At 43.1% G+C, this 115,343-nt stretch carries 99 protein-coding genes (1 of these 99 running past the window's edge); 47 read left to right on the plus strand and 52 right to left on the minus strand.

What is annotated here, in order from left to right:
- The 3 genes from AC57BQ_RS00005 to AC57BQ_RS00015 form a co-directional block, all read right to left on the minus strand.
- A partial coding sequence (locus tag AC57BQ_RS00005; RefSeq protein WP_496404343.1) for a hypothetical protein occupies nt 1-625 on the minus strand: 625 nt, incomplete at its 3' end.
- Nucleotides 626-844: 219 nt separating this feature from the next.
- A complete protein-coding gene (locus AC57BQ_RS00010) occupies nt 845-1,300 on the minus strand; it encodes a hypothetical protein (protein WP_496404344.1) in 456 nt (151 codons plus the stop codon).
- A gap of 12 nt (nt 1,301-1,312) precedes the next feature.
- Complete coding sequence (locus AC57BQ_RS00015; RefSeq protein ID WP_496404345.1) at nt 1,313-1,918, minus strand: DUF1684 domain-containing protein; 606 nt, start codon at nt 1,916-1,918, stop codon at nt 1,313-1,315.
- A gap of 279 nt (nt 1,919-2,197) precedes the next feature.
- On the opposite strand from AC57BQ_RS00015, the gene AC57BQ_RS00020 reads away from it, so the two are divergent.
- On the plus strand, nt 2,198-3,913 hold the full coding sequence (locus AC57BQ_RS00020) for an IlvD/Edd family dehydratase (protein WP_496404346.1): 1,716 nt from the start codon (nt 2,198-2,200) through the stop codon (nt 3,911-3,913).
- 203 nt (nt 3,914-4,116) lie between these two features.
- A complete protein-coding gene (locus AC57BQ_RS00025; protein ID WP_496404347.1) occupies nt 4,117-4,884 on the plus strand; it encodes an SDR family NAD(P)-dependent oxidoreductase in 768 nt (255 codons plus the stop codon).
- Between the two features lie 138 nt (nt 4,885-5,022).
- Here AC57BQ_RS00025 and AC57BQ_RS00030 read toward each other — a convergent pair whose 3' ends face one another.
- The gene (locus AC57BQ_RS00030) at nt 5,023-5,316 is read right to left on the minus strand and encodes a GNAT family N-acetyltransferase (protein ID WP_496404348.1); all 294 of its coding nucleotides are present in this window, start codon (nt 5,314-5,316) and stop codon (nt 5,023-5,025) included.
- Nucleotides 5,317-5,561: 245 nt separating this feature from the next.
- Here AC57BQ_RS00030 and AC57BQ_RS00035 point away from each other — a divergent pair, with 245 nt between their 5' ends.
- Nucleotides 5,562-6,305: a hypothetical protein gene (locus AC57BQ_RS00035; protein WP_496404349.1), complete on the plus strand. Its 744-nt coding sequence runs from the start codon at nt 5,562-5,564 to the stop codon at nt 6,303-6,305.
- A 26-nt stretch (nt 6,306-6,331) separates the two neighbouring features.
- Here AC57BQ_RS00035 and AC57BQ_RS00040 read toward each other — a convergent pair whose 3' ends face one another.
- Complete coding sequence (locus AC57BQ_RS00040) at nt 6,332-8,365, minus strand: TlpA family protein disulfide reductase (protein WP_496404350.1); 2,034 nt, start codon at nt 8,363-8,365, stop codon at nt 6,332-6,334.
- Nucleotides 8,366-8,568: 203 nt separating this feature from the next.
- Between AC57BQ_RS00040 and AC57BQ_RS00045 the strand changes: the two genes are divergently transcribed.
- Complete coding sequence (locus AC57BQ_RS00045; protein ID WP_496404351.1) at nt 8,569-10,464, plus strand: DNA topoisomerase IV subunit B; 1,896 nt, start codon at nt 8,569-8,571, stop codon at nt 10,462-10,464.
- 300 nt (nt 10,465-10,764) lie between these two features.
- Here the strand turns inward: AC57BQ_RS00045 and AC57BQ_RS00050 are convergent, their stop codons facing one another.
- A complete protein-coding gene (locus tag AC57BQ_RS00050) occupies nt 10,765-11,229 on the minus strand; it encodes a hypothetical protein (protein WP_496404352.1) in 465 nt (154 codons plus the stop codon).
- Nucleotides 11,230-11,717: 488 nt separating this feature from the next.
- Here AC57BQ_RS00050 and AC57BQ_RS00055 point away from each other — a divergent pair, with 488 nt between their 5' ends.
- Both AC57BQ_RS00055 and AC57BQ_RS00060 read left to right on the plus strand, forming a co-directional pair.
- Nucleotides 11,718-12,212, plus strand: coding sequence for a cytidine deaminase (locus tag AC57BQ_RS00055; protein WP_496404353.1), 495 nt, complete (start codon nt 11,718-11,720; stop codon nt 12,210-12,212).
- Nucleotides 12,213-12,298: 86 nt separating this feature from the next.
- Nucleotides 12,299-12,958, plus strand: coding sequence for a GDSL-type esterase/lipase family protein (locus AC57BQ_RS00060; protein ID WP_496404354.1), 660 nt, complete (start codon nt 12,299-12,301; stop codon nt 12,956-12,958).
- Nucleotides 12,959-13,014: 56 nt separating this feature from the next.
- On the opposite strand, the gene AC57BQ_RS00065 is transcribed toward AC57BQ_RS00060, so the two are convergent.
- Both AC57BQ_RS00065 and AC57BQ_RS00070 read right to left on the minus strand, forming a co-directional pair.
- Nucleotides 13,015-13,443, minus strand: coding sequence for a nuclear transport factor 2 family protein (locus AC57BQ_RS00065; protein ID WP_496404355.1), 429 nt, complete (start codon nt 13,441-13,443; stop codon nt 13,015-13,017).
- Between the two features lie 166 nt (nt 13,444-13,609).
- On the minus strand, nt 13,610-14,038 hold the full coding sequence (locus AC57BQ_RS00070) for a nuclear transport factor 2 family protein (RefSeq protein ID WP_090473803.1): 429 nt from the start codon (nt 14,036-14,038) through the stop codon (nt 13,610-13,612).
- 143 nt (nt 14,039-14,181) lie between these two features.
- On the opposite strand from AC57BQ_RS00070, the gene AC57BQ_RS00075 reads away from it, so the two are divergent.
- On the plus strand, nt 14,182-14,724 hold the full coding sequence (locus AC57BQ_RS00075) for a YdeI/OmpD-associated family protein (protein ID WP_496404356.1): 543 nt from the start codon (nt 14,182-14,184) through the stop codon (nt 14,722-14,724).
- 32 nt (nt 14,725-14,756) lie between these two features.
- Here AC57BQ_RS00075 and AC57BQ_RS00080 read toward each other — a convergent pair whose 3' ends face one another.
- From AC57BQ_RS00080 to AC57BQ_RS00090, 3 genes are all read right to left on the minus strand, one after another.
- Entirely contained in the window at nt 14,757-15,518 is a 762-nt protein-coding gene (locus AC57BQ_RS00080; protein WP_496404357.1) for a hypothetical protein, read from the minus strand.
- Between the two features lie 65 nt (nt 15,519-15,583).
- A complete protein-coding gene (locus AC57BQ_RS00085; protein WP_496404358.1) occupies nt 15,584-16,429 on the minus strand; it encodes a class I SAM-dependent methyltransferase in 846 nt (281 codons plus the stop codon).
- Between the two features lie 42 nt (nt 16,430-16,471).
- Nucleotides 16,472-18,340 (minus strand): patatin-like phospholipase family protein, encoded by a 1,869-nt coding sequence (locus AC57BQ_RS00090; protein ID WP_496404359.1) that lies wholly within the window; start codon nt 18,338-18,340, stop codon nt 16,472-16,474.
- 200 nt (nt 18,341-18,540) lie between these two features.
- On the opposite strand from AC57BQ_RS00090, the gene AC57BQ_RS00095 reads away from it, so the two are divergent.
- The 5 genes from AC57BQ_RS00095 to ftcD all read left to right on the plus strand — a co-directional run bounded on the left by AC57BQ_RS00095 (nt 18,541) and on the right by ftcD (nt 25,472).
- Entirely contained in the window at nt 18,541-19,050 is a 510-nt protein-coding gene (locus tag AC57BQ_RS00095) for a MarR family winged helix-turn-helix transcriptional regulator (protein ID WP_496404360.1), read from the plus strand.
- Complete coding sequence (hutH, locus tag AC57BQ_RS00100) at nt 19,043-20,602, plus strand: histidine ammonia-lyase (protein WP_496404361.1); 1,560 nt, start codon at nt 19,043-19,045, stop codon at nt 20,600-20,602. Before AC57BQ_RS00095 ends, hutH begins: the two co-directional genes overlap by 8 nt.
- The gene (gene hutU / locus AC57BQ_RS00105) at nt 20,580-22,253 is read left to right on the plus strand and encodes a urocanate hydratase (protein WP_496404362.1); all 1,674 of its coding nucleotides are present in this window, start codon (nt 20,580-20,582) and stop codon (nt 22,251-22,253) included. Before hutH ends, hutU begins: the two co-directional genes overlap by 23 nt.
- Nucleotides 22,254-22,503: 250 nt before the next feature.
- Nucleotides 22,504-23,724, plus strand: coding sequence for an imidazolonepropionase (gene hutI / locus AC57BQ_RS00110; protein ID WP_496404363.1), 1,221 nt, complete (start codon nt 22,504-22,506; stop codon nt 23,722-23,724).
- Between the two features lie 89 nt (nt 23,725-23,813).
- Nucleotides 23,814-25,472: a glutamate formimidoyltransferase gene (gene ftcD / locus AC57BQ_RS00115; RefSeq protein WP_496404364.1), complete on the plus strand. Its 1,659-nt coding sequence runs from the start codon at nt 23,814-23,816 to the stop codon at nt 25,470-25,472.
- A 181-nt stretch (nt 25,473-25,653) separates the two neighbouring features.
- Here ftcD and nagB read toward each other — a convergent pair whose 3' ends face one another.
- The 3 genes from nagB to AC57BQ_RS00130 form a co-directional block, all read right to left on the minus strand.
- The gene (gene nagB / locus AC57BQ_RS00120) at nt 25,654-27,576 is read right to left on the minus strand and encodes a glucosamine-6-phosphate deaminase (protein ID WP_496404365.1); all 1,923 of its coding nucleotides are present in this window, start codon (nt 27,574-27,576) and stop codon (nt 25,654-25,656) included.
- 652 nt (nt 27,577-28,228) lie between these two features.
- A complete protein-coding gene (locus AC57BQ_RS00125; RefSeq protein WP_496404366.1) occupies nt 28,229-29,035 on the minus strand; it encodes a phytanoyl-CoA dioxygenase family protein in 807 nt (268 codons plus the stop codon).
- 416 nt (nt 29,036-29,451) lie between these two features.
- Complete coding sequence (locus AC57BQ_RS00130; protein ID WP_496404367.1) at nt 29,452-30,231, minus strand: SDR family NAD(P)-dependent oxidoreductase; 780 nt, start codon at nt 30,229-30,231, stop codon at nt 29,452-29,454.
- Nucleotides 30,232-30,504: 273 nt separating this feature from the next.
- Here AC57BQ_RS00130 and AC57BQ_RS00135 point away from each other — a divergent pair, with 273 nt between their 5' ends.
- The 3 genes from AC57BQ_RS00135 to AC57BQ_RS00145 all read left to right on the plus strand — a co-directional run bounded on the left by AC57BQ_RS00135 (nt 30,505) and on the right by AC57BQ_RS00145 (nt 35,919).
- Nucleotides 30,505-31,749, plus strand: coding sequence for a hypothetical protein (locus AC57BQ_RS00135; protein ID WP_496404368.1), 1,245 nt, complete (start codon nt 30,505-30,507; stop codon nt 31,747-31,749).
- 409 nt (nt 31,750-32,158) lie between these two features.
- Nucleotides 32,159-34,987, plus strand: coding sequence for a DNA gyrase/topoisomerase IV subunit A (locus tag AC57BQ_RS00140; protein ID WP_496404369.1), 2,829 nt, complete (start codon nt 32,159-32,161; stop codon nt 34,985-34,987).
- A 161-nt stretch (nt 34,988-35,148) separates the two neighbouring features.
- Nucleotides 35,149-35,919 carry a PLDc N-terminal domain-containing protein gene (locus AC57BQ_RS00145; RefSeq protein ID WP_496404370.1) on the plus strand — a complete coding sequence of 257 codons (771 nt, stop codon included), beginning with the start codon at nt 35,149-35,151 and terminating at the stop codon, nt 35,917-35,919.
- 53 nt (nt 35,920-35,972) lie between these two features.
- On the opposite strand, the gene AC57BQ_RS00150 is transcribed toward AC57BQ_RS00145, so the two are convergent.
- Together AC57BQ_RS00150 and AC57BQ_RS00155 are read right to left on the minus strand one after the other, a co-directional pair.
- Nucleotides 35,973-36,317, minus strand: a complete 345-nt coding sequence (locus AC57BQ_RS00150) for a hypothetical protein (RefSeq protein ID WP_496404371.1) — start codon at nt 36,315-36,317, stop codon at nt 35,973-35,975.
- A 102-nt stretch (nt 36,318-36,419) separates the two neighbouring features.
- Nucleotides 36,420-37,286 carry an aldose 1-epimerase family protein gene (locus AC57BQ_RS00155; RefSeq protein ID WP_496404372.1) on the minus strand — a complete coding sequence of 289 codons (867 nt, stop codon included), beginning with the start codon at nt 37,284-37,286 and terminating at the stop codon, nt 36,420-36,422.
- A gap of 211 nt (nt 37,287-37,497) precedes the next feature.
- On the opposite strand from AC57BQ_RS00155, the gene AC57BQ_RS00160 reads away from it, so the two are divergent.
- Nucleotides 37,498-38,094: an HD domain-containing protein gene (locus AC57BQ_RS00160; protein ID WP_496404373.1), complete on the plus strand. Its 597-nt coding sequence runs from the start codon at nt 37,498-37,500 to the stop codon at nt 38,092-38,094.
- Nucleotides 38,095-38,241: 147 nt separating this feature from the next.
- On the opposite strand, the gene galB is transcribed toward AC57BQ_RS00160, so the two are convergent.
- Both galB and AC57BQ_RS00170 read right to left on the minus strand, forming a co-directional pair.
- Nucleotides 38,242-40,668, minus strand: coding sequence for a beta-galactosidase GalB (gene galB, locus AC57BQ_RS00165; RefSeq protein ID WP_496404374.1), 2,427 nt, complete (start codon nt 40,666-40,668; stop codon nt 38,242-38,244).
- 138 nt (nt 40,669-40,806) lie between these two features.
- Nucleotides 40,807-41,283 carry a DUF6702 family protein gene (locus tag AC57BQ_RS00170; RefSeq protein WP_496404375.1) on the minus strand — a complete coding sequence of 159 codons (477 nt, stop codon included), beginning with the start codon at nt 41,281-41,283 and terminating at the stop codon, nt 40,807-40,809.
- Nucleotides 41,284-41,351: 68 nt separating this feature from the next.
- Here AC57BQ_RS00170 and AC57BQ_RS00175 point away from each other — a divergent pair, with 68 nt between their 5' ends.
- Entirely contained in the window at nt 41,352-41,942 is a 591-nt protein-coding gene (locus AC57BQ_RS00175) for a HupE/UreJ family protein (protein ID WP_496404376.1), read from the plus strand.
- Nucleotides 41,939-44,275 carry a M1 family metallopeptidase gene (locus AC57BQ_RS00180; RefSeq protein WP_496404377.1) on the plus strand — a complete coding sequence of 779 codons (2,337 nt, stop codon included), beginning with the start codon at nt 41,939-41,941 and terminating at the stop codon, nt 44,273-44,275. Before AC57BQ_RS00175 ends, AC57BQ_RS00180 begins: the two co-directional genes overlap by 4 nt.
- A 53-nt stretch (nt 44,276-44,328) precedes the next feature.
- On the opposite strand, the gene AC57BQ_RS00185 is transcribed toward AC57BQ_RS00180, so the two are convergent.
- Together AC57BQ_RS00185 and AC57BQ_RS00190 are read right to left on the minus strand one after the other, a co-directional pair.
- Nucleotides 44,329-45,030, minus strand: coding sequence for a hypothetical protein (locus AC57BQ_RS00185; RefSeq protein WP_496404378.1), 702 nt, complete (start codon nt 45,028-45,030; stop codon nt 44,329-44,331).
- Between the two features lie 125 nt (nt 45,031-45,155).
- On the minus strand, nt 45,156-45,551 hold the full coding sequence (locus AC57BQ_RS00190; protein WP_496404379.1) for a DoxX family membrane protein: 396 nt from the start codon (nt 45,549-45,551) through the stop codon (nt 45,156-45,158).
- A 47-nt stretch (nt 45,552-45,598) separates the two neighbouring features.
- Between AC57BQ_RS00190 and msrA the strand changes: the two genes are divergently transcribed.
- Both msrA and AC57BQ_RS00200 read left to right on the plus strand, forming a co-directional pair.
- A complete protein-coding gene (gene msrA / locus AC57BQ_RS00195; protein WP_496404380.1) occupies nt 45,599-46,210 on the plus strand; it encodes a peptide-methionine (S)-S-oxide reductase MsrA in 612 nt (203 codons plus the stop codon).
- Between the two features lie 78 nt (nt 46,211-46,288).
- Entirely contained in the window at nt 46,289-47,182 is an 894-nt protein-coding gene (locus tag AC57BQ_RS00200) for a 5'-nucleotidase, lipoprotein e(P4) family (protein ID WP_496404381.1), read from the plus strand.
- A 12-nt stretch (nt 47,183-47,194) separates the two neighbouring features.
- Here AC57BQ_RS00200 and AC57BQ_RS00205 read toward each other — a convergent pair whose 3' ends face one another.
- The 5 genes from AC57BQ_RS00205 to AC57BQ_RS00225 form a co-directional block, all read right to left on the minus strand.
- The gene (locus AC57BQ_RS00205) at nt 47,195-47,842 is read right to left on the minus strand and encodes a hypothetical protein (protein WP_496404382.1); all 648 of its coding nucleotides are present in this window, start codon (nt 47,840-47,842) and stop codon (nt 47,195-47,197) included.
- Nucleotides 47,843-47,912: 70 nt separating this feature from the next.
- On the minus strand, nt 47,913-48,413 hold the full coding sequence (locus AC57BQ_RS00210) for a hypothetical protein (RefSeq protein ID WP_496404383.1): 501 nt from the start codon (nt 48,411-48,413) through the stop codon (nt 47,913-47,915).
- Between the two features lie 211 nt (nt 48,414-48,624).
- Nucleotides 48,625-49,587, minus strand: a complete 963-nt coding sequence (locus AC57BQ_RS00215) for an alpha/beta fold hydrolase (protein WP_496404384.1) — start codon at nt 49,585-49,587, stop codon at nt 48,625-48,627.
- Between the two features lie 100 nt (nt 49,588-49,687).
- Nucleotides 49,688-50,107 carry an OsmC family protein gene (locus AC57BQ_RS00220; RefSeq protein ID WP_496404385.1) on the minus strand — a complete coding sequence of 140 codons (420 nt, stop codon included), beginning with the start codon at nt 50,105-50,107 and terminating at the stop codon, nt 49,688-49,690.
- A 217-nt stretch (nt 50,108-50,324) separates the two neighbouring features.
- Complete coding sequence (locus tag AC57BQ_RS00225; protein WP_496404386.1) at nt 50,325-50,849, minus strand: DinB family protein; 525 nt, start codon at nt 50,847-50,849, stop codon at nt 50,325-50,327.
- Nucleotides 50,850-51,267: 418 nt separating this feature from the next.
- Here AC57BQ_RS00225 and AC57BQ_RS00230 point away from each other — a divergent pair, with 418 nt between their 5' ends.
- Complete coding sequence (locus AC57BQ_RS00230; protein WP_496404387.1) at nt 51,268-52,236, plus strand: DUF695 domain-containing protein; 969 nt, start codon at nt 51,268-51,270, stop codon at nt 52,234-52,236.
- A gap of 74 nt (nt 52,237-52,310) precedes the next feature.
- Here the strand turns inward: AC57BQ_RS00230 and AC57BQ_RS00235 are convergent, their stop codons facing one another.
- On the minus strand, nt 52,311-53,429 hold the full coding sequence (locus AC57BQ_RS00235; RefSeq protein WP_496404388.1) for a dipeptidase: 1,119 nt from the start codon (nt 53,427-53,429) through the stop codon (nt 52,311-52,313).
- Nucleotides 53,430-54,262: 833 nt separating this feature from the next.
- Here AC57BQ_RS00235 and AC57BQ_RS00240 point away from each other — a divergent pair.
- The 5 genes from AC57BQ_RS00240 (at nt 54,263) to AC57BQ_RS00260 (ending at nt 61,581) form a co-directional block, all read left to right on the plus strand.
- The gene (locus AC57BQ_RS00240; protein WP_496404389.1) at nt 54,263-55,573 is read left to right on the plus strand and encodes a DASH family cryptochrome; all 1,311 of its coding nucleotides are present in this window, start codon (nt 54,263-54,265) and stop codon (nt 55,571-55,573) included.
- A gap of 179 nt (nt 55,574-55,752) precedes the next feature.
- On the plus strand, nt 55,753-58,572 hold the full coding sequence (locus AC57BQ_RS00245) for a 2-oxoglutarate dehydrogenase E1 component (protein WP_496404390.1): 2,820 nt from the start codon (nt 55,753-55,755) through the stop codon (nt 58,570-58,572).
- A 100-nt stretch (nt 58,573-58,672) separates the two neighbouring features.
- Entirely contained in the window at nt 58,673-60,256 is a 1,584-nt protein-coding gene (odhB, locus tag AC57BQ_RS00250; protein WP_496404391.1) for a 2-oxoglutarate dehydrogenase complex dihydrolipoyllysine-residue succinyltransferase, read from the plus strand.
- Between the two features lie 198 nt (nt 60,257-60,454).
- Nucleotides 60,455-61,327 carry a DUF4349 domain-containing protein gene (locus tag AC57BQ_RS00255; RefSeq protein ID WP_496404392.1) on the plus strand — a complete coding sequence of 291 codons (873 nt, stop codon included), beginning with the start codon at nt 60,455-60,457 and terminating at the stop codon, nt 61,325-61,327.
- A gap of 59 nt (nt 61,328-61,386) precedes the next feature.
- Nucleotides 61,387-61,581 (plus strand): hypothetical protein, encoded by a 195-nt coding sequence (locus AC57BQ_RS00260; protein ID WP_496404393.1) that lies wholly within the window; start codon nt 61,387-61,389, stop codon nt 61,579-61,581.
- Nucleotides 61,582-61,716: 135 nt separating this feature from the next.
- Here AC57BQ_RS00260 and gldB read toward each other — a convergent pair whose 3' ends face one another.
- Complete coding sequence (gldB, locus tag AC57BQ_RS00265; RefSeq protein WP_496404394.1) at nt 61,717-62,754, minus strand: gliding motility lipoprotein GldB; 1,038 nt, start codon at nt 62,752-62,754, stop codon at nt 61,717-61,719.
- A 57-nt stretch (nt 62,755-62,811) separates the two neighbouring features.
- Between gldB and AC57BQ_RS00270 the strand changes: the two genes are divergently transcribed.
- Together AC57BQ_RS00270 and AC57BQ_RS00275 are read left to right on the plus strand one after the other, a co-directional pair.
- Nucleotides 62,812-64,461 carry an NAD+ synthase gene (locus AC57BQ_RS00270; RefSeq protein ID WP_496404395.1) on the plus strand — a complete coding sequence of 550 codons (1,650 nt, stop codon included), beginning with the start codon at nt 62,812-62,814 and terminating at the stop codon, nt 64,459-64,461.
- 443 nt (nt 64,462-64,904) lie between these two features.
- Nucleotides 64,905-68,648: a S8 family serine peptidase gene (locus tag AC57BQ_RS00275; RefSeq protein WP_496404396.1), complete on the plus strand. Its 3,744-nt coding sequence runs from the start codon at nt 64,905-64,907 to the stop codon at nt 68,646-68,648.
- A gap of 200 nt (nt 68,649-68,848) precedes the next feature.
- Here AC57BQ_RS00275 and AC57BQ_RS00280 read toward each other — a convergent pair whose 3' ends face one another.
- The gene (locus tag AC57BQ_RS00280) at nt 68,849-69,343 is read right to left on the minus strand and encodes a hypothetical protein (protein ID WP_370996247.1); all 495 of its coding nucleotides are present in this window, start codon (nt 69,341-69,343) and stop codon (nt 68,849-68,851) included.
- 243 nt (nt 69,344-69,586) lie between these two features.
- On the opposite strand from AC57BQ_RS00280, the gene ggt reads away from it, so the two are divergent.
- The 4 genes from ggt to AC57BQ_RS00300 all read left to right on the plus strand — a co-directional run bounded on the left by ggt (nt 69,587) and on the right by AC57BQ_RS00300 (nt 73,646).
- Complete coding sequence (ggt, locus tag AC57BQ_RS00285; RefSeq protein ID WP_496404397.1) at nt 69,587-71,299, plus strand: gamma-glutamyltransferase; 1,713 nt, start codon at nt 69,587-69,589, stop codon at nt 71,297-71,299.
- Between the two features lie 125 nt (nt 71,300-71,424).
- Entirely contained in the window at nt 71,425-71,856 is a 432-nt protein-coding gene (locus AC57BQ_RS00290) for a MarR family winged helix-turn-helix transcriptional regulator (protein WP_175614176.1), read from the plus strand.
- A gap of 151 nt (nt 71,857-72,007) precedes the next feature.
- Nucleotides 72,008-72,505 (plus strand): FKBP-type peptidyl-prolyl cis-trans isomerase, encoded by a 498-nt coding sequence (locus tag AC57BQ_RS00295; RefSeq protein ID WP_496404398.1) that lies wholly within the window; start codon nt 72,008-72,010, stop codon nt 72,503-72,505.
- A 124-nt stretch (nt 72,506-72,629) separates the two neighbouring features.
- Entirely contained in the window at nt 72,630-73,646 is a 1,017-nt protein-coding gene (locus AC57BQ_RS00300; protein ID WP_496404399.1) for an FKBP-type peptidyl-prolyl cis-trans isomerase, read from the plus strand.
- A 1-nt stretch (nt 73,647) separates the two neighbouring features.
- Here the strand turns inward: AC57BQ_RS00300 and AC57BQ_RS00305 are convergent, their stop codons facing one another.
- From AC57BQ_RS00305 to trxA, 9 genes are all read right to left on the minus strand, one after another.
- On the minus strand, nt 73,648-74,961 hold the full coding sequence (locus tag AC57BQ_RS00305; RefSeq protein WP_496404400.1) for a cryptochrome/photolyase family protein: 1,314 nt from the start codon (nt 74,959-74,961) through the stop codon (nt 73,648-73,650).
- Nucleotides 74,954-75,859 carry a TIGR01777 family oxidoreductase gene (locus AC57BQ_RS00310; protein WP_496404401.1) on the minus strand — a complete coding sequence of 302 codons (906 nt, stop codon included), beginning with the start codon at nt 75,857-75,859 and terminating at the stop codon, nt 74,954-74,956. The genes AC57BQ_RS00305 and AC57BQ_RS00310 overlap by 8 nt, the downstream gene beginning before the upstream one ends.
- On the minus strand, nt 75,852-76,763 hold the full coding sequence (locus tag AC57BQ_RS00315; protein ID WP_496404402.1) for an NAD(P)H-binding protein: 912 nt from the start codon (nt 76,761-76,763) through the stop codon (nt 75,852-75,854). Before AC57BQ_RS00315 ends, AC57BQ_RS00310 begins: the two co-directional genes overlap by 8 nt.
- Nucleotides 76,764-76,837: 74 nt before the next feature.
- Nucleotides 76,838-77,152, minus strand: coding sequence for a Dabb family protein (locus AC57BQ_RS00320; protein WP_496404403.1), 315 nt, complete (start codon nt 77,150-77,152; stop codon nt 76,838-76,840).
- Between the two features lie 439 nt (nt 77,153-77,591).
- On the minus strand, nt 77,592-77,807 hold the full coding sequence (locus AC57BQ_RS00325; RefSeq protein ID WP_496404404.1) for a hypothetical protein: 216 nt from the start codon (nt 77,805-77,807) through the stop codon (nt 77,592-77,594).
- 48 nt (nt 77,808-77,855) lie between these two features.
- Entirely contained in the window at nt 77,856-78,077 is a 222-nt protein-coding gene (locus AC57BQ_RS00330; protein ID WP_496404405.1) for a DUF4304 domain-containing protein, read from the minus strand.
- A gap of 64 nt (nt 78,078-78,141) precedes the next feature.
- Entirely contained in the window at nt 78,142-79,527 is a 1,386-nt protein-coding gene (locus AC57BQ_RS00335) for an ABC1 kinase family protein (RefSeq protein WP_496404406.1), read from the minus strand.
- Nucleotides 79,528-79,535: 8 nt separating this feature from the next.
- Nucleotides 79,536-80,189: a TetR family transcriptional regulator C-terminal domain-containing protein gene (locus AC57BQ_RS00340; protein ID WP_496404407.1), complete on the minus strand. Its 654-nt coding sequence runs from the start codon at nt 80,187-80,189 to the stop codon at nt 79,536-79,538.
- Nucleotides 80,190-80,293: 104 nt separating this feature from the next.
- Nucleotides 80,294-80,590 (minus strand): thioredoxin, encoded by a 297-nt coding sequence (gene trxA, locus AC57BQ_RS00345; protein ID WP_090462669.1) that lies wholly within the window; start codon nt 80,588-80,590, stop codon nt 80,294-80,296.
- 342 nt (nt 80,591-80,932) lie between these two features.
- Between trxA and AC57BQ_RS00350 the strand changes: the two genes are divergently transcribed.
- A complete protein-coding gene (locus tag AC57BQ_RS00350) occupies nt 80,933-81,820 on the plus strand; it encodes an alpha/beta hydrolase (protein WP_496404408.1) in 888 nt (295 codons plus the stop codon).
- A 215-nt stretch (nt 81,821-82,035) separates the two neighbouring features.
- Here the strand turns inward: AC57BQ_RS00350 and AC57BQ_RS00355 are convergent, their stop codons facing one another.
- On the minus strand, nt 82,036-83,694 hold the full coding sequence (locus AC57BQ_RS00355; RefSeq protein ID WP_496404409.1) for an ArnT family glycosyltransferase: 1,659 nt from the start codon (nt 83,692-83,694) through the stop codon (nt 82,036-82,038).
- A gap of 240 nt (nt 83,695-83,934) precedes the next feature.
- Here AC57BQ_RS00355 and AC57BQ_RS00360 point away from each other — a divergent pair, with 240 nt between their 5' ends.
- Nucleotides 83,935-85,188, plus strand: coding sequence for an alkaline phosphatase family protein (locus tag AC57BQ_RS00360; protein WP_496404410.1), 1,254 nt, complete (start codon nt 83,935-83,937; stop codon nt 85,186-85,188).
- Between the two features lie 239 nt (nt 85,189-85,427).
- On the opposite strand, the gene AC57BQ_RS00365 is transcribed toward AC57BQ_RS00360, so the two are convergent.
- The 4 genes from AC57BQ_RS00365 to AC57BQ_RS00380 form a co-directional block, all read right to left on the minus strand.
- Complete coding sequence (locus AC57BQ_RS00365) at nt 85,428-87,977, minus strand: phosphocholine-specific phospholipase C (protein ID WP_496404411.1); 2,550 nt, start codon at nt 87,975-87,977, stop codon at nt 85,428-85,430.
- Between the two features lie 136 nt (nt 87,978-88,113).
- Nucleotides 88,114-89,238 carry a TIGR03364 family FAD-dependent oxidoreductase gene (locus tag AC57BQ_RS00370; RefSeq protein WP_496404412.1) on the minus strand — a complete coding sequence of 375 codons (1,125 nt, stop codon included), beginning with the start codon at nt 89,236-89,238 and terminating at the stop codon, nt 88,114-88,116.
- 15 nt (nt 89,239-89,253) lie between these two features.
- Nucleotides 89,254-90,612 (minus strand): DUF5690 family protein, encoded by a 1,359-nt coding sequence (locus AC57BQ_RS00375; RefSeq protein ID WP_496404413.1) that lies wholly within the window; start codon nt 90,610-90,612, stop codon nt 89,254-89,256.
- Nucleotides 90,613-90,614: 2 nt separating this feature from the next.
- A complete protein-coding gene (locus AC57BQ_RS00380; RefSeq protein ID WP_496404414.1) occupies nt 90,615-91,301 on the minus strand; it encodes an HAD hydrolase-like protein in 687 nt (228 codons plus the stop codon).
- 197 nt (nt 91,302-91,498) lie between these two features.
- Here AC57BQ_RS00380 and AC57BQ_RS00385 point away from each other — a divergent pair, with 197 nt between their 5' ends.
- The gene (locus AC57BQ_RS00385; protein WP_496404415.1) at nt 91,499-91,708 is read left to right on the plus strand and encodes a GDCCVxC domain-containing (seleno)protein; all 210 of its coding nucleotides are present in this window, start codon (nt 91,499-91,501) and stop codon (nt 91,706-91,708) included.
- Nucleotides 91,709-91,727: 19 nt separating this feature from the next.
- Here AC57BQ_RS00385 and AC57BQ_RS00390 read toward each other — a convergent pair whose 3' ends face one another.
- Nucleotides 91,728-92,306 (minus strand): helix-turn-helix domain-containing protein, encoded by a 579-nt coding sequence (locus tag AC57BQ_RS00390; RefSeq protein WP_496404416.1) that lies wholly within the window; start codon nt 92,304-92,306, stop codon nt 91,728-91,730.
- 255 nt (nt 92,307-92,561) lie between these two features.
- Here AC57BQ_RS00390 and AC57BQ_RS00395 point away from each other — a divergent pair, with 255 nt between their 5' ends.
- The 6 genes from AC57BQ_RS00395 to AC57BQ_RS00420 all read left to right on the plus strand — a co-directional run bounded on the left by AC57BQ_RS00395 (nt 92,562) and on the right by AC57BQ_RS00420 (nt 101,312).
- Nucleotides 92,562-93,146, plus strand: coding sequence for a phosphonate degradation HD-domain oxygenase (locus tag AC57BQ_RS00395; RefSeq protein ID WP_496404417.1), 585 nt, complete (start codon nt 92,562-92,564; stop codon nt 93,144-93,146).
- A gap of 180 nt (nt 93,147-93,326) precedes the next feature.
- Nucleotides 93,327-96,644, plus strand: coding sequence for a SusC/RagA family TonB-linked outer membrane protein (locus tag AC57BQ_RS00400; RefSeq protein WP_496404418.1), 3,318 nt, complete (start codon nt 93,327-93,329; stop codon nt 96,642-96,644).
- 17 nt (nt 96,645-96,661) lie between these two features.
- Nucleotides 96,662-98,266, plus strand: a complete 1,605-nt coding sequence (locus tag AC57BQ_RS00405) for a SusD/RagB family nutrient-binding outer membrane lipoprotein (protein WP_496404419.1) — start codon at nt 96,662-96,664, stop codon at nt 98,264-98,266.
- 76 nt (nt 98,267-98,342) lie between these two features.
- Nucleotides 98,343-99,437 carry an alkaline phosphatase family protein gene (locus AC57BQ_RS00410; RefSeq protein WP_496404420.1) on the plus strand — a complete coding sequence of 365 codons (1,095 nt, stop codon included), beginning with the start codon at nt 98,343-98,345 and terminating at the stop codon, nt 99,435-99,437.
- Nucleotides 99,438-99,463: 26 nt separating this feature from the next.
- A complete protein-coding gene (locus tag AC57BQ_RS00415) occupies nt 99,464-100,282 on the plus strand; it encodes a glycerophosphodiester phosphodiesterase family protein (RefSeq protein ID WP_496404421.1) in 819 nt (272 codons plus the stop codon).
- 181 nt (nt 100,283-100,463) lie between these two features.
- Nucleotides 100,464-101,312 (plus strand): metallophosphoesterase family protein, encoded by an 849-nt coding sequence (locus tag AC57BQ_RS00420; RefSeq protein WP_496404422.1) that lies wholly within the window; start codon nt 100,464-100,466, stop codon nt 101,310-101,312.
- A gap of 44 nt (nt 101,313-101,356) precedes the next feature.
- Here the strand turns inward: AC57BQ_RS00420 and AC57BQ_RS00425 are convergent, their stop codons facing one another.
- From AC57BQ_RS00425 to AC57BQ_RS00440, 4 genes are all read right to left on the minus strand, one after another.
- Complete coding sequence (locus AC57BQ_RS00425) at nt 101,357-102,328, minus strand: Gfo/Idh/MocA family protein (RefSeq protein ID WP_496404423.1); 972 nt, start codon at nt 102,326-102,328, stop codon at nt 101,357-101,359.
- Nucleotides 102,329-102,433: 105 nt separating this feature from the next.
- Nucleotides 102,434-103,492 (minus strand): hypothetical protein, encoded by a 1,059-nt coding sequence (locus AC57BQ_RS00430; RefSeq protein WP_496404424.1) that lies wholly within the window; start codon nt 103,490-103,492, stop codon nt 102,434-102,436.
- A 72-nt stretch (nt 103,493-103,564) separates the two neighbouring features.
- Nucleotides 103,565-105,148 (minus strand): N-acyl-D-amino-acid deacylase family protein, encoded by a 1,584-nt coding sequence (locus tag AC57BQ_RS00435; RefSeq protein ID WP_496404425.1) that lies wholly within the window; start codon nt 105,146-105,148, stop codon nt 103,565-103,567.
- Nucleotides 105,149-105,154: 6 nt separating this feature from the next.
- Nucleotides 105,155-106,042 carry a class I SAM-dependent methyltransferase gene (locus tag AC57BQ_RS00440; protein WP_090462720.1) on the minus strand — a complete coding sequence of 296 codons (888 nt, stop codon included), beginning with the start codon at nt 106,040-106,042 and terminating at the stop codon, nt 105,155-105,157.
- Between the two features lie 217 nt (nt 106,043-106,259).
- Here AC57BQ_RS00440 and AC57BQ_RS00445 point away from each other — a divergent pair, with 217 nt between their 5' ends.
- Nucleotides 106,260-106,466: a hypothetical protein gene (locus AC57BQ_RS00445; RefSeq protein ID WP_496404426.1), complete on the plus strand. Its 207-nt coding sequence runs from the start codon at nt 106,260-106,262 to the stop codon at nt 106,464-106,466.
- 128 nt (nt 106,467-106,594) lie between these two features.
- Here the strand turns inward: AC57BQ_RS00445 and AC57BQ_RS00450 are convergent, their stop codons facing one another.
- Together AC57BQ_RS00450 and AC57BQ_RS00455 are read right to left on the minus strand one after the other, a co-directional pair.
- Nucleotides 106,595-107,347, minus strand: coding sequence for an ABC transporter ATP-binding protein (locus AC57BQ_RS00450; protein WP_496404427.1), 753 nt, complete (start codon nt 107,345-107,347; stop codon nt 106,595-106,597).
- The gene (locus tag AC57BQ_RS00455) at nt 107,344-108,075 is read right to left on the minus strand and encodes an MlaE family ABC transporter permease (protein WP_496404428.1); all 732 of its coding nucleotides are present in this window, start codon (nt 108,073-108,075) and stop codon (nt 107,344-107,346) included. Before AC57BQ_RS00455 ends, AC57BQ_RS00450 begins: the two co-directional genes overlap by 4 nt.
- A 215-nt stretch (nt 108,076-108,290) precedes the next feature.
- Here AC57BQ_RS00455 and AC57BQ_RS00460 point away from each other — a divergent pair, with 215 nt between their 5' ends.
- The 4 genes from AC57BQ_RS00460 (at nt 108,291) to AC57BQ_RS00475 (ending at nt 112,310) form a co-directional block, all read left to right on the plus strand.
- A complete protein-coding gene (locus AC57BQ_RS00460) occupies nt 108,291-108,995 on the plus strand; it encodes an SDR family oxidoreductase (protein WP_496404429.1) in 705 nt (234 codons plus the stop codon).
- A gap of 243 nt (nt 108,996-109,238) precedes the next feature.
- The gene (locus tag AC57BQ_RS00465) at nt 109,239-109,844 is read left to right on the plus strand and encodes a PspC domain-containing protein (RefSeq protein WP_496404430.1); all 606 of its coding nucleotides are present in this window, start codon (nt 109,239-109,241) and stop codon (nt 109,842-109,844) included.
- 80 nt (nt 109,845-109,924) lie between these two features.
- Nucleotides 109,925-110,935: a toast rack family protein gene (locus AC57BQ_RS00470; RefSeq protein WP_496404431.1), complete on the plus strand. Its 1,011-nt coding sequence runs from the start codon at nt 109,925-109,927 to the stop codon at nt 110,933-110,935.
- A 670-nt stretch (nt 110,936-111,605) separates the two neighbouring features.
- Nucleotides 111,606-112,310: a carboxypeptidase-like regulatory domain-containing protein gene (locus AC57BQ_RS00475; RefSeq protein ID WP_496404432.1), complete on the plus strand. Its 705-nt coding sequence runs from the start codon at nt 111,606-111,608 to the stop codon at nt 112,308-112,310.
- Nucleotides 112,311-112,348: 38 nt separating this feature from the next.
- Here AC57BQ_RS00475 and AC57BQ_RS00480 read toward each other — a convergent pair whose 3' ends face one another.
- Together AC57BQ_RS00480 and AC57BQ_RS00485 are read right to left on the minus strand one after the other, a co-directional pair.
- The gene (locus tag AC57BQ_RS00480) at nt 112,349-112,972 is read right to left on the minus strand and encodes an NUDIX hydrolase (RefSeq protein ID WP_496404433.1); all 624 of its coding nucleotides are present in this window, start codon (nt 112,970-112,972) and stop codon (nt 112,349-112,351) included.
- A gap of 138 nt (nt 112,973-113,110) precedes the next feature.
- Nucleotides 113,111-113,842, minus strand: a complete 732-nt coding sequence (locus AC57BQ_RS00485) for a hypothetical protein (RefSeq protein ID WP_496404434.1) — start codon at nt 113,840-113,842, stop codon at nt 113,111-113,113.
- Between the two features lie 131 nt (nt 113,843-113,973).
- On the opposite strand from AC57BQ_RS00485, the gene AC57BQ_RS00490 reads away from it, so the two are divergent.
- A complete protein-coding gene (locus AC57BQ_RS00490) occupies nt 113,974-115,233 on the plus strand; it encodes a prephenate dehydrogenase/arogenate dehydrogenase family protein (protein WP_496404435.1) in 1,260 nt (419 codons plus the stop codon).
- 54 nt (nt 115,234-115,287) lie between these two features.
- Here AC57BQ_RS00490 and AC57BQ_RS00495 read toward each other — a convergent pair whose 3' ends face one another.
- Nucleotides 115,288-115,343, minus strand: partial view of a glycosyltransferase family 4 protein gene (locus AC57BQ_RS00495; protein ID WP_496404436.1) — the 3' portion only. It continues 1,030 nt past the right edge of the window; the window shows 56 of its 1,086 coding nt (coding positions 1,031-1,086); the start codon falls outside the window, past its right edge — the gene reads right to left on this strand; its stop codon occupies nt 115,288-115,290.

Consider the following 115,343-nt stretch of genomic DNA (forward strand, 5'->3'; position numbering starts at 1 on the left):
AGAAATAGTCCACCTGTTTGCCGCTTTCGGATACATATTTGAACTTGGTATTATCAGCTTCGGCGCCGTAAAAATTGGATGCCGAGTAATTATCCCACATCAGGCCATAGCCTTTGGTTGACAACAGCACGGGTATAGCGCCGGTAAGGTATTTGATCAGCAATTCCTGGTTGCGGCCCTTGTAATTGATGGACAGGGAATCAAGCGGATGGCAACCCAGCCCAAATAAACCTTCGTTTTGCGGCGAAACAAACTGGGTACTGATGGTATTGGTACTGATGCCAGCGACAGTTGCCGGGGTAATGGTTTTATTCTCGCTGTCTTCGGCGGTAATGATGTTGCCTTTGAGGTCGGTATAGGTAATGGCGTTGGTGGCCTTGTTAACCTTGATCTTTAATTTAGCGGTGGTAATAGTTACCTCAGTTTTACTTTCTGCAACCTGGTAAAGGGTAGGAGTTTTCCAGCTATTGTTGACCACCAGGGATGGTTTGGTTTCAAAAGCATTGAATATGGTGTACTTGATCTCCACAATATCGGCCCGGCGCACCAGCACTTTCAACAGGCCTTTATCCAGGGAAAAAGTAACGCCATCCGCGGCTTTTTTGTACGATTTAACAACCGCCAAAGCTGATGTTGTAACGCCGCAGAGAGTGAGTGATATTATTATCGCAATCGATTGTATTTTTTTAGCAAGGGAATGATGTAAGGGTTTAAGCATATTGAACATCAGTATTTTGGTTTATAATGAGTGTGAGAGTAACACTTGTTTTGAAACTGTGAATATAGAATACTTTTTTGGAAATTAAAAGGAGATTTTTTTGGAGAGTAAAGAAATAGAAGGCAATTATTTCTTTACTCGGATTTTCTGAACAGCAACAATCCACTTTACAGTAAACTTAGAATTGTTGCTACCCAAATGGCCATATTGGTGCTGGCTATCATCAAAAATGCCAATAGCATCGATGATTAAATAAGTGTTCCAATAATGATTATGCGCATCTTTAAATAATATTTCGTCTTCGGATTTAAGCTCCACACTGTCGGGTATTTCCAAATATGCATTAATGCCTTTACATTGTTTGTCTGCCGGATGCAAACCCCAATATTCGTCCGTACCGCTGTAAGTAAATCTCGTATATACTAACTCGTTTTTATGAGCAGGAAGTTCACATGCACTGATGAATTCTGGAACTTCCAACCCCAATACAGGGGGCGGAAATATAACAGGAGTTTTCTTTTGTGCCCAAGCAAATGGGCTAAACATTGCTAAAACAAATGTTATAATTAAAAAAGATTTCATCGATCACTATTTTCAATGCTTCACCGCTTTGCCAAACAATTTTTCCCCGGCTTCCACTGCAATAGCCAAACGATTGCCATCCGGTGGTTTGGGACAGGCATACCCAGAACTGAAAGCACAATAGGGGTTATAGGCTTTATTGAAATCGATCACCACGCTGCCATCTTTAAAGTCGCCTTGACGCAGGTCGATATAGCGCCCGCCGCCGTAGGTAGTAGCACCATTGGTATCATCAATAAAAGGCAGAAACAGGTAATCACTGTACCCGGGAACATTGGCTAGCCGGGTGTTTTTGTATACCGTCAACTCCAAAGGTTTACCCTTGAGCGTAAATTTTAATATGGCGTATGGAGTGTATTCGCTGCCCGTGCCGCTGAATACTGGCATGATAAAAGCCTGCGCGTTTACCAGCACTGTTGCCTGGGCGGTAACACGGTAAGTGCTGTCGGCATCATAGAAACGCAAAAACTGGAGATCATCCTTTTTCAGGGGCGAGTGGGCGTCTTTTAGAAAATCGTCCATATAGCCTTTGCGGTAATCGGCTATCTGCATTTTAAAATCCTGCCCAGAACAGTTGAGGCCGGTTATCATCAGCAGGATCAGGAAGTATTTGGTCATGATGGGTAAAGTTTAAGCCAATATAGGTAAAAAAGCAAGACACCGTATTGACTCACCCCGACATCGCTACGCTCGTCGACCCTCTCTCCGGCTTTGCCGCAAAGAGGGTAAAAAGGAATTAAAGTCCCCTCTTTCCGCCGTAGGCGAAGAGGGGGGTGCCACGCGAAGCGTAGGCGGGGTGAGTCGTCCCGCTGAAATAATTTTATTTTATCTCTACCTAAAACGATTTACAGAAATTTATATTTGCTTTATTGAACCTTCAATATACCAATTATACTTATGGACAATAAACCGCTAAGAAGCAGGGGCTGGTTTGGCAAAACAGGCAAGGATGGCTTTATTTACCGGGCCTGGATGAAAAATCAGGGTATCCCGGCACATCAGTTGCAGGGTAAACCGGTTATCGGCATTTGTAACACCTGGTCTGAGCTTACGCCTTGTAATGCCCATTTTCGCGAACTGGCCGAATCTGTAAAAAATGGTATTTATGAAGCGGGCGGCTATCCGGTAGAGTTCCCGGTGATGTCATTGGGCGAAACACTCATCAAGCCTACGGCCATGCTATACCGCAACCTGGTGAGTATGGATGTGGAAGAATCTATCCGTGCTAACCCGCTTGATGGGGTGGTGCTGCTTTGTGGTTGCGATAAAACCACGCCCGCGCTCATCATGGGCGCCTGCAGTGTGGATATCCCCACCATAGTAGTTTCGGGCGGAGCCATGCTTACCGGCAAATATCGTGGACAGGACATTGGTACCTCAGACATCTGGCGCTTTTCCGAAGATCACCGCGCCGGTCATATGAGCGATGAGGAGCTATATACCGCCGAAGCCTGTATGGCCCGCAGTCGTGGCCATTGCGCGGTGATGGGTACGGCATCAACCATGGCTTGTATGGTGGAGTCGCTAGGTTTGTCACTGGCAGAGAACGCCGCCATCCCGGCAGCTGATTCGCGCAGAAAAGTATTGGCCCACTTATCGGGTAACCGTATTGTGGAGATGGTTCGGGAAGATCTGAAACTATCAGATGTACTTACCCGCCAAGCCTTTGAAAACGCCATCAGCGTAAACGCGGCCATCGGTGGTTCAACCAATTTTATTATCCATCTGCTGGCTATAGCGGCACGTATCGGGGTTGAGCTCAATATGGACGATTTTAATACCACTGCCAAACGCATCCCCTTATTGGCCAACCTGCAGCCATCGGGCAAATATTTTATGGAGGATTTTTATTATGCCGGCGGATTGCCTGCCCTCATGAAAGAACTGCATGAAGTACTGCACGGCGATACCATAACCGTGACGGGCAAACCCATCAAAGATAATTATGAGCATAGCGAATGTTTTAACCGCGAACTGATAGCCAGCTGGAAAAAGCCATTTAACGAAGTAGCGGGCATCGTAGTTTTAAAAGGTAATTTGTGCGAGAATGGGGCGGTGCTTAAACCCTCGGCAGCAAGCACGGAGCTCATGATCCATACGGGGCGGGCCATTGTATTTGAGGATATTGAAGATTATAAACACAAAATAAACGATCCAACGTTGGAGGTTGACGAAACCAATGTGCTGGTATTAAAAAATGTAGGTCCCAAAGGTTACCCGGGTATGCCCGAGGTAGGCAATATGGCCATCCCCAAAAAACTGCTGGATAAAGGTGTGCGCGACATGGTACGGATCTCGGACGGGCGCATGAGCGGTACCGGCTTCGGCACCGTGGTACTGCATGTATCGCCCGAAGCAGCGGTAGGCGGTACACTGGCCATTGTACAGGATGGCGACATCATCAGTCTGGATGTTTACGCGGGCACATTACACCTGGACGTAAGCGACCAGGAAATCGCCACCCGTAAAGAACAACTGGTACTAAACACCAACATCGCCAAACGTGGCTATGTGCACCTGTACCAAACGCATGTGGAGCAGGCCCACCTTGGCGCCGACTTTGACTTTTTAAAAGGCGGCTCGGGCAGCGAGGTAGTGAGGGACTCGCATTAATTATTGAATTACTGATTTAGTGAATTATTGATTGAGTTTGGGTAGAAAAAATAAAGAAGAGCATAGGCAAGTGCGAATCCCCTCTTGAGAGGGGGAAGGGGTGTGTTTTTCAAGTCGCAGAACACACCCCTGCCAACACACAACTCCACGCGCCCCCTCTCAAGAGGGGAACTGAAAATAGAAATTGATTACTAATCAAAAATATGACATCAAATAATTTTACCGGGCAGGTAGCCATTGTAACAGGAGCGGGCCAGGGCATTGGTTTTGAAATTGCCAAACAGATATCCCTGCAGGGGGCAGCAGTATTGATCAATGATGTGAGCCCGGAACTGGCCGCCAATGCCGCGGAGACCATCAACCGGCTTGGCGGTAACTGTATTGACCTGGCCGGCGATGCTGCCGATATTGATTTTATACAGCAAATGGTTGATACCGCGGTGCAACAGTTTGGCAAATTGACCATAGCTATAGCCAACGCGGGCATCACCCTGTTTGGCAGTTTCCTGGATTATCCGGCCCAGTCATTGCAAAGTGTCATGAACCTCAATCTGCAAGGTAGTTTTTTCCTGGCGCAACGTACGGCCAAACAGATCATCAAACAAAAAAGCGGGGGAAGTATCCTGTTCATGTCATCAGTAACGGGGCACCAGGCGCATCAGGATCTGGCGGCTTATGGCATGACCAAAGCCGGACTCGAGATGCTGGCCAAAAGCCTGGTTGTGGAGCTGTCGCCTTATCATATTACCGTAAATACCGTAGCTCCCGGCGCCACCTTAACCGAGCGTACTATGGAGGATGCCAGCTATAAAGATACCTGGTCGCGCATTACACCCATGGGCCGGCCGGGCACAGTGCAGGATGTAGCCAATGCCGTACTATTCCTGGTGTCGCCGCAGGCCACACAAATCACCGGACAAAATATCGTGGTTGATGGCGGCTGGTCGGCGGTTAGCGCATCACCTTATTAATTATTGATTTATTGAATTAGCATTGGAGAGTAGTGAAGGACTGAATTAGGAAGCGAGTATAACATCTTCGCCAATCACCAATTCAGTAATTAATTCCCATTCCTCAATCAATAATTCAATAAATCAGTAATTCAATAATTAATCAAAGACTGCTCTTAGTTTGGTCCATTCGGGGTGGCGTTTCAGGTAGGCTTGTATATAAGCGCACAAGGGTACCATTTTCAGGTTATGCTGCTCCAGGTATACAAAGGCTTTTTCAACCAGTGCTGCGGCAATACCCTGGCCTTCCATTTCCTCCGGCACTTCGGTATGTATCAGGTATACCACATCGCCTCGTAGCTTATAATCAATAAAAGAACTGGTGCCATCAACCGTAAGTTCAAAGTGATGTATGGCCTCGTTATTTATCAATGGAATATCTTCGTACTTCATGTTTGTTGAGTATTATTTAAATTATTTAAATACATCGTATGTTTTGGTAACATAAATATCCTTATTTCATCTAAGTTAATTTACGAACAAGCTTTGATACCGTAATAATAAACAACTTTAATGAATAATATTTTATGCGCCATTCAATAAACGGGCCGGGAATACGTTTGGTACAGGGACTATACAGGAAAACTAAAAGGCTTTAGCAAGTTGTTCATTTCTTTAAAAATTTAATTAGTTTTGATTTGTATTTATATATTTATAACAATACCTTAAAGCAGTTTGGATCTTCCCAGAAAATGAAAGCCATTGTGAAACAAAATAAGCACATATTACTACAGCTTGCGCTTTTGTTTTTTGTTACAGGCGGCTGGGCACAGGTAAGTCATCCGCATACTAAAACTAAGGTTAAAAAGAAACCAATACCCACATTGGTTAAGCCTGCAGTACAGGGAAGCCAGCAATTTAAAGAGTTTTTGCAGCTGTTGGCCCAGGCCAGCGCTACGTTCACGTTCCCAAAAGGTTTTAAAGAAATACCAGCTACCAACAATGAGGATTTTTCTTTTGATTATGCTATGGAAATGCCCGGGAAGGGCTTTGAAGTATGGTTCCAGGTAAAATCGCAAAAGGAAAACTGGGCCAGTTATGAACGGTCGCAGAATGATAAAGGCCGTCAGTTGGCCAATCCCGATTCCTTGTACGTTGAGATGGGCAAGGCACATGCTATAGCCTTTACCGGCGATAATAATTATTTTATACGTAACATGCCGCAAAATGTGCTCGACCGTTACAATGCCGATGCCGGCAAATCATACCTGCTTAATCTGCTCGACCTGCCTGCCACCAAACATTATAAATACGCGCTGCTCATTACCCTGCAGCGCAACCATACCGGTATCATTTTAATGGTTTGCTTTGCTAACGAAAAAGATCCCGAGTTTTTTAAGAATATTGATAAAGCCGGTAACAGCCTGAAGTTTAAAATGTAGTTTTTAGGCGGTAAGCATCATTCTTTTTACTCTTTTGCTACTTGCAGCAACTTGTTTTTTAATTCCTCGCCCTCTATCCATTTCATCTTCGGGTCAATAACTACCCCTTGCTTATTTACCAGCGCGTAATGCGGTATGCCCGATATATTGAATTTGCCCGAAAGTACATTCCACTCATCCTGTGTTACTCTATAATGTTCGCCTTTTATGCCGGGGATCTTGTTGTTGTATAAACCAATAGGCGATGTAGGGTTGGTGATGTATACAAAAACTATGTTCTCGTTTTTCAGATCTTCTTTTATGGGAGCCACTTTCAAAATGCCTTCTAAACAAGGACCGCACCAGGTGGCCCAAAAATCAACATAAATAGCTTTGCCTTTGTATTTTTTAATAATGGCTTCAAATACGCTGTCGGCCGCGGTTTTGGGAGTTTCGTTTTTTGTAGAACCGATTTTTGCAAGCTTGTTTTGAGCTATTTTAAGCTTAATGGCATCATTGTGTTTTTCAATAACCGAATAAACAATAACATGGCTGTACCGCGGTTTTATGGCCGCTAATTGCGCAGCAGTTAGCGGGATAAATTGCTCCGTAATTTCGTTGCAAACATCCTGCGCATCCATCACATCCAGATCAAAGGACATGTTGGTGCCCCAAATATTTTGCAAAATTTGCGCACGCCTTTTCCGTATAAATTTTTCCCGTGCAGGCTTATAGTGATTTTCTTTACCGGTTACAAGCTGGGTATAAATGGGCGTCGGCATGGTTATAGCCATATTTGTATCTGATCTTAGAACAACCTTCAGATTACTCAGCACCTCTTTTTCATCATTGCTTAGCGTTTTCTTTTTATGCAATGCATCCATATAAACCGTGGCTGATGCCTGATTAAAAAGAGGTAATAATACATCGGTATTTTTTAGCTGATTGATAAATCCCGAATAAGCAAAGCTCACTACTGCCAAAGGATCATTAACCTTAACATATCTTAAAGCGCTAAGGTAGGCCGAATCAAGTTTTAAGGGAGCAACCAGCGGTTTTCTTGATGTGAACGGAATATTATTAAGCTTGTGGTATGCCTGGTTTTTGTAGGAGTTATATAAAAGCAGGGTATAAGCGGTATTGTATATTACGCCCATTTTGGTTAGCGCATAGCTTTTTTTATTTAAATCGTTTGTTTTTAACAAGCTATCAAGCAGGGCCAGTTTTTTATCTCTGATGTTAAAAAAATAGGTCTGGTATTGTTGCGGCGTGAAATTGGCAATATCCTTAAATATCTTATCAAAATCATCGCCCATCAGCGGGACGGTGTTTACAAGCCCGGTATTAACCGCTGCATTATCGCCCATGAAAAAAAACCGCATGCTGCTGCCAGATATATCAAATTCCTGAAACACCTGCTTGCCAGGCTCCAGGTAAATGTTTGCATAAAAAAAAGGGAGGTTTATAATGCCCTCCCTTGCAAAAGCCAGGGGGAGCTCTACGGAAAAAGTGCCATCGTTATTTACGTTAAATACGTAATTTTCCTGTTGGCCTGTAATCGTATTGCTTGTAATTACTTCTCCCGTTTTAAAACCCTTGCTGGCAGAATAGCCTTTTATATAGCCAGAGTAGATAGCCATACCGCTTTTATAGATAACGCTGGTAAAACCCGCATCGTTTTTATCAGCTTGCTTTTTAAGGGAGGGGGCATTGGTTAATATCCCGGTTTTATCTCCGGCGATGGTCAGCTCCCCGGTTTTTACTGCGTTTAACAGTAACACCTTTTTTTCTGATCCGTTTTTGAGACTTACGGAAATAGTTGAACCCTTCACGCCGATGCCTGCATAATCCCAGGCCTTGCTTTGGTAAATAGCTTTTTCGGCATATAATCCCAATATCCATTGCCGGCTACCATCGGTTTTAAACCAATTGCCTGTAATGTCTGAAGGTAATTTGATGTAGGCTGTATCGGTATAAGTTATGGCTAATTGTTTTTTTAAAGCAGGGTGGCTCGCCATATTTTTTGATGAGGCACCTAAAGCGCAGAGCAACATAGAAACAAACAGGGATAGGTTTTTCATGAAAGGCAGGATTGGTGATCAAATATAATATTTATTGTAGACGATGATGATCGGCTTTAGTTTAAGCTGATAACAAACAAATGTTTTTTTAAATTATCAAATGTTAATAAGTTGACAGTTTTGAACCATAACTTCAGCACTTAAACTATATTTTTGCAAATGGGTGCATTTTTTGCACCGGGAATAAAAAAGATACTTTATAAATGGCAGACGCAGTTAATTATAGTGAAGATAGTATCCGCTCGCTGGATTGGAAAGAACACATCCGTTTACGCCCTGGTATGTACATCGGTAAACTGGGCGATGGCTCGGCTTATGATGATGGTGTATATGTATTGCTCAAAGAGATCATCGATAACTCGATTGATGAGTTTGTGATGGGATCGGGCAAAACCATTGAGGTAAGCATGAGCGATCATAAAGTATCCGTACGTGATTATGGCAGGGGTATACCCCTGGGCAAGGTGATCGATTGCGTATCCAAGATCAATACCGGTGGTAAATACGATAGCAAAGCCTTCCAGAAATCGGTAGGTTTAAATGGTGTGGGTACCAAGGCGGTTAATGCCCTGTCTAATGTATTCATTGTACAATCATACCGTGATGGTCGCACCAAACAGGCCGAATTTGCCAAAGGCGAACTGATCCGTGATGATGCCGAAAAGGAAACCACCCAGCGCAACGGTACCGCCATTAACTTTACACCCGACGATACCATTTTTCGTCATTACCGCTTTATACCGGAGTTTGTGGAAAGCATGATCTGGAATTACGTGTTCCTCAACTCAGGCTTGACACTCAATTTTAACGGACAAAAATATTTTTCGGAGCGCGGACTATACGATCTGCTTACCCGCAATACCGATGTGGAAACCCTGCGCTATCCCATCATTCACCTTAAAGGCGAAGATATTGAGATAGCCATGACCCACGGCCAGGCCTACGGTGAAGAATATTACTCTTTTGTGAACGGACAAAATACAACCCAGGGCGGTACGCACCAGGCAGCCTTTCGCGAGGCGGTGGTAAAAACCGTGCGCGAGTTTTACAAAAAGGAATTTGATGCTGCCGATATCAGAGCATCCATCGTAGCCGCTATAGCTATCAAGGTGCAGGAGCCGGTGTTTGAATCCCAAACCAAAACCAAACTGGGTTCGCAAAATATTGGTCCCGAAGGGCCATCCGTGCGTGGATTTATCAATGATTTCCTGAAAAAGGAACTGGATAATTACCTGCATAAAAATCCTGCTGCTGCCGATTCGCTGCTGAAACGCATCCTGCAATCTGAACGCGAGCGTAAGGATATTGCTGGTATTAAGAAACTGGCCAACGAGCGAGCCAAAAAAGCATCCTTACATAACCGTAAACTGCGCGATTGTAAGCTGCATTTTGAAGATACACACGAACGCCGCCAGGACACCACGCTGTTCATCACCGAAGGTGACTCGGCCAGTGGATCCATCACCAAATCGCGTGATGTACAAACCCAGGCGGTATTCAGCTTAAAAGGTAAGCCGCTAAACTGTTACGGGCTAACCAAAAAAGTGGTTTACGAAAACGAAGAATTTAACCTGCTGCAGCATGCCCTGAATATTGAGGACGGTATCGACGGCCTGCGTTATAACAATATTGTGATAGCTACCGATGCCGATGTGGATGGTATGCACATCCGCCTGCTGCTGATGACCTTCTTTTTGCAATTTTTCCCCGACCTGGTGAAAGCCGGTCACGTATCCATATTGCAAACACCATTGTTCAGGGTGCGCAACAAAAAAGAAACCATTTACTGCTACAGCGACGAGGAACGCCGCAACGCCATTGCCAAACTGGGTAACAAACCCGAGATAACCCGCTTTAAAGGTTTGGGTGAAATATCACCCGAGGAGTTTGGCCTGTTCATCGGCAAGGATATTCGCCTTGACCCGGTGATCCTGAAAGATGCCAACATCAAAGGCTTGCTGGAATATTTTATGGGTAAAAATACGCCAACCCGTCAGCTGCACATCGTTAACAACCTGCGTGTTGAAAAAGATGATGAAAGCATCAATCCCCTGGTAGCCGAAGAAGCCGAAACCCTGGCCCTGCCGGTAGCGGTATAAGCTTAACCGAACGATATAATTTTGTAAGAGACGCATGTATATGCGTCTCTTTTTTATGTCAAATGATTTTTTGTAGAGACACATCACATGTGTCTGTCGTTACTACGAAGACAAGGAGCAGCTCGGCCAGTGCGATTCCCTCCCTTGGGAGGGGCAGGGAGGGGTTTATAAAACTTTGCAAGTTGAAACTGTCGCAGAAACCCCTCCCTGTCTTCACGCGGATACCAGCCGCAGGCCTCCCGTGGGGAGGCCTGCGGAAATTCAAAAGTCCAAGATGCTTGCGTTCGCGAAAGAAATATTTTACAACTTAAAAAAGCCTTTGGAGTTGATAGAATATGAAAAGATTTTTATCGATCCATTTCCTTCCCGGGCGAGTCTTAGCGTTTCAATTGCACCGTATTTGGAGTATTTGTTTTTATAAGCGAAGGCATACACAGCAGAAGGGTTAGTGCCGTTAACTACTTTAGTTTCCCACTTGTAGATTTTGATGTTTTGAAGATCTCCCAATTTATTTTGAGTCATCTGGAATATCGCGGCCATCTTATCTTTAGTAGTTACCGTCCAAAATTTATTGCTGAACAGTTTGTAGGTTTCATCGTACTTTTTGTCTTTGATCAGTTTAAAAAATTGATCAGTAACCTTTTCACCATCTGCTTCATCACTTTTCCTGTTCGAAACGGAGCTGTTAAAACTGCAACTGTTTAAAATGATCATCAAAAATAACAGTAGCGGAAAAATAGCTCTGAGCGTAAATTGAGTTTGCATATTACAGCGTTTTAGGGTGATATTATCTAAAATAAAGTATTTGTTTAACAAATTATCATGGTTAGTTGCAAAGCTTTTGTTACCAGGCCGTTCTTCATATTCTCTTCATTTTTCGTATCTTTATATAAACACCAGCCTGGCTTCTTTTTTAAGGAAGCCGGGCTGTTTTGTTAAGACCAAAACAAGGTCAAAAACAGAGCGTTTTATGTGTAGTTATTTGATAATCAATATTTTAATACTTTTTAAAGCTTTCAAAATGGCTCAAAACTGTGTTAAAATTTGTTAAAAAGTGTTAAAATGAGGGTTTTTTAATCGATTTTGAGTCCATTTTACCCTGTTTTTGATCAGAAATTTGTTAAAATTAAAGGTTTAAAAAGTTTTTGGAGGATAGGTTAGGTAAGCGGGATCTAATAAATCCTGTCAATTTTTTTAATCCTGTTAAAAAATCCTTATCTTGTTTCCCCCGCTTTTTATGCGGATGAATATTTATGACCAACCATGAAATAAAAATAGCTTTTGATGAATATGATTCGTTAAAAGAACTGCCCACCGTCGACCGCGAGTTGTGCCTGGAGGCAACCGAAGCATTAAAAAACTCACATTCACCATATTCAAAGTTCCGGGTAGGGGCAGCCTTACGTTTACAAAGCGGTAAGATCATCTATGGCAGCAACCAGGAAAACGTAGCCTATCCCTCAGGTCTGTGTGCCGAGCGTGTAGCCCTGTTTTACTGGGGGGCTAATCACCCCGACGATCCGGTTGTGGCGATGGCGGTTACTGCCCAAACAGACGAATTTATGCTCACAAAGCCCGTAACCTCCTGTGGGTCATGCCTGCAGGTACTGGCCGAAGTTGAAAAAAAACAGAACAAAGCAATTAAAATTTTATTGTTTGTAGACGGTGGCCCGGTATGGGTAATAAAAGGTATCGAAAACCAATTACCGTTTTTATTTTTTGAAGAACGATTGATATCAAGTCAATAGTCGGAAGTGGAAAGTCCGTAGTCTGGAAAAAAGAATTCAAACTTTCGACTTTCAACTAAAGGCTTTCGACTTAACTTTACTTCATCATGAAACTGAAATTATTTTTGCTTTTAGTTGGCTGTGCTTTTATAGGCAAGGTATCTGCACAACAGGGTTTTCCGTTTGATAACGAGATACGGGCTTTTAAACACCAGGATAGTTTAAGCTTCCCTAAACCGGGCGGGATACTGTTTATCGGCAGTTCATCCATCCGCCTGTGGAGCGATCTGGAACAGCGTTTTGCAGGAGAGCCCATTATTAAGCGGGGTGTAGGTGGCTCAACATTAACGCAACTGGTTGATTATTATACTCCGTATATCCTTTTCCCATATCAGCCACGTAAAATATTTATTTATGCCGGCGAGAATGACATTGCCGATGGAAAGTCGGCCCCGTTTGTGGCAAAGGAGTTTTCTAAATTATGGCCCCTGCTGCACCAGAAATTACCTAAAACCGAGATCTATTATCTATCTATAAAACCAAGCCCGGTGCGGGCCAAATATTATACAACAGTGGCACAGGCCAATGAGTTGATAAAAACGTATCTAACAAATAAGCCCAACAGCCATTTTGTTGATCTGGTTAACGTAATTTATAAACCGGGCACCACAACACCCGATTCCAGTTTATTCAAAAGTGATTACCTGCATTTAAATAATAAGGGATATGATAAGTGGCAATCGGTTTTACAACCTATGGTAAAATAAAAAAGCCCCGACTGGCGGGGCTCTCTTCTACTTGAACTATTACACTAAACCAAGTTCTATTTAAATACACTGTAAACGTTGGTAATTTTCCATCCTTTGCCGGTATTGGCAATGGTTACATAATTACTGCGTACAAACTTTTCATACTGCATATCAACTTTTACAACGGTTATATCGGAGTTGCTTTGAATAATGGTGGTGCTGGTGGTACAATCCTGTTCTACATTTTTGTTGAGTCTTAAGGATTGAAATATTTCGTCGCGGGTAAAGGATACGATCTTTTTACCACTTAACAGGCTGAATTTGGCGTTTTGATCTACCACATCATTCAGCCCCTGTAATTTACCGCGGGTCATGGCATCAACATAGGTGTTGATAGCAAAGGTTCTGGTTAAATTGTCGCCGTCACCGTAAGGGATGGCTTTAGCGGCGCTGCCTACCACTAGTAGTGCAAGGCCGAGTATTATTGATTTTAAGGTTTTCATATTGTTGTTGTTGTTTGCTCAATGATTAAATTATATCTATAAGACAACATTAATTTTCAATACGTTACAGAAAAATCAATTAAATAAAAAGAAAAAGTAATAAAAATAAAAAGCCCCGCTGGGCGGGGCTCTCTACTTACATATTAACACTAAACTAAAACTAAACTTATTTAAAAACGCTGTACACGTTGGTAATTTTCCAGCCTTTACCAGTGTTTGATACAGTTACAAAGTTGCTGCGGGTAAAGCCTTCATATTGCATATCAACTTTGATAACGGCAATAGCTTCGTTGCTTTCAACTACTGATGTAGTAGTAGTGCAGGTTTGCTCGGTACCTTTAGAGGCGTTTAATGATTGGATCATCTCATCTTTGCTAAAGTTCAAAACGGTTTTACCGCGTAACATGCTGAATTTAGCATCCTGATCGATCACTTCACTAAGGCCTTTTAATTTACCATGGGTCATGGCATCGATGTATGTGCTGATGGCATAATTTTTTGTTAAATTTTCACCTTCTGTGTAGGTGGTTGCTTTGGCAACAGTGGCTACTACTAATAAAGTTAAGCCTAATAATATTGATTTTAAAGTTTTCATTGTATTGCTATTTAAGGTTGTTTATTATTATTAATTAATTTTTATATTCATAAGACATCAGCAATATGCCTTACGTTACAGAATATGTTAAAAATTTTGTTGATTTAACATAAATTTAATATATTACTGGTTTTTTTAGATTCTTGGCAACAGAAACTGCCTTAAACCCTGCTATGATTGATTTTAATACCATTATTTTGCAATTTGCAGAACAAGGCGAAAAAACCGGCTGGACCTATATTGAAATTCCGGCCGATCTGGCCCAGCAGATGAAGCCTGGTAATAAAAAATCATTCAGGGTAAAGGGTAAACTGGACGAGATGCCCATTGCCGGTATGGCCCTGATGCCCATGGGCGAAGGCAACTTTATTATGGCCCTAAAACGGGAAATATGCAAAGGCTTACACAAACACAGGGGCGCTATGTTGCGGGTACGTCTGGAGCCTGATAATGATTACAAGGTTGAGGTTCCGGCTGACCTGCAGGAATGTTTTGACTTTGAAACTGAGGCCGGAGAATTCTTTTTTACCCTTACACAAGGCCATCGCGACTATTTTATTAAATGGATCAATAGCGCCAAAACCGAAAATACGCGTGCTAACCGCATAGCTAATACCATAGAGGCGATGCTGCACCGCCATGGTTATCCAGAGATGTTAAGAGCCTTGAAAAAAGCAAGGGAATAGCTCTTTCAGAAGTACCAGATGTTTACAACACCCTATTGCCCTGTTGCAGCAAGTGTTAACAGTGATTTGAAATTAGCCAATTCTTTAATGGTGTTTTTGCCGGGGTTTAGGCCTGCTATTCTAACGGCAGCATCCTGTCCTTGTTTAATTTGTTGCTTATTCCAAACTTTGGCATTGGTACGGTTTAAATAGTATAGTCCGTTAATAATGCCATCGGGCGAAAGTGTTGTTATATTATCCGGGTTGTATAAATTTAGCACCATAGTAATGGCAGGTGGGGATGAGGCATACTTATTTTCGAGTTCACCCACAGCTTTTATCCGGTCTGCAGAGCTGGAAGTATCGATCTTTGATACCAGGGCCGCTATATCTTCATTGCCTATTGCTTTTAAAGCTTTTAGCCCGCTTTGGCCCACGCTCTGCAATACAGTGTCGCCGGAGGTTTGGAGGGCCGAGAACAGCTTTTTTGATTCCGCATCATTTAGGGCGAGTGTTATTAAGCCAACGGTGAAGTTTTTTTTTCGTTTATCGGCATCATTCAAATCGTTATAAAGGCTGTAAACCCATTTATAGCGCTCAACCCGTTCCTTTGATTCTTCAACCTTTGTGGATCGGTCCTTAAAGTCGGTTTCGAGCTGATCTAAGCGAACTTTGTTTGAAGTAGTGTAAATGGTCAATATAATAGTGATTATTGAAGTAATAACTCCTATCCAGGCGGTTACGGTACTGGAAAAAAGTGGTTTGCCGGTTTGCCCGGTACCACTGTTAACTGCTTTTGTTTCATCTTTTGGCATAAGAGACTTGAGGCTTGCTTCTGTTTTTGACGATTTCTTTTTTTAATTTAATATACCTGGATATATTATTTCTCACCATAAATTACCAGCGCACTGGAATCGATCACCACATCTCCTCCGGGGTATCTTTGATCTACAGCATGATAAACCTCTTTTTTTATTTTTTCTTTTGTTACCTCATCAGCTTTGCTTAATGCGGCAACAATTGGAGCTGCTATCTCGGTCATCATAATCCAGTAGGTATCGGTTGTTTGGCAATTAAGCTTTCCGGTAATCTCTTTCTGAGTAATATTTTTTAATCCTGCCTGGGAAAACAGATCAGCAATAAGACCATCCTTGGCACAGCGAAACATGCCAGGTGCGCCAGGTGGAGGAGCGGGTAGTTCCATGTTTTTATTGATGGTGCCCATAGTGGCGGTAATCCAGAAATTCTTTTCGGGAACATTCCAAACCGAGGTGGCAATTTTGCCGCCGGGCTTAAGTACCCGAGCCATTTCTTTGGCTGCCAGCAACATGTCAGGAAAAAACATAAATCCAAATCGACAACTTATAGCATCAAATGTATTATCTGCAAATGGAAGCTCGCAAACATCGCAGGCCTTAAATTCAACATTTTTAATATCTTTTTGATCCGCGTTTTCGCGGGCTATATTCAGCATATCCTGTGACAGATCGGTGATGATCACTTTTCCATCATTCAGCATAGCTGCAATAGTCAATCCGGGTTCTCCGGTTCCTCCGGCCACATCCAGAATTACCTGGCCATTTTCAGGACTGATCGATCGGATAATTTCAGCACCCACGGGCTTTAAAAAATCCATTGTAAGATCATCCCATTTTTTCCAGCCTGATGAAAATTTATTCCATGACTCTTTTTGCTGTTCGCGTATTTGTTCAAGTTGTTTTTCCATCTGTTTTTTTTCTGTGGTTCAGGTAAATTTGTATAGCAGTAGTTATGGTTTCTTCTTCTCTTTCCAATTCTTTGGGAAGGGGATATCGATCATTTTGATGGGTTTAAAACCAGGTATCTGATAATCTGTTCCTGAGCTGTTGTACAAGAAAAACGGATCGGTTTTAAAATGTTCATAATCTGTGGTCATCTGTGCTTTGAGCTTTAGCAGGCGGTTTTCGTACTCGGCATCATAGGGAGTACCTGTATTTTTATCCAGCAGCCGGTCGATATATTCTACCAGATTATAGCAGGTGGTGAACTGTCCGCAGGCTACCAGGCAGGCCTCTGTATGTTGTTGTTCGGCTGACTTTTTATCGAACCATAACGTGGTACCCATATTATAAGCAGTTTGCGCCACTATCTGCATATCGGTACTGGGATCAAGTGATGATGGTGTGGTCATATGCTGGCTATTGCCCTGGTTGCGGTTAATATCATTGGAGAATGAAAGATCATAAACGTGATTGCCTTTACCTCGGTTATTCCATTGGGTACTGCCATAAAACTTATCATAAAGCAACTGCCTGATGCGTTTTAAAAATATACTGGTATTGAGCATCAGTACAGACTGCGCCCGGGTATTGAGCATATGTATAATAAGGCTGATGGATGTTTTGGAAAAAAAACTGACCAGTATGTGGATGATCTGTTCGGTAAAGTTGCGTTTTAAGTCCATTCCAGCCGACGCTTTTGACACACTAAATAACTGGTGCCTTACATATAATACGCCGGATACCCATATAAAGGGAATAGGTATAAATAAAGCACCGGCGATTACCCAGGATGTGCTGTGATGGCTTATTCCATACCAAACTCCGGTTAAAGCAGCGAGTAAAATGGCGGCGGTAATATAAAATACACCCCAGAGGTTCAGCTCAAAGCCTTTGCTTATCTTAGGTAATACATATGGGTGTATATAATGACTGCCCACATCGTTCACCAGCATCAGTTCAAAATACGGGAAGCTGGTTTTTTTGTCAAGCCGGCGGCCATCGGCTTCCATCATACTTTGCAGTCCCTGGTTATCGGTAATACCACCGTCCATCAGGCCAAACTGTTTGTGTTGTATAAACTCAGCCTCTTCCTTGTCGCCGGTTTGTGGTACCAGCGACAGTGCGTTTTTCAGGTCGTGGATATTTAAATGCTGATGCGTATAGTCGTTAGGGTAAATGATGGGCTCAAACCCGGCCGGAAAACAGGATGACGCGGCCAGCACATCGCCCAGTTTTATTTTACCTGCAATCGTGCTGTCTACATAAATTACTTCATTACCATATTTAAATCGGTCATCTGTACCTTTATCCGGAACCAGTTTGATGTTTTGCCGGAACGATTGTCCGGTATAAAATTCAGTAGCGTTGAAACAGACTTCTTGTAGATGAGCTGTTGACGACGCATCATGGCAAAGTGCTTCCAGTGTTGATCCGTCAAACAGATATTGGTCATAGGCAAGCGCGAAGGAATTGATAATGTTACGGGTTTTTTGCGGTCTGCTTTTCCAGTACTTTTTATCGGACAATATTTCTAATGATTGCCTCAGCAGATCGTCGCCGTTAAGTCCGGCAGATAATTTGGTATAAAATTGCCCAAAGGTTTTACCCTGCGCATTGTACAGGGCATACAAAGTAGTGGTAATGGTGCCGCCCGATGCCGATGACAGGTAGCTTACCTGCTGCAGAAGCGTCTGGCCGTGAAGCCCGTCGGTATCGTCGTCAAATGTTACTTTATTCAGGTATGATAATACCCCTAACGCGAATGAAGCCGCGCGGAAGCCACCGCCAGAAAATGCCAGTGCTATGTTTTCAAACGGTTTAATACAATCAACCTCGAGTTTGTTTTCGGCTAACTTATCTGGTGGGGTATTTGCCATAAGGTAATGGGTTTGGTTAAGATAAAATTAGGCAATAAAAAACAGTTTGGTATACGTAAAAATACCCTATTTACAGGGGTGTTATCACGGTATTGACCTCACCCAGCCCTCTCCATCCCGATAGCTATCGGGAGAGAGGGCCGGGGTGAGGCTTTGAAAATAAAATTTGCAATTATATAAGCACTTATATAAATTGCACAATGAATTTATATCAAAGCCTGGGTTACCTGGTTTTAGGCAGCCGTTTACGCCGCCTGAGCGAAGCTTTTCTGGCCGAAATTAACCGTGCCTATCAAAATGAAGGTATTGATTTTGATGCCAGCTGGTTCCCTGTTTTTTATTTGTTATCCAAAAACGAAGCGCTGTCCATCAAAGAATTGAGCGAGCAGATCGAGGTTTCGCACCCGGCTGCCAGTCAGCTGATCACTAATTTAAAAAATCGCAAGTTGGTTACTTCTGCTACCTGTACTGATGATGGCCGCAGGCAACTGGTAACATTGACCGATAGCGGCCGCGAGCTATTGACACAAATATTACCTATGTGGGATGCGATCAGTGCCGCCATGACCGAGCTGGTGGAAAGCGATGAGCAGGCCAAACAATTACTGCCTGCCATAACTGGACTGGAAATCGCCTTTCGTCAGGCTAACCTGGCCGAAGTAATCAGTCAGAAATTAATTACCAATCTAAAAACAACCGACCATGAATAGTATATTTAATTATGGTACCGATCATTTAACTATAGGCATTTGCCTGGATATAGCCGCTGGCAAAACCAAAGGTATTGTTAACGCTGATGCCGATAAGGCTATCCGTGCATCATGGCGCGAGGTAGAAAAAATTGTGCATGCCCAGCATCCGGTTTATGGTATCAATACTGGCTTTGGCCCATTGTGCGATACCCGCATATCCGAAGCCGATACCAGCCTGCTGCAAAGCAATATCCTGAAAAGCCACAGCGTAGGAGTAGGTAAACCTATCCCACAGGAAATTGCCAAGCTTATGCTGATCACCAAAGTGCAGGCATTGGCGCAGGGCTACTCTGGTGTTGCACCCGAAACATTACAGCGCATCATCTGGCATATTGATTATGATATTATCCCGGTAGTTCCCGAAAAAGGATCGGTTGGTGCCTCTGGCGATCTGGCCCCCTTATCGCACCTGTTTTTGCCATTGATAGGTTTGGGCGAGGTATATGAAAATAACGAACGCATACCAGCCGGGCAATTACTAAAAAAATATGATTTGCAGCCATTGGTGTTAGGTCCTAAAGAAGGTTTGGCTTTGATCAATGGCACACAATTTATATTGGCCTTCGCCGTAAAAGCGGTGCAGCGTTTGGATGATGCCCTGAACCGTGCCGATCTGATCGGTGCTCTTTCATTAGAAGGATTGATGGGGTCGGCACGACCGTTTGATGCGCGCTTACATGCCATCCGCCCTTTTAAAGGCACAAAAATGGTGGCTGACCGATTATTTACTTTATTAACCGGCTCAGAGATTAACTCATCACATGTAAATTGCGACAGAGTGCAGGATCCATACTCTTTACGGTGTATGCCGCAGGTGCATGGCGCATCGCGCAATGCCTGGCTGCATTTGAAGGAACTGACGGAGATTGAGCTGAATTCGGTAACCGATAACCCCGTTATTTTTAATGCAGATGATACCATCAGTGGGGGTAACTTTCATGGTCAGCCATTGGCTCTTCCACTGGACTACGCCACCGTTGCCGCTGCCGAACTGGGCAATATTGCCGATCGCCGTTGCTACCTCATGAGCGAAGGGCGGTATGGACTGCCCAAACTCCTCACACAGGATGCCGGACTGAATTCTGGTTTAATGATCCCACAATATACCACTGCGGCGCTTGTCACCGAAAATAAAACCCTATGTTTTCCGGCCAGTGCCGATAGTGTGCCTACCTCGCTGGGGCAGGAAGATCATGTATCTATGGGTTCTATCAGCGGGCGCAAGCTGCACCAGGTGATAGATAACCTGGAATATATACAAGCCATTGAACTGCTTTATGCCGCACAGGCGGTTGATTTTCGCAGACCATTAAAATCAACCCCGGTTATTGAGGCTATCCATGCCAAGGTAAGAGAGCACGTACCCCATATACAAGACGATCGTGTTTTTGCAGACGATATCAATAACTTACATCAACTGATCACTAAGGGCTCTTTGCTGGCAATTGCCAACGAAACAGCTATTCATCACCACATAAACCTCAGCCATGACGAGTTCGGAATTTATTAAAACCTACGCTAACCACCCGGTGTATAAAGCACCGCGCGGTATGCAGCTGCATGCCAAAAGCTGGCAAACAGAAGCGCCACTACGAATGCTGCTCAACAACCTGGATGGCCAGGTAGCCGAAAATCCAGAGGAACTGGTGGTTTACGGTGGCATTGGGCAGGCAGCCCGTAACCCGGAATCATTGAGAAAGATCATTGAATTGCTGCTGGAACTGGATGAATATCATTCACTGCTGATCCAATCGGGTAAACCGGTTGGTATCGTGCGCAGTCACCCGGAAGCGCCGCGTGTGTTGATAGCCAACAGCAACCTGGTACCTGCATGGGCCAATTGGGAGCATTTTAATGAGCTGCGCGCCAAAGGTTTGATGATGTATGGCCAGATGACGGCCGGCAGCTGGATTTACATAGGTACACAAGGTATTTTACAGGGTACCTATGAAACTTTTGTAGAGTGCGGCAATCAGCATTTTAATGGCGACCTGACCGGCAAGCTGATTGTAAGCGCGGGTTTAGGCGGCATGGGTGGCGCTCAGCCATTAGCCGCAACTATGGCCGGCGGTGTTTTTTTAGGTGCCGATGTGGATGCCACGCGTATCCAAAAACGGGTTGATACCCAATACATCGACCGCATGACCCACTCGTATGAGGAGGCCATTGCCTGGGTAAAAGAAGCCATCGACAAAAAACAAACACTTTCTGTAGGCCTGGTAAGCGATGCGGGGGATATGCTGGAACATCTACTAAAAGATAATATTATCCCTGATATTTTAACCGACCAAACTTCGGCGCATGATCCTTTGAATGGATATATCCCTAATGGATTATCATTAGCTGATGCAGCCACATTGCGAAAAAACGATGCGGTTGAATATAAAAGGTTATCATTAAAAAGCATGGCCCGCCACGTCGGCCTGATGCTGGACTTGCAGAATAAAGGCGCTGTTACTTTTGACTATGGCAACAACCTGCGCGAGTTTGCCAAACAAGGTGGCGAACCTGATGCCTTTAATTTTCCTGGATTTACCCCGGCTTATATCCGTCCGCTGTTTTGTGAGGGTAAAGGCCCCTTTAGATGGGTTGCCTTGTCGGGCGATCCGGAAGATATTTTTACTACAGATAGAGCGCTGATGGAATTGTTCCCCGAAGATAAACCATTGATCAAATGGCTTAAAAACGCGCAGGAAAAGATCTCATTCCAGGGATTACCCGCACGGATCTGCTGGCTGGGCATGGGCGACAGGGAAAAGGCAGGTTTGTTATTTAATGAGCTGGTGAAAACAGGTAAGGTAAAAGGCCCTATCGTGATCGGTCGCGACCATTTGGATTGCGGCTCGGTAGCATCGCCCAATCGGGAAACGGAGTCTATGAAAGATGGCTCAGACGCGGTATCCGACTGGCCATTGCTTAACCTGATGGCCAACGCATCGGGTGGTGCAACCTGGATTTCGTTCCATCATGGCGGTGGGGTAGGTATGGGCTATTCGCAACATGCGGGCATGGTTGTTTTAGCCGATGGTACCGAACGTGCCACCACTTGTCTGAAACGTGTTTTGCATAATGACCCCGCGATGGGCATTTTCCGTCATGCCGATGCCGGTTATGACAAAGCACAGGAATGGGCGGATAAGTTTGGATTGAAGGTGTGGTAAGTTTGATCATTGGTGTCATTAGTTCATTGGGAAAAAGACTTACGAAGTTTTTAAACGGCGAAGCCCTCAGCAAAAACATTAAAAAACAGGCATTACTGAGTTAAACTTCGTAAGTCTGATAAAAACCATGTCACTGCGAGGTACGAAGCAATCTCCTCATGCAATTCGATCAAGTAAGGTCGGCTACTGTCCTGATGAGATTGCCACACTATCGCTCGCAATGACATACTTTATAAGAGTAGATAACAACATGAAAAAGTTAATAGGTCCGTTTACACAGATATTGCCGTTAACGGGGTTGCCGTTAAAAGGTGCTTTGAAGGATGAACAGCTACACATCATTCCAAATGGAGGTGTATTGATTGAGGATGGACTGATCATGGCTATAGATGATTTTGGGAAATTACGAACCGCTAATCCATCGGCACAAATTGAAGAAATTACCGGCGACCAGGTACTATTGCCCGGTTTTGTGGATTGCCATACGCATATCTGTTTCGCGGGTAGCCGTGCAAAAGACTATGCTTTGCGTACTGCTGGTAAAACCTACCTGGAAATAGCCAAAGCGGGTGGTGGTATCTGGGATTCTGTTACTCAAACCCGTGCAGCTGATGAACTCACTTTGGCTGATCTGCTGTTAAAACGTGTACAACGTCATTTGGCCGAAGGGGTTACCACTATCGAAGTAAAAACCGGCTATGGCTTAAGTATTGATGCCGAATTAAAACAGTTAAGAGCCATCAAATCGGCTGCCGATAAAACCAGGGCAAGCCTAATATCAACTTGCCTTGCTGCACACATGCTGCCCAAAGATTTTGATGGAACACATCCGGAATACCTGGATCATATTTTGCAAAACCTGTTGCCGGTCATTAAACAGCATCGTTTAACAAACCGTGTTGATATCTTTGTTGAAGAAAGCGCTTTTAATACCAGTGATGCGCTTAACTACCTGTCCAAAGCCAAGCAAATGAGTTTTGAAGTAACCGTTCATGCCGATCAATTTACTACAGGTGGTAGTGAGGTGGCTATCAAGGCAAGAGCGGTTTCGGCGGATCACCTGGAAGCCAGTACCGAACGTGAAATAAATATGCTGGCTCAATCTGATACCGTAGCTGTAACTTTGCCGGGTGCATCTTTAGGATTAGGAATGGCCTACGCGCCTGCCCGTAAATTGTTGGATGCCGGAGCATGCCTGGCCATCGCCAGTGACTGGAACCCCGGCTCAGCCCCGATGGGCGATCTGCTAATGCAGGCAGCAGTGATGGGCGCTGCCGAAAAGCTATGTACAGCTGAAGTATTCGCAGGTTTAACCTTCAGAGCTGCATCGGCATTGAAATTAAACGACCGCGGAATTTTAACCAAGAATAAGGTTGCCGATATGCAGGCTTATCCATGCGATGATTACCGCGAGATATTATATCACCAGGGAAAATTGAAGCCGGATAGAGTATGGGTGGCCGGTGGTTAATAACAGACGCATGTGATGCGTCTCTACAATTTCCAGATGAAGGAAATTAAAATTGACAAATACCAATGAACAAATAAACTAATGACCCAATGAGCCAGAAACTAATAGAATGTGTTCCGAATTTTAGCGAAGGTGTAAACCTTGATATTATCAAACAGATCACTAATGAAGTAGAGTCTGTAGAAGGCGTGCGCCTGCTGAATGTTGATCCCGGTAAGGCTACCAACCGCACCGTGGTAACTTTTGTAGGTGAACCTGAAAAGGTGATACAGGCAGCCTTCCTCGCCATAAAAAAGGCCGGTGAACTGATTGATATGAGCAAACAAAAAGGCGAACATCCACGGATGGGTGCCACGGATGTTTGTCCGCTGATACCCATCAGTAATATCAGTATGGAAGAAACTGCGGAGTACGCACGCCAGTTGGCTAAACGTGTGGGTGAAGAATTGCAGATCCCGGTTTATTTGTATGAGCAGGCCCAACCTAATAAAAGCCGCAGTAATTTATCGGTGATCAGGGCAGGGGAATATGAGGGCTTTTTTAAGAAGATCAAACTGCCGGAATGGGCGCCCGATTTTGGTCCGGCAGAAAATGATGTAAAGCGCGGCGCTACCGTAATTGGTGCACGCGATTTCCTGGTGGCTTATAATGTGAATTTGAACACCACGTCAACCCGCAGGGCTAATGCCATTGCCTTTGATGTGCGCGAAGCGGGCCGTACTGTTAACGATGAGGCTGGCAAACCGAAAAATATCCCCGGTTCATTAAAAGCGGTAAAAGCTATCGGTTGGTATATTGAAGAGTACGGCATTGCCCAAATCTCGATGAATCTCACCAATATCGAAATAACACCGGTACACAAAGCGTTCGACGAAGTGTGTGATAAGGCTAATGCACGCGGTATCCGCGTTACCGGTAGTGAATTGGTAGGATTGATCCCGCTGAAAGCCATGCTGGATGCCGGTAAATATTTTCTGCGGAAACAAAAACGCTCGGTAGGGGTGAGGGAAAAAGAATTGATTCGGATCGCCATTAAATCTATGGGACTGGATGAGCTTGGGCCATTTATCCCCGAGGAACGCATTATAGAATATTTGTTGAAGGATAAAGCCGCCAGCAAACTGGTGAGCATGAGTTTAGTAGAATTTGCCGATGAAACGGCCAGCGAAAGCCCGGCTCCGGGTGGTGGTTCTATCTCGGCCTATGTAGGGTCATTGGGAGCATCGTTGGCTGGGATGGTAGCTAATCTGAGCTCGCATAAAAAAGGTTGGGATGATCGTTGGGAGGAATTTAGTGATTGGGCCGAAAAAGCGCAGGTTTATAAAGATGAATTGATTCGCCTGGTTGACTTGGATACTACCGCGTTTAACCGCATCATGGAATCATTCGGTTTACCTAAATCAACTCCAGAGGAGAAAGCCACAAGGGATAAAGCCATACAGGATGCGACCAAATACGCTATCGAAATCCCATTCAAAGTGATGCAGGCTGCATTGAACAGCATGGAAGTGATCAAGGCTATGGCAGAGATCGGTAATCCCAATTCGGTAACTGATGCCGGTGTTGCTGCCCTTTGTGCCCGCACGGCAGTGTTGGGTGCTTTTATGAACGTAAAGATCAATGCTTCGGGCTATAAGGATAAGGGTTTTGTGACTGATATTATTGCAAAGGGTAATGAGATTGAACAGAAGGCAATTGCTCAGGAAGCGGAGGTTATTGCACTGGTGAATGGGAAGATAGGCTTGTAGATAAAAACTATGTCATTGCGAGGAGGAACGACGAAGCAATTTCTTCGCGTGCCTCTACTTGGGATGAGATTGCCGCGCTGCGCTCGCAATGACATGGTATATAGCAATAAACAAAAAGGAGCGATAGGTTTACCCATCGCTCCTTTTACGTGCAACGTATCACGTCAAACGTATAACTTATTTAGAATCGGTATCTAACGAACGCCTCCATGGCCTCATATTCAGCCAATCCGAGTCTGTCATAACGCTGAGCAGTATCACGGGTACGGTCCTCAGCCCTCACCCAGAACTCACGGGCATCATCACCCGGGAACACCGGACGGTCTTTTTGGGATTGATGCTTAAAGATGGCATTGCGCTTGCGGATCACCTCCTGAGGCGAAAGCGGCACGGCCATTTCGATTTCATAGGTTTCAAACTCATGCCATGCACCACGGTACATCCATAACCAGCAATCATCCACCCAGGCCTCTTTCCCTTTCAGGCGGGCCAAAGCAGCCAGGATAATGTTGAAACACACCAAATGCGTACCATTCGGATCGGCAAAATCACCGGCAGCAAAGATCTGCTGCGGTTTTACTTTTTGTAGTAATTCAATGGTCAGCAGGATATCTTCCTCACCCACCGCGTTTTTCTTGGTTTTGCCGGTCTCGTAAAAAGGCAAAGCCATAAAATGGATATGGTCATCCTGTAAACCCGCGTAACGGGCACCCGAGATGGCTTCCGTCTTACGAATAAAACCTTTTACATTGCGGATCTCCTGTGTATCGATCTGGTTGGGTTGTTTCTGCGGGAAAAAGCCGCGCATCTCTTCATATAGTTTTTTCAGGTGACCAGGATCTTCACCGATAGAATTGGTAAAATCAATGGCAAACTCCATATAACGCAAAACATCATCATCCCAAACGGCGGTATTCCCCGAAGTTTGGTAAGCCACGTGTACATCATGCCCCTGATCTACCAAACGGATGAAAGTACCACCCATGGAGATCACGTCATCATCCGGATGCGGAGAGAAAATGATCGACCGTTTTTTAGCAGGTAAAGCACGCTCCGGACGCTGCGAATCATCCGCATCGGGCTTGCCACCCGGCCATCCGGTAATGGTATGCTGGATCTGGTTAAAAATATCAATGTTGATGTTGTATACCGGGCCCTGCTCTACAGCCAGCTGCGCCATACCATGGTTGTTGTAATCCTCTTCGGTGAGTTTCAATACCGGTTTGCCAATCGTGTCGGCCAGCCAGATCACCGCTTTCTTCTTTAACACATTATCTTCCCATGAACAATCTTTAACCAGCCATGGAGTATCAAAACGGGTGAGTTCCGAAGCAGCAGCTTCATCCAGTACAAATTCTACATGATCCGATAATTGCAGGTAAGTAGCCGGCACTTCGCCAGACATTTCGCCCTCCACGGCTTTTTTGATGATCGGCGCTTTTTTCTTGCTCCAGGCCATCAGGATAATTTCACGGGCTTTAAAAATGGTGCCGATGCCCATGGTGATGGCTTTGGTAGGCACATTGGCTTTTCCACCAAAATCACGGGCGGCATCACTGCGGGTCAGGTCATCCAGGGTCACCAACCTCGTGCCCGAGTTAGGGGCAGAGCCCGGCTCATTAAAACCGATGTGACCGGTACGACCAATACCCAGGATCTGGAGATCAAGGCCACCTAGTTCTTCGATCTGGCGCTCATAGTTTAAACAGAAAGCTACCACATCATCTTTATCCAGGGTACCATCGGGGATGTGTACATTGGCTTTATCAATATCTACATGGCTGAAGAGGTTCTCATACATGAAAGTCACGTAGCTTTGAGCTGCATCAGGTTTCATGGGAAAATACTCATCGAGATTGAAAGTGATCACGTCACGGAAAGAAAGACCATCCTCACGGTGTAAACGAATCAGTTCGGCATACACACGAATGGGGGTAACACCGGTAGCCAAACCGAGCACGGTTTTTTCACCCTTACTTTGTTTGTCGCGGATGAGTGCTGCAATGCGGGCAGCCACCGCTACCGAGGCTTGTTGCTGGGTACCATAAACGCTTACCGGCAGCTTCTCGTACCGGGTCTCTTCCAATAAATTTAATCGGGCCATAATTTTCTAAGAACCTGTGTTATAGTTATATGATGAATAAAAAAAGTCACTATACAAAAAACCCCCGCCGAAACGAGGATTTTTATCAAACCAATTAACAAAACCTTTTAAACCTCACCGACATGAGGCTAAAGTAAATTCCGTTGAATAACATGCTGTACATTATTGTTACAAACTTAATAAAACTAATTTTTAATTTCAAACACTTTTTAAATTTTTTTAATAAGTAAAATTCATTTTATCAAATTATTAAATAATCATCCGAAGGGGTAAAATAAAAAAGAGCTCCTGATGGGCAGGAACTCTAATTAACCAATTATAAAACATAAATATGAGAGAAGAGAGATGCAGGGGAGGGAGTCGAACCCATCCGTTTGCTGCCGAACCAGCGCCTGCTTTTGAGTTATATGAAATGAACCACCATTTATAAACTTTCTGTTGCAAATATAATATTTAATCTATTAAATCTATGTATTTAGTAGATTAAATTGTAATTATTTTTATTTATAATATTTCGCATTAACTTAATACACGTACAAAGGCAGCGCGCCTGCCTTTATAATAATATTTTAATTTTATTAATGCGTTTTGCGCCGGGGCAAGCTTACCTGTGCGTGCTAAATAACCGAACAATAAAAGTATAAGCATCTGATTATTTAACTAAACCTGCAAATTTTTGATAAAACACGGTAGGGCTGTTGGCATCTTTTGGAGCGTACTTACCTGCTATAATAGGTACATAGATCACCCGGCGACGGCTGGCCTCACCAATGACCGATGATTGGGCTACCCGGTGCCATAGCCTACCATCGTGAATGGTAAGGTCGCCGGCTTCTGGTGTAATGGCCAGCTCGTTCTCGTCGGCATCGTGATCCAGGAAATATTTCTTTTTAAAAAGCATTTGGTAAAGTCCTTGTTTATGAGTTCCGGGCAAGATCCTTAAGCCACCGTTTTCGGGTTTCAGCGTACTCAGGTGGATGCCTACATTCAGCATAGGATTTAGCTTTTGACCATGGAAAATATCACGCAGACCATCGGTATGCCAACCCATTTTGGTAAAACTACTTTGCTCGCTGTTTACATAGTGGTTAAGCACCATTCCATCTTTTTCGTGGGTCCCAAACCTGGCATCGGGGCCAATAATATCAAGTAAGGTGTTAAATCGGGGATCCTGTATAAACTCAGCAAATACAGGATGATGCTGGTTAATAAAAGCAAAACGCTGTACAATGGTGTCGCCGTTCAGGTCCTTACCGTATTTAATAGGTACGCCATTAACCTTGGCTACCTCGTTTTTTATCCATTGTTCCTGCACCTGTTCAGATGCCCTGGTGATCAGCTGCACGGTTTCGGGATTAATGAAATTCTTGAAATGAATAAAACCATGCTCATTAAAAAAGTGATGTTGTTCGGTGGTAAGCTTATCGCCTAAAATGAATTTTTTATATACGGTACTCATGTTGAAAATGTAAATAGTAAAAAAATGATGCGGAAATCCCCTGGCTATATGATAGCAGGTAATTGTATTGTAGTATGTAGCGGGGTGAAAAAGATCAACAACAACAAACCATTACCTTCTTGGGGAAAGGCATTCGCATGTAACATGCATTGGTTATATGTGAAATTTTTGTTGTCAATTATTTAATATATAATGTCTATAGATTTAATAGACAATGCAAATGTAGCAAGTGATTCGGAAAAAACAAATAATTATGAAAATATTTTTTAAAACTCTTTCTCACATGTCATTGCGAGGAGGAACGACGAAGCAATCCCGTAGCTATGCTCATCGACGAACATATGATGAGATTGCCACGCTATCGCTCGCAATGACATAGAATTAATTAATTGCTTTTGATTATCATTTGGTGATGTCTACTTGCTCTTATACAAATCACCCCCTATTTTTTCAATAAGGGCTTTGGGCAGGAGCCTGGCCCCGGTCACCGAAAGCTTGTTCAACAAACCGGGTACAATTTCTGCCTTTTTGTTGAATAGGCCTTTTAACCCTATTGCCGCGACCTCTTCAGGCTGCATATTGAACTTAGCAGCCAGATCGGCAAAAGCATCAAGGCCCGCGCGGTGGGCAAAACCCGTATCGGTAGGGCCGGGGCTAAGGCAGCTTACCGATATAACAGAATCTTTGAGCTCATATCTCAGGGCCCTGGTAAACGACAATACGAAAGCTTTTGTTGCCGAGTAAATAGCCAGTGTGGGCACTGCCTGATAGGCCGCGGTACTGCCCACATTTAAAATATAAGCCCGGGATTGTTGCTTTAATAAGGGTATGAATCCATGGGTTAATTTTACCAGCGTATTGATGTTTAAACCGATCACGTTGAGTTGCCCTGTTATGTCTACAGTTTCAAAACTACCCCAAAGGCCATAACCTGCGTTATTGATCAGTATGGACACGGGGTAGGTATTATCGTTGCACCATTTTATAACCCGTTCTGTAGCATCAGTTTCAGACAGATCAATAGCCAGCCATTGGGCTTTTACCTGGTACTGAACTATTATTTCGGTTGCCAATGCTTGCAGCTCATCTGCGGAGCGGGCTACCAGTAAAACAGGGTATCCTTTTTTTGCCAGTTGCAGGGCTAAAGCCCGGCCTATGCCTTTGCTGGCCCCGGTAATTAAAGCGTAAGTATTCATATAATAAGCCCTAAAATGCTATTGATAAACAAGTGTACAAATTTCTTTTACAAAATGACTACTAAATTTGTAGACTATTTGTATGTTTGTATCTATATGATTACAAACGCCACACATATTATTAACACTATATGCAACGTTAAGTGTTGTAGTATCAGGTTATTGTAGAGGGGCGGCATAAAATACAGATCAATATTTGTTGTTGGGCCTTTCAGTTTATGAAGGCCTTTTTGTTTTAGTATACGTTGGTTCAACCAAACAGCAATTAATTAAATGAAAGCATTATTACGATGGATAGGATATAGTGCCATTATATTACTATCACTACAGGTACCGCTTTATGCACAGGATGCCCCGGTAATTAGGTATGCGCAGTTACGGGTTGATTCTGGCGGTGTGCATAACAGGATAATTGCGGCCAATGCCTTTAAAAAGCCCGATGTTGCTGCGGATAATACCCTGAGCGCGGCTGACTTTGATGAAGAAAGCTATCTGCAAAAAGTAGCCAGTCTTGATGTATATGGCAAAAAACATGATGCCCGACCTATTGCAGCTCTCTTAAAAGCCGACCAGGTAAAAGCAGTAACCAGCGACAAAAAACGGAGCCACAAGTTTTATTACCATATGGCTAATATATTTGCCCGCCTCCGGATGTATCCGCTGGCGATGAAGTGTTATTTTAAAACACTACAGGTGGAAGATGAACATGCCGGTGTGCATTTAACAGACTCTGTGGTTATGGATAGCTCCCGTGTTTCAAATAGTAAACTCACTTTTACAAAGGTAAATTTACAGAGTAATGCATCAATTGCTGATTTATTGGCTATAAACAAAGCGGATGAGCAAATGCTGGCCGCTGATTCTGGTACCTATGATCACCCCGACAGGGAAATAAAATCGAAACCAGAGCAACTGGCGAATATCATCGATCCTTTTGATGACGGCAAAAAAGCCTCAGCTTACGCATTGTTGATCCATATATCACAACCGGTATCCGGTAAACGGAGAATATTTGTGAAGTTAAGTAAGGTAGGGCATACCTTTATAACCCTCATCAAGTATAACGCCGACTCTACATCGGTATCTCGTTCGTTCGGATTCTATCCCAAAAAAGACCACTTTTTATCGGCCACGCCGATATTCCCGACAACGGGATCAGTTTTTAAAAATGACGAGCAGCATGGCTGGGACGAAACCGTGGGTAAATTTATATCAGAGCGAAGATTTAAAAGGATCCTGAAAGTAATAAAGCAGTTCGATCAGAAAAATTACAATCTCAACAAAAATAATTGTACCGACTTCGGACTGAGTCTGGCCAGTACAGCGGGTATCAGTATTTTATATACTAATGGCAGCTGGCCCCTGGGACGGGGTAATAACCCAGCCAGTGCCGGGCAAAGTGTACTGGAAGGCAAGGTGCTGAATATGGATAACAAGTATGGCTTGTTTATTTGTAATGATTTAGCGCAGCTGGAGAGTCAAGAGCTAAGAGCCAAGAATCAAGAGAAACAAAAATAGTATGGGTAGTTACGGGCTTATAAAAACATGGTTTACATATTATTATGAAGGTAAATATATAATTATCTGATTGTCAATAAAATAAGTCAATGTAAACCATGAAAAGTGTAAACCATGTAAACCCACTTTTAACAAAATGGCCTGCCTGTTTAAGGATGATGCTTCCATCAATCTTTTAAGTATTAGCCTTGCCCTCGTTTGCAACGAGTGCTTAACCTGGGTTTGCGTTTGAACGCAAGGGCGATGCAATCGCCGTTCCACAATAAGCACTCGTTACAAACGAGCGCAAGTAAGTTGTGAAGAGTAGTCCATAGCTATTAAGTCTTTAACTATGGACCATGGTCTATGGACTATGAGTAATCGCGCATAATTTTTTATCTTTACCCATCCAAAAGTTTTTTAGCATATAATGAGTGAAGATCTGAATCAAAACGATATACCCGCAGGCAATGAACAAAAATTACATAATGTTACCTCACTCGACGGGTTATACGAAAACTGGTTTCTGGATTATGCCTCTTACGTAATTCTCGACCGTGCTGTTCCGCATATCAATGATGGACTAAAACCTGTACAACGCCGTATCCTGCACTCCCTCAAGGAAATGGATGACGGGCGTTTTAATAAAGCAGCCAACGTAATAGGTAATACCATGAAGTATCACCCGCACGGGGATGCCTCTATTGGCGATGCCATGGTGCAGATTGGGCAAAAGAACCTGCTGATAGATTGCCAGGGTAACTGGGGCGATCCGGTAACCGGCGACTCGGCAGCGGCACCACGTTATATTGAGGCGCGCTTGTCGAAATTTGCGCTTGATGTTGTTTTTAACGCCGATACTACCGTTTGGCAGGCCAGTTATGACGGGCGTAACAAAGAGCCTATTACACTTCCTGTAAAGTTTCCTTTGCTGCTGGCACAGGGTGCCGAAGGTATAGCTGTAGGTTTGGCTACCAAAATATTACCGCATAATTTTATTGAACTGATAGATGCATCTATCGCTGTATTGAAAGGGGAGCGGCCCAATCTGCTGCCCGATTTCCCGACAGGCGGCATGGCTGATGCATCCTTATATAACGAAGGACAACGCGGCGGCAAGATCCGTGTGCGTGCTAAAATTGTAGAGCGCGATAAAAAAACGCTGGCTATTACAGAGATTCCCTTCTCAACCACTACCGGCAGTTTGATCGATAGTGTGATATCGGCCAATGATAAGGGTAAGATCAAGATCAAAAAGATCGAAGATAATACTGCTCAGCATGTCGAGATCATGATACACCTGGCACCCGGTATTTCGCCCGATGTAACTATCGACGCGCTGTATGCATTTACCGATTGTGAGGTATCCATATCGCCCAACACCTGCGTTATCCAGAATGATAAGCCACGGTTCATGAGCGTGAATGATATGCTCAGCGAAAGTACCTTTTTTACCAAAGACTTGCTGAAGCAGGAACTGGAGATCAGGCTGAAGGAATTGATGGAGCGTATCTTCTTCAGTTCACTATTAAAAATATTTATACAGGAGGGGATGTACAAGCACCCCGAATATGAAAACTCGGGCAATTTTGAAGTCGTATTAGAGGTATTGAATCGTTTGTTTGAACCTTTCTTCCCGCAGTTTTACCGGGAGATATTACCTGAGGATTATAAAAAACTGATCGACAAACCCATGAGCAGCATCACCCGCTTTGACGTTAAAAAAGCGGATGAGTTGATGAAAACACTGGAGAACGAGATCAAACAGGTAAAACATCATCTGAAACACCTGACGGATTATACCATTGCCTGGTTCGAGAAACTCAAGGAAAAATATGGTAAGGATCGTGAACGTAAAACAGAACTGCGAACCTTTGATAGGGTAGAGGCTGCCCAGGTAGCACTGGCTAACGTAAAACTATATGTTAACCGTGAGGATGGTTTTATAGGCTCCGGTCTTAAAAAGGATGAACTGGTAGGTGATTGCTCGGATATTGACGAGATCATTGTTTTCCGTGCCGATGGACGTTGCATCATTACCAAAGTGCAGGACAAGGTATTTGTGGGTAAGGAGATCATACACGTTGCCGTATTTAAAAAGAATGACGAGCGTACCGTATACAACATGATCTATAAGGATGGTACAAGCGGCATCAGCTATATTAAACGTTTCTCGGTTGTCGGAGTAACCCGCGATAAGGAGTATGACCTCACCAAAGGCACGAAGGGCACCAGGGTGCTTTATTTTAGCGCTAACCCTAATGGCGAAGCCGAAGTGGTGAACGTTCAATTAAAACCTCATTCCAAACTGAAAAAACTGCAGTTTGATGAGGATTTTGCTGTCCTGGCGATCAAAGGCCGTGGCTCTATGGGTAACATTATCACCAAATACCCTGTTAAAAAGATCATCCTGAAAAGTAAAGGTGTATCAACACTGGCTGGTCGTAAGATCTGGTATGATGATATCCTGAAACGCCTGAATGCCGATAGCCGCGGTAAATACCTGGGCGAGTTTGATGGCGACGACCGTATATTGAATGTGCTGAGTAATGGAGTATACGAACTCACCAGTTTTGATCTGAATAATCATTTTGATGATAAGATGATCCTGATCGAAAAATATGATCCTAAAAAAGTTTATTCGGTGATCCACCTGGATGGCAAATCGAAAAATTATATGGTCAAGCGTTTCTCATTTGAGCCTATCGCTTTAGGCAAACAGGTAAGTATCATCAGTGAAGAAGCCGGATCAAAACTGATATTGATGGCTAAGGAGTCGCCGCTGGTGAGTGTGGTACAACTGAAAGGTAAAGAACAAACTCCCGAAACAATTGAAATAAATCTGGCCGAACTGATTGATGTAAAAGGCATGAAGGCCATGGGTAACCGCCTGTCGCAATTCCCTGTGAAATCGGTGGAACTGATAGCTGATAGCGAAAGCGCGGATGAACCCCTTGATACAGAAGAACCGGAAACCGTACTGGATGAAGAAACAGGTTCAGATGAACCTGTTGATCAGTTACCGGACGAAGAACCTGAACTGACAGAACAGGAAACGGAAGTGGAGCAGCCTAAAGTGGAAGCACAGAAACCACCAAAACCACCTGCTGCTTCAAAACAGGAACCGAAAGCGCCTGAAGCCAAAGAACCGGAACCATCAGACGATCAACCCAAAGAAGTACACAAAAAAGTTGATTTTGAGATCACTAACCCGGATGATATCCAGTTGGATGATAAAGGGCAGTTGGGACTCTTTTAAATAAAACAGCAAAGCCACCGCGAGTAAATACCGGTGGCTTTGTTGCTTTAAGACCAAAATACGAAATAGACGGATAAAATATTGATTTTCTGATGAAAGTATATTTGCTTACCGCTTCGTTTTTTTATTTTTGATCATACAAATCACCTTTATCTTTTACAATGAATATGTTTTTTGGCGGCGGCGGTTCCTATTATTATATTATTATTGGTTTGCAGATCCTGTGTGCTATTCATAGCGCTCGCCGGGGTACGCTTAGCAGATGGATCTGGCTCATTGTATTTATACCGATTATAGGCTGTATCGTATATATCTATAGCGAAATGATTTCGAACCGGAATATCATCAAGGCCCCCAAAATAGATGTGGGCGCTGTACTGAACCCGGGCGGCAAGATCAAAAAGCTGGAAGATGAGTTGCGCTTTACCGACACCTTTGCCAATAAGGTAAAACTGGCCGATGCCTACCTGGCCGCAGGCTATACCGATAAAGCGGTTGAACTATATACCGCCAGCCTCACCGGGGCCTTCTCAGAAAACGAACATGTGTTGGCCCAACTCATCATTGCTTATTTTGAACAGCAGCGGTATGACGAAGTGATCCCCATTGCAAAAAAATTATATAACCTGCCCCAGTTTACCCGTTCAAGGGCGCATATACTGTATGCAAAATCGCTTGAGCATACCGGACAAATGGTATTGGCCGAAAACGAATTTAAAGCCATGAAAGGGCGGTATTCTTATTTTGAGCCACGCTATGAATATGGTTTGTTTTTAACAAGGGCCGGTCGGGATAACGACGCTTACCAGGTTTTTGCAGATATGCTGGAAGAGCAACCCCACTTGAGTCCGATGGAACGGAAAAGCAACCGGATTTGGTTTGCCAAAGCAAAAGACGAACTCAGGAAACTTTCGGTTCAAAAAACGGTATAAATAAAAAGGCCTCCCAAATACATCAGGAGGCCTTCTTTATTTTATAATGCCGATTACAGGATCAGGATCAATACTAAAATGATGATGATAATAGCACCTACTGATAAGTAAACACCACCACCACCTAATGCATTGGCTTCATGTTTTAAACCTTTAAGTTCGGTACGTAACTCTTTTTTATCTTGCTTGGTAAGTTCAGACTTATCCATAGCTTTAATTTCGTTCACCCGGGCTTTGATCTCTTCAACACGGGCTTGTTTTTGCTCAGTGGTCATACTGGCAATTTGTTCCTTACTCAATATAGTTAAAGCACCGTCTGTAGCGGTAGATGCATAACTGTTAAATGCCGCAACAGAAAGCAGCATCGTAAGGGCGATAAGATAAATTTTCTTTTTCATGTTAATTAGTTTTAATAGCGTGTTGTGTTTAATTATTGTAAAATAAAAAAGCAGCAAAAATGTTTTACTGCTTCCCTTCTTTTTTTATAGCAAAAATCCTGCCTAAAGACTAATAAAATAGGGGGCTTCAAAAACATGGCCTGCATGCAGGGTTTGTATGGCTTCTTTTTTGTTGATGTTTACGTGGTGATCCTGCGTATCAGCGCAGCCCAGCCAGGGTTCAATACACACAAAATCGGCGCCGGGCTTGGCCCATACGCCTAAGTAATTATAGTGTGGAAATTCAACCGAAACAGATTGATCATGCTTTTTACTTTTAATAGTAACCATCCGGGAGTTGAGCTGTTTAAAAACAAGTGCGTCGGCATCAAACAAATGGCGGGTTAAGTAGAGTTTATTACCTGGGGTTGCTACCGGATGCGTTTCGCCGGTAAAAAAGCCATCGGCCGATAGCATGTTGGCTTCCAGGTGCTCGTCAGTTTCAAATTCAAGGTAATAATCCTCATAGTTTTCGCCTTTAAAAAAGGGTATGTTAAAAGCCGGGTGAGCACCAACCGAAAAATAAATGGTTTTTTTATCCAGGTTGATCACCTTGTGGGTTATCCTCAGCGAATTATCGATAAGGGTGTATAAGATCTGGTAGTCAAATTTGTACGGATATACCAGTAAGGTTTTTTCGCAGTAAGGGAGCGAGAAACTGGCCGACACCTCATCGGCTTCCAGCAAAATAAATTCTGATTGCCTTGCAATGCCATGCCTTGCCATATCATACGCCTTTCCCTCAACCAGTAACTGGTTGTTGATCAGGCCGCCTACAATCGGGAAAAGATTAGGCGAATGCCAGGGCCAAATATCAGGATCGGCCTGCCAAAGGTGCTCAATACCGGTTTCTTTGTTATAAAATGAACTGAGCTGCGCGCCTTTCAAATCAATGGCTACTTTGAGAAACTCGTTTTCTAATACGGTCATACGTCAACGGCAATTATTTTTAGAAAAGTTAACTAATATGCAAGCAAGTTACAGCAATTTTTGTGAATTAGGATGTGTCAGATAGTACAAAAAATGCGTAATTTTTAGACTATAATTTAATAACAAAGCAAACCGTATCCTGTTTCTTTTTCATTAAAACAGTGGATAAGTTTTAAATATGAGTTACATTTGCAATGCTTAAACATAACATATGAATTTTGAGCATCTCCTTCAGCAAGTGGCCTTCATCCACGAAATAGACAAAGTAAAGTATATCCAGCGTAAATCCCGCCTTTTTAACAGCGACAGACGTGAAAACGACGCAGAGCACAGCTGGCACATAGCGGTTATGGCCATGGTTTTGGCCGGGCACTCCAACCAACTTGTAGACACACTTAAAGTGATCAAAATGCTGCTGATACATGATGTGGTGGAGATTGATGCTGGTGATGTATTTTTGTACGATACGGTACTTAACCACACCAATACCGAAGCCGAGCGTAAAGCCGCCGAAAGGATCTTTGGCCTGTTGCCACCAGAACAAACCGAAGAATTTACTGCCATATGGGAAGAGTTTGAAGCTGGCGAAACCCCAGAAGCTAAATTTGCCCGTGCGATGGACAGGTTGGAACCGCTACTTCAGGATGTTTCTAATAATGGTGTTGTCTGGCGGGAGCACAACGTTAGTTACGATAAAGTGGTACAAAAAAACAGTATTATTCAGCACGGCTCGCAAACCCTCTGGGATTTTGGCAAAACGCTGATTGATGAAATGGCTGAAAAAGGCATCCTGAAAAAGGAAGAGTAATAAAATATAAATGAGCGCCAGGTATAATAGGGCGCTCATTTATATTAAGTATCAAGTCATGCCGAACTTGTTTCGGCATCCCACATGCAAGGTTGTATAACCGTCCGGAGAGATCCTGAAATAAATTCAGGATGACTCCTTTATTTTTTACTTACTCGTTAATACAACCGACGCGCTTTGCAAACCATTTGATGTGGCCGTAAAGTTAATAACACCTGCTTTTTCTTTAGTCTGTACAATAGCCAGTGCCAGTCCATGGAATGCTTTACGGTAATTTACTTTAAAGGAATCGTGACTAACCGGGTCGCCGTTATCAACGCTGGCGATAAATGCCTCTCCGTTAATTTTAAAATTAACCAGGTTGTCGGCATCAGGTACAACGTTGCCATCCTTGTCCAGAATTTTTACGGTGATGAACGACAGATCTTTCCCGTCAGCAGCAATCAGTTTACGATCGGCAGATAGCTCAATTTTTGCTGGTGCACCCGCGGTATGGATCTCGCGGGTTAAAACAACCCTACCATTCTTGCGCGATACAGCTTTCAATATGCCGGGCTCAAACTTTACCCTCCACATGATATGCAGATCGTCGCTGGTTTTCTTTTTAATACCCAGCGACTTGCCATTCAGGAAAAGTTCCACCTCATCGGCGTGATTATAATAGGCCCAAACGTCAACTGTTTTCCCGGCTTCCCAGTTCCAGTGCGGGAAAATATGGAGCACAGGCTTATCTGTCCATTCGCTCTGGTACATATAGTAAACGTCCTTAGGGAAACCGGCCAGGTCAACTATGCCAAAGTAGGAACTGCGCGATGGCCAGCTGTAAGGCGTAGGTTCGCCCAGGTAATCAAAGCCTGTCCAGATGAACATGCCCGAAAGAAAGTCATATTTTTTCATCACCTTCCAGGTAGCCTCATGGGTTGAGCCCCATGGTGGTCGTACATTGTCATAGGCCGAAACATTGTTGCCCTCCCGTACAAAAGGTTTATCCCATCGCTCAGGCCAGATCCGGATGCTATCTGATGGCATTTCATAATACCCGCGGGTTTCCAGGCCCGAAGTGGTTTCTGTAGCGATGAATTTTTTGCCCGGATATCGGTCATGAAATTTGGCGTATTCACCTTCATGATAGTTATAACCTACCAGATCAATAGCGCCCGATTTGATGATCTTATTACTGGTATCGGGGTTATTATTGGCGGCGGTAATAGGACGGGTTTTATCAAGATTATGTACAATGGCTGCCAGTTCCGGAGCGATCCGCAGGGCCGAAGTATCGTGCTGTTGCGGGATCTCGTTACCGATACTCCAGATCATCACACTGGGGTGGTTACGATCGCGCAGGATCTGATCTTCCAGGTCGCGTTTGTGCCATTCTTTAAAAAATAGGTGGTAATCATATTTTTCTTTTTTCCAGTCCCAGCAGTCAAAAGCTTCATCCATTACAATAAAGCCCAATTTATCGCAAAGGTCAAGCAGCTCGGGAGCTGGCGGATTGTGTGATGTACGGATCCCATTGCAACCCATTGCTTTTAAAATTTGCAGCTGGCGTTCCAGTGCACGGGTATTGATGGCTGCACCCAATGAACCGAGGTCGTGATGATCACATACACCCAGGATCTTCATGGGTTTGCCATTCAGGCTAAAACCTTTATCAACGTCGAAATTAAAGTACCGAATACCTAAAGGTGTGGTGTAAGTATCAACTATTGTTTTTCCGCTGATCACCTGTGTTACTACCTTGTATAAGTAAGGTTGGTTAACCGACCACAAATGAGGATTTTTAACGGTAAGATTAATGGAGTTTTCAAATACCGTATCCTGTAAATCAGTTTTGGATGGGATGGAACCACCTGCCGATACTACTTTACCTGTTTCGTCATAAACAGATGTTTTGATTGTAAAAACTTCCTTTTTACCGGTTCTGTTTTTTACTTTGACTTTTAAGTTTACGCTTGCTGATGCACTGCTGACTTCGGGTGTAGTGATATAAGTTCCCCAATGATCAATTGCTACTTTATTGGTAGTTATCAGCCACACATTCCTGTAAATACCCGAGCCGGAGTACCAGCGTGAGTTGGGTTGTACTGAGTTATCAACCTTAACCGCGATCACGTTTTTACCACCGAAGTTTAAATAGGGTGTAAGCTCATACCTGAATGAGATATAGCCATTAGGCCTGAAACCCAGGTGATGGCCATTGATCCAAACGTCGCTTTTTTGATAAACGCCATCAAAATCAATATAAACCAATTGGTTTTTTGACGCGGCGGGAACGGTAAATGTTTTGCGGTACCAGCCTATGCCACCCGGCAGGGCCCCACCTTCGGGTGTGGCCGGATTGTCTTTACTAAATTTTCCTTCAATGCTCCAGTCATGCGGCAGATTCAATGAGCGCCAGCCGGCATCGTTTAAACCGGGTAGCTGTCCATCATTAACAGCACCTAAATTAAATCGCCAGCCTTTATCAAAATCAATGGTTTGCCGGCTCTGTTGGGCAAAGGAATTTAAGCAGGTCAGCATCACCATACAAAGCAGACCATGCTTTAGTAAAGACAGTTTTAAAGGAGGCATAATTATTTAGATTTTAATTGTGTTTTTGACACTAAATTATAAATAATTATGGAATAGTGAAATCGGGTAATTATTTTATCGCTTGAAGAGGAAGGTGTTTTTTAGCTCCCTCTGCTTTGGAGAGGGCCGGGGTGAGGTTTAAAACTCAAAAGCAGCGTCGCTTTCCGGATTGCTCAGTTTGGTGCTTTTGCGTTGGCCACCCACGGTTACATGTAGCATGTTGATCTGTTCGGGATGCTCGGTGAACAGCAGATCGTCATGTACCTCGATTTTTTTTGCTTTGCTGATGCCCTTTACCTCAAAGTAAGTCCAGGCGGCATCTTCCTGAATTTCATAACCTACATAACTTAACGCGAGCACTTTGCCATCGGCTTTAATGATCAGGTGCTTTTTAATATAATCGTTCAGCAACTGGTTCATTTTACTTTTATCGGCAGGTTTAACAATATCTACGCGGGTGTGGTATTGTTTTTCCAGCGTGCGTTCCAGATCGTCATAAAATATGCGGCAACTTACCTCAACCGCCTGGGTGCGGGCATTATGGTTAATTTCGGTAACGCTCACATAAAATGGGTGGAAGAAGCTGAGCCAGCTGATGACTATTAATTGCAACATAATTGCGTTAACTTGTTTTGTTTTACACAAAAAACGTTAATTTTATTGGCAATTGCGAATTTGACTACATGACTGATTTTTCTTTATACTTTGAGCTGGGATGGCAGCACATCTGTAACTGGGCCGGGTACGACCATATTTTGTTTGTAACCGTACTGTGCGGAACTTATTTACTGGCCGACTGGCGCAAGGTACTGGTGCTGGTTACCGCTTTCACCATTGGGCATTCTATCACGCTGGCATTAAGTGTTTTAAATATCATCCATATCAATACATCGCTTATTGAATTTCTGATACCCGTAACCATTGTTTTTACCAGTTTGGTAAATGTATTCAACAAAAAACGAACGGCAACAACTATGCGCCTTAACTATACACTGGCGCTTTTTTTCGGGCTGATACATGGCATGGGTTTCTCCAATTACCTCAAAAGTTTGCTCGGTAACAGCAGTAATATTACCGCGCAGCTGTTCGCTTTTAACCTTGGATTGGAGTTTGGGCAGGTGTTAATTGTAATATCTGCGTTACTTATCTCTTATTTCCTCATCAAATTTGCTAAAACACCACAACGCGAGTGGACAATGTTCCTTTCGTCGGCTATATTTGGAATTGCTTTTATCATGTGCATTGAACGCTTTTTACTCATAAAATTCAGATGAATAAATTTTACTTCGCATTATTTTCCTGTACACTATTAACATCAGCTGCCTGGGCGCAGTATGATAACAATCCCGGCTCAAACCACGGTAACCGCTTTGAGCAGTTGGGCACCATGATCTCTACGCCCAACGAGTACCGTTCGGCCTCCGGCGCTCCCGGTCCAAAATACTGGCAACAAAAGGCCGATTACGAGATCAGCGCTACCCTTAACGATGATAAGCAGCGTTTAGACGGTAACGAAACCATCACATATACAAACAATTCGCCCGATCCACTCACTTATCTGTGGCTTCAGCTGGACGAGAATGAGCATAAAAAGGATGCCGAAAGCGCTAAGTTTGACGAGAGCAAAATGCAAAGCAAAATGACCATCCGTCAGTTGCAGGGCATTATGGGGCATGATCTTGACCTGGGTAACCATATTGTGAGTGTTAAAGATGCCAATGGCAACACACTAACCTATACCATTAACCAAACCATGATGCGCATTGAGCTGCCTGTTACTTTACAGCCGGGACAAAAATTCCGCTTTAAAATTAACTGGTGGTATAATATATCAGACCGTTTAACTATAGGTGGCCGGGGTGGTTATGAATACTTTCCGGAGGATGGCAATTACCTGTACACCATGACCCAATGGTACCCGCGTATGGCTGTTTACAGCGATTTCCAGGGCTGGCAAAACAAACAGTTCATCGGTCGTGGTGAGTTTGCCCTAACCTTTGGTGATTTTAAGGTAAGTATGAACGTACCGGCTGATCATATTGTGGGTGGTACAGGTCAATGCTCCAACTATGCGCAAACGCTTACCGCGGCACAGCTTAAACGCTGGAACGCTGCGCAATCGGCAACAAGTCCGCAGGAAATAGTTACTTTGGATGAGGTAAAACAGGCGATGAAAAACCATGCATCAGCACGCAAAACCTGGACCTTTCATGCCGAAAACGTGCGTGATTTTGCCTGGGTATCCTCACGCCGTATTGTTTGGGATGCCATGAGTACCCAGATCGATGGTGGTAAAAAAGTGATGGCCATGTCGTATTATGGCCCTGAGGCATATCCGCTTTATCGCAAGTACTCTACTAAGGTTGTGGCGCACACTTTAAAAACTTATTCAAAACATACATTCCCTTATCCGTACCCGGTGGCTATTTCTGTAGAAGCCTCCAACGGGATGGAGTACCCGATGATCTGTTTTAACTATGGTCGTGCCGAAAAAGATGGTACTTATAGCGAGGCTACCAAAAACGGTATGATCGGCGTAATTATTCACGAAGTTGGGCATAACTTTTTCCCAATGATCGTGAACTCCGATGAGCGCCAGTGGACCTGGATGGACGAGGGTTTGAATACTTTTTGCCAATACATGGCCGAGCAGGAGTGGGATAGCCGCTACCCTTCGCAACGCGGTCCGGCCTATAAGATCGTTGATTACATGAAACTGCCGAAAGATCAGTTGGAGCCCATCATGACCAATTCTGAGAACATTGTGATGTTTGGCCCCAATGCTTACGCCAAACCGGCAACAGCGCTAAACGTATTGCGCGAAACTGTGATGGGGCGTGAACTGTTTGACTACGCTTTTAAAACATACGCGCACCGCTGGGCCTTTAAACACCCAACCCCTGCCGATTTTTTCCGCACGATGGAAGACGCCTCGGCGGTTGACCTGGATTGGTTCTGGCGCGGATGGTTCTACGGAACTGAACCTGTTGACGTATCTATCGATAGTGTAAAATATTATCGCCTCAATACCAAAAACCCGGCTGTAGAAGGTACTGCTGACCGTGCCCAGTATGATCGTAACCTCGAAAATATCAGTACCACCCGTAATAAAGAAGCGGGTACCCGTTTCGCGGTTGAAGCCGATACTTCCTTACAGGATTTTTACAGCAAATGGGATCGTTTCGCGGCAACGCCGGCGACCTCACAAAGCTATCAGGCCATGTATAATGCAGCTACTCCAGCCGAAAAGAAACTATACGATAGCAAGAACTACTTTTACGAGGTTAGCTTTACTAACAAAGGCGGCCTGGTTACTCCTTTAATTATTGAATGGACCTATGCCGACGGCACTAAGGAGGTTGAAAAAATATCAGCCTATATCTGGCGTAAAAATGAGAACAAGATCACCAAGGTTTTTGCCAAAACCAAAGAAGTAAAAGGCATCAAACTCGATCCATACCGTGAAACCGCAGACATTGACGAAAGTAATAACAGCTGGCCGCGCGAATACCAGCCATCGAGGTTTGAATTGTTTAAACAGCAAACCCTGCCGCGTGGCGCCACTGCGGGGCCAAACCCGATGCAGGAAGCCAAAAAGAGCCAGTAAACAAAAAGCCTCCCGATTTTCGGGAGGCTTTTTGTAATATTAGATTTAGCCGATCAAGCTAATATTTGAGTAGTTTTTACAATAAACCAAGGTACAGGCTCAAATCCATTATCTTCATTATTCATAAAATCCAAAACTTCACTCACGTTAGGAATTGAATTGTATAATCCAAATTCATTAGTGTGGATATTGAAATTTGTAGCTAATCGGTTGGCTAAATCATGGCAATGAAAAGTATGAAAGTTTCCATCGAGTTCAATTCCAATAATATCATAACCAATGAACTTTTCATTAGCGCTTTTTATTTCTGGAATTCGCATTTTAAGGTTTTGATATAATCCAATATTGCTTTGAGCGTCATTTTCTGAATTGAACTCATTAATTAAATGATCCATTTCTTGTGCATCAAAATAGATTGCCATTAATTTAATGTCTTTTAAATGAGAAAAGAAAGCCTCTTGATAAGCTTGTGCCGAATGCAAATCCCGAAATAAATTAACAAAACCTATTTTACCTTCCTCCAGTTTGAGGTCTACCCAGCTCCTGATTTTTGGAATTAATGTTTCTTGTATCTTATATGATGAAATTATTTCATTTAAATTTTTGTCATTTTGAGTGTCCCATGAATATGCCCAGTTTTCTAGTAAACTATCATTTATACATGTGCTACAAGTTTGAATATGTCTATCCTTAATTGTCCCGAAATTTGCTAATCTTACTTTAATAAGATAATAACCACCGAGGAAGTAATTCACTAACTTAATTTTTGATTTCTAAGTTAAAATAAAATTTCTTCAACTTCATACTGGAAACTAAAAATAGCCAGTAAACAAAAAAGCCTCCTGATATACGTTGGGAGGCTTTTTTGTTTATATAAGGTTTACGATACGGTAGGCACAGCGGTAAATATGCTGGCGTAATATTTACGATAGGCAAAAGCCAAAAACAAATGCAGTATGATAATAACAGCTGCAACTGGTACACCGGAAGGCATCAAAATAGAATGGTACAGAAAAATGTTTACCGAGACGGGGAATAATATCAACAGAAAAAACGCGGTATACCGGTTAAATAATATGGCCAGTCCGCTTGCTATTTCAATAACTTTCATGTACTGGAAAAAATAGCCCGAACCATAAAGACCACCGCTAAAAGCCTGTGCCTTTGCCGACATGGGCGGCGGGGTCATCGGTAAAAAATTAAAGAAGAAATTCAGACCAAATACAACAAAGATGAGACCCAACAAAATGCGGGCAATTAATACTGCAATTTTCATGAATTTAGGGTTTTAGTGGAAGTGTAATTACTAATTTAGTAATTTAAATGACATTTTCAAAAGGTACATTACCTGCCCAAACCAAACAAGTATTAACTTCGTTTATAAATAGCATGAACATACAAAAAATAACATTTGGCAACGGTTGCTTTTGGTGCACCGAAGCTGTATTTCAATCCCTTAAAGGTGTAACTTCAGTAACATCAGGTTACATGGGCGGCAAGATCTTAAACCCTACTTATGAGCAGGTTTGTACCGGTGCCAGCGGTCACGCCGAGGTGATACATCTGGAGTATGATGCCGACGTAATTTCGCTCGACGAATTGCTGCTGGTGTTTTTCAAAACGCATAACCCTACTACCCTGAACCGCCAGGGTAACGATGTGGGTACCCAATACCGCTCGGCTATATTTTATTATACCGACGAACAAAAACAAGCATCGGAAGCCATGATCAAAACACTCACCAACGAGCATGTATTTGATGATCCGATAGTTACTGAAATTACCCCGGCTAGTGAGTTTTACCCGGCCGAAGATTATCACCAGAACTATTTTAATGGTAATCCCAATAAATCGTACTGCGCATTTGTGATCCAGCCAAAACTGAATAAATTTGCCAAGGAGTTCAAGGATAAAATTAAGCCCGAACTTTTATAAAGTCTGATAAGTCATCCCGAATTTATTTCGGGATCCCACAGCACAGGTAGCCAGCATACTGTAAACCTTGCATGTGAGATGCTGAAACGAGTTCAGCATGACATTCTATTGGTTTATGCTCAAAAAATGAAAAAAAGCTATTGTTATCTAATACCAGCACTTTTAGTGCTCGGCGCCTGCGCCTCAAAAAAAGCAACTACAACAACTACCTCTTCCGCAACTACTACATCGTCTGCTGTTAACGGTAATAGCTCCATCGCCAATGATGGTAAAATATGGGCCTCGCTATGGCAGCAGCGAGCCGCCGAATACAGGGCCTTGTGTTTTCAGGCTTACAACATAGCTAAACAGCGTGTGGACGAAGGCGTAAAAAAGGTAAGCACCAAACCGCTGGCTATTGTGACCGATATTGACGAAACTTTGTTGGATAATAGTCCGTATGATGCGGCTCAGGGTTTAAAAAATCAGGACTACAGCGATAAAACCTGGAAACAGTGGACTGATAAGGCTGTAGCCGATACCGTGCCCGGCGCACCTGCATTTTTTAAATACGCTGCATCTAAAGGCATCACCATTTACTATATCACCAACCGCAACGAAAACGAGCGCGGCGCTACGCTGTACAACCTGCAGAAATATGCCATGCCTAATGCCAACGACGAGCATTTGTTTTTAAAGAACGGCAATTCCAGTAAAGAAGAGCGCCGCCAGGAAGTATTAAAAACACATGAGATCCTGCTGCTTTGCGGCGATAACCTGCCCGATTTTGATATGCTGTATGACAATCACCCTACAGAAGAAAACCGTACCGCGATAACCCAAAAACTACAAAAAGAATTTGGCAGCCGCTATATCGTGATCCCAAATCCATCATACGGCGATTTTGAAGGCGCACTATTCCAGTATAATTATAAGCTGAGCCCAGCGCAAAAAGATTCTGTGATCCGGGCTAAGGTAAAGGCGGATAGGTAAGGGGATTTTAATTTATTTAGAGTTTTTTACAATTTTATACTTACCATCTTTGGTAATTATTAATGACATCCCAATGCCAATATCTGTAGTTGGTATAGCAACTGAATAAGCTAACACTATTTGCTGCCCAACCATATTGTTCCTGGAAAATTCAGGCATCAGTATCGATCCGTATTTTTTTAAATTGCCACCAAAAACATCTTCAAAAAAAGGATTAAAATCACTCGCCTGGAATTGCTTATTCAAAACAATATCTCCATTGTTGATCAATAAAATAGTTGAAACAAAAGCACGGGTTACAAATGGCTTGGGTGTTTTGCTGTCCAGATCATATGTTTTGGGTACCACTATTTTACTATCCTTTAAGCAGGAATATTTCAAATGGAATTGCAGCTTTTCAATACCAGTAGTAAATACGGTATCAATAGTTTGAACCTGGTCATAAGCGTTTATTATTCGCTTTTTTTCTTCAGCCTGTGTCTGGGGTTCCTGTTCATCGTTCGTTCGGTCTCTCTGAGCCATCTGTTCATCAATAGTTTTTTGCTTATTGATAGAATCTTTAAGTTTATCTTTTGCCGTGACGTTCTGTTTGTCAGGCTGATTATGGCATCCAAAAATCGGGAGTAACAGAAACAGCAGAGTTGCTTTATTAAATTTCATAGTGATAAGCTTGATGGATTTGTATTTTTATATAACTAAGTAGTTATCATAGTTGGAATATAAACTATAATCAGGAATTTTCTACTTTAAAATAATATTCAATTATCAATTTCGCTTCCTCTATATTTTGTATCCCGAGTTGTAGTTTTTGGCCCTTCTTAAAAATGATTTGGATACCGGCTTTCCCTTTTAAATTAAAAGCCGTTCCGTTTTTTCTACTACTCCTTACTCCCCAGATGCCAAATTTGTACTGGCGAAAAATTATCTGATCAATATTTTCCCAATTACACAGTATTTCGGTTTTCGAAGGTTTCTCTTTCAGCATGATTCCATGCTCATCAATTTTTATAAACAGGCTGCTAAAAAATACAAACATATCGACACCCAGCATGACACACACACCGCCCACGGCTCCTATCACTATAACACCAGGAACAGTATGTACGGGGGCAGCTAAAGAATAGGCTAAACCGATAATTACTAACACAGATAGCGCAACTGCAAAATATCGTACCCGTGGTTCATCATATTTTTGCGTTTCAATAAATATCTTATCAGCATTAAGGGGCATAATTTTTTGAAATTTGATGTCTAAAGATATAAAAGATCAGTCACTCCCGGTTGGATAAAGGACAACATCAGACAAACATCATAGTGGTCGGTGATAATACCAACCACTGGCCAAATGGCCTCGCTCAGGCGCAGCATTACTGCCTGAGCAACAGGTGTAAAAAACAAAAAAGCCACCCCGGGTTACAAGGGCAGCTTTTAGAATCTGTGATTTAGTTCAAAAAGAAGTCTAATAAGGCTTTTTGAACCTGCGCGGTTTGCTCCTGAACCACCCAATGACCGCAGTCCTTAATAATAACTTCGTGTACATCATTAGCCACCAGCCTGCTGTGATCTGCTAAAAATGAGCCGGCAAAATGATCGGCACCTAAAGCCAGTAAGGGCATGGGGAGTTTGTTTTTCATAAATTCTACATCGTCCATAACATCCTGCGGAAATTCGCCGAACCAGTGAAATGCGCCGGTAGTTGCTCCCGATACCGAATAAGCCCTTATAAATTCATTTCTTTCAGCTGGTGTAAAAGCGTCATTCTTATAGCCAAGCGGCGGCCAGAAATCTGTAAGGAAAAGTCCTACATTGCCTGATACGATCTCGCCGGAATGTGGCTGAGAAAAAAATCCAAACCACCAGGCCTTTGCTTTAATCTGGCTCCATACCGGTTCAACACCAGGCAGCAAGGCGTCCAAAAACGCGATCTTTTTAACATCGCCGGGAAATTGGGCGGCATAGGCATAGGCCACTATCATACCAATATCATGCCCTGCGATATTAATATGCTGGTAGCCTAATTTTGTCATCAATTCATGCATATCTACTGCCATGTTTTTTTTGTCGTAACCACCGGCTGGTTTACCTGATTCGCCAATACCGCGCAGGTCGGGTGCTATTACAGTAAAGTGTTTTGAAAGCTCAGAGAGCACACGGTTCCACACGTACCAGTTTTCCCCAAAACCATGTACTAATAGCAGGGGGTCGCCCTTACCGCCTATCACATAGTGAATTTTGACGCCGTTTACCATAGCGTATTGATGTTTAAATCCTTCGGGGGCTGAAGCAGGCTTGAGGATTTTCGTAGTATCGTTGGAAGGCTGCATAGCATGGGCTTTTCCGATAAATAATACAGTAGTCACCGAAATTATCAATGCTACATATAGCATTTTCTTGATCGTTTTCATATAGATAATTGTTGATTGGTTTTATAGCGTTATTTAGATTCAGCCGGTGGTCGGTAGTATCACCCACCATCGGCTGAATAAGGGTATTAAATCTCCCTCATTATTGGTAAAAAATATTTAAGGTAATAGGCACGTTTAGCGCTTTGGATACAATACAGTTGACTTTAGCGCCTTCGGCAATTTGCTGAAAAGCTTCGGCTGATACACCCTCGATCGATGATGCTTTCAAACCCAGGTGAATGCCGGTGATCCTAAGGTCGGCCATATCCACGTCGAGCGTGGCTTCGGTGTTCAGGTCGTTAGCTATAAAACCTGCACGCTCCAGCGCTGCGCTTACCGACATGGTAAAACAGCCCGCGTGTGCCGCTGCTATCAATTCTTCGGGGTTGGTACCTATACCCGACTCGAACCGGGTTTTAAACGAATAAGGTGTTTGGTTAAGGATGGTGCTTTGCGAAGATATTTGTCCTTTACCTTCTTTAAGGTTGCCATTCCAATGAGCATTTGCTGTACGTTTCATGTTGTTTGTTTTTATTTGGTTAAACATTATGAAACAAAATAAGGCAGGAAAATTCAGGTGACTGTGTGACTTACATCACATTTAAAGGGAGGCAATATTTATGTGATGTAGGTCACTTTTTGGTTGGTGGATAATACTGGCAAGAACGTAATTTTGTGGTTTGAATACAAAAAAAATGCCACCCCATCGGGGTGGCATTAATCAAATTTTAATTCGGTTAGAATAACATTTCGGGCGGAGGGGTTACACCTTTTAAGCGCAGGTAAACAGTGGCTTGCCCGCGATGGTGAGTTTGATGCTCAAATCCTTTTACCAATAACAAGCCGCGGGTCGATTTTAGCTTACCCAAAGCTACTTCTTGACTGAATTGTGATTCGGTCATGCCCTGTATCGCACCGATAGCATAGTCATAGCTATCTAAAACGGCTTTGGTTGTCGCTTCTTTGTTTTGCTCTACGGTTTTTTCTAAAGATACGCCCTTACCCAGCGGACTTGGCTTATCGCTTACTTTGTTTAAAAAAAAGTAGTTGTCATCGGCTAAATGCAGCATCTGGCCGGCAAAGCTGCGAACCTCCGGTGTGGCCTTAAACGTGTAACCATCAGCAGGCATGGCATCCAGATAGGCTTTGGTGTATGCCTTGGCGCGTGTCCATTCGGCAACGATCTGGTCTTTAGTTAATTGTGCGAATGCTGTAGTGCAAGCAAAGGTTAACATGAATAACAGGAATGATACTTTTTTCATGATGATTTGGTATTGGTTTATTGGTTGTTCAAAATATTATGAACTCCTCATTTATTATAAAGCTAAGGATAAAATCCGATCCGCAAATACTTGTATTATTTAATCAAATTCAGTCCAAGGTCTGTATTATTTAGCCTGTGGTGATAACACCGACCACAAGCAGAAAAGTATAAAAAGATTAATCAATTCTGGTTGGATAACATGGCAGACCTTAGCTGTAGATTGATTTTAAACCTAAACTTGTAATATTTGCCTGCTTTTGGTATTTTAGTTACCAACCTATATCCCAAACAAATGAGTTTATTGAAAAGCATATTTAAAAAGAAAGAGACGTCCATAAAAACATATGATGATTTCTGGAACTGGTTTCGGAGCAATGAGAAGTCGTTTTTTAATGTGATTAAACAGCAAGGGGATATTGAGAAAGAATTTTTTTAGCAAATTATCGCCCAAACTCAATGAGCTTAAAAGTGGTTTCTTCTTTCTCACTGGCATGATGAATGATAACACCGCAGAGCTTATACTGACCGCGGATGGCAACATTAAAAATATAAACTTTGTGGAAGAACTGGTGGCTGCTGCTCCTGAAATCAACGGCTGGAAACTCACGGCATTAAAACCACCTTCCAATATACAGGATACTTACATTGAAATGGCTGGCTACAAGTTCAGTAAGGATAATATTTGGTTTTATCCTAACAATAATGAGGGGCGTCCTGACGAGATCGATGTGACTATAGTACACCCTGATCTGAATGAAAATAATAGAAACGACATTACTACTGGGGTATATATTTTCCTGGATAATTTCTTAGGTGAGTTGAACTTTGTGACCACTATTGATAACTTGAACGTTGTTGGCAATGATGATGCGGAAGCAGAACGGGTGCCTATTGAAAAGTTAAATGATTTTCTGATATGGCGCGAAAAAGAATTTATTGAAAAATATGAAGGCGTACGGCATGATACCGAGCAGGATAGCTACTCGGCGATGGAAGCTGAATTGCAGAGCGGCAATAAAATGCTGGCTATTATCAATATGGATCTGTTGAGATGGGAAAGCAAAGCCTCTCATCCATGGATATTGAATATTGAGATCAAATACGATGGCAGTCGTCGAAATGGTATGCCCGATGAGCAAACCTATCAGTTGCTTAACATCATTGAAGACGAAATCATGGCTGATCTTAAAGATTATGATGGCTATCTGAACATTGGCCGCGAAACTGTTGACGGTGTCAGGGAGATCTATTTTGCCTGTAAGGATTTCAGGAAACCATCTACGGTTTTATACCGCATACAACAAAAGTATGCTGTCTCCCTTGGGCTTGACTTCGATATTTATAAAGATAAATACTGGCAGTCTTTTGATCGTTTTGTCAATTAAGCATCAAGACAGCTAACCTTTTAGCCTGTGGTCGATGTTACCACCGCACCACTTAACGCGCCAATAGTTAAATGTCAATGGTGACCAGCAGTGGCGACATCAAACACGCGGCAGAAGTTGCCACCGCCTACCTTGCCGATTTCATCAGGAGTAAAGCCAGTCTTTAACATCGCATCGACGACTGTATAGTAAAATTCGGATTTCTGGTACTGCCAGGCTTGGTTGGTGCGTTCGCCAATCCTGCCGCCATTTTGACCACCGCCGGATTGTGGGGCGGGTTCACCAGGTTTAGGGCCAAAGTTGCCGGCAGCTCTATAAGCCGGGGTCAACTTAGTATCAGTGCCGATGCAAACATGGTCAATTCCAATAACATCAACCAAAGCCCGGATATTTTGGGCATACTCCAGCGGGGTGTCGGCCAGGTGTGTCCAGACACCAATGACGCCACCAGCATCGGCAACAATTTTAGCCTGCTCCTTGCTGATGAGTCTTGGCCGCATCATACGGGCCATGAACTGGTTCTGCCCCAACTGGGTATCGAGGCCGGTATGAGAGATGATCACCGGATGGGTAGCCAATTTGAGGGCAGCGGCCACCGTATCTGAGTTGGCGTGCGCCAGGTCGACGAGAATGCCCAACCGGTTGCATTCCTTGATGATGTCGGCCCCAAAGCCAGTAAGTCCCCCAAAACGTGCGGGATTCGTATAAACATCGCCCAGCGGCACCGACGCATCACTGTCATGCAGCAGTCCGAGATGTCGCAAGCCCCGGTGGTAGGCCTCCCCGAGTCGATCCAGTTGTCCTTCAAGAAAGTGGCCGCCCTCAACTGATTGAATGACGGTCGGCTGGCGCTGCTTATGGGCTGCTTGGAGGTCGGCCAGGTTCAGGGAACGCTTCATGCCGTTGCGCGCTAACTGCTGATCCATTGATGCTAAGCCGTTCAGGAACCGCTCATAGGCCTCTCCGGTTTTTTGTAATTTTTGATAGTCGAGGGCGAATGTCATACAAATGGCCAATAAGCCCGATTGTTTCATCTCGCCGGCCAGGTCGATGTTTGGACCAGGCACTTCGGTCGGGGTGAGGGGGACGTCGATATGATTATGCGTGTCGATACCGATCGTGTCGGCAACGATCTTAGCCACTCGTGGGTCCACCTCGTCGATAGCCCATGTTGCGAGCGGATTCATCATCATCGCGGTACCCGCCCCCTGCTACGGTGATGGCCGTAAGAAATTCCCGTCGTGACCATGTTGGTTGAGTTTTCATCATGATTTAAATTATATCGAAGGTAGAAACTGTTCCTTGTATCGCCAGATGTAATCGTCGTTCGGTCAGAGTAAATAGATGAATTGGAAAATACAGCCGATAAGATAAGCATAAATAGCTTTCAGTTCAGCTCGTGTGGCGTTATCACCGCGCCGTGTGTTTTGATAAAGGGCTACATTAAACAAGCTGATAATAGTTGAGTTTTATATAGCACAAATTAGGATGCCGTAGGCGGTGCTGAAGAATGGGTGTTTGTTTACCTCACAAATTTTCGGTATATTTATACAACTAAACAGCCCGGTTTTCCTGATCAAAAAGGAGAACCGGGCTGTTTAGTTAAGGGAAAAACAAGGCCAAAAACAACCATTTTTTATATAGTTATTTGAATATCAACAATTTAATACTTTTTAAACCTTTCAAAACCCATCAAAAATTTGTTAAAAAGTGTTAAAATGGCGTTAAAGCTTTGTTAAAATGGGTAATTAGCGGGCCTTTTTAGCCTGTTTTGACTAAAAAAGTGTTAAAATAAAAGGTTTAAAAAGTTTTTACAGGGGGCACCAAGCTATTGTATTATTAGAGATATAACTTATATTTATCCCTAATAAGTAATTCAGGATCTTTTAAAAAAGAGCATTTAGAACTGTCTTCAAAACAGAAAAAATGTTGAAACGGTGTCAAATATTGCAACAAAGTGTGTTTATGACACAAATAAATTGCAAATTTGTGGTCTGCATTAATTCAGTTAACTCCCTGTTTAACGATGAGTGAAAAGACGATATTGGTTTGGTTCAGAAATGACTTGCGGATACACGATAACGAAATCTTGTTAGAGGCTGTTCGTAAGGCTGATAAAGTGCTGCCCGTATATTGTTTTGATCCTTATTATTTTCAGCGAACTGCTTCTGGGACTTCCAAAACAGGCAATTTCAGGGCACGTTTCCTGATCGAAGCTGTGGCCGATCTGCGTAAGAACTTACAAGGTTATGGTGCTGAACTGATCATTCGAACCGGCAACCCGGCCGAAGTATTACCGCAATTGGCCGAGCAATACCAGGTAAACGAAGTGTATCATCACCGGGAGGTAGCTTATGAGGAAACTGAAATATCTGAACAAGTAGAAACCGCTTTGTGGAAACTGAGGCTTAACCTCAAACATTTTATCGGTCATACGCTGTATCATAAAGAAGACCTGCCATTCCCAATAAAGGACATTCCGGATAGCTTCGCCGTATTTAAGAAAAAGGTAGAACGAGATAGTAATGTGCGCCCATGTGTACCAACACCTGAACATATTATTGTTCCAGAAATAACAGATGCTGGCGAACTACCTACCCTGCAGCAATTGGGGTTGGATGAACCTATTGATGATCCACGAGCTACCAACTATTTCCAGGGTGGCGAAACTGCGGCTTTGGTACAACTGCACAAATATTTTTCGCAAAGTGAGCAGTCGGTTAAGCCGAAAGGTTCCCGGGGCGGCGTTACTAATTCTTCAAAATTATCACCGTGGCTGTCTGTAGGTTGTATATCGCCAAGGCAGGTTTATTGGGAAATATTTAAGCATAGCGGCGATAGTTATGCGCAAAATGCCAGTATGCTGAAACTGGAACTGCTTTGGCGCGACTATTTCAGGTTTATGTTTAAAAAGCACGGGCAAAAATTCATCAAAGCCAAAAACGCGGAAAACGATGAGGCAGACATAGCCGTTAATGAACTGGATTTTAATAAATGGGCACATGGCGAAACGGGTGTTCCGTTTATTGATGCCTGTATGCACGAGCTGAATGCTACTGGTTATATCTGTAATCAATGCCGGCAAATAGTAGCCACCTACCTGGTACATGAGCTCAAAGCCGACTGGACCCGCGGTGCGGTTTATTTTGAAGAAAAGCTGATCGATTACTCTCCGGCCAGCAACTGGGGTAACTGGGCCTTTATTGCCGGGGTGAATGATGCCAAAGAAAGTAAATACACCATAGCCGCCATGCAAGCTAAAGATGCCGAGAGCGATTTTGTAACCACCTGGCAACACTCCACCATTGATGAGGCCGGTGACCTGGTAGGGGCCTGACCAAATATCCACTATCTCGGTTAAACTATTACCTCAATTCGATATCTCATAATAACACTTTGCCCGGTTTTGCGTGTTATGACACCAATATTAGGCAGATGTAAAATTTCTTTACAATTAATTATGAAGTATATAAGCCTATATGCTTACTTTTGTACCGTTTTAAAGATCAGTTTCTCATGGATCGTCTCAATTATATCAATAGCGGCAACGCAGACTACATTAATACCCTATACGACAGCTACAAACAGGATCCCGAATCGGTGGATTATGGATGGCAGAAATTTTTTGAAGGTTTTGATTTTGGCAAGGACACGCAAGCCCCTGTCGGAACAACCGCGCCAAGTGTAGGTGACAAAACTCCTGATCACTTTTTAAAAGAGATCAATGTACTCAATATGATTCACGGATACCGTTCACGCGGTCACCTGTTTGCCAAAACAAACCCGGTACGTGAGCGCCGTCATTATTTCCCAGGTAAAGAGCTGGAGACTTTTGGTCTGAGCGAAGCCGATATGGATACCGTATTTAATGCTGGTGTTGAAGTTGGTTTGGGTGCTGCTACCCTGCGCGATATTCGCCAGTTGCTCGAAGATACCTATTGCCGCGCCATTGGTGCCGAATACAGGTATATCCGTAACCCTATTAAACTAAAATGGTTTGAGGACCGGATGGAGAGCAACCGCAACACGCCTTCATTTACTGTTGACGAAAAGAAATTGATGCTGGATAAGCTCAATGAGGCGGTAACCTTTGAAAACTTTTTGGGAACCAAGTTTTTGGGCCAGAAACGCTTTTCATTGGAAGGTGCCGAAGCGCTGATTCCATCATTGGATTCAGTCATAAAAAAAGGTGCCGATCTGGGTATCGAAGAGTTTATCATCGGTATGGCCCACCGCGGCAGGTTGAATGTGTTAACCAACATTATGGAGAAAACCTACAAAGAGGTATTCTCTGAATTTGAAGGTAAAAACTTTGATTCTGAATCACCTTTTGGTGGCGATGTTAAGTACCACCTGGGTTTCTCAACCGACGTAACTACCTCCAATGGCAAAAAAGTTCACCTGAGCCTTTGTCCAAATCCGTCGCACCTGGAAGCGGTTGACCCTGTTGTTGAAGGTATCACCCGTTCAAAGATCGATTTTAAATACAATGGCGATCATTCTAAGATTGCCCCGATACTGATCCATGGCGATGCTTCTGTAGCTGGCCAGGGAATTGTTTACGAAGTTTTACAAATGGAAAAACTGGATGGCTACCGCACAGGTGGTACCATTCACCTGGTGATCAATAATCAGATAGGTTTTACCACCAATTATAAAGACGCCCGTTCCAGTACTTATTGTACTGATGTGGCCAAAACTGTGCTTTCACCAGTTTTCCATGTTAATGGAGATGATGTAGAAGCGCTGTCATACGTAGTTAACCTGGCTATGGAATACCGCCAGGTGTTTAACGAAGATGTGTTTATTGATATCTTATGTTACCGTCGATACGGTCACAATGAGGCTGACGAACCAAAATTCACGCAGCCATTATTATACAAAGCCATTGAGGCGCACCCAAATCCGCTGATCATTTATAATGATAAATTAGTGGCCGAAGGCAGCATTGATGCCAGCCTGCTTAAATCAATGGAAAAAACTTTCCGTGATGAACTACAGCAAAAGCTGGATGAATCAAAAGCGGAGGAAAGGTTTACAGAAACCATCGCTATGTTTGAAGGCGCCTGGAGCGGATTGCACTTAGCCAGCCACAAAGAATTGGTATCGGCTATTGATACATCAGTTCCTAAAGAAGAAATCATCGAGATCGGTAATAAAATAACCTCCCTGCCAGCAGATAAAGGTTTCTTTAAAAAGATCGAAAAACTATTTGAAGATCGCCGGGCTATGGTAAACAATACCCAGGTATTTGACTGGGCTATGGCAGAGTTGCTGGCTTACGGCACGCTGTTAAAAGATGGTTTCCCGGTAAGGTTAAGTGGTGAGGATGTTAAACGTGGTACGTTCTCTCATCGTCACGCGGTATTAACCCTGGTTGATTCTGAAGATGAGTATACCCCGCTGGCTACCATTGATACTGAAGCTAAACTAAGTATCTTCAACTCTTTATTGTCCGAATACGGTGTATTAGGTTTTGAATATGGTTACGCCCTGGCAAACCCTAATGCCTTAACGATATGGGAAGCCCAGTTTGGTGACTTCTTTAACGGTGCACAGATCATTGTTGACCAGTACATCGCCAGCGCCGAAACTAAATGGCAGCGTGGTAATGGTTTGGTCATGTTGTTACCACATGGTTATGAAGGACAAGGTCCGGAGCATTCATCTGCACGTGTAGAGCGTTTCATGGAGCTTTGTGCCGATGATAATATCCAGGTGGCTAATTGTACCACACCTGCCAACTTCTTCCATATCCTGCGCAGGCAAATGCACCGCGATTTCCGCAAGCCATTGATCATCTTTACACCAAAAAGCTTGCTGCGTAGTCCTAAATGTGTATCGCCAATTGATGAATTTACCAATGGTAAGTTCCATGAATTGATAGACGATACTTATGCTGATGTTAAAAAAGTAAAACGTGTATTGCTTTGTACCGGTAAAGTATATTACGATCTGCAGGAGAAACAACTGACAGATAAACGCAAGGATGTAGCTATTGTGCGTGTAGAACAATTATACCCTACACCTGTTGTTCAGATATTAAAAATTAAAGCCAAATACGATAAAGCCACCGAGTTTATCTGGGTACAGGAAGAACCCGAAAATATGGGTGCATGGCCGTATATATGCCGTAAGTTCCATAATGATAAGGTCATCAACCTTAATGTAATTTCACGCATCGAGGGCAGCAGTACGGCTACAGGTTTTGCCAAACAACATGCCGCTCAACAAGCATATATTGTTTCCAAAGCATTTGAAGCACCTGCCGGTAAAGTGGTAAAAGAAGCAATAAAAAAGACAACAAAAAAAATGGCTGATGCCGGAGCGGATTAAGTTCTGTAATACGTTTTATGTGGTACGTTATACGTAACCCACAAAACGTACAACTTAAAACGTCTAACGTATCACCTTTAAAATATACAATTACTAAAATATGAGTTTAGCGATCAAAGTTCCGCCGGTAGGCGAATCAATAACAGAAGTAACCCTATCAAGCTGGAAGAAAAAAGATGGCGATCACGTGGAAATGGATGAGGTTATTGCCGAATTAGAATCGGACAAAGCCACTTTTGAATTGACTGCCGAAAAAGCAGGTACCTTAAAAACAGTTGCCAAAGAAGGCGATACATTAGCTATTGGCGCTGTTGTTGCCAATATTGAAGAAGGTGCCGGCGCTGCTGCTCCTGCAAAGGAAAGTACTCCTGCAGCTCAACCACAGCCCGAAGTTGTGGCTAATGCACCTGCTCCGGCCCCGGTTGCCGCAGCACCTGCAACAGGTGGCGGTTCAATAGAAATTAAAGTGCCTACTGTGGGCGAATCAATAACCGAAGTTACTTTATCGCGCTGGATCAAAAAGGATGGCGATGCCGTTGAAATGGATGAGCCCCTTGCCGAACTGGAATCAGATAAAGCAACATTTGAATTAACTGCTGAAAAAGCAGGTGTGTTAAAAACCATAGCCAAGGAAGGTGATGTATTGCCTATTGGCGCGGTTGTTTGTACCATTGAAGGTTCGGGTGCTGCTGTACAGGCTATACCTGTAACGCCTGCTGTTGTAAGCGCTACAGATGAGTCGCCACGTGGTGGAGCACCTACTACAGCTGCTGGCGCGGTAACTTACGCATCCGGTACCCCATCACCCGCAGCTGCCAAAATACTGGCCGAAAAAGGTGTTGACCCTAAAGGTGTAAACGGAACCGGTGTTGATGGCCGTATCACTAAAGGCGATGCCCTGAACGCACAAACTGCGCCAGCTAAACCTGCCGCACAACCTGCAGCCTCAGCACCTGTTGCAGCACCTGCTGTACCAGCAGGCGAAAGAAGCGAAAAACGCGAAAAAATGACCTCACTGCGTAAAACAGTTGCCAAACGTTTGGTTGCTGTTAAAAATGAAACGGCTATGTTAACTACCTTTAACGAGGTGGATATGCAGCCGATCATGGAATTGCGCGGTAAATACAAAGATAAATTTAAAGAGAAACATGGTGTGGGCTTAGGCTTCATGTCGTTCTTTACCAAGGCGGTTACCGAAGCCCTGAAAGACTGGCCTGCTGTTGGCGCCCGTATTGAAGGCGAAGAAGTGGTATACAGCAATTTTGCCGATATCTCTATCGCTGTATCGGCCCCTAAAGGCCTGGTAGTTCCGGTGATCCGTAATGCTGATAGTATGAGCCTGGCCGAAATCGAAAAGGAAATCGTGGTATTAGCCGGTAAAGCCCGCGAAAATAAACTGACCATCCCTGAAATGACAGGCGGTACGTTCACCATCACTAATGGTGGTGTGTTTGGTTCTATGATGTCAACCCCGATATTAAACTCGCCACAATCGGCTATATTGGGTATGCACAACATTATTGAGCGCCCGGTTGCCGTAAACGGACAAGTAGTTATTCGCCCAATGATGTACCTGGCCTTATCTTATGATCACCGTATCATCGATGGCCGTGAGTCAGTAAGCTTCCTGGTACGTGTAAAACAATTACTGGAAGACCCTGCAAGGTTATTATTAGGAGTATAATTATTCCCCGTAATCATATTTAAAAAGCCCGGGCTATCCGGGCTTTTTTGTTTTTATCTCCTGCTATCATTACCCCTTGCAATAATATTTTTTGTTAGTTGATCTTAATTCTTGACTCTAACCTCTTGATTCTCTTTGCCAAGGGTTACCTAAATCCCTTTTTTGGTATCAATAGTAACCAAAAAAATTAACAACAACATGAAAACAAAAATTTTACTGCTGCCATTGGCGGCCGTCTTGCTGCTGGGCGCTTGTAAGGGTTCGGGCTCACATTATGAAGCAATTAACAATAGCGCAGCCGATACGGTTGCCTCAGCTACAATGGATTCAACGGCTTCTCCAAAACTGGTGAAAACCGCAGATATGCGTTTCAAGGTAAAAAACGTACAACAAACAGCCGAGAAGATAACAGCATCGACAGTCAAAAATAATGGCATGGTGATGCACCATCAAATGGAATCGACAGTAAGGGACAGCAAGGATTTCAGGATCACCGACGATTCTGTTAACCGGGTATCCTCTTTTAATACAACTGCTGATATGACTGTTAAAATACCTTCCGAACACCTGGAAGAGTTTATGACCGAAGTAGCACATATGGGCATGTATGTTACTATGCGCAAAATGGATATTGAAGATAAATCCCTGGACTTCTTATCCGCGAAGCTGAAACTGAATAGTCGGAAGGAGCTGGTAGATCAACAGAAAAAAGGAAAAGTTACGATCAAGAATCCGGTGAATGTTTTATTGTTGAAAGACGATATGGTTGATGGACAGATAGGTAACCTTAAAATTGATGCTGCGGTAAAATACAGCATTATTACATTGAGCTTTTACCAAAGCAACACTATTCTTCAGGAGCATATTGCCAATGATGATCCGTCGGCTTATAATTTACCTTTCTTTAGCCGGTTAGCAGGGTCATTTGCCAATGGCTGGCACCTTTTTATGGAAGCGATTTTAGTGATCGCTAATCTTTGGGTATTTATCCTGGCAGGTATAAGTATCTTGCTATTGATCCGTTTTTATAGAAGAAAATATTCAATATTACCCGACACGATAAAATCCTAAAAAATTGGTGGTAAATTCCGTAAACATTTCTATTTTTGCCCAACATTAAACAAAGTACCATGGATTCTACACAAAACGCTAATTCAGAACAACATTATAAAATATTGGTTTTAGCTATCGCTATTGGCATAACAGGTGTTTTCATTCGTTTTGCTGGTGATGAAAATTCAACTTATTTTTCATGGATAGCTAACTTATTACTCATTGTAGGTGTGGCAATAGGTTTAAGAACTGTTTTCAAGATTATCAAATAAGATAAGATATGCAGATGTGCAAATTTTAGATGTGCAGATGAATCTCAAATAAAAAAACAGCCTCTCTGAATTTCAGAGAGGCTGTTTTTTTATTGCCTGGTTACAGACCTATCAATCATTTGCATATCTGCACATCTACTTCGGCCTATACTTCGATTGATTCAATATCTTCTGCGCGTCTTTTTCGGCCATTAATTGTGGCAACGTAACTTCGGGGTGTTTGTCCATATATTCCCGCACAATCTGCCAACCCGTCCAGACTGCCAGTTTGGGTGCCGACTCATTTTTTTCGCCCAGACCAGGGGTAAAGGGAGCTTCGGTAAAATATTTTTGAATTTTAGGGTAATCAGTTTCGTAAAGCAAATTTTCGTCTAAAAAATAAGCCCATATTTTTGCTTTAAAATCTTCGCACCATTTAAGCTGCGTTGTGGTATAGCCAATTTTGGTGGTGTCGCCAACATCGGGTAGTATCTGATCCATAAAATACATGATCTTGCCGTTGTATACCATTTTTTCGAGCATCGATTTATTATTATCGTCCTCCGGGAACATATCCTCGCGGGCAATACCTTCAACCACACGCGGGGTAATGTTTTCGGGGGTAAAATGTCTGGACAAATAATGCGGGAACGCGTTGGTAAGGGCAGGGTAGAACCGGGAATCGGCTCCCAGAAACAGGTCGAGCCCGATGGCAAAATAGCCATCACCAATAGAAGTTTGTGCCTGGAAACCCGAAAAATAAGCATAAACTTTGGGCAGCCTTTTTTGCGGATAGTAATATTTAATGTATTTAAAAGCCTGGGTAAGGGAGGCATTCTGCGCATCCATGTTGGGGTATGCGGCGTCTACATCATGTTTCAGGTCTATGTAAGCTTTGCCCTTAAAAACCTCGTGAAGGGTCTTAAAATAAGCCGTATCATTAGTGGTGCCCGCCTGTAGCATCCGACTGATAAAGTCCTGGTAAAACGCGCCATATTTTTGCTGCAGATATACAGCTTGCGCGCTCATTGGCTTGGTACGCATGGCATCAAAGTCGTGATCAAAGCGTTCAACCTTAACTTCAATATTTATATTACTGACATCAACCTTTTTGTTGCGCCCGCATGACGCGAATATCAGGGCGATGGAAAAAATTAAGTAAATTTGCTTTGCTTTGAGCCGGGGGTTTATCATCTTTATCCTTTGAGCAAAAATAATTTTTATTTGCATTAATACGTTACTATACTACTCATGAAAATCGCATTAGCCCAGCTTAACTATCATATAGGTAATTTCGAATCAAATACAACCAAAATTATCGACCATATACAAAAGGCAAAACAAAACGGCGCCGACCTGGTGGTGTTTGCCGAACTATGCGTTTCGGGCTACCCTTCACGTGATTTTTTAGAGTTTGATGAGTTTATTGATCTGTGCGAGGAATCTGCTAAAAAGATAGCTGCTGTTTGTACCGATATTGCCTGTATCATCGGCTTGCCGACGTATAATCATAAAGATGAAGGGAAAGATCTGAACAACTCCGCCTACTTCATTGAAAACGGCCAGGTAAAAGCTGTGGTAAACAAAGCGCTGCTGCCCAATTATGATGTATTTGATGAGTATCGCTATTTTGAACCTTCAACGGAGTTTAACTGCATTGAGTTCAAAGGCAAAAAGATAGCGCTTACTATTTGCGAGGATCTTTGGAATACCATCGAAAATCCGCTATACATTACCCGGCCAATGGATAGCCTGATCCATCAGCAGCCTGATGTGATGATCAATATAGCCGCGTCGCCATTTGCTTATAACCACGACGAGGAACGTATTGCCATTTTGAGCGATAATGCCAGCCGTTACCATTTACCATTGCTGTATGTAAACCAGATTGGGGCACAAACAGAATTGATATTTGATGGCGGATCATTGGTTTTTGATAATACCGGTAAACTGATAGATGAACTGCCATATTTTGAAGAGAACCTGGCGTACTATACTTTAAATGATGATGCCTCTATTAATTTTGATCATCCTTCAACCCTGAAAACCGAGCGCCCTGCCGATATTGAGCAGATACACCAGGCTATTATATTGGGTATTCGTGATTATTTTCATAAATCGGGCTTTAAGCAGGCTATCCTGGGTCTTTCTGGTGGTATCGACTCAGCCGTGGTATGCGCCCTGGCAACAGAAGCTTTGGGTGCTCAAAATGTGATGGCCGTATTGCTGCCATCGCGTTTCTCTACCGATCATTCTTTAAAAGATGCCGAGGACCTGGTGAATAACCTAGGTTGCAAAAGCGAATTGGTTCCGATCAAAAATATCACCGAAGCCATTGAAACAGCACTGCACCCGCAATTCCATAATCTGCCCTTCAACATAGCCGAAGAAAATATACAATCGCGTAGCCGGGCTATATTGCTGATGGCTATGTGCAATAAGTTTGGTTATATCTTACTAAACACCAGCAATAAAAGCGAAGCAGCGGTAGGCTATGGCACTTTATATGGTGATATGTGCGGCGGTATATCCGTAATTGGCGATGTTTACAAAACACAGGTTTTTGAACTGGCCCGTTACATTAATCGTGACAAGGAGATCATTCCGATCAACTCTATTGTAAAACCGCCATCAGCGGAGCTCAGACCAGATCAAAAGGATACCGACTCCTTACCTGAATACGATATCCTGGACAAGATCCTGGCCGAGTACATTGAGAATCGCCGTTCATCAACTGATATTATTAAAATGGGTTATGACGAAGCGATAGTTCGCCGGGTGATCAGGTTGACCAACCTGGCCGAACACAAACGTTATCAAACCCCGCCTATACTCCGGGTATCGCCAAAAGCATTTGGTATGGGCCGAAGGATGCCTATTGTAGGAAAGTACCTGTCATAAGTAAGGTTCTTAAAATAAGTTTGCCAAAAGCCGGTATACCGCGAATATTCACCGGTCAATTATCAGTGAATTTTTTTATTAGAAGGTGGGTTTACATGGTTTACACTTTTTATGGTTTACATTTATTTAATTTATTGACAATCAAATATTTAATATTTATTACCCCAATAAAGTGGGTTTACAGTGACAACCATAAAATTAAGTATCCCATGTCATTAAATAAGGGTTGATGAAGTATTAAATATCGGGCACCGAATGTTGAATAATGATTTCGATGTTGGATATTCCAAATTCATTATTCGATATGAGTTCCCTCAAATCAGGTTTTTCAAAATAGGTTGTATTATATATCGATATTTAATAAGCTTTCATCGAGTTGTGCTTTAATAACTAAAGGAATATTTATAGATTTAGGGCTGTAAAAATGCCTATATCTCAGATCTATGAATAAATCTTACGCAGCAATTTGTATATGTTTTTTATTGCTGTGTGCAACAGCCAGCACTTTTGCCCAACAAGCGCTGGTAACCGATGCCAAACGTGCCGAACTAACACGCTTTTCAACCCAATTGCGCAGTACTTATGATGCCAGCCGTAAACAGGCTTTGTCGCTGGCCGCAAGCCGGGGATGGCGGGTTCAGCGCCATACCAGAAACGGTAATCTGGTATCGCTACAGGGCGTTAACGCTTTAGGTTTTCCTGTTTATCTCATCACCCATAATAATACTACATCGGCAGCTACAACCGGTACCAATGCTGTGCAGCCGGGTGGCTCGCTTGGTCTTAATTTATCGGGCTCCAGTACATTTTTGAATAATAAGCTGGCCATCTGGGATGGCGGCTCGGTATATACGGCCCACCAGGAGTTTGCCGGTAAAACTATCACCATTAAAGACGGTGCGTCGGTGCTTGATCATACCACGCATGTGGCCGGTACCATGATAGCCCGGGGAATATACGCGCCGGCCAGGGGAATGGCCTTTAACACAGCCACCCTGCAATCATATGATTTTAATAATGACGTAGCCGAAATGAGTGCTGCGGCATCGGGCCTGTTATTATCCAACCATTCCTATGGAGATGAGGCGGGCTGGAATTTTAACGATACCGATAACCACTGGGAGTGGTACGGCCTGCCTGGCGACTCGGTTGATTATACTTTTGGCTTTTACGATACCCGTGCCCAGTCATGGGACAAAATAGCCTATAACGCACCCTATTACCTCATTGTGGAGTCGGCAGGTAACGCCCGATCAAGCAATGGCCCGGCTGTAGGGGCCGACTATTATGGCTACAAAAGTAAAACCGATCAAACGCTGGTTGACAAAGGCCCAAGACCGGCCGGTATCAGTGATAATAAGGGTTATGATATTATCAGTACTACAGGCAATGCCAAAAATATACTTACCGTTGGCGCCATCAATCCATTACCATATGGGCCAAGCAACCGGCAGGATATCAGCAGCGCCTTTTTTAGTAGTTGGGGGCCTACGGATGACGGTCGTATCAAACCCGATATTGTGGGCAACGGGGTAAATGTATTATCTGTTGGAGTAGCTAATCCTACCGCATACCTTACGCTTTCGGGTACGTCAATGGCTGCGCCAAATATTACCGGTTCATTGTATTTGCTGCAGGAGTATTATGCTCAAAAGAATAACGGTGCCTTTATGCGGGCGGCTACGTTAAAAGGTTTAGTATGTCAAACCGCTTTTGACGCCGGCAATGTTGGCCCCGATTATATTTATGGATGGGGTTTACTGGATATGAAAAAAGCGGCTCAGGCCATAACCGATAATGGAACAAAAAGCCTCATTAGTGAAAATTCCTTACAACAAGGCCAAAAACAAACCTTTAATATTGTGGCCTCAGGCGACGATGTGTTGGCAGCCACCATATCATGGACAGATCCTGAAGGGACACCCAATGCTGATGGAACGATCAACAGCCGTACACCAAAACTGATCAACGACCTTGATATCAAGATCAGCGATGGTACAACTACCTACAATGCCTGGGTTTTAAACCCGGATGCACCCGCCTCGCCTGCTACTACAGGCGATAATATCAGGGATAATATAGAACAGGTTTATATTCCCAACACTACTCCTGGTAAAAGCTATACCATTACCGTATCGCACAAAGGAACCCTAAAACAGGGGCCGCAGGCATATTCGCTTATTGTTACCGGTGCCGGCGGAACTGCCTATTGCGCTTCGGCCCCGCTTTCCAATGCCGATTCCCGGATTAATAATCTGACGTTATCAAACATCAACAACACCCCCGCTGCCGGTTGCAAAAGTTATTCGGATTATACCAATTTGACCGTTCAACTGGAGCAGGCTAAAACCTATCCTTTGAGTATTACCCTGGGTACCTGTGGCGGTAATTTTAACAAGGCTGCTAAAGTATTTGTCGACTGGAATGGTAACGGTGTTTTTGACAGCAATGAACTGGCGGCTACTACCACTGTGATTAACGGTACCGGAACGTTGAATGCCAATATTAAAGTGCCGGGATCTGTAATACCAGGTAATTACAGCCTGATGCGTGTAGTACTGACTGAAACAAGTGATACCGCGACCATAAAAGCCTGTGGCAGCTATGCCAAGGGCGAAACACAGGATTACCGGGTACAGTTTTTACAAACCAGTATTGATGCCGGTGTAGTAGCTATTGTTAACCCCGGCTCAAGCGGTTCATGTTCTGCAAGTACACCGGTTACCATCAGGCTTAAAAACTTTGGTAGCGCGCCTATTACCAATATCCCGGTTACGGTTACCATTACCGCGCCGGACAATACTAAAACCACCTATACAGAAACGTATACGGCAACATTGCAGCCCTTGGTTGAGGATAACTTCACCTTTAGCCAGCAGTTTAATGCCGTAGCCGGTGCCACTTATACTATTACGGCTACCAGTAACCTGGCCAACGACCCGGTTGTGGCTAATAATACGGTAACGGCCACTGTGGCCATCAATACTCCGGCCTTAATTGGCAACCTGAGTGCTTATTATTGTACCGATAGTAAACAGTACCTGTTATCAGGTTCGGGCGATGGTACGTTACTGTGGTATCAAAATATAAATGATGTTATTCCGATAGCGTATGGCTCAGCGGCCACTACCGCGCAGCCGCCGGTAAATAATAACTATTACGCAGGTATAAATGATTTTAAGGGATCTGTTGGGCCTGCTACTAAAAGCGTTTTTACAGCAGGTGGTTATAACCAGTTTACCCCGGGAGTAACTGTAAGTACCAAGGTTCCAATGCTTATTCAAAGCGCCCGTTTATATATTGGTAATTCGGGGAAAATAACTTTTAATGTAAATAACAGTAATGGGCAAACGGTATCAACCACAACTATTGATGCCCAGGCTACCCGAACCAACCCGCAACCCGGCGAACAAGCAGATGATCCTAATGACCAGGGGAAGGTATACAGCCTTAATCTGGAATTACCCGCAGCAGGTAATTATACCATATCAGCGGCATTTGATGCTACGGCTACCATCTACCGGAGCAATGGCGGGGTAAAAGGGTATCCCTTCAGCATAGGTGATATATTTAGTATTACCGGTAATAACGCTACACCCGATGGCCCTCCGGATGCCGATTATTATAAAAACTTCTATTATTATTTTTATGATATTAAGGTACAAAGCCTGGGTTGTGTATCGGCTGCGCGGCAACCGGTTAGTTTGTCCAAACCCGTTATTACACAAACTAACAATACCTTAAGTTCAAATTTTGCAACGGGCAATCAGTGGTTTTTAAATGGCAAGGTAATAACCGGGGCTACAGGAAAAACCTATGACCCATTGCAAAGCGGTGATTACCAGGTAGCGGATACTTTATCCAGTGGATGCGTAGCAATGTCTGATATTTACACCTATGCACGTACGGTTGAAAAACCTGATGATGCTACAGAGATTGGTTTAACGGTATTTCCGGTTCCGGCAAGCAGCCAGCTTAATGTGCTCTTCGCGGCAAAAAGTGCAGCCGATCTTAAATTATCATTGATCAATCCGGCCGGACAAATGGTATACCTGGATAAGCAATCTATACCGCAGGGAAATTTTAGTAAGGTGATTGATGTGTCCACACAGATACCGGGTATTTATGTAGTAAAAATACTGCTGGGGCAAAAGATCTATGCCCGTAAAATAGTGATCAGCAGATAAAAGCCTTACCCCAACCCCTCTCCAAAGGAGAGGGACTTAAAACAAAAGGCCTCCTTGTTATCTTCAAGGAAGCCTTTTGTTTTTTAGCCCTATTCCTGCTACAGAGGATGAGGAGGGTGATTCAACGAAGCGCAGATTGAGTCAGCTCTGCATTATGCAAATCAAAGCTTTCTGCTTTAAGCCTTCAGCTTTTGGCTATATTAAAAAGTATATTTTAATCCCAGACCCGGTGCTATGTCAAAGAATGGGCCGCGTGCCAGTTCAAGGCGTGGGTTAAGGTCAAGGCTGATGGCTATAGGAGCAGTTGGTATCTTATATTCAAGACCAAGCGTTGCGTCAGCACCAATCAGGATGTGTTTACCGCTATAGTATTCATCATCGCCGCCTATGCGTTTGTAATAACCGCTGCCTACCGATCCCAGGTGACCACCAAAACCATAGTAAAAATTCAACTTATCAACACCAAAGGCTTGCTGATGTATTTCATATAACCCGGTTATTACCACACCATGATCGCGTATGCCGATGATACCTTCCAAAGCGGTGCTGTTATCCATAAAGTATTTTATGGAAGGGCCTACTTCGTAAGCGCCAAATTTTAATCCAACTGCTGTTTTGTAATCCTGTGCCTGCGAACGTTTACCTATTAATAAGAACGAAACCGAGAGAAATAAAATGTAAGCTAATTTTTTCATGTAGTGATTTTAAGTTAATGAATTTTGTTACTGTGCCTGCAAAACCTCACGTTTGGTTATGCTTTTCAACTTGCACATATCCTGCAAATAAACGGCAGATTTGAAATTTTATGGCATTTTAATTAAAAAACAATGCCCGGAAAATTTTATCAGGCTGAAAATCAGTGTTAAATATTGAACTTTTAAGCATGGTATTATAGGGGCAAATAGGTTATTTTAGTAAAATAATCTTACTGTGATAAAATGAATAACTTCAACCTAAAGAGAAACAGATATCTGGGGATGGTTTTGTTGGCGCTGTTTTTTGTGCCGTTAGGATGTGTACAAAAACGCCTGGTAACCAATATTAATGGCCCATACTATAACGGCATGGTGGTATGTGCCTATCCGGATGCCGCGAAGGTTGGGCTTGATATATTAAAAAAAGATGGTAACGCTGTCGACGCGGCAGTTGCTGTGCAGTTTGCCCTGGCAGTGAGCTATCCCGATGCCGGCAATATAGGTGGCGGCGGCTTTATGGTATACCGTTCAAAAACCGGCGAAACCAATACACTCGACTTTAGAGAAAAGGGCCCGGCTGGTGCCAGCGCCAATATGTATTTGGATGCGGCAGGGAACGTGATACCCAATATGAGTCTTTACACCCATAAGGCATCCGGAGTACCCGGGTCTGTTGATGGCATGGTACAAGCTCATCAGAAGTATGGTAAACTCAAATGGGCCGATCTGCTGCAGCCCGCTATCGATCTGGCGCGTAACGGCTTTAAGGTAACACAGCGTTTTGCTACCGAATTAAACCATATAAAGGCTCAGGTTGAAAAATTAAATCCTGGCAAGGCTTATTTAATAAAAGATACTGAATGGCATGAGGGCGATATCCTGGTACAGGAAGATCTGGCTAAAACTCTGGAACAAATACGTGATAAAGGTCGCGAAGGGTTTTATGATGGCATAGTTGCCGACCAGATAGTTGCTGAAATGAAGGCAGGTGACGGTCTGATATCCAAAGCCGACCTGCAAAATTACCATTCGGTTTGGCGCAAGGCTGTTACCGGGAACTATAAGGGATATAAAATTATTACCATGCCACCGCCGTCAAGCGGAGGAATTGCATTATTACAGCTGCTGCAGTCGGTTGAAAAATATCCTTTAAAGAGATGGGGCTATAATCAGGATTCTACTATAAGATTGATTGTTGAGGCGGAGCGCCGCGTATATGCCGATCGTTCCAAATACATGGGCGACCCTGATTTTTACAAGGTACCAGTGGATAGTTTACTGAAACCCGCTTATATCACATCGCGCATGAGCAACTTTAGCTGGGATGCAGCCACGCCAAGCAGCAGCATACAGCCAGGTACCTTTGCAGGCTACGAAAGCGATCAAACCACCCATTATTCCATTGTTGACCATGACGGTAACGCAGTATCCATCACAACAACTTTAAATGATAGTTATGGCTCAAAAATATTTGTAAAGGGCGCGGGTTTTTTGCTGAACAATGAAATGGACGATTTTAGCTCTAAACCAGGCGTGCCTAATATGTACGGACTGGTAGGTGGGAAAGCCAACAGTATACAACCCGGCAAACGTATGTTATCGTCAATGACACCTACTATTGTTGAGAAAAACGGTAAATTATTGATGGTGGTAGGTACACCCGGAGGATCAACCATTATAACTTCTGTTTTTCAGACCATTATTAATGTGATCGAGTTTGATCAGGATATGCAGCAGGCGGTAGCATCCAAACGTTTCCATCACCAGTGGCTACCCGACGCAATAGCGGTCGAAAAAGGCGCATTGGATAGTGCAACAATAATAAAACTGCAAAGCAAAGGCTATAAAATAAATAGCAGAGGCGGTATTGGCAGGGTTGATGCTATTTTAAAAACGCCGCAAGGCTACCAGGGCGGAGCAGATCCGCGCGGTGATGATACGAAGATGGGTTATTGAGTTTGCAGTTCGTAGCGGGCAGTTGGTATGCATTATAAATACTGCTTACGGCCAACTGAAAACTACCAACTAAAATTTGCGTAATCAACAAGCATTTCTTACGTTTGGTATGCATGCAAAACAGCATTAAACATCAGGAAACGATTGACTATTTTTTAAAGATAGTATGGCAAACGGTTGCTAACCGGTATAACCAGTTGGTTACGGAATTTGGCATTACCCAGTCCATTGGCTATTTATTGATTAATATTGACGAAAAGGAAGGTACTACCGTTTCGCAGGCTGCTGCATTGCTGGGCCTCAAATCAACCAGTTTGTCCAGGATGCTTAGTCAGCTGGAAAAAACGGGGCTGATATATCGCGAATCGAACCAGGGTGATAAGCGTTCGGTTAAAATATATCTGACCGAACTGGGAAAAGAAAAACGTCATCAGGCCCGTGCGGTGGTAAAACAATTCAATAATTACCTCGATTCACACATCAGCGAGGCCGACAAGCAATATCTTACCGAAATGCTTAAGAAGATCAACAAGCTTACGCTGAACTATAAACCATGATCGCGCCCACACTTTTACCTTAAATTGTACGTTTTATTCAAAAAATTAAGCCCTAAGTATAGGGCGATGGCGTGCTTATGGGGCTATTAATTGTTAAAAAGTGTTAAGCTGCCGTTTTTCTATTATAAAAGAATAAATTTGCCTTTTGAAAATGAACAGGACGCTGTTAGCTTTATTCGTGATTGTTATTGGTTTTGGCGCGTGCAAAAAAACGACAGACCCTTTGATTCAATACAATGCGCAGAAAGCGATTGATGATAAGATCATAGCAGATTATCTGGCAGCTAATCCGGGCTTAAATGCTAAACGTATTGATACTTCGGGTGTTTTTTACAGTATTAAAGCAGGTGAGGAGGGAAGCGGTAATGATTTGTTCACCAGCTCAACACAAGTTACTGTTGGATATACAGGTCGAATTTTGACATCGCAGCTGGTGATTGCGCAAACTAATGATTTTCATCCCTCATACCGTTTGAGTGATGTGATCAGGGGATGGCAACTGGGGATACCGAAGATCAAGAAGAATGGAAAGATCAGGCTATTTATCCCATCAAGATATGCTTATGGACCGTTTCCGCAGGATTCGCTACATTTGCCGGCAAATTCGGTACTTGATTTTGATATACAGTTGTATAACGTGATCAATTAAAAATAAAAAGAACAAAGGAAGGATAGCAGATAAAACTGCCATTGAGCCAAAAAAATAAATAACCTAAATGAAACTGATGTTACACAAGTTTCATTTTAGCAGTTAAAAAAACAAACAAATTTAAATGAAACAAACACTTTTTACGCTCTTATTAATTACCTCAATAGGTTTAATATCCTGCCGCAAAACAACAAACGACCCCAATATCACACAATACGATCAAACCCAGATACAAAACTATATCAGTGCAAACGGGCTTACTGGTATGAAAAGGGATGTATCTAATGGTGATACCAGCGGTATATATTATCAGATACTTTCACAAGGCTCAACCAGCACACCAATGCAGTATTCAGATAGCGTTAACTTTGTGCTGTCGGTAAAATCATTTGATGGTAAGTATATCAATACAGATACCCTTAATTTAGCGCATTTTGCAGGTTTGCTGGGGCATGTATCACAAGGTGGTAACATTATTGGTTTCACCAAAGGATTACAATATGCCCTTTATAATGTTGTTAAATATAAAGGTACAAGAGCACGGATTCTTGTTCCATCGCGTGTAGCTTATGGCGTTAATGGTGTGGGTACAGGTAGTGCAAGCAATACCAATTCACGTGTTGCGGGTAACCAATGCCTTGACTATTATGTAAACGTAATTTCAAACCTGGATTATGTTAATGATCAAACCCCTGGTTATGACGATTATGTGATTAATGATTATGCGAAACGGAATAATATAGCAATAGCCACTTATACGCATGTTAAAACAGGTCGCGGAAAAGGCTTGTATTATAAAATAAATAAATCAGGTACGGGTACCGATGCGCTTGATTTATCAACATTGAGCTTCACAGCTACCTATACAGGTAAATGGTTAAACGGTGCTATATTCGACAGTAGTGAAATACAAAACAAAAACTCCGGGATTACAGACCTAACCACGCCATTTTCTTTTTCAGGCGGACTTAGTAGCCTGATAGTAGGTGTGCAGGAAGCATTAATGGGACAAACAGCAGGCTCATCGGTATCCATGCTTATACCTTCCCGGTTGGGTTATGGGAAATCAGGTACTACAGGTACAGGATCGAATGTATGTTTATCCTTTGATTTTACCATTTCGACAGTTACTAATCCATAAATTATTTAGTTAGCGCAGTTTTAAAAGTTTTTAAACAACGCTCACGTGCAATGGCGTGATCAACAATGGGTTTCGGATATTTGCTAAAATCGGCATATTCCGGGACCCATTTTTTAATGTATTGTAATTGTGGGTCGAATTTTTTGGTTTGCGCATCAGGGCTAAATATGCGAAAATATGGGGCCGCATCCGTGCCTGAGCCCGCGGCCCATTGCCAGCCACCTACATTGCTGGCCATTTCATAATCAAGTAGTTTGCGGGCAAAATAGTGTTCGCCCCATCGCCAGTCTATCAACAGGTGCTTACTTAAAAAACTAGCTACGATCATGCGTACACGGTTATGCATAAAGCCCGTGGTATTTAACTCCCGCATACCCGCGTCTACAATGGGATAACCCGTTTGCCCACCGCACCAGGCCTTAAATTGTATTTCATTGTTCAGCCATTTAATCCGGTCATATTCCGGCCGAAATGCATGATTCATCGTATGGGGGAAATGGTACAGGATCATCATATAAAACTCCCGCCATATCAGCTCATTCAGCCAGGTTTTATCAGGATCAGCATAAGCTGTTTGCGCTAATTCCCGGATGCTTACTGTACCAAAGCGCAAATGTAAACTGATACGGGATGTGCCTTTAATAGCCGGGAAGTCCCTTTTTGCCTTATAATCACTGATCACATCCTTATATTCCTGATCAGGGAAAGGAACGGTATTTTTCTCAAATCCCATTTCTTTCAGGGATGGGATAGGGAGGGCTTTAGTTTTAGCCAGATTTTTCAGGTATTTTTCGGTGGGATAAGGTTTTAAGTAAAATGGTTTCAGCAAGCTATACCATTTGCGCTGATAGGGCGTATAAACTGTATAGGGTTTGCCGTCATCCTTAATAACTTCTTCCTTCTCAAAAATCACCTGGTCTTTAAAAGCTCTTAGCTCAATGCCATGCTTGTTTAGTTTTTCTTTTACGGCATTATCGCGTTTTATAGCATAAGGTTCATAATCATGATTGGTATAAACAGCAGTAATATTATACGCTTGAATAATATTATCCCATGCCTGTGCGGCTTTGTCATGTATTACCCATAAACTGCTGCCCAGTTGATGCAGTTCTTTATCCAGTTGCTCAATGGTTTGGTGGATAAAGGTTACGCGGGCATCATCCTTGTCTTCCAGATCGTCCAGTATCTCTTTATCAAAAATAAAGAGAGGTAATACCGGGGTACCGCTTTTTAAGGCGTGGTATAAGCCTGCATTGTCATGTAGGCGCAGGTCACGGCGAAACCAGAAAATGCTTACCGGATTTTTTTTATCCATAGATTTCTTTTAGCGCTGCAGACACTTCCGTGAATTTAAACCTGAACCCGGTGTTCTGGATCTTTTGTGCCGAAACTTTGGTACTCCCTAAAACAATGGTGCTCATTTCTCCAAGCATCAGTTTTAATACAAAAGCAGGTACGTTTGGAGCCCAAAGCGGTTTGTTTAATTGTTTGGCAACAGCCTGGGTTAGTTGTGCGTTAGTAACCGGATTTGGCGCTACCATATTATAAATGCCGTTAACAGCGGTATTTTCGATACCATATACATACATATCCACCACATCCTGCCAGTGTATCCAGGGGATCCATTGGTGACCATTACCTATGGGCGAGCCTACATACAACTTTATAGGTTTGGCCAGTGTAGGCAGCGCGCCGCCATCTTTATCCAACACCACACCTGTACGGAATTTTACGATACGTAAACCCAGCTTTTGGCCTTCATCAATAGCATCTTCCCATTCAACACAGCAATGGGCCATAAAGTCGGTATTAGGCGTGCTATCTTCTGTCATCAATTCATCACCGCGGTTGCTGTAATAGCCGATGGCGGCTGCAGAGATCACCGAGGTTACCTGATGTTCCCTGGTCTTTAGCAGATCATATATCAGACCGATCGACTTGGTACGGCTATTGATCAGTTCCTTTTTACGCGCATCCGTCCACCGCTTTTCGGCTATGCCTGCCCCGGCAAGGTGTATTATGGTATCTATCCCCTCAATACAGTGTTCATCAATAATACCTCGATTAACATCCCATATAAAGGTTTTAACAGTGGAGTTTTGTCCCGAAGTGCGACTCAAGGCACTTACCTGATAACCCTTTTCAAGCAGTACGCCCGTAAGTCGCCTGCCTACTGAGCCCGACGCGCCTGTGATAAGAATGTTCTTACTCATTGTTTTCTGCCTGTATGTGGTTTATAGCTAAAAGCAAGGATTCTTTATAAGTTAAACATTGGCTGGGTACAAGATCCTGGATAGAATGATCATGCATAATAATTTCGCTCTTTAGACTGCTGCCCAGGTTTCGGGTAGCAGCGTAATCAAAGGAATTAGTGCGACTAAGCCAGTACGCTAATATTCCTGAAGGCAGGAACGGGATGGTGATGATGTGCCTTTTAAGTTGACGTATTTGGGCATAGCCCAGTATCATTTCTTTAAAAGTTAAAATATCAGGTCCGCCGATGTCAAAGCTCCGGTTAAAGGTTTTCTCATTCAGCATCACGCTTTCCAGGTAGGTTAGTACGTCGCGTATAGCTATGGGCTGGCAGCGGGAATTTACCCAGCCTGGCACGGTCATCACCGGTAATTTTTCGGTAAGATCACGAATGATCTCGAACGACACGCTGCCCGAGCCAATGATGATAGCTGCCCGTAAAATGGTTAAAGCCGATTTACCCTCTTTTAATACATCCTCTACATGTTTGCGCGATTCGAGATGCTTAGACTGACTTTTACCGTTGCTGATGCCACTTAAAAATATGGTTTGGCGGCAACCTGTCTGATCAAGCGCGTGTACAAAGTTATATGCCGACAGGGCCTCCAGCGCAGCAAAACCCTGCGATTGATTCATGGAATGTACCAGGTAATAGGCCACCTCAATATCTGCAGGAAAGGCTTCTATACTTTGCTCCCGTAACAGATCGCCGGTAATAAGGGTAACGCGATGACCAAAGTTGGTACGTTCCTGAAAACGCTTTTTATCACTTACCAGGCAAACAACTTCATGACCTTTCTCCAATAAAATGGGGATCAGCCTCATTCCTACATAACCATTAGCACCGGCAAGTAAAACCTTCATTTATGGGCAACAATAAAAAAGGTTTGGTGTTTTAAAATTACGCAGCCTTTACCATAATATGTTTGAACAAACGGCTATATGTTTACACTATCAGATACAACTACTTTGGCACACAGTGGCTTAGCATACTGTTCGGCAAAAATAATATGAGTAGGGTCTATCTGGTAAGCGGCCTGAGCCTCGGGTGTATTAAACAGGAGCAACAGGGAAACATCGTATGAACGGTCGATTACATCGCGATTGGTATCGGCGGGTATACCAATATGGATATCGCGGATATGAGCAATGGGTTTCAGCAGATTTAAGCCCTCTATAAGTTTGTCTTTATCGGCTTTATTTTTAAGCCAAAAATGTACATGGTGAACAAAGGTATTTTCAAGTAATGGCATGTGCGTTTGATTAATTTGAATGCTAAACTAAATTATTGAAAACAATGTTACAACTCCGGACGAGTTTGATATGGAAAAACTTTTTAAACCTTTAATTTTAACACTTTTCCACGCAAAAACGGTTGAAAACTGGTCAAAAATCACTCAAAAAACATCGATTTTAACACTTTTTAACAAATTTTAACACGATTTTGATGCGTTTTGAAAACTTTAAAAAGTATTAAACTATTGATAGTCAATTAATTAAACTGAAAAAGGTTAGTTTTTGTTCCCTTTTGACTCTTAACAAAATAGCCCGTTTGTCTGATGAAAAGACAAGCGGGCTGTGTGATACATAAATATACGAAAATTTGCGGAGATAGTCAAATCATATCATCTTTTCAGTTCCCTCCCTCGGGATGGAAAGAATCGCACTATCCTGGCTTTTTATCGGGTATCATTACTCTTTCAATAGTTCAAGGTAATAATTTATTTGGCCTTGGGTAAGGCCCATCGATTTTCCATCTTTGAGCATTTGGTAAAGATCATCCGTCGATTTCAGTTTTTCAAATTGAAGGATAACCCTGTTTGCAACTAAGTTATTGATCTCTTCCGCGGCTAAAACAGCATTTTTTTTACTGTCGATCAGCCACCATTTATCATTAGGTTTATCCATGAACCGACCGATGCGTTGGTGATAATGCCGGGTGTGTTCAGGAGGGAGTTATGAATCGGAAAGTTTATAGAGCTTTGAGGAAAAGATCTCGGTATTCAGCGTGATCTTTAATTGGTTTGCTGTAGAGCTTTGACTGCTTTGCAAGCTGATATAATAAGTAAGATCGGGTGTTATATGGCTAAAGATGTTGCCCTTGCGCTTAAATCCGAGGGGTTTAAGCGTAAACGCCAATTGATCTATAATGATCTTTTTAAATTCTTTTGAGCTCATTTTCTGCAGGTAATTTAATTAAAATTACTGCTATCCGCTAACCGGAAACTGCCAACTCAAAAAATTAATACTCCAGCACCACGTGCGGCTTAAATGTATCGGTTTTAACCTCGGCTTTTAACTCATGCAGGATATTGTACAGGCCAAAGTTGGTACGGTTTACGTAGATAAAATGCTTTACGCCGCGGGCTTGTTTAAACTCGGGTAGTTTGGATAAACGTTCGCCAAAGCGGTACAGCTGGTCGAAAAAGGCTGTCTGGCTAAAATCAAAATGATTATGGATGTAAGGCATGGCAAACAGCTCTATCATTTCGCGGAACTGGGTATAAAAAAACTCGATCTGCGCCGGGGTATCATCCTTGTGGATCATATCCAGCTGACGGAAAGCCTTGATGGTCTCGGTTTTATTATCCAGCAAATTGGTGGATGTAAGGGAGAAGAAGGGATAATAAAAATCCTCGGGCATCTCTTTGATGCAGCCAAAGTCAATAACACCCAGTTTACCATCGGGGGTGATCATGAAGTTACCGGGATGCGGATCGGCATGTACAGCACGTAGTTCATGCTGCTGAAAATTGTAAAAATCCCACAGGGCTTGGCCTATCTGGTTACGCAGCTCCTGCGAGGGGTTGGTGGCCAGAAACTCGCGCAGGTGTTTACCCTCGAGCCAGTCCATCGTGATGATGCGTTTGCTGCTTAGTTCGGGATAATATTTCGGGAATACAATATTATCCAGGTTGGCACAGGCGGTCGAAAATTCGATGGAGCGGCGCACTTCCAGCTCGTAATCGGTTTCTTCCAGCAGGCGTTCTTCTACCTCCCGCATATAAATATCTAATTCGCGCTCGCTCATACCCAGCATCCGGAAGGCAAAGGGTTTTACCAGTTTCAGATCAGACGAGATAGAATCGCCCACACCGGGATACTGGATCTTAACCGCCAGTTTTTTACCATTCAGCTCGGCCTGGTGAACCTGGCCAATAGAGGCGGCATTGGTAGAGCGGATATTGAATTTATCAAAGATCTGATCGGGGTTTTTGCCGAAGTATTTTCTAAAGGTTTGCACGATCAGCGGCCCCGAAAGCGGTGGCGCATTGTATTGCGATTGGGTGAACTTATCTACATAGGCCTGCGGTAGCAGATTTTTATCCATGCTGAGCATTTGCGCCACTTTGAGGGCGCTGCCTTTGAGCTCGCTTAATGATTTATAAATGTCCGCAGCATTATCCTCGTTCAGTTCGGACTTGTCCATATCCGGGTTGAACAACTTTTTAGAATAATGCTTAATATAATTACCGCCGATTTTAATGCCTGTGGTAACAAATTTGGCCGAACGCTGTACTTTGGTGGTGGGCATGCTGTTTTGTTCGGGAGTGCCCCCATCTCCTTTTAATCCGATAGCTATCGGATCTCCCCCGCCAGGGGCGACTTTATCATTTTCATCTACCATAGGTAATGTTAAAATCCCATCTTATCCTTTATACCACCGTTTTTAACCAGGAACTTGCCATACTCAAACAGGTTGTCGATAGGTGAGCGCTGGAACAGGTCGAACGTTACGTTAACACCTTTTTCAATGGCTTCATCAGTTTTCTCGAACCCGGCCGAATTATCATTCACCCAAAAGTTAAGTACAAACACAAATTGTACCCATAAAGCGTCTTTATAGCGTTTGCTGAAAAATTTACGGTCGCTCAGTTCTGATGATTCCAGACCTTCTTTCAGTATCTCGTCGGCAAAGTTTTCGTAAATATCTTTCAGCTGTTCAAACACACGGGGCGTAGTAAACCCTTTGGGCTGTTTGTTAATGGTGTAAATGGCAAAACTGCGGCTGTTTTTGATCAGTTCGAAGAAACCATAAAAGAAGGATAGGGCTTTTTCGCGGGCGCTGTATCCGGCCCAAACTTCCTGTCCACGCGTCTCCGTTAAAGTTTTGCGGGCAAAATCGGCCCAGATGTTTTGTTCAACCGCCTCAAATGAGCCAAAGAACTGGTAAAACTCAGCCTCGGTCATTTCGTTCTGTTTGGCAAAAATGTAAACCGATTTGGGCTGCGCGCCTTCGGTCAGTACATAATCAATATACGCGTTCTGGATGCTTTCGATAGTTGCCATAATTATATTGCTTTAATAAACCTCTCCTAAATCCTCTCCAAAGGAGAGGACTTTACTTAGCACATCTTAGTTTTTAACTCCCTCTCCTTTGGAGAGGGCCGGGGTTATATAAACTGCTCAACCGCCTGTTGTAATTGCCGGGCCTGTATCACCCCACTTTGCCGCCATTTGGTTTGCCCTTTTTGAAATATCATGAGGGTAGGCACGCTTTGTATTTTATAAGCGTTGGCTGCCGAGGGGTTTTTGTCGATATCTATTTTCAGGATTTTTACCTTGTCGCCAAGGGCGTGTTTTACATCCTGCAATATCGGCGGCATCATTTTACAGGGGCCGCACCACTCGGCCGAAAAATCGACCAGTACAGGGGTTTCAGATGCTATAATTTCCTGGAAGTTAGCCATAGCGTATTTAATTAGTTCAAGGGTGAAAGTTCATAGTCCACTTGTTATGAACACTCTAATTTCGTAAAAGTTTAGGGTATTTAAAGGTATATGGTATATTATGACTTTTGGGTTATGAAGAAGGTGCGGGCTGCATATTAAGAAAACCGTCATTGCGAGGTACGAAGCAATCTCTACGTAAGCAGGTGGGGCATTCAAAGTTTAAACTGTTCTATTCGCCCTGTATAGCATAGAGATTATTAATCTTTTGATTGTTTTTATCGGTATTAATGAGCTCCCTCCAGTCGGTTGTCTTCGTACCTCGCAATGACGGTTTTTTGGTTAAAATACCTAAATTTAAGCATGCAAACCAAACTAATCATTTACTTATACCTGCTGCTGAGCTTGCCCATGGGCATGATGGCGCAGGATAAACCAACCGTGATACCGCTTTGGCCAAAAGGTGCGCCGGGTTTCGAGAACCGCCGTAATGAGCCGGAGCAGGCTAAAGATTATTGGGTGAAAAACATCCACAATCCATCGCTTACAGTTTTTGCGCCACCGGCGGGTAAAGCCAACGGCGCGGCTATTGTGGTATGCCCGGGCGGCGGTCACCGTTTGCTGGTTTATACCGCCGAGGGGATAGAGCCGGGTAAATACCTGAGCAACCTGGGCATAACCGTTTTTGTACTGAAATACCGTTTGGGCAGGGATACGCTATCGCCTTATAAAATTGATGTACATGCCAAGCAGGATGGTTACCGGGCTATGCGCCTGGTGCGCAGCAAAGCCGCTGAGTATGGTTTGGATACCAACCGCATAGGGATGATGGGTTTTTCGGCCGGTGGCGAAGTGGTGGATATGGTGGCCTATGGTCCGGGTAAAGGTGATTCAAATGCGCCTGATCCGGTAGACCGGTTGAATGCCCGGCCAAATTTTGTGATCCAGATATATCCCGGGCCGCTGTATGTACCCGATGTGCTGCCTGCTGATGCTCCTCCTGCCTTTTTGCTGGCTGCCAATGATGATCCTTGCTGCTCGCTCCCGATAGTGAAACTGTTGAACGCGTACCGGACTGCCAAAATACCGGTAGAGGTGCATTTGTACACCCAGGGCAGTCATGGTTTTAACATGGGTAACCGGTCCAAACTGCAATCTATCAACACCTGGCCGCAGCGCATGGCCGACTGGCTAACCGATAATAACTATTTAACACCAGTAAAAAGGGAAAGACCAAAGGTGCTGCATTGAATAAGTCAAAATTCAAAAATAAAAAGTCAAAATGTAGGTGTTGATTAGCAAGTGGTTTTGACTCACCCTGTCATCGCTACGCTCGACATCCCTCTCTTCGCCTTCGGCGGAAAGAGGGAATTTGAAAAAAACGCGTCATTGCGAGGTACGAAGCAATCTCTATGCTTTACAGAGCGATTAGCCAAGTGATCATCCAACAATGCCGTGAATGTTATTTATGGATTTAACAATACCACCTGTACCTCTGATAACTCCTTCTCGCGCGTGTTGCGGTTCAGAAATGTGGGTTTAAGACGAGTTACGGAATAATGTTTAAAGGTTTTGATGACCGTGAATTTCCAGCCTTTTGCTTCCAGGTCATGCAGTACACCGGTATTGGCGTAGAGCAAACCCTTACCCTTTATTGGGGTAGAACCGGTAACTTCTGTGAAGGGGGCATCCAGGTAGAAGTTAAAATCGTCATGAAACATACCATCATTAATATAAACCGGGAGCTTTTGCGAATTGTTTTGGTTGATCCACAGGGCAGCCTCACTGCCCGATTGATAATGCAACAATGATGGATAAAAACACAGGTTAAGAAACAGATTCACCACAAACGAGGCCAGCAAAGTGCTGAAAATAGCTCGCTGCATGCCCGTAGAAACTTTGCCTGGTAAAAATATTAGCAGCAACAGGAATATGGCGATGATGGATCCGGTAAGCCAGCCAAATGTTTCGGGGCGATAAAAATACCACAACGTAACTGTAACCAGCAGCATCAATACAATAACCACATTTTGGGTGACGCGTACTGCTTTGATACTTTTTTCGGATTGGAGCCCGCCGAGATATTGGGCTGTGATAATGGCGAAAAATGGGAATACGATATTTAAATAATGCGGCAATTGAAATTTGGATGCCGAAAACAGTAGAAAAGTGATGAGCGATCCGCAGATACAATACCACTCCTGCGCCTGTACATTTTTGATACCCTTTTTAATGAACTGAAATATCGCCACAAACAATAGCAACGACCAGGGCAGAAAAGCCCAAAGCGTGGTATGGATAAAAAAGGTAGGATCGCCATGACCTTTGATGGGGCCGGTATTAAAAAAACGCCCGAACTGACTGTCCCAGAAAAAGAATTTGATACCGGATACTCCGGTGTGCCCGAATACCACCTTTTCGGGGTGGAGGTCAAACTGCCGGTACAGGCACCATACTTCGGGAGTGATAAAAAGCAGTACCAATACTATTGCTAATAGCCAGCGCCAGTGGAAAATTTGTTTCCATTGCCGGGTGATGAGCAGATGACCAACTACAGCCCCGCCGATAGTGATCAACGCGAACATACCCTTGGTCATCACCGCGCAGGCGGTGAACAGACAGGCCAGCACCAATTGCCAGAAACTGTTACGGGTATGCGCTTTATAAAAATAGTAAACCGAAGCAATAATTAACCCTGTTAAATAAGGCTCGGCACGTACATCGGTATTGGAAAGGATGATATGCTGGGCGGTAAGCAATATCAAGACGGCCCACAAAGCGGTTTGCTTATTATAAAGATCTTTGGCAAACTGATAGGTATAGACAACACCCATCATCATAAACAGAATGCCTGGAAGTTTGTAAGCCCAGGTAGTAAGCCCAAAACATTTGAAAAATACCGCGGTAACCCAAAACGGAAAATGCGGTTTATCGAGCCAGTCGCTACCCCAGGCAAACAGGTCGGCGTAGTTGTTACGCTGCACCATGTTTTTGGCGATGGTGGCATACAAGTTAGCATCAGGCCCCATAATGGTGGTGAACAAACCGCTAAAATTGATGATCACCGCCATGCCGATGAACAGGTATAGCCATTTGGTTTGATGAGCGGTACTGGGTTGATGCATATAAACAAGCCGGGTAAGACTGCTGTAAATATAAACAGATTTATAGATCGAGGATGGAAGGATTTTTTTGGGAGTAAGGATTTTGGGAGTAAGGAAGTAAGACAGGTTGTCTTACTTCCCTTGATCTATTATCCATAAATCCTTGTTCCTTGCTCCAAAAAACTTCCAAAACATAACAATTTATTAACGTCATGATTTTTAAAACGGGGTAGTTTAGTACCTTGTACCATCCAAATATAAATGATGCGAAATTCTACTAAATTAACTTTATCAAGCCTGTTTTTACTGGCAATTTTAAGCGTAAACGCCCAAACCCGCACCAAAAAAGCAGTTTTTATTATCGCTGATGGCATCCCTGCTGATGTGATCGAAAAACTGAATACACCCAATCTGAAATTGATAGCTCAGCAAGGCACTTACCTGCGTGCCCATGTTGGCGGCGAAAAAGGCGGCTATTCGCAGACACCAACTATATCGGCCAATGGATATAACAGTTTGCTTACTGCTACCTGGGTAAACAAGCATAATGTTTGGGGCAACGATATTAAGGCTCCTAACTATAACTACTGGAACGTTTTCCGGATGTTTAAAAATGCTTATCCTAATAAAAAGACCGCCGTTTTCTCGAGCTGGACGGATAACCGTACTAAACTCATCGGCGACAATCTGCCTGCTGCGGGTAATATCCACCCAGATTATGCCTATGATGGGTACGAACTTGATACTGTGAAATTTCCGCATGATAAGCTGAGCAATTACATGCACCTGATAGATGAGCAGGTGGTTACTTCCGCCGCAACCTGCATCAAGGATAAAGCGCCCGACCTATCATGGGTGTACCTGGAATTTACTGACGATATGGGGCACCGGTATGGCGATAGTCCGCAGTATTATGATGCCATTGAAAAAATGGACGCGCAGGTTGGTCGTATCTGGCAGGCTATTCAGTATCGCCAGAAAAACTTTAAGGAAGACTGGTTGATATTTATCACCACAGACCATGGTCGCAGTGAGCTAAACGGCAAAGACCATGGTGGACAAAGCACCCGCCAACGCTCTACCTGGATGGTGACCAACTATAAACCGTTGAATAATTACGCCAAATATTATACACCGGGTATTGTAGATATCACCCCATCCATCAATACTTTTTTAAATGTAAAAGTACCCGCGATGCAATCGCGTGAGCTGGATGGCATATCGCTCATCGGCCAGATTTCTGTTGCAGAACCTCAGGCAAATTTTGTACAAGGCTCCTTAGATGTAAGCTGGAAAGCGCTGAGCCCGCAAGGCAAAGTAAAGATCTGGGTAGCCGCTGCCAATACTTATAAAGAAGGCCAGCCCGATGATTATAAATTACTGGCCGAAGTTCCCGTAAGCAAGGAGCATGCTTTGCTGGATGTTAAAAACCTGTCATCCAAATTTTATAAGGTTTGTATTGAAGGACAATTTAACACCGTAAATAGGTGGGTTGTTTTGGAGGAGAAGAAATAGGGGAGAGAGAATCAAGAGATAAGAATCAGGAATCAAGAAATAAAACAAATTATGTCATTGCGAGGAGGTACGACGAAGCAATCTCGTCGGGAGCCATGTCTACTCGCGACATAAACGCGATGAGATTGCCACGCTGCGCTCGCAATGACATGTGTTTTTGGATGTTATAGATAATACGACAATAAAAGAAGTCCGGGCATTAATGCCCGGACTTTCTTGTTTTCTTATGAACAATTAGCCTAAACTACTTTCCCCATCAGCGGATCACTAAAGCTGTGTTGCCCGGTTTCTACACGACCGGCGTAGCGTTTTTCGAAAGATTGACTGCCGGTAACTTTTACACTGAAATCATACCAGCCATGGCTTTTGGCCAGGTTAAGTACCAATGTGCTTTGCCCTTTGGCGATTAATACTTTTTTATGATTATTGGTTTTATAGGCATGGTCGGTGATCTCAATGGTATGCGGTTTGCCATCGGCATTAGCCAGTTTTAAGGCGATGTTGCCGCTGAGCTTGTTGCCTGTATGTTCGTAATCGCAGGTTACATCCAGGTGCGGATCGGCGGCATTACCTCTATACTCCCGGAAGAAACCGTTAGGGCCGTAAACGCGCAGATGGTACTCTCCATTCTCAAATTCATGTACCGGCCAGTTATCAGTAAGGCTATCGCCTGCGGTAAGGGCGTATGCCCAGGTACGTAGCGGCTCCATTTGCTGCGGATCATTAAAGCTAACGTACTTGCCCGGCGCGTAAACATTAAAGGGCGCTCCGGTAGCTTTGTCGCCAAATGCCCTGTTATCGGCAGTGAATTTTATTTCGAACGATTTTTTATCGGCACTCAACTTGCCATCGGCATATAGCTGGTAAGGCAGGGCACAGGATGGTTTGATGCCTTTTTCCTGTTGCGGCATATACGGTGATGAGTGCGGATCTTTATTGATCTGTGCAATCTCATCAGCAGTAAGCAGTTTATAGGTAGGCAGCTTTTTAAACTTGGCCTGGTGTATACTCTCTAAAAAAGCGTCTTTAGCTACAAATTCCGGGTTAACTATCTTTTCGCCGTTATAGGGTCTGAAAACGCTGGTCAAATCCCCGCAGATGGTACGGCGCCAGCTGCTGATGTTGGGTTCGGCAACTTTTTTACCTGTTTTTTTGCTTAAAAAGTCTTCCAGGAATTGCAGGGTAGAGGTATGGTCGAATACTTCTGAGTTTACCCATCCGCCCCTTGACCATGGCGAAGCGATAACCAAAGGTACACGATAACCCAAACCTATGGAACATTCCCGGTCAAACATCTGGGGGAAATTATTGCGGGCTTTTTCTTGGGCAAGGGTCACAAAGTCAACGCTGGTATCAATGCCTTTCGAGGTTAAACCAGTACCCGGTTTTTTTGAATGCGGAACTACAAATGGCGGTACGTGGTCAAAGTAACCATCGTTTTCGTCGTAGGCCAATATGAAAATAGTTTTTTTCCAAACCTCGGGATTCTGAGTCAGGATATCCATTACCTCGGATACGTACCAGGCCCCAAACCAGGCAGCACTTGGATGATCCGAGAAGTTTTCGGGCGCCGAAATCCAGGATACGGTTGGCAGTTGCCCGGTCTTTACATCTTCCCTAAACTGGTGCAATACATCGCCTTTGGGTACCAGCAGTTCGCGTTCGGTGCCATCATCGTTATATTTCAGGTTTACCAGTTCGCGGTAATGCGGATCATTGGTATTGGTGACAAAACCTTTCTGATGCAGGTTTTTTTCGCGTTGCGATAAAGTAGCAAATTTACCAGGATCAAGACTTGCCATATCTTTTTTGATATTATCCAGATCGCGTTTTTTCTGTTTCAGCTGTTTTTGCAGGTGATCAATATGCGCATCGCCGGCGGGTAAAGCAGCTATCTGTTTTTCAAGTGCGCTTATCTCGTCGGGCAAAAGGGTAAACCTTTTTTGCAGATAAGTAATATGGTTATCATGCAGCTTGATGTTGTACTGGCCGAAAAATTCCAAAGGATTATCCTGGAAATTCGATAACCATGAGTCTTCCTCGCCTTCAAAACCGCTGTCAATAGCCACCTCGTTCTGGTAATGTTTCCAGGAGATGCCATGATCTTCCAGTCGCTCGGGAAAGGTAGCCCAGTTTAGCGTGCCATAATCCATATCGTCGTTCCACACGTGCGCCAGCGAATCTTCATGCTGCTCGGCCCGTATGGTACCGCTCCAGAAATATAACCTGTTGGGGTTGGTGCCGGTTAATGCCGAACAGAAATTCTGGTCGCACACGGTAAAGGCATCGGCCAGGGCATAATAAAAAGGCAGATCCTCCCGATTATAATAACCCATGGTAAGCGGCATGTGCCTGTATTCTTTAATACCGTTTTGTTTTACGTTGAGCCACTCATCATACTTGCCATCATTACGGGCATTTACCTGGTTGGCCCAGGAATGTGGTAACGATGACATCCAGGTAGCTTTGGTACCTTTGATATCCAGGCGAAAAGGGGCATAAGTTTCACCAGCTTTGTTGGATTGCAGCCATACTTTATTTTTATTAGGCAGATCAATTGCCCGCGGATCGTTATATCCGCGCACGCCTTTAAGCATACCATAGGTATGGTCAAAAGAGCGGTTTTCCTGCATCAGGATCACGATGTGCTCGGCATCCAGATAAGTACTGCCGGCTGCCGGGTTAATGGCCATCGCTTTTTGAATAGATTCGGGCAAAATACTGGCCATGCCAGCCGCACCGGTCAATAATGCTGCTTTCTTTAAAAAGTCTCTGCGGGTATCAAACATTAGTATTTATTTATTGGTCCATGGTCAATAGATCATGGTTATTTTTGTCAATATTAAGAAATTTTAAAATTTATTATCTACGTACTGTATTCTAAACTTTAAATTAATCTATGGTCTATCGACCATGGTCCATGGACTAACCCCTTGCTGCTATTACTTCCTCGCACAGGCCAAATGAAAGCGTCATTCCGTTACCGCCCATTCCGTTGATGATAGTTACACCCGGTTCGATCTCGACCACCAGCTCGGTTGCCCCGTTAGTCATTTTGGGGTAGATACCATGCCATGACTGCAGGAGTTTCCAGTCCTTAAAGGTGGCAAAAGTATGTAAGTACTCTATTATTAAATTATTAATAAATGCCTTGTCGAAGGGGTCATGTACCAGGCCATATTCATGGGAATCGCCGATGGTAAGTTCACCACTGCCATTTTGTGAAACCATGACGTGGATACCCCATTTCAAATGCGTAGCATACTGTTCTTCATAACGTTTGCGCAAAGCCGGTAGGGATGCTGCCGACTGAAAACCAGGATAGTGAATCATGGATAAACCACCGCATAACGAAGGGCCTATGCGCCATTCATCAGGCTGGGTAACCAGGCGCATCATTTGCAGTTTACATTTGGTGATGGGTGTTTGGGCAAACAGTTCGGGGTATAGCGTTTCAAACTCAGCGCCACTGCACACAAATATTTCATCGGCCTGCCAGCTTTGGCTGCCTGATATTACTTGAGGGTGCTCGATACGGCTGATGGCGGTATTCCAGTGAAACTCTACGCCATATTTTTCGGCCAGGTATTTGGCTACCTGACCAACAGCCTCGCGCGATTCTACGATCATATCTTCGCCACTCCATAACGCGCCTTTTAATCCCTCCGGATTAACGGCCAATGATTTGGCAAAGGTTTGAGCCGGGGTTAATAGGGCACAATCTCTGAATTGGTGATTAACCTCTACATATTCTTTAATCGCCTGCAATTCATCATCATGATAAGCCAGGTGCAATGAGCCCACTTCATTATGCCATACACCTGCTTCGGTACAAATGGTTTTCCAGATGCTGCGCGATAGCATAGCGCGATCAAACATTGGTCCGGTTGCCTGTCCGATTGGCCATACCATGCCAAAATTACGGATGGATGCGCCAACGGCACGTTCGTTACGCTCAAACACAGTTACCTTATAACCACGCATGGCTAAAGCGCGGGCGGTGGCTAGGCCAACAATACCTGCGCCTATGATGATTGCATTCTTGTTCATTTGTACAATGGTTAATTAGTTGATTGGGCTGCCTGATATAAGATGGTCGTTGCCCAACAAATTGGCTTGCTCATTTTCACTTTTAACTTTTGAATTTTGACTTGGCCTGGCGCTTTGCAAAAAGTAAATAAGCGACAGCACACCACAGGTACCGCCAATAAGGCCTACAATCATAACACCTTCCTGAAAAAAGTGGCCCCAACTAATGTTTGGATGCCCCAGTTCTTTTACCAGCAGGATGCTTACACTGCCCAGATAGCCCATGGAATCGGCCACGTACATGATAAAACCTACGTTGCTTTTATAGTTAAAAGTGGCTATCATCCGTTCAAAAAATATGGCATTGTAAGGCACATAACCCAGATAAAGGCCAAGCCCCGCCATGGTCATCCAGCTGATGGGGCTGATCAGTTTCATGGTAAACAACAGGGTTGATATCCCAACCAATAAACAGCCACCGATGATAAGCAGATGAATGATACTGAAAGCCTTTAAGTTCTTTTTAACCAGGATCAGCAAACTCATGGCAACCAGTACAATGATGGATATAATGGAGTCGATATTGGTATAAATGCTGTTGCTTTTCACACCCAGGTCGGCCCAGATCTCCACCTCAAAATTATCGCGCACATCACGCATAATGGTGAGCAGTACATATATGATAATGGTAAGGATGATGCCTGGTAAAAAACGCATCAGGAATTGTTTACGTTCGGTAGCGTTCATGGGGCTGCGTTTGGTACGCAGCTTTTGGTCCTCGGCCGTGGGGGCGGGCATCAGTTCCATACAAAATACAAACAGCAAAAGCGGTAATACAAATATGGCGCCTGTTACAAAGGGCATGTGATATTCGTTCACGTGAAAAACGCTGAGCAGAGTGCGCCCAACTGTTTTTACAAAACCCGAGGCGAATATTAAACTGATGGATAACACCGCCGCCATAAACTCAGTAGAGCGACGACCTTCAAGGTAACCAAAAACCAAACCCCATATCAGTCCCAGTGGAAAGCCATTAATGAACAGGAAAATGATATTAAAGGGAGCTGGTACTACAGCAAAGGCAAGCAGTGCCAGCCAGGCAATGCCTATGAGTGTTAAAATATAACGCGCCCTGTTTTTGCTGTTGACCTCGGCTATAAAGCGGATACCATAAAATTTACTGAAAGTATAGCCTACCACCTGGGCTATCACCAGCCATACCTTGTAATCAATATGCAGGTATTGCTGACCGGTAAAGGTGCCCGCGGCAAATGCCTTGCGAAATGCATACATGGAAGTATACAAACCGAATGAGGCCACAGCCGCCATTATTGATAACAGGGAATAAGGCCATCTGGCTACTTTTACCCTGAGGTGGTCCATCAGTTTGATCATTTTTATTGATTTATGATGTCAATTACCTGTGCTATATCATCAATAATGTGGGTGGGGTTATAAGGCTCTAACTGCTCGCGGGTAAATGCACCGGTAGTTACGGCAATAACATATTTGCAACCTACGTTTTGACCTTCGCGTACGTCAACTTCAGTATCGCCAACTTTAACAACCTGCAGCGGATCGGTAATGCCCGCCTCCAGCATCATCTTTTGGATCATATAGGGGTGCGGACGACCAAGTTCTACTTCGTCAGATCCAACCACGTAATCAATTAACCCTTTTTCGCGCCATTGCAGGCGGGTTACTATAGTATCGGCAATATCGCGTGAAAAACCGGTGTTGATACCCACTTGTACACCCGCTGCGCGCAGGGCTGCTAATGTTTCTTCGGCATGGGGCAGTGGCTCAATACCTGGTTCGTATTGGTAAAAACGGATCATCTGCTGAACAAATTCTTTATGGATATCGCTGATCAGTTCGGGAGTGATTTTATCGGTATCGTTTTCAATCAACAACAATATTTGTTTTATGGCCAGCGTTTTTTCATAACCCATTAAAGGATCGATCCGGTTGAGCTCGATGTGGTAATTATATTTTTTTAAAGCTGCTTGAAAGGCTTTGCTTACTTCCTGATCGTCTTTAACCGTGGTGCCGGCAATGTCAAATACTACTAATTTAATGGCCATAATGGGGATAAAATATTGTTTAGCAATAGTAAACTTTGTTTATTAATACCAAACTAAATTTGTGTTAAGATATAGTTAAGGGCAAGAAGTTCTGTAGAAAAGCATATCCTGCATCACTGAATAATCCCTTACCGGCGAAGTAAATACGCACCTTCCATACAGGTTATAATATCGAAAAAATAAAACTAAATTTAAATATGGAAGTAATACTCGTTTCGGAAATTACCTGTCCGGTTTGCGGCTTTAAAAAGCAGGAGGAGATGCCTGAGAATGCCTGCCAGTATTTTTACCAATGCGATAACTGCAGCGCTTTATTGAAGCCCAAAAAGGGGGATTGTTGTGTTTTTTGCAGCTACGGTACTTATAAATGCCCGCCTATGCAGGGCAAGGGCTCATGCTGCAATTGATTTAACAATAAAACAGGTTTTACTTTTTTTCTTCGAAGAAATAAACCGCGAGCATAATGGCTGTGGTTTTGCCCAGGTTTTTGGGGGTATGAGGGATGCGGCCATCAAATAACATGGAATCGCCCTGGTTTATGATTATCCGGTCGTCATTGAACTGATACTCTACATCACCTTGTAAAATATATTTGTACTCAAAAGCGTCGGTTTCTACTAGTGGGCGCGCGGCGCCGGGTTCAAGTTCCAGTATGACAATATCAACGGTTGATTGTGTTATGGATTGGGTAAAAATGCGCTGGTAATGGAAGCCGATGGCGTGTTCTTTTTCAAAATGATCATATTCATGTTTGCGTTTTATCAATATAGGCAAATGATCACTTTTTGAGCGGATATCTTTGAAAAATTCATTCAGGTCAATTTCCAGGGCTTTAATGATCTCAATGAGTACCATGAGTGATGGTATGGTACGGCTGTTCTCAATCTGTGATATTAATCCCTTACTTACATTGGCCCGTATAGCCAGTTCCTGTACGGTGATGTTTTTTTCGCGGCGGCGTTCTTTTATCCGGTTACTGATCTGTATCAGTATATGTTCTTCCATTGGTTAGTTTCCAGTTAGCGGGTGCAAAGTAGTTTTCAAAATCCAAAAGTCAAAACTCAAAAGCCGCCAATAAATTATGGTCAACCCAGAATTGACATCTGAAAAACTCCAAAACAGTAACTTAAACACCTAATAATGATAGTAATGACTTAATAACGTTTAAACAACTATTAATATTAAGTATAAATGATATTTTACAAACATTTAATATTTTCATAATGTGGATACCCTTTATTTGCAGAAAATAAACTGACCATGGCTTTTTCTCAATATGATCCGCAGGCTGTTGTAAAGGAAGTGTTTTCACTTTATGTGAAATTCGGTGACGAAGATTATATAGGCGAACCGGTTTCGCAACTGGAGCACATGTCGCAAGCCGCTGCTTTGGCCCAGGCCGAAGGTTTTGATGACGAGGTCGTACTGGCGGCTTTTTTCCATGATATTGGTCATTTATGCGCTGATGCCGAGGAGGCAGGAAGCATGGACGGCATGGGTAACATTGACCATGAAAAGCTGGGTGCCGATTATTTATTGGAACGTGGTTTTTCTGAAAGGGTGGCCAACCTGGTGCAAGGCCATGTGATAGCGAAGCGATATCTTACTTATAAATACCCAGAGTATTACAACCGGTTGTCTGACGCGAGCAAGGCTACACTGGAGTTTCAGGGAGGTGTGATGACCGAAGAAGAGGCTACGGATTTTGAGTCGAACCCTGATGCTGAGCTAATTGTAAGATTACGCTACTGGGATGACATGGCTAAAGAGATGAACCAACCCGTAAATAACCTCGATTATTTAAAATCTATAGCGCTAACCCATTTGCAACTGGTAAACAGTTGATATTCCCATATTAAGTTTTTGTAAGATATATGTAATTGAGTTGTTACAAAAACTGCCTGCTTAACACAGGGTGAACATAAGATTAAGTATAGCTTAATACTAAATTGGTTTACTAATAATAAACAAAGTTTAGTATTGCTGCATGAGAAAATCAATCCTTTCACCTTTAAATTTTAGCAGATGAACAAGTTTTACCAGAGACTAAAAAACCTTATCACGGTTTTATTATTTTGTATAACGCCATCTATTTTATTTGGACAAACCAAAATAAGCGGTACAGTTACCGACGAAAACCATTTGCCGCTTCCAGGAGTAAGTGTGAGAATTAAAGATCAAACAAAAGGTACTGTTACCGATGTGGATGGTCATTACTTTCTGACAGCCTCCAACGGTCAAACACTCATTTTTACATTTATAGGCTATACCCCGCAATCTGTAGTAGTGAGCGACAAGGCCATTATCAATGTAAGTATGAATGGTAATAGCCGAACCCTTAATGAGGTTGTTGTAACCGCTCTTGGTGTTAAAAAGGAGACCCGTCGTATTGGTTACGCCCTGCAGGCGGTTAACGGTGCCGATGTAACTACCGCGCGTGACCCTAACCCTATTACCGGTTTAACAGGTAAAGTGGCTGGTTTATCAGTAGGCCCATCGGCAGAGTTATTGGGTAACCCTTCGGTATTAATAAGGGGTAACTCGGTAACACTATATGTAGTTGACGGTTTCCCGATCAATACAGATACTTACAATATCAGCCCTGATGATATTGAAACCTATACCGTATTGAAAGGCCCTGCTGCTGCCGCGTTATATGGTAGCCGGGCACAAAATGGCGCTATCCTGATCACCACTAAAAAAGGTGAAAAGAACAAAAAAGGATTAACAGTTGATATTAACAGCAGTACAGTGATGAATACCGGTTTCCTGGCATTCCCACGTACACAAAGCTCATTTGGTCCGGGCGAAAACACTTTTTATACATTCGTTGATGGTAAAGGTGGCGCACCAGGTGGTGTGGATAGTGACTACGACGTTTGGGGCCCTTATTTTGCCGGTCAGTTAATACCACAGTATGACAGTCCTGTTGTTAATGGCGTACGCCAGGGAACTCCATGGGTTGCACGTGGTAAAGATAACCTGAAAAACTTTTTGAAAACCGGTTATCAAACCAACAACAATATTTCATTAGGTGCGGTTGGTGATACGTATGTTACCCGTTTTTCGGTTTCACAACAGCATCAAACCAGCTACATCCCCTCACAATACCTGGATATAGCCAATGCTAACTTTTATGCTTCATTTACGCCAACCAGCCGTTGGAAATTTGAAGCTAACGTTGATTTCAACAGACAGTCAACTGATAATTTCCCTGACGTACAATATGGTCCGAACAGTATTATTTACAATATAGCTGTATGGACTGGCGCCGACTGGAACATTAACGCACCTGATATCAAAGCCATCTGGCAACCTGGTAAAGAAGGTGTTCAATCGGTATTTGCCGAGTACACCCGTTACCATAACCCTTATTTGTTAACCGAAAAATGGACAAGGGGACATTATAAAAATGATATTTACGGTTATGTATCCGGTAACTTTAAGATCAATGATAACCTGAACGCTACTTTACGTTCGCAGATTGATACCTATAACATCTTACGTACAGAAGATTTGCCTTTCTCGGCTCACCCTTATGGCCGTGAAGGTAACCAGGGCGATTACCGCGAAGATCGCCGTAACCTGTTTGATAACAACACAGAGTTAATGTTAAACTATAACTACACCATCCAAAAATTCCTGAACTTATCGGGTGTAGTAGGTTCAAACTTGCGTAGTTTTAATTATAACTCCAGCTGGACATCAACCGATTATTTGAACGTACCTGAGGTTTATGCCTTCAGTAACTCAAAAAACGCGGTACAGTCAACCAGCTTTAGTTCACAGGAGCGTGTGCTGAGTGGTTATTACTCTTTAGATGCTACTTTTGGTAAATATGCTACTTTATCAAGCACGGGTCGTGTTGATAAATCATCAGCTTTCCAAAACGTAACTACTTATTATTATCCAAGCTTATCGGCAGCCACGGTGATCTCTGATTACATTAAACTGCCAGAAGTTATTTCTTTCTTAAAAGCAAGAGCATCATATTCAACCGTTAAGGCCGATGCTTCGAGCTCAACTATTGGTCCCGCGCCTTTTAACTCTATTTCGGTATACGGGGGCTCAACTACTACTAACAGCCCTAACGCTAATCCCTTATTCTTAAATCCGCTGGGTTATGGCAGTACTTATAACTCACCCTACAACGGACCGAGCTATCAGCTTAATCCGTTTTATTTAACCAGCAAGCCATACAACAGCCAGCCGGCAGCTTCGGCATCTGACTTCCTGTACCAGAATGGTATCAAAACGTCAACCCGTGTTAACTACGAAGAGGGTTTTGATATTAAATTCTTACAAAATCGTTTAGGCCTTTCTGCTACTGCCTTCCAATACATTGATGGTCCGCAGATATTAGCTAACAGTATTTCAACTGCTACCGGTTACACCACTTTATATCTGAATGCCTTAAAAACCAGGAAAACCGGCTATGAAGCTTCGATAGAAGGTACACCGATCAGAAACTTAGGCGGCTTTAGTTGGAATGTTTTGGTTAACGTATCAACCTTTAAAGATGTATACGAACAATTGCCACCGGATAAAACCAGTCCTACCGGATATCAGACTACTTACAACCAGTTCTTTAAACAAGGCGACCGTACCGATAAGTTATATGGTACTGCCTTCGCAAGAACCCCACAAGGCCAGATCATAAATGATGCTGCTGGTAAACCTTTGGTGTTACCTGTTGCACAATATCTTGGTAACGAAAATGCTAAATACCAATGGAGTGTTGCCAACAAATTCCGTTATAAAAACTTTAATCTGGGTTTCCAGTTTGACGGATCTGTTGGTGGTGTAATTATTGATTACATGCACAACAAAACCATGCGTGGTGGTGCCAATATTGAAACAGCTACCGGAGCCCTTGGTGATGCCCGCTATAAAGATTGGCAAAACTTTGGTAAAGCAGGTTACAATGGCAGCTACGTGGGCGAAGGTGTAACCGTATCAAACGGAACATCTATCAACTATGACCCGGTAACCGGTAAAATAATAAACTACGCCGCGTTGCAATATTCACCTAATAAGCAAACCGCTTTGGTACAGGATTACGTGAGTAAATACTACAACGTTGATGAGTCAAACCTCATGAGCAAAACATTCTCCAAACTGCGCGAGGTAACACTGGGTTATGATTTCCCGAAAGCATGGCTTGATAAATCGTTCATCAGAAAAGCATCCCTATCGGTATATGGCCGTAACTTATTGTACTTCTATGGTGACAAACGCTTTAAGGATGTGGATTTAGATCAATATAACTATGCTACCTCAAGCACTGTTTTACAGTCGCCAACCGTACGTAGCTATGGTGTCAACTTAAATGTATCATTCTAATTACAAATCAAATGATTATGAAAAAGATATTTATCAATTACTTACTGCCGGTATTTATGGTATTGGCAGTAACGGGCTGTAAAAAGAGCTTTGAAGATTTGACCAAGAATAACAATGTGCCCAGCACAGTGCCTGCATCGCTGTTATTTAATGGTATATTAAACAAAATGGCCGATCTGCCGCAAAGCAGCGACGAGATATATTGCCAGTATTACATCTATAACTACGATTATTATGGCAATAACCGGTATGATGGCTTTGCCAGCGGCGGCGATAACTACTATAATTCCTTAAAAAACGTGTTAGTTATGGAGAAACAAGCTGCCGCTTCTGGTGGCGCTGCGGTTAACCCATATGAAGCATTAGGGAAGTTTTTCAGGGCCTATTTCTTCAGTAAAATGAGTTTGGAAGAAGGCGATATCCCAATGACCGACGCGTTAAAAGGTCTGGATAATCTTACACCAACTTATGACACTCAAAAAGCAGTAATGACTCAGGCACTGGCCTGGTTAGAGAGTGCTAACGCTGATTTGGCTCAGTTGATCAAAGATCCAACGGTAGGTGGTACAGGTGTTGGCGCAACGCTTTCAAATGATATTTATTTGGGTAACGATTTGACTAAATGGCAAAAAACGGTTAACACTTTTAGGATAAGGTTGCTGCTTGCTCTAAGCAAAAAAACTGCGGATATTGATGTTAAAACTCAGTTTGCCAATATCATTGCTAATCCAACGCAGTATCCTTTAATGACCAGCAATGATGATAACCTGCAATACAAATTTGTAGCGCCAAGTAACTACTATCCTCAAAACCCCGATAATTTTGGACAAAACGGGTCAAGACAAAATATGTCTGCAACTTATGTTGGCTTACTTACCCAGTTTAACGACCCTAGGGTATTTGTAACTGCCGAGCCTTCGCGTTATAGTGTAGATACCTTGAAAAAAAGCCCAACTGATTTTGCCGCATTTATTGGTGCCGATCCGGGTCTTGATCTTGGTGTGATGTACAATAATGCTACATTGCAGCGTTACTCGTTCCTGAACCGTAAGCACTTCTATTCAACTTATACTGGTGAACCGAGTATACAGATAGGTTACCCGGAACTGATGTTTAATATTGCCGAAGGTATTAACCTGGGTTGGGCATCGGGCAATGCCGAAACTTATTATGTTAACGGGATACAGGCATCATTCCAGTATTATGCCATCCCAACAGGTACCGGCATATTTTCTGCTTACTTTTATCGTCCGGGTGCCACAAAAGGCCCTGCAGATCAGTCGAGCTATGATACTTACCCTATCACGGTAAACTGGACTAATTATTACGCTCAGGCCGCGGTTAAATACGCGGGTGGAGCAACAGGCCTTAAACAAATATTACAGCAAAAGTACCTGGCTTTATTCCGTCATTCAGGTTTGGAGTCATACTTTACTTATCGCCGTACTGGTGTGCCAACGTTTACTACCGGCCCAGGTACTGGTAATGGTACGCGTATACCACTACGTTTTGAATATCCAACGTCAGAAAGAACCGTTAATGCAACTAATTACAATAAAGCATTAAGCAACCAATATGGAGGTATCGATGATATCAACGCTACAATGTGGATATTAAAATAAACCATGAGCATTAAATAATTAATAACAAAGGCCTTCCGGTATATCGGGAGGCCTTTGTTGAATAAAATAAAAATCTATGAAAAGAATAATTTTAACATTGCTACTTGCCGGATCACTCTCGGCATTATTTGCGCAACCACATAAAACAGAAAATGTGATCATGGTAACCATTGATGGTTTACGCTGGCAGGAGGTTTTTCGTGGAGCGGATTCGGCCCTGATCAATTCAAACGAAACTAACGAAAAAGATGCGGTTCGTAAAAACTTCTGGACACCAAACACAGGCGACCGTCGCAAACTGCTGATGCCATTTTTCTGGTCGACTGTTGTACAGCAAGGCCAGTTATATGGTAACCGTGATATAGGCAGCAAAGATGAGGTAGCTAACCCGTACCATTTTTCGTATCCCGGCTATAACGAAATATTTACCGGTTTCCCGGATCCCCGGATGAATACTAACGAAGGTATCACCAACCCGAATATGAATGTGCTGGAATTTTTAAATAAACAAAAAGGCTTTCAGCATAAGGTTGCCGCTTTTTCGTCATGGGAACGTTTTACGCAGATATTGAATACCCAACGCTCTGGCATCCTGAATAATTCGGGTTATATGCCTTTAAACGTTCCGGGTATAAATGACCGTTTAAAGCATCTGAACGAAATGCTGGATGAAGTTCCCCATTTTCTTGGCGATTCAACCCGGATAGATTTTTTAACTTTTGAGTTTGCTAAAACTTATATGCAACAGTTTAAGCCGCGTGCCTTATACGTTGCTTTTGATGAACCGGATGATCTGGCACACGCTGGCAATTACAAGTTTTATCTCGACCGTACCCGCCAGGAGGACGATTATATAAAACAGTTATGGCAATATGTGCAAACCGATCCGGCGTATAAAAATAAAACGACGTTAATCATCACCTGTGATCATGGCAGGGGAGATGTGCCTTTAACCAAATGGCGCGATCATGGTAAAGAAACTCCGCGTTCTGAACAAACCTGGTTTGTGGTTTTAGGTCCGGATACGCCTGCCGGTGGCGAAATGAAATTACCCGCAACAACTTATCATAAACAACTGGCTCAAACTATAGCAAAATTGCTGGGCTTTGATTTTAAAGCATCGGCCGGTCACGAGGTTGGTGATGCTGTAGAGAGCGTTTTTGGTAAGTAATCATTCATCATCAACCATAAAAACAAATGCGCTTAGCTATATTAACAACGGCCTTACTTTTATTAGCGGCAAGTGATAACTGGCAGCCTAATCCTGCACCGGTATCAAAACACAAATTCATAGTTGCCGCACACCGAGGTGATCATGTAATATTTCCGGAAAACACATTGGCGGCCTACCGGGAAGCTATCAAAAACGAAGCGGATTATGTAGAAATAGATCTGCGAACAACCAAAGATGGCGAATTGGTAAGCATGCATGATGGCAGCGTTAACCGGATGACCAACGGACAGGGGCAGGTTAAAGGCCTGACTCTGGCGGAGCTTGAACTGCTTAACGTGAAAAGCAAGGACACTACATCAACAGAGACCTACCGTATCCCCACATTTAAGCAGATATTACAGTTGTGCAAAAATAAGATCAATATCTACCTTGATTTTAAAGCTGCCGACGCGGCCGTTGCCTATCAAATGATCAAGCAATATGGTATGGAAAAACATGTGCTGGTGTATGTCAACAGTGCCCCACAGTTTACCGGCTGGCGCAAAGCCGCTCCAAAAATGCCCTTGATGCTGAGTTTGCCCGATAGTGTTAAAACAGTTGCCGCGATGGATGGTTTTATCACGAAATATCTGCCTGATATATTAGATGGCAGCTATAAACAGTACAGCTTGGAGATGGTGAAATTGGCGGAAGAGAAACACATTCCCGTATGGCCCGATATTCAAAGTGCAGGAGAAGGTCCGGCAGATTGGGATAAAGCGTTGGCCATTGGGCTATTTGGTTTGCAAACCGACCACCCTGCCGCACTGGTGAAATATTTAAAAGGGAAGGGTTTGAGGTAGATGGTAAAAAATAAATTTGTCATTCTGAGCGGAGCGAAGAATCTATTCTCAGCTATACATGTCGAACAATAGATCCTTCGCTCCGCTCAGGATGACAATATTTTGAGATTTTTATTCTACTCACTCGCCATCCTTAATTCTAACTTAACACCTATACCGTATTTTTACTAAAAAAACAAACATGAGCACCCGCAGAGATTTTATTGGTACCGGACTGGCCGGTATAGCAGCCTTAACCTTACTGCCTGCTGTTAATACTTTTGCAACCGTTAATAACGAATACAACCGCCAAAATAAAGGCAGGCTTAAACTGCGCTTTGCCCTGGCATCTGATATTCATTATGGACAGCCAGATACCGATTATGCGTTGAACACCGGTAATATGGTTAAATGGATCAATGCCGACCATGCCAAAAATCACCTGGATATGGTGATCGTTAATGGTGACCTGGTTCATAACCGCCCGGATCTGCTGCCCGAGATAAAAACTCAATACCTCGATAAGTTTAATATGCCTTACCATACCATTCCGGGTAATCATGATTTTGCTGATGCCGCCCTGTGGCAAAAGAACTTTGGTTATGAGGATAAGTATACTGTAGAGTTTGGCGATATCGCTTTTGTATTGGCCAATACTGCCGATACCAAAGGCACTTACGTTTGTCCGGATAATGTCTTTATCAAAGCTTCATTGGAGAAATTCAAGGACAAGAAGATTGTGTTTGTGATACTGCACATCGCCCCGTTCAAATGGCAAAAAGATGATTTTTTTGTGGATTGCCCCGAAACGATGGAACTGCTGCATGGTTATCCGAACGTAAAGGCTACTTTTCACGGGCATGATCATTTGCTTGATGGCATTCGTTACACGGGCGACAAATTCCCGCACTTTTTTGATTCGCACATTGGGGGTAACTGGGGTACCGATTATAAAGGATACCGCATAGTGGAGGTTGACAATGAAAACGCTATCTATACTTATCAGGTAAATGCCAGCCAAAACCCGGTTTTGAATTCCAATAAATTGTAGAAAGAGGTTTTTGTAGAGACGCATAATTGCGTCTCCGAATAAGATTATTTCTCAGATGGGAACTTTAACCCAATTTGCACGCGGGCCTTGTCTATCAGGTGTATCATTTGTTTTGACATTTGATGACTGATGACAGGGCTTTCTGTTTTGCCCGCCTTGATCAGGTCGAAAAAATGGGCTATCTCATAATTAAGACCGCCAGCGATAAAGGGTTCGTTTAATTCAACAATCCGACCATCCAGGTAATCAATAGTAGCACGGGCAGGGTTCCACCAGTTTTTATGAATTGTAATATGGCCCAGCGGCCCGGCAATCAGCGCGTCGCCTTTGCCATGCAGGTCAAACCCGGCATATAACTGCGAATAGCCACCGGCGTGTTGCGTTTGAAATATAGTGAACATATCAACTCCGGTGCTCCCAAATCGTCCCATAGCTTGTACATCCTGCAGGTCGCCAAGCCAGTCTATCGCCAAAAAAGCTTCATATATACCTATCTGCATCAGTCCTCCGCCGGCAAGTTCCAGACTGAAATTAGGATGATCGATAGAAAGATCGGCAACCGATGACCCTGCACGCACATAACCCGCCGGGCCGATTGGATCCTGGGTAAGATGTTCTTTTAAACGCAGATATAAAGGGTAGAAAGCCGGTTTCATGCCTTCCATAAAAAGCAAATTACATTCTTTGGCTACAGTGAGTACCTGCTCCAACTCCGTCAAATTAACGGTAACCGGTTTTTCGCAAAGCACGTGTTTCCCTGCTTTTAATGCGGCTATGCTATAGGCTGCATGGCTATCGGGCAAGGTGGCAATATAAACCGCGTTGATATCACTGGCCAATAGTTCATCAACACTGGCGCTGGCAATGCCCCCATATTGCTCCACAAAGGCATCAACGGTTGAAGGTGTTCTTGACCAGGAAGCTACCAGCCGGGTATCTACTACCTCCTGAAGGCCTTGCATAAACCGGTGAGCAATACGCCCGCAACCTATTATTCCCCATTTTGTCATAGTCATAAATTCTGAGTCCGAAGTCAAAAGTCTAAAATAAAAAAGTCTTAAGTCAATTAATATAAATATTAATTGACTTAAGACTTCGAACTTAAGACTTACAACTTAAACCTATTGGTACTGGATGTAAATAGGATATGGTTTGTATCTTGATAAAACCTCCTCAGGTGTTAACATATGGTGAGGCGCTTTTTTGATATCGTTTTTGTAGAACAATTTAAAGCCTGTAAACTGTACCGGCTCCTGGTTAATAAAGTAACGGTAAGTGCCGGTTTTCAGATCGGGTTCGCCCCATCCGTCCATATCCATCACCAATTGAACTTCTTTGTGCAATTTGATGTTTTTATAGTTGGTTACCATTTTTTTGGTAAAGCGGTGTACTACCAGGATTTTTGGAGGCAGGTTGTTCTTTTTAACGATGCCCGCTAAATAACCAGAAACATAGTTGATATCGGCAGCATCATAAGTGCCAATTTTTTTGCCTGGATGGGTACCGTCTTTCATTGAAAATTCAGGATCCATACCAAAATGAACCTGCGGCATGGCTAAATATTTTTCAAACAGTGGTAATTCGGCTTGTATATTACTTAATGCTACCTGTACATCTAAAAATACAATGGCATGTGCTTTTTTTGCCAGTACCAAAACGCTGTCGATTTGCTTAAATGGCATGCGGTAACGGAACTTGCCGTCTTTACCGCCATCGCCCTGAGCTACTACGGCAATATAATGCAGGGCTGGTTGTACCGGTGTTTTTGGATCAGCTTTTTCCCACTGTTTTACTTCACCTTTTAATTTGGCCAGCATTTCATTAGGAGGCAATTCGCCTAGGATACCCATTTTTTTGGAGTAAAGGTTACCATAAAAAGCTACCACACGCTTAAACGGCAAAATAGCTCCGTTTAATGGATAAGGCGTGTTTTTAACAGGCCATCTACCGGTGGTATCGCCATGGGCGTTGAATTTTAGCAGGGAATCATAAAGCTTTTTATCCAATGGAGGATAGTTTGATTTTACCACGCTCAGCGTGTCTTCCGTTTCGCCTTTGGCCGAATCTGCCTTGGTTGATTGTTTAGCGCCCGGCTTGCTGGTATTGCCGCTTTGTTTGCAATTGGTTAGCAGGGTAATTGTTAATAAAAGCGCCGAGGCGTAAAGGAAAAAATGTTTCATTATTTATAAAGGTGAGATTTTTGTGTGTTTGATATGCCGGAATTTAAACTCATTTAACTGGTTAACTACTAATTATTTCTGTTGATATCCGGGACCGTGCAAAATAACACCTTTTCTGGTGCCTATGTGTTTAAAATTATCAACAGTTATGTTTCCATTCACTAAAACATACTTAAAACCAGTTGAATAGGCGTGGGGATGTTCAAACGTTGATTGGTCTTTAACCGTACCGGCGTCAAAGATAACAATATCTGCAAACATGCCGGGCTGTAATAAACCACGATTGGTTAAATGAAATTTTTGTGCGGGCAACGAGGTCATTTTACGTATAGCATCCTCCAAACGGATCACATTTTTTTCGCGTACATAATAAGCCAGCACCCGTGCATTGCTACCGTAACCGCGTGGATGCGGTACGCCCGAACCAAATAAACGGATACCCGAATCCGATGCCACCATAGTTAGCGGATAACGAAGTATGTTTTCAACATCGGCTTCATTTAAACCATGAAATACCATGGATGCACTGCCAATTTTGGTGATATCTAAAATGGTTTCAATTTCATCGGGTATGGTTGAAGGCCGGCCTTTGGCGATATTGATCTGCATGATGTTTTTGCCGTTGATGGAGGGATCACCATCGCAATGAGCAACTACAGCGTAATCAAAATGTTCGCGGGTGCGCCTTTTCATATCCACTATCATTTCCGCTACCACCTTTTGATGTATCAGTGGATTATTCAATCGTTTTAATACCGAATCATGTCCGCCATCCTGCAGCCAATCGGGCAGTAATACGTTCAGCGTGGTACTGCTGGCGGTGTAGGGATATTGATCAACCGTTACATCCAAACCTTCTTTACGTGCTTTTTCGACCATGGCGATCATCTCGGTCGAACGGTTCCAGTTGGGCAGGCCCACTTTAAAGTGGGAGATCTCTACTGGCATATTGGCCTGCCGTCCAATATCAATAGCTTCGGCTATGGCATCAAATATTTTGTCCGACTCATTACGCATGTGCGAGGTGTACACGCCGTGGTATTTGGCTGCAGCTTTTGCCAGGGCAATAACCTCGGGTGTTTTGGAATATAAGCCTGGTGTATAAATTAAACCGGTAGAAAAACCAACGGCACCGTCGCGCATAGCCTGCTCCACGATGGCCTGCATTTTTTGCAGCTGGGCATCGTTGGGTGTTACGGCAGCTTTACCTAAAATGGCCTCGCGTACGTCGTTATGACCAATCAGGGAGGCCACATTGATCGATAGTTTTAAACTATCTAAAAATTTAAAATATTTGGCGATGTTAATATTGGAGGTGCCACAGTTACCTGTGATTACGGTGGTTACCCCATCGTGAATAAAATTATCGGCGGTAGGGGTTTTCTTTTCGTCGCCTTCAATATGGGTATGTACATCAATAAAGCCAGGAGCGATGATGAGCCCGGAGGCATCGATGGTTTTATCGGCTTTGCTTTTAGACAGATCGCCAATGCTTACGATTTTATCTTTAGTAATACCCACATCCCCATAAAACCAGGGATTACCGGCGCCGTCGATTATTTTTCCGTTTTTTAGGATGATGTCAAAATGCTGCTGAGCAAAACAACCTGTGGATATCAAAATCAGGCATATCGTATACAGCTGTTTTCTGATCATCGTAAGCTACGAACGTGTTTTAAAGAATTTTCCAAAAACGCCAAGTGGTAGTTTTGAACCTGCAGTGGCTTGCAGATAAAGTTCGCCAATTTCCAGGTTTTGTACTTTAGGGAACGCGCTTTTGATCAGATTTTCGATAATTACCGATGAAAAGCCCAATGAGTAAGTATTCAGGATCAGGAAGTGTTCTTCAGGATCAAGCAGTTGTATCACATCGGCCATCATCTCGTTGATGTTGTCCTCCAGTTTCCATTTTTCGCCATTGGGGCCATTGCCGTATGCCGGAGGATCCAGAATAATACCGTTATATTTTTTACCACGTTTCAATTCGCGTTTCACAAATTTCAAAGCGTCTTCAACTACCCACCGGATATTGTTCAGACCCGAGATCTCCTGGTTTTCATTGGCCCAGGTAACTACTTGTTTGATAGAATCCACATGCGTAGTATCTGCGCCAGCTGCCTGCGCAATTAATGATGCGCCGCCGGTATAGGCAAACAGATTAAGCACCTTGGGCTGTGGTGTTTTAAACTTTTTGATGTTTTGGGTGATGTAGTCCCAGTTTACAGCCTGCTCCGGAAAAATACCCAGGTGTTTAAATGAGGTTAAACCCAAACGGAATTTGATGGCTGCGTCTTTATTTTTATATTCAATATGCCAGCGGTCGGGTGTTTTGGGATCTTTCTTTACCCAGTCGCCCGCGGTTGCCGAACGGCCTTTAAATTTGATGTGGTGTAAGCGCTGCCACTCAGAAGCGGGCAGTTGTTTGCTCCAAACCGCCTGTGGTTCGGGGCGTATCAGTACAATATTCCCAAAGCGTTCCAGCTTTTCAAAGTCGCCGCAATCAATCAGCTCGTAATCTTTCCAGTGCGTTGGGGTTAATAGTTGGATCATCTTTTGAAGGGTATCAAGTTTTGGTATCAAGTATCAAGAATAACTGTGTCTTTGATACGGCTGCAAATTTAATATTTTTTTCAGGATTGAATAGCTTGCTATTAAAGGTCCAATAAGGCTGATCGTTTGATATATAATAATTAAGAAATAATAATTATATTTAGAATATAATCATATTGAGAGAATATTTTAAAACTATTAACGAAACCAAAAAAACATGAAAACAGAATTCGGAAAATCTCTTACAAGAGCAGAAATGAAAAATGTAACGGGCGGTATTGGCCCTGATCAGGTATGGGTATTGTGTAATGTAAACGGAACAACTACACGGGAAATATCAACCTGTACAGGCAACTGTGATGCCCATTGCACTACTGGTAGCTGGATTGGCTTTGCACCGGGATATACTTGCGCTTGTCCATGATCTATAAATGCCTTGCCTGTAAATAGGTTTATGAATTTATAGACAATTAATATTTAAACTAAAGCCTGATCAATAGTATCAGGCTTTGTTTTTTTAATGTCTCTCTAAATGGGAATAGCCTAATTAAATCAGAGTTTGGCTTTCGCTGCCTGCATGAATTTACTGGCGAATACAAAATCGTTCAGTTCTTGATTGTCGGTATGGGCTATCTCTTTGTTACTGCCTTCCCACCATTTTTTACCCTGGTGTAAAAATATAATATGGTCGCCTATACCCATTACCGAGTTCATATCGTGCGTAACAATCACTGTTGTTATTTCATACTCCTCGGTCAATTCGTTGATCAGTTCATCTATCAGGATGGATGTTTTAGGGTCGAGGCCCGAGTTGGGTTCGTCCACAAATAAGTATTTGGGTTGCATGGATATAGCGCGCGCAATACCAACACGCTTCTTCATCCCGCCCGAAAGCTCTGATGGGAATAGTTTATTCTTACCGGTAAGGTTAACCCTTTCCAGGCAAAAATTGGCACGATCGAGTTTCTCTGCTTTTGTTTGATTAGTAAACAGGTTAAGCGGGAACATGATATTCTCTTCCACCGTCATGGAGTCAAACAGGGCCGAGTTTTGAAAAAGCATCCCTATTTTGGTACGGATGGGCACACGTTGCTCAAAATCCATATCGGTAAAGTTCTCGCCGTCAAATATCACGTCGCCTTTGGTTGGGTCGTGTAAGCCTACAATGCACTTCAGCAGGGTAGTTTTTCCTGATCCGGAACCACCGATGATGAGATTGTTTTTACCTGGTTTAAAAACTGCGGTTATACCTTTTAGTACTTCGTTATCGCCAAATGTTTTGTAGATATCTTTAATTTCGATCATAGTAGGAGGCGTGAAATAATAAGATCCACAAATAATATCATGATACAGCTCCAAACAACTCCGCGTGTGGCCGACTGACCAACCTCAAGCGAACCGCCATCAGTATAAAAACCCTGGTAGGAGCAAATAGAAGTGATGATGAATCCAAAGAATATAGCTTTAACGGCGCAAACGGTAACGATAACCGGGTTAAAGCCATCGGTTAAGCCGGTTACGTAATCGGCAGTTGAAACATCGTTTGAGGCGGCACAGGCAATATAACCACCTACCAGACCTAAAATTACCGATACGATAACTAATAAAGGTATCATGGTTACACCGGCTATGATCTTGGGCGATATTAAATACCCCGGTGCGTTTACACCCATGATCTCCAGTGCGTCTATCTGTTCGGTTACCCGCATGGTGCCAATTTGGGATGCCATACTGGAGCCTACACGACCGGCCAATACCAGTGCCGATATGGTTGGACTAAACTCCAGGATGGTAGAGTCGCGGGTGATGCCGCCAACAATTGTTTTGGGGATAAAGTCGCTTACCAGCTGAAAGGCGGTTTGTATAGTAGCTACGGCGCCAATAAATACCGAAATGATGGCGATGATACCCAGCGAGCCAATACCCACCGAAACCATTTCACGCATCACCTCGCTCCAATAAACACTAAACTTTTCGGGCTTCCTGAAACTTAAACGCAGCAGAAGAATGTATTTTCCTAAACTTTGGAACATTTGTTTTTATAAAAATCGGTTAAAAATACGTTTTTTACCATTAAGCTTTACCGCTTGTGCTCATTGAATTAATTTAAATATGCAATTTTATGAGCTATCAACTATTGCTTACGTAAATTCGACCCATAAAGCTTCAACCCTAATCAAAAAAAATCAGCCTTGTATATTTGAGGCTGTTTTAAAAAGAACAATTATTTAAACACATTATTATCAGCATGAAGAACGCTCTTATCACCGGTTCAACAAAAGGCATGGGCCGCGCTATTTCTATTTCACTTGCTAAGGAAGGATTGAACGTGGCAATTTGTTCGCGCAATGAGCAAGAATTATTAAAATTTAAGGATGAACTGCAATCCATTAACCCATCAATCAAAGTTTTTGCACAGGTTGCCGATGGCAGTAACAAAGCCCAATTGCTCCAATTTGTTGCTGGTGCACAACAGGAATTAGGGTTTATTGATGTGGTGGTAAACAGCCTGGGCATGTTTGCGCCTGGTAGTATACTTGACGAAAGCGAAGGCGACTTTGAAAAACAACTGCATACCAACCTGATGCCCACTTATGAGCTGTACCGTTACTTCGGTAAAACCATGATTGCCGCACGCAAAGGGCATTTCTTTAATATTTGTTCGGTAGCGTCTTTAAACCCTTTCCCGCAGGCAGGTACCTATAGTTTAACAAAGTATGCTTTGTTAGGCTTAACAAAAGTAATGCGACTTGAAATGCAGGAGCATGGTGTAAAAGTAACCGCCATAATTCCCGGATCGACATTAACGGATTCATGGAAAGATGCGGTGGTTGATAAAGATACTATGGTATTACCCGAAGATATAGCATCAGCTATCATCAATATATACAGGATGAGCCCAGGCGCTAATGTTGACGAAATGATCATTAAACCTGCACCCGGCCAGTTATAGGCTTTTAGTTAGTTCATGGTTCATAGATCATGGATAAGAGGTTGTGGAAAAACAGCCTATGTTTATCTACATGCAAACAAAAATCATGAACTATGATCTATGGACCATCAACTATGATCAATGAATTTCATCGGTATTTTCAGGTGCTTTACCGAGAGTTTGGTCACTTTCACCTAATAGTATTACTGTAAAACATTTGTTGTTAGCACATTTGAATTATAAAATCACTATTATTAATAAATTATGGAAAAGAAACTTTATCGCGATGAACGCCGAAAAACCATAGGGGGTGTTTGCGCGGGTTTGGCAGAATATTTTGATATCGATATAGCTATAGTACGAGCTTTGTTCTTGCTCACCTTTATATTCATGGGCACCGGTTTAATGGTTTACATAGTTTTATGGATAGTGCTACCTAAAAAATATCAGCAATACTTTAACCCTGGGGTTGATTACCGCGTACCGCCACAGGAGCCTTATAATCCTTTTGCCGCCGGAGTACCTCCGCAACAGGATGTACCGTTTGGTGTACCTCCAAAAAAATCCGGATCATCAACACCAGGACTTATTATTGGTGTGATATTGATATTTATAGGTGCATCATTTCTGCTGCATGAATTACATCTGTTCAGATTCTGGCATTTTGGTAAATTGTGGCCGGTGGTTTTAGTAGGTGCAGGTCTTGCATTAATGGCAACGGGCAACAAAAAGAAACCCTGGGAAGATTATAACCCAGGCAATACCGATGCCTCTGATGCTAAAGAAGAGGTAAAAGATGATACTTTGAATAAAGAAGATCATCCTAATCCCGAAAATGATAATTTAAAAGATAATCCACCAACTGTATAACATCTGATGTTATTAAACTGCTATGATCGGCAAAGTCAATGTAGGTTATAGCAGCTTCATAAATATAAAAGAATACTGAAATGAGAAACGATAGATTAGTTCCGGGTGCTATCCTGGTTTGCATAGGAGCCATATTCCTGCTCAACAACTTTGGGTATATAGATTTCCATTGGATGAATATCCTCCACCTTTGGCCCATCTTTTTAATCATGGGCGGTGTTAACCTGGTTTTTGCAGGTAACCGCACAGCCTGGGCTACCATTTTAAAATTAGGCGTGGTTATACTGGGTTTTGGGCTATTAATATTCGGCCATTTTGAGCGTTACAGCTTTTGGCCCGGACGTTATAATTTTCATTATAACGATGATAGTAATAACGACAGCAGTAATAATGACGATGACGATGATGACAGCGACAGTACCGGCGTAGGTCATGGTGTAGTTAAAGTACAGGGGAGCAGTGTATTTAATAAAGACTATACCGCCGATGCCAAACTTGCACGCCTCAATATCAGCGGGGGCGGTACTACTTATACATTAAACGATACCACCAATCAGCTTTTCAAAGCCGAGACCAAAGAATTTTATGGCAGCAAGTATGAGTTTACCTCGAGCAAAGACGATTCGATGTACGTGGTTAACCTGCATCTGCGAAATGATAAGGGCTGGCATATTGATAGCGACGAGGATAAGGACAAAGCCAACAGGGCCGACATCAAATTAAACCCAAACCCGGTGTGGGAAATTAATGTAGAAACCGGCGCCACAAAACTTAATTTTGATCTGAGTAAATTCAAAATAAAAAACTTAACTTTAAAGGGAGGTGCCGCATCGTTTGATGTAAAGCTGGGCAACCCTTTGGCAACCACTAATGTTGAGGTATCAACAGGAGTGTCTGAAGTAAGTATCAGCGTGCCGAAAGGCGCTGCCTGCAGCATCCGTACCAACTCGGGCCTGTCGTCAAATAATTTTGACGGGTTTGACAAAAAGGATGATAACCGCTATGAAACTGCCGGTTTTGATGCCGCTAAAAACAAAATATACATTCACATGACAGGTGGTGTATCTGACTTTAAAGTAAACAGGTATTAATTTACCCCAACCGATACCGGGACGTATATCTATAATAATTTTACAAGCCGCTTCATGAGCATCATGAGGCGGCTTTTTTACGATCCAAAAAATGGGTTTACATGGTTTACATATTTTATGCTTTGTGTTTTTATATATAATTGATATTCAAAATGTTATGTTTGTTTTTCATCGAAAAGTGGGTTTACACTGTAAACCCATTTAGGGTGTCATTAACTAAGAGGTTATGAAGTAATCAATATCGGGACACCTCATGTTGAGTAATGATTTTGATGCTGGAAATTCAAAATTTATTATTCGATATGATTTTTCTTAGTAAGGTTTTCAAAATATTTCGGCAAAAGCCTGTTTAGCGGCGACCGACTCAGCCCACCTGCGCTTCGCTGGGCGACCCTCTCTGCGTCTACGCCGCAAAGAGGGTAAAAAAAACTTTTCCAGACCCGCTTTACCGCTTGCGGTAGAGAGGGTGGTCGAGCGAAGCAACGACCGGGTGAGTCTATTACCACAGCGATGTTTTGAGGAACTTATTAGGAAATGATGATGGGACACCTGTTTTGATGAACATGACTTCACTCTTTTGTCATTAATTGTTAAAACATGCCTAAAAGTGTTAAATTCAAAACCATTATTGCAAAAAATAGGTTTAATTTACAGCTTAATTGATCTATATATGAAACCTAAATACTTTATAATATTTTCCGCGCTTTTTATAGCAGGTACCGCGAACGCTCAAAGCGTGTTGAAGGGCACCGTTTATGAAGCCGGTAAAAACAACCGTATGCCTAACGTTTTTATAAGGGACGATAATAATAAAAGACAAATAACCATTACCGACGATAAAGGTAATTTTGAAATAAGTACCGAAACCGGTCATACCCTGATATTTGATTCACCTGGTTATATATCTGATACGCTGTATGTAACCAATCATACCCCCAAAAGAATAGAGATGGTAACTAAAACCATCGCTCTGCGCCAGGTTAATATCACCTCAACCAGGCAATCGTTTGATGCGCATAAAGAGTATCCGGAGGTTTATACCCGGAGCAAGGTTTATCCGCTGTCGCCATCATCATGGTTCAGTAAGGATGCCCGCGATGCCCGCCGTCTGAAAAAATACTTTAAACATGAAGAGGAGGAAAGGCATGTGGACGAGGTATTTAATGTTACCTATGTAGAAAGCCTGGTGCCATTACGCGGTCAGGATCTTGAAAATTTTATGACCCTTTACCGCCCGACTTACGCGTTTCTGAAAAACAATAATGGCGAGTCACTCACAGTATATATAAACGACTCCTATAAGAAATTTATGGCCTTACCTGCTGATAAACGTACATTACCAAGTTTACCCAATACCGGTAAAACTTTGCAGTAGGCAGTTGCCGGTTTGCTTAGCAACAGAGCATAGTAATATCAATCTACGTAAACGGCCATGTTGCCAGATATGATATTTTGATATAACAGTTCGATCTGGCTTTTGAGTATACGGTCTTCCGATAGCTCGGGTAGCTGGTCAATATCAAAATATTGCACATCAAGCACATCAAATCCCTTATTAAGGTTAAAGGACAAGGCCTTGCAATAGAAAACCATTTTATATACATAGAATGGCTGAGGTGGATGCGGGTGCATTTTTTTATCAAATACGGCCAACAACCTTTCGGGTATAATATCCAGTCCGGTTTCTTCCTGAAATTCTTTAATGATCACTTCTTTGGGGCTATATCCAATGTCGCCCCAACCACCGGGTAACGACCATTTGCCGTCGGTGCTTTCGCGGGCCAGCAGTATTTTGTTATCAGGAGATAGCAGGATGCCTCTCACATCGACTTTTGCTGTAGGATAATCCGCAGCCTGCGGAAAAAGTATGTTGATGGTTTCTTCCCCATAGCCGGAAACCTCATCCAGCATTTGTGTGCTAATGTGCCGCAGTTCGGTGTAACGCTCTACATCATATTCATTTTTAGCGTAAAGTAAGCCTATATCAGCAACGGATCTTAATTGGGTAATGAGGGTTAAAAGAGAGCTGTTATTCATAATAAGCAAAGAATGCAAAAAAAATGAATTGTCATCCCGAATTTATTTCGGGATCCCATATGTCAGGTAGATAATATGCAAAGTATAGCCCTGCCTGTGAGATGCTGAAACAAGTTCAGCATGACAGAGCTTGTAAACCTATCCCCGGCCTAATAGCTCATCGAGCTTATTACGCTCTGTTTGCAGTTCGCGGGCCAGTTTCTTTTCTTTTTCGTTGGCTTTTGATTTGTAGGTTTTGTATTCTTCGTCAAGCTCTTCATATAGCTTTGTGCGGTATTTGGCCTCACGGGTGTGTGCACCAGAACGCGCGATAACAATAGCCGCGATAGCGCCAAAAGCAATAACCAATCCCCACATCAATAAATTGTAGGAGGATTTAGTGAGCGAGATACCCAAGAGGTTTATTTCATCGCGTTTAGCGTTCGATTCAGAAAGTGTCTGGTCCTTGGTAGTTACATCAGTTTTAAGGCTGTTGATATCTTTAGTTTGTGCAGTAAGCTTTGATTGCGCTTCGGCCAGTTTACGTCTTTCTATGTTCAGGGTATCGCGCATGTTTTTCCAAAGCGCTGAGGCCAGGGGCTCCTGGTAATGATATAGCTTACTGACCAGGTATTTATACTGACCATTAAGCGATTTGTCGTTTTTTAATGCCGAATCGGCAGATGTTGCTTTTGGCTGCGTATATCTGTAGGCCGAAGGATTTACGGCTACGGCTGGTTTTACAGCAGCAGGTTTTACAGTAGCTGGTTTCTGGACAGGGGGCTTTACCACGCCAGTTTTTTTAACAGTGTCCTGGGCAAGTGCCGGGTTAATACTGCCTAAAAAAACGATAATTAAAACACAGATACTGAATAAAAAATGCTTGTTCATTAGATGTAAAATTAGGTATCCTATATTACAAAACAGGATATTTATTGCTTTTATTGTAATATCCTGAGGGTTTGTAGGGGCTAATGTAAGGTTTCATACGTAATTTTGCTACTCATGGTTATATTAGCGGCATGAATATAGGTATTATTGGTTTAGGCGACATGGGACGCTTGTACGCCAAAGCTTTTGCAAAAGCAGGTTATACAGTTTGTGGATGCGATTTACCCGAAAACCGGGACCGGCTTGAGGCAGAACTGGCGCCATACAAAATAAACATAATGGATAGCGGTAAAGATGTTGCCCGCACCAATGACCTGATCATCTACTCGGTAGAGGCTGATAAAATGGAACAGGTTGTGGCTGAATGCGGTCCCCTGACCAAGTATGGCGCAATTGTGGCCGGCCAAACCTCTGTAAAACATCCCGAAATAGCCCTTTTTGAAAAATACCTGCCTGCCGATGTGCAAATAGTTACCTTTCACGGCATGCATGGCCCCGGATTTGAACCCGAAGGGCAAACGTTGATACTGATACCCCATCGCACCACCCCAGATGCCTACCAGCGTATGTACGATCTGTTTAACGCCATAGGCAGTCAGATTGTAGAAATTGCTGATTACCACGAGCATGATAAAATTGTAGCCGATACCCAGGCCGTAACCCACGTAGGCTTTGAAAGTATGGGTACCGCATGGAAGTCGGCCGGGTTTTTCCCATGGGAAAATGCCTCGTATATAGGTGGTATCGACAATGTGAAAATACTCACTACCCTGCGCATATTTAGTTATAAGGCCCACGTATACGCCGGGCTGGCCATATTAAACCCATACGCTAAGCAGCAGGTTAAACGCTATGCCGAGTCTGAATCTGAATTGTTTAAGCTGATGATCAAAGAGGAGGCCCAGGCTTTCAGAGAACGGTTGTATCGTGCCCGCGACTTTGTTTTCCACGAAAGCCGTAAACCTATCATGCTGAATGATACGGTGATGAAAGAGTTTTCCCTGTCGCAAAAGCCGGAGCAGCAAAAGCCAAATTCACATTTAAGCATACTGAGTATGGTTGATGCCTGGTACCACCTGGGCGTGAATCCTTATGATAACCTCATTTGCCAAACCCCTCCATTTCGCCTGCGTTTGGGTATTGCCGAATATCTGTTCAAAAATGAGGAATTACTGGAAGAATCCATCGAGACGGCTTTGTATGATAAAACTATCCGGGGCGACGATCTGGAATTTCACTCGGCGGTAAGGGAGTGGTCGTCTATCATTGGTTATGGCGATATGGAAGGCTATAAAAAACATTTTAATGAGGTACAATCCTTTTTTGTTGGTCGGTTGGAAGAAGGCAAAAAACAAAGCGCCGAACTCATCAGAAGATTGATGATGGAATAAGCCCTGGTTTTGAGGCAAATGCGGCAGGCTTGAATAAGGTAAGAAGCAAAATAATTATTTATGGAGACTATTATAAAAAAGTTGTTCCAGTTTATTGCATGATTGTTCCC

It is taken from the genome of Mucilaginibacter sp. BGA-UO-ETr-C110 (assembly GCF_059567985.1).

What these genes read in the sequence shown, in the direction of transcription:
- AC57BQ_RS00010 (WP_496404344.1), bottom strand. Translation starts at nt 1,300, where the DNA reads ATGAAATCTTTTTTAATTATAACATTTGTTTTAGCAATGTTTAGCCCA.
- AC57BQ_RS00015 (WP_496404345.1), bottom strand. Translation starts at nt 1,918, where the DNA reads ATGACCAAATACTTCCTGATCCTGCTGATGATAACCGGCCTCAACTGT.
- AC57BQ_RS00020 (WP_496404346.1), top strand. Translation starts at nt 2,198, where the DNA reads ATGGACAATAAACCGCTAAGAAGCAGGGGCTGGTTTGGCAAAACAGGC.
- AC57BQ_RS00025 (WP_496404347.1), top strand. Translation starts at nt 4,117, where the DNA reads ATGACATCAAATAATTTTACCGGGCAGGTAGCCATTGTAACAGGAGCG.
- AC57BQ_RS00030 (WP_496404348.1), bottom strand. Translation starts at nt 5,316, where the DNA reads ATGAAGTACGAAGATATTCCATTGATAAATAACGAGGCCATACATCAC.
- AC57BQ_RS00040 (WP_496404350.1), bottom strand. Translation starts at nt 8,365, where the DNA reads ATGAAAAACCTATCCCTGTTTGTTTCTATGTTGCTCTGCGCTTTAGGT.
- AC57BQ_RS00045 (WP_496404351.1), top strand. Translation starts at nt 8,569, where the DNA reads ATGGCAGACGCAGTTAATTATAGTGAAGATAGTATCCGCTCGCTGGAT.
- AC57BQ_RS00050 (WP_496404352.1), bottom strand. Translation starts at nt 11,229, where the DNA reads ATGCAAACTCAATTTACGCTCAGAGCTATTTTTCCGCTACTGTTATTT.
- AC57BQ_RS00055 (WP_496404353.1), top strand. Translation starts at nt 11,718, where the DNA reads ATGACCAACCATGAAATAAAAATAGCTTTTGATGAATATGATTCGTTA.
- AC57BQ_RS00060 (WP_496404354.1), top strand. Translation starts at nt 12,299, where the DNA reads ATGAAACTGAAATTATTTTTGCTTTTAGTTGGCTGTGCTTTTATAGGC.
- AC57BQ_RS00065 (WP_496404355.1), bottom strand. Translation starts at nt 13,443, where the DNA reads ATGAAAACCTTAAAATCAATAATACTCGGCCTTGCACTACTAGTGGTA.
- AC57BQ_RS00070 (WP_090473803.1), bottom strand. Translation starts at nt 14,038, where the DNA reads ATGAAAACTTTAAAATCAATATTATTAGGCTTAACTTTATTAGTAGTA.
- AC57BQ_RS00080 (WP_496404357.1), bottom strand. Translation starts at nt 15,518, where the DNA reads ATGCCAAAAGATGAAACAAAAGCAGTTAACAGTGGTACCGGGCAAACC.
- AC57BQ_RS00085 (WP_496404358.1), bottom strand. Translation starts at nt 16,429, where the DNA reads ATGGAAAAACAACTTGAACAAATACGCGAACAGCAAAAAGAGTCATGG.
- AC57BQ_RS00090 (WP_496404359.1), bottom strand. Translation starts at nt 18,340, where the DNA reads ATGGCAAATACCCCACCAGATAAGTTAGCCGAAAACAAACTCGAGGTT.
- AC57BQ_RS00095 (WP_496404360.1), top strand. Translation starts at nt 18,541, where the DNA reads ATGAATTTATATCAAAGCCTGGGTTACCTGGTTTTAGGCAGCCGTTTA.
- hutH (WP_496404361.1), top strand. Translation starts at nt 19,043, where the DNA reads ATGAATAGTATATTTAATTATGGTACCGATCATTTAACTATAGGCATT.
- hutU (WP_496404362.1), top strand. Translation starts at nt 20,580, where the DNA reads ATGACGAGTTCGGAATTTATTAAAACCTACGCTAACCACCCGGTGTAT.
- hutI (WP_496404363.1), top strand. Translation starts at nt 22,504, where the DNA reads ATGAAAAAGTTAATAGGTCCGTTTACACAGATATTGCCGTTAACGGGG.
- ftcD (WP_496404364.1), top strand. Translation starts at nt 23,814, where the DNA reads ATGAGCCAGAAACTAATAGAATGTGTTCCGAATTTTAGCGAAGGTGTA.
- nagB (WP_496404365.1), bottom strand. Translation starts at nt 27,576, where the DNA reads ATGGCCCGATTAAATTTATTGGAAGAGACCCGGTACGAGAAGCTGCCG.
- AC57BQ_RS00125 (WP_496404366.1), bottom strand. Translation starts at nt 29,035, where the DNA reads ATGAGTACCGTATATAAAAAATTCATTTTAGGCGATAAGCTTACCACC.
- AC57BQ_RS00130 (WP_496404367.1), bottom strand. Translation starts at nt 30,231, where the DNA reads ATGAATACTTACGCTTTAATTACCGGGGCCAGCAAAGGCATAGGCCGG.
- AC57BQ_RS00135 (WP_496404368.1), top strand. Translation starts at nt 30,505, where the DNA reads ATGAAAGCATTATTACGATGGATAGGATATAGTGCCATTATATTACTA.
- AC57BQ_RS00140 (WP_496404369.1), top strand. Translation starts at nt 32,159, where the DNA reads ATGAGTGAAGATCTGAATCAAAACGATATACCCGCAGGCAATGAACAA.
- AC57BQ_RS00145 (WP_496404370.1), top strand. Translation starts at nt 35,149, where the DNA reads ATGAATATGTTTTTTGGCGGCGGCGGTTCCTATTATTATATTATTATT.
- AC57BQ_RS00150 (WP_496404371.1), bottom strand. Translation starts at nt 36,317, where the DNA reads ATGAAAAAGAAAATTTATCTTATCGCCCTTACGATGCTGCTTTCTGTT.
- AC57BQ_RS00155 (WP_496404372.1), bottom strand. Translation starts at nt 37,286, where the DNA reads ATGACCGTATTAGAAAACGAGTTTCTCAAAGTAGCCATTGATTTGAAA.
- AC57BQ_RS00160 (WP_496404373.1), top strand. Translation starts at nt 37,498, where the DNA reads ATGAATTTTGAGCATCTCCTTCAGCAAGTGGCCTTCATCCACGAAATA.
- galB (WP_496404374.1), bottom strand. Translation starts at nt 40,668, where the DNA reads ATGCCTCCTTTAAAACTGTCTTTACTAAAGCATGGTCTGCTTTGTATG.
- AC57BQ_RS00170 (WP_496404375.1), bottom strand. Translation starts at nt 41,283, where the DNA reads ATGTTGCAATTAATAGTCATCAGCTGGCTCAGCTTCTTCCACCCATTT.
- AC57BQ_RS00175 (WP_496404376.1), top strand. Translation starts at nt 41,352, where the DNA reads ATGACTGATTTTTCTTTATACTTTGAGCTGGGATGGCAGCACATCTGT.
- AC57BQ_RS00180 (WP_496404377.1), top strand. Translation starts at nt 41,939, where the DNA reads ATGAATAAATTTTACTTCGCATTATTTTCCTGTACACTATTAACATCA.
- AC57BQ_RS00190 (WP_496404379.1), bottom strand. Translation starts at nt 45,551, where the DNA reads ATGAAAATTGCAGTATTAATTGCCCGCATTTTGTTGGGTCTCATCTTT.
- msrA (WP_496404380.1), top strand. Translation starts at nt 45,599, where the DNA reads ATGACATTTTCAAAAGGTACATTACCTGCCCAAACCAAACAAGTATTA.
- AC57BQ_RS00200 (WP_496404381.1), top strand. Translation starts at nt 46,289, where the DNA reads ATGCTGAAACGAGTTCAGCATGACATTCTATTGGTTTATGCTCAAAAA.
- AC57BQ_RS00205 (WP_496404382.1), bottom strand. Translation starts at nt 47,842, where the DNA reads ATGAAATTTAATAAAGCAACTCTGCTGTTTCTGTTACTCCCGATTTTT.
- AC57BQ_RS00210 (WP_496404383.1), bottom strand. Translation starts at nt 48,413, where the DNA reads ATGCCCCTTAATGCTGATAAGATATTTATTGAAACGCAAAAATATGAT.
- AC57BQ_RS00215 (WP_496404384.1), bottom strand. Translation starts at nt 49,587, where the DNA reads ATGAAAACGATCAAGAAAATGCTATATGTAGCATTGATAATTTCGGTG.
- AC57BQ_RS00220 (WP_496404385.1), bottom strand. Translation starts at nt 50,107, where the DNA reads ATGAAACGTACAGCAAATGCTCATTGGAATGGCAACCTTAAAGAAGGT.
- AC57BQ_RS00225 (WP_496404386.1), bottom strand. Translation starts at nt 50,849, where the DNA reads ATGAAAAAAGTATCATTCCTGTTATTCATGTTAACCTTTGCTTGCACT.
- AC57BQ_RS00235 (WP_496404388.1), bottom strand. Translation starts at nt 53,429, where the DNA reads ATGATGATGAATCCGCTCGCAACATGGGCTATCGACGAGGTGGACCCA.
- AC57BQ_RS00240 (WP_496404389.1), top strand. Translation starts at nt 54,263, where the DNA reads ATGAGTGAAAAGACGATATTGGTTTGGTTCAGAAATGACTTGCGGATA.
- AC57BQ_RS00245 (WP_496404390.1), top strand. Translation starts at nt 55,753, where the DNA reads ATGGATCGTCTCAATTATATCAATAGCGGCAACGCAGACTACATTAAT.
- odhB (WP_496404391.1), top strand. Translation starts at nt 58,673, where the DNA reads ATGAGTTTAGCGATCAAAGTTCCGCCGGTAGGCGAATCAATAACAGAA.
- AC57BQ_RS00255 (WP_496404392.1), top strand. Translation starts at nt 60,455, where the DNA reads ATGAAAACAAAAATTTTACTGCTGCCATTGGCGGCCGTCTTGCTGCTG.
- AC57BQ_RS00260 (WP_496404393.1), top strand. Translation starts at nt 61,387, where the DNA reads ATGGATTCTACACAAAACGCTAATTCAGAACAACATTATAAAATATTG.
- gldB (WP_496404394.1), bottom strand. Translation starts at nt 62,754, where the DNA reads ATGATAAACCCCCGGCTCAAAGCAAAGCAAATTTACTTAATTTTTTCC.
- AC57BQ_RS00270 (WP_496404395.1), top strand. Translation starts at nt 62,812, where the DNA reads ATGAAAATCGCATTAGCCCAGCTTAACTATCATATAGGTAATTTCGAA.
- AC57BQ_RS00275 (WP_496404396.1), top strand. Translation starts at nt 64,905, where the DNA reads ATGAATAAATCTTACGCAGCAATTTGTATATGTTTTTTATTGCTGTGT.
- AC57BQ_RS00280 (WP_370996247.1), bottom strand. Translation starts at nt 69,343, where the DNA reads ATGAAAAAATTAGCTTACATTTTATTTCTCTCGGTTTCGTTCTTATTA.
- ggt (WP_496404397.1), top strand. Translation starts at nt 69,587, where the DNA reads ATGAATAACTTCAACCTAAAGAGAAACAGATATCTGGGGATGGTTTTG.
- AC57BQ_RS00295 (WP_496404398.1), top strand. Translation starts at nt 72,008, where the DNA reads ATGAACAGGACGCTGTTAGCTTTATTCGTGATTGTTATTGGTTTTGGC.
- AC57BQ_RS00300 (WP_496404399.1), top strand. Translation starts at nt 72,630, where the DNA reads ATGAAACAAACACTTTTTACGCTCTTATTAATTACCTCAATAGGTTTA.
- AC57BQ_RS00305 (WP_496404400.1), bottom strand. Translation starts at nt 74,961, where the DNA reads ATGGATAAAAAAAATCCGGTAAGCATTTTCTGGTTTCGCCGTGACCTG.
- AC57BQ_RS00310 (WP_496404401.1), bottom strand. Translation starts at nt 75,859, where the DNA reads ATGAGTAAGAACATTCTTATCACAGGCGCGTCGGGCTCAGTAGGCAGG.
- AC57BQ_RS00315 (WP_496404402.1), bottom strand. Translation starts at nt 76,763, where the DNA reads ATGAAGGTTTTACTTGCCGGTGCTAATGGTTATGTAGGAATGAGGCTG.
- AC57BQ_RS00320 (WP_496404403.1), bottom strand. Translation starts at nt 77,152, where the DNA reads ATGCCATTACTTGAAAATACCTTTGTTCACCATGTACATTTTTGGCTT.
- AC57BQ_RS00325 (WP_496404404.1), bottom strand. Translation starts at nt 77,807, where the DNA reads ATGGATAAACCTAATGATAAATGGTGGCTGATCGACAGTAAAAAAAAT.
- AC57BQ_RS00330 (WP_496404405.1), bottom strand. Translation starts at nt 78,077, where the DNA reads ATGAGCTCAAAAGAATTTAAAAAGATCATTATAGATCAATTGGCGTTT.
- AC57BQ_RS00335 (WP_496404406.1), bottom strand. Translation starts at nt 79,527, where the DNA reads ATGGTAGATGAAAATGATAAAGTCGCCCCTGGCGGGGGAGATCCGATA.
- AC57BQ_RS00340 (WP_496404407.1), bottom strand. Translation starts at nt 80,189, where the DNA reads ATGGCAACTATCGAAAGCATCCAGAACGCGTATATTGATTATGTACTG.
- trxA (WP_090462669.1), bottom strand. Translation starts at nt 80,590, where the DNA reads ATGGCTAACTTCCAGGAAATTATAGCATCTGAAACCCCTGTACTGGTC.
- AC57BQ_RS00350 (WP_496404408.1), top strand. Translation starts at nt 80,933, where the DNA reads ATGCAAACCAAACTAATCATTTACTTATACCTGCTGCTGAGCTTGCCC.
- AC57BQ_RS00355 (WP_496404409.1), bottom strand. Translation starts at nt 83,694, where the DNA reads ATGCATCAACCCAGTACCGCTCATCAAACCAAATGGCTATACCTGTTC.
- AC57BQ_RS00360 (WP_496404410.1), top strand. Translation starts at nt 83,935, where the DNA reads ATGATGCGAAATTCTACTAAATTAACTTTATCAAGCCTGTTTTTACTG.
- AC57BQ_RS00365 (WP_496404411.1), bottom strand. Translation starts at nt 87,977, where the DNA reads ATGTTTGATACCCGCAGAGACTTTTTAAAGAAAGCAGCATTATTGACC.
- AC57BQ_RS00370 (WP_496404412.1), bottom strand. Translation starts at nt 89,238, where the DNA reads ATGAACAAGAATGCAATCATCATAGGCGCAGGTATTGTTGGCCTAGCC.
- AC57BQ_RS00375 (WP_496404413.1), bottom strand. Translation starts at nt 90,612, where the DNA reads ATGATCAAACTGATGGACCACCTCAGGGTAAAAGTAGCCAGATGGCCT.
- AC57BQ_RS00380 (WP_496404414.1), bottom strand. Translation starts at nt 91,301, where the DNA reads ATGGCCATTAAATTAGTAGTATTTGACATTGCCGGCACCACGGTTAAA.
- AC57BQ_RS00385 (WP_496404415.1), top strand. Translation starts at nt 91,499, where the DNA reads ATGGAAGTAATACTCGTTTCGGAAATTACCTGTCCGGTTTGCGGCTTT.
- AC57BQ_RS00390 (WP_496404416.1), bottom strand. Translation starts at nt 92,306, where the DNA reads ATGGAAGAACATATACTGATACAGATCAGTAACCGGATAAAAGAACGC.
- AC57BQ_RS00395 (WP_496404417.1), top strand. Translation starts at nt 92,562, where the DNA reads ATGGCTTTTTCTCAATATGATCCGCAGGCTGTTGTAAAGGAAGTGTTT.
- AC57BQ_RS00400 (WP_496404418.1), top strand. Translation starts at nt 93,327, where the DNA reads ATGAACAAGTTTTACCAGAGACTAAAAAACCTTATCACGGTTTTATTA.
- AC57BQ_RS00405 (WP_496404419.1), top strand. Translation starts at nt 96,662, where the DNA reads ATGAAAAAGATATTTATCAATTACTTACTGCCGGTATTTATGGTATTG.
- AC57BQ_RS00410 (WP_496404420.1), top strand. Translation starts at nt 98,343, where the DNA reads ATGAAAAGAATAATTTTAACATTGCTACTTGCCGGATCACTCTCGGCA.
- AC57BQ_RS00415 (WP_496404421.1), top strand. Translation starts at nt 99,464, where the DNA reads ATGCGCTTAGCTATATTAACAACGGCCTTACTTTTATTAGCGGCAAGT.
- AC57BQ_RS00420 (WP_496404422.1), top strand. Translation starts at nt 100,464, where the DNA reads ATGAGCACCCGCAGAGATTTTATTGGTACCGGACTGGCCGGTATAGCA.
- AC57BQ_RS00425 (WP_496404423.1), bottom strand. Translation starts at nt 102,328, where the DNA reads ATGACTATGACAAAATGGGGAATAATAGGTTGCGGGCGTATTGCTCAC.
- AC57BQ_RS00430 (WP_496404424.1), bottom strand. Translation starts at nt 103,492, where the DNA reads ATGAAACATTTTTTCCTTTACGCCTCGGCGCTTTTATTAACAATTACC.
- AC57BQ_RS00435 (WP_496404425.1), bottom strand. Translation starts at nt 105,148, where the DNA reads ATGATCAGAAAACAGCTGTATACGATATGCCTGATTTTGATATCCACA.
- AC57BQ_RS00440 (WP_090462720.1), bottom strand. Translation starts at nt 106,042, where the DNA reads ATGATCCAACTATTAACCCCAACGCACTGGAAAGATTACGAGCTGATT.
- AC57BQ_RS00445 (WP_496404426.1), top strand. Translation starts at nt 106,260, where the DNA reads ATGAAAACAGAATTCGGAAAATCTCTTACAAGAGCAGAAATGAAAAAT.
- AC57BQ_RS00450 (WP_496404427.1), bottom strand. Translation starts at nt 107,347, where the DNA reads ATGATCGAAATTAAAGATATCTACAAAACATTTGGCGATAACGAAGTA.
- AC57BQ_RS00455 (WP_496404428.1), bottom strand. Translation starts at nt 108,075, where the DNA reads ATGTTCCAAAGTTTAGGAAAATACATTCTTCTGCTGCGTTTAAGTTTC.
- AC57BQ_RS00460 (WP_496404429.1), top strand. Translation starts at nt 108,291, where the DNA reads ATGAAGAACGCTCTTATCACCGGTTCAACAAAAGGCATGGGCCGCGCT.
- AC57BQ_RS00465 (WP_496404430.1), top strand. Translation starts at nt 109,239, where the DNA reads ATGGAAAAGAAACTTTATCGCGATGAACGCCGAAAAACCATAGGGGGT.
- AC57BQ_RS00470 (WP_496404431.1), top strand. Translation starts at nt 109,925, where the DNA reads ATGAGAAACGATAGATTAGTTCCGGGTGCTATCCTGGTTTGCATAGGA.
- AC57BQ_RS00475 (WP_496404432.1), top strand. Translation starts at nt 111,606, where the DNA reads ATGAAACCTAAATACTTTATAATATTTTCCGCGCTTTTTATAGCAGGT.
- AC57BQ_RS00480 (WP_496404433.1), bottom strand. Translation starts at nt 112,972, where the DNA reads ATGAATAACAGCTCTCTTTTAACCCTCATTACCCAATTAAGATCCGTT.
- AC57BQ_RS00485 (WP_496404434.1), bottom strand. Translation starts at nt 113,842, where the DNA reads ATGAACAAGCATTTTTTATTCAGTATCTGTGTTTTAATTATCGTTTTT.
- AC57BQ_RS00490 (WP_496404435.1), top strand. Translation starts at nt 113,974, where the DNA reads ATGAATATAGGTATTATTGGTTTAGGCGACATGGGACGCTTGTACGCC.